Annotated in this window: 101 protein-coding genes (1 of these 101 running past the window's edge); 47 read left to right on the plus strand and 54 right to left on the minus strand. The window is 68.5% G+C overall.

The genetic code is table 11. The features are described from left to right. Positions 1–199 precede the first annotated feature (199 nt). From FHW84_RS02970 to FHW84_RS02990, 5 genes are all read left to right on the plus strand, one after another. On the plus strand, positions 200–412 hold the full coding sequence (locus FHW84_RS02970; protein WP_167252611.1) for a hypothetical protein: 213 nt from the start codon (positions 200–202) through the stop codon (positions 410–412). Between the two features lie 93 nt (positions 413–505). After that, positions 506–1,648 carry an acyltransferase gene (locus FHW84_RS02975; RefSeq protein WP_167252612.1) on the plus strand — a complete coding sequence of 381 codons (1,143 nt, stop codon included), beginning with the start codon at positions 506–508 and terminating at the stop codon, positions 1,646–1,648. A 4-nt stretch (positions 1,649–1,652) separates the two neighbouring features. Further along, a complete protein-coding gene (locus tag FHW84_RS02980; protein WP_167252613.1) occupies positions 1,653–2,312 on the plus strand; it encodes a hypothetical protein in 660 nt (219 codons plus the stop codon). Positions 2,313–2,430: 118 nt separating this feature from the next. Beyond that, positions 2,431–3,147: a hypothetical protein gene (locus tag FHW84_RS02985; RefSeq protein ID WP_167252614.1), complete on the plus strand. Its 717-nt coding sequence runs from the start codon at positions 2,431–2,433 to the stop codon at positions 3,145–3,147. Between the two features lie 11 nt (positions 3,148–3,158). Beyond that, entirely contained in the window at positions 3,159–3,611 is a 453-nt protein-coding gene (locus tag FHW84_RS02990; RefSeq protein ID WP_167252615.1) for a hypothetical protein, read from the plus strand. Positions 3,612–3,624: 13 nt separating this feature from the next. Here FHW84_RS02990 and FHW84_RS02995 read toward each other — a convergent pair whose 3' ends face one another. The 7 genes from FHW84_RS02995 to FHW84_RS03025 form a co-directional block, all read right to left on the minus strand. Next, entirely contained in the window at positions 3,625–4,755 is a 1,131-nt protein-coding gene (locus tag FHW84_RS02995) for an FAD-dependent oxidoreductase (RefSeq protein WP_167252616.1), read from the minus strand. Next, on the minus strand, positions 4,752–6,005 hold the full coding sequence (locus FHW84_RS03000; protein WP_167252617.1) for a dicarboxylate/amino acid:cation symporter: 1,254 nt from the start codon (positions 6,003–6,005) through the stop codon (positions 4,752–4,754). The genes FHW84_RS02995 and FHW84_RS03000 overlap by 4 nt, the downstream gene beginning before the upstream one ends. After that, complete coding sequence (locus tag FHW84_RS03005; protein ID WP_167252618.1) at positions 6,002–6,793, minus strand: hypothetical protein; 792 nt, start codon at positions 6,791–6,793, stop codon at positions 6,002–6,004. Before FHW84_RS03005 ends, FHW84_RS03000 begins: the two co-directional genes overlap by 4 nt. A gap of 23 nt (positions 6,794–6,816) precedes the next feature. Then, a complete protein-coding gene (locus tag FHW84_RS03010) occupies positions 6,817–7,665 on the minus strand; it encodes a MurR/RpiR family transcriptional regulator (protein WP_167252757.1) in 849 nt (282 codons plus the stop codon). A 37-nt stretch (positions 7,666–7,702) separates the two neighbouring features. Continuing rightward, positions 7,703–8,800, minus strand: coding sequence for a dipeptide epimerase (locus FHW84_RS03015; protein WP_167252619.1), 1,098 nt, complete (start codon positions 8,798–8,800; stop codon positions 7,703–7,705). Between the two features lie 34 nt (positions 8,801–8,834). After that, the gene (locus FHW84_RS03020) at positions 8,835–10,220 is read right to left on the minus strand and encodes an SH3 domain-containing protein (RefSeq protein ID WP_167252758.1); all 1,386 of its coding nucleotides are present in this window, start codon (positions 10,218–10,220) and stop codon (positions 8,835–8,837) included. Positions 10,221–10,291: 71 nt separating this feature from the next. After that, positions 10,292–11,440, minus strand: a complete 1,149-nt coding sequence (locus FHW84_RS03025) for a DUF819 family protein (protein ID WP_167252620.1) — start codon at positions 11,438–11,440, stop codon at positions 10,292–10,294. 248 nt (positions 11,441–11,688) lie between these two features. Between FHW84_RS03025 and FHW84_RS03030 the strand changes: the two genes are divergently transcribed. The 10 genes from FHW84_RS03030 to FHW84_RS03075 all read left to right on the plus strand — a co-directional run bounded on the left by FHW84_RS03030 (position 11,689) and on the right by FHW84_RS03075 (position 25,144). Beyond that, on the plus strand, positions 11,689–13,122 hold the full coding sequence (locus tag FHW84_RS03030) for a transglutaminase domain-containing protein (protein ID WP_167252621.1): 1,434 nt from the start codon (positions 11,689–11,691) through the stop codon (positions 13,120–13,122). 53 nt (positions 13,123–13,175) lie between these two features. After that, positions 13,176–16,172: a TonB-dependent receptor gene (locus FHW84_RS03035; protein ID WP_167252622.1), complete on the plus strand. Its 2,997-nt coding sequence runs from the start codon at positions 13,176–13,178 to the stop codon at positions 16,170–16,172. Positions 16,173–16,420: 248 nt separating this feature from the next. After that, complete coding sequence (lysA, locus tag FHW84_RS03040; RefSeq protein WP_167252623.1) at positions 16,421–17,704, plus strand: diaminopimelate decarboxylase; 1,284 nt, start codon at positions 16,421–16,423, stop codon at positions 17,702–17,704. Then, positions 17,701–18,909 carry a dipeptidase gene (locus FHW84_RS03045; protein ID WP_167252624.1) on the plus strand — a complete coding sequence of 403 codons (1,209 nt, stop codon included), beginning with the start codon at positions 17,701–17,703 and terminating at the stop codon, positions 18,907–18,909. The genes lysA and FHW84_RS03045 overlap by 4 nt, the downstream gene beginning before the upstream one ends. Beyond that, complete coding sequence (locus FHW84_RS03050) at positions 18,893–20,434, plus strand: serine hydrolase domain-containing protein (RefSeq protein WP_167252625.1); 1,542 nt, start codon at positions 18,893–18,895, stop codon at positions 20,432–20,434. Before FHW84_RS03045 ends, FHW84_RS03050 begins: the two co-directional genes overlap by 17 nt. After that, a complete protein-coding gene (locus FHW84_RS03055; protein ID WP_167252626.1) occupies positions 20,373–21,134 on the plus strand; it encodes a M15 family metallopeptidase in 762 nt (253 codons plus the stop codon). Before FHW84_RS03050 ends, FHW84_RS03055 begins: the two co-directional genes overlap by 62 nt. 12 nt (positions 21,135–21,146) lie before the next feature. Continuing rightward, positions 21,147–22,184: a serine hydrolase domain-containing protein gene (locus FHW84_RS03060; protein ID WP_167252627.1), complete on the plus strand. Its 1,038-nt coding sequence runs from the start codon at positions 21,147–21,149 to the stop codon at positions 22,182–22,184. A 346-nt stretch (positions 22,185–22,530) separates the two neighbouring features. Then, positions 22,531–23,064: a hypothetical protein gene (locus tag FHW84_RS03065; protein ID WP_167252628.1), complete on the plus strand. Its 534-nt coding sequence runs from the start codon at positions 22,531–22,533 to the stop codon at positions 23,062–23,064. 12 nt (positions 23,065–23,076) lie between these two features. Beyond that, positions 23,077–24,564, plus strand: coding sequence for a DUF2235 domain-containing protein (locus FHW84_RS03070; RefSeq protein ID WP_167252629.1), 1,488 nt, complete (start codon positions 23,077–23,079; stop codon positions 24,562–24,564). Positions 24,565–24,580: 16 nt separating this feature from the next. Continuing rightward, positions 24,581–25,144, plus strand: a complete 564-nt coding sequence (locus FHW84_RS03075) for a hypothetical protein (protein WP_167252630.1) — start codon at positions 24,581–24,583, stop codon at positions 25,142–25,144. A 112-nt stretch (positions 25,145–25,256) separates the two neighbouring features. Here FHW84_RS03075 and FHW84_RS03080 read toward each other — a convergent pair whose 3' ends face one another. The 3 genes from FHW84_RS03080 to trpE all read right to left on the minus strand — a co-directional run bounded on the left by FHW84_RS03080 (position 25,257) and on the right by trpE (position 28,361). After that, the gene (locus FHW84_RS03080; RefSeq protein WP_167252631.1) at positions 25,257–25,943 is read right to left on the minus strand and encodes a hypothetical protein; all 687 of its coding nucleotides are present in this window, start codon (positions 25,941–25,943) and stop codon (positions 25,257–25,259) included. Between the two features lie 218 nt (positions 25,944–26,161). Continuing rightward, positions 26,162–26,875 carry a hypothetical protein gene (locus FHW84_RS03085; protein WP_243867816.1) on the minus strand — a complete coding sequence of 238 codons (714 nt, stop codon included), beginning with the start codon at positions 26,873–26,875 and terminating at the stop codon, positions 26,162–26,164. 13 nt (positions 26,876–26,888) lie between these two features. Then, positions 26,889–28,361 carry an anthranilate synthase component I gene (gene trpE / locus FHW84_RS03090; protein WP_343203557.1) on the minus strand — a complete coding sequence of 491 codons (1,473 nt, stop codon included), beginning with the start codon at positions 28,359–28,361 and terminating at the stop codon, positions 26,889–26,891. Between the two features lie 173 nt (positions 28,362–28,534). Between trpE and FHW84_RS03095 the strand changes: the two genes are divergently transcribed. Then, positions 28,535–29,557 (plus strand): hypothetical protein, encoded by a 1,023-nt coding sequence (locus FHW84_RS03095; RefSeq protein ID WP_167252633.1) that lies wholly within the window; start codon positions 28,535–28,537, stop codon positions 29,555–29,557. A 108-nt stretch (positions 29,558–29,665) separates the two neighbouring features. Here the strand turns inward: FHW84_RS03095 and FHW84_RS03100 are convergent, their stop codons facing one another. The 5 genes from FHW84_RS03100 to FHW84_RS03120 form a co-directional block, all read right to left on the minus strand. Next, positions 29,666–31,693 (minus strand): ATP-binding protein, encoded by a 2,028-nt coding sequence (locus FHW84_RS03100; protein WP_167252634.1) that lies wholly within the window; start codon positions 31,691–31,693, stop codon positions 29,666–29,668. A gap of 115 nt (positions 31,694–31,808) precedes the next feature. Then, complete coding sequence (gene pdsR / locus FHW84_RS03105) at positions 31,809–32,498, minus strand: proteobacterial dedicated sortase system response regulator (protein WP_167252635.1); 690 nt, start codon at positions 32,496–32,498, stop codon at positions 31,809–31,811. Between the two features lie 660 nt (positions 32,499–33,158). Continuing rightward, complete coding sequence (rpe, locus tag FHW84_RS03110) at positions 33,159–33,827, minus strand: ribulose-phosphate 3-epimerase (RefSeq protein ID WP_167252636.1); 669 nt, start codon at positions 33,825–33,827, stop codon at positions 33,159–33,161. A 160-nt stretch (positions 33,828–33,987) separates the two neighbouring features. Further along, positions 33,988–34,791: a co-chaperone DjlA gene (gene djlA, locus FHW84_RS03115; RefSeq protein ID WP_167252637.1), complete on the minus strand. Its 804-nt coding sequence runs from the start codon at positions 34,789–34,791 to the stop codon at positions 33,988–33,990. Then, positions 34,788–35,099: a c-type cytochrome gene (locus tag FHW84_RS03120; RefSeq protein WP_167252638.1), complete on the minus strand. Its 312-nt coding sequence runs from the start codon at positions 35,097–35,099 to the stop codon at positions 34,788–34,790. The genes djlA and FHW84_RS03120 overlap by 4 nt, the downstream gene beginning before the upstream one ends. Before the next feature lie 117 nt (positions 35,100–35,216). Here FHW84_RS03120 and FHW84_RS03125 point away from each other — a divergent pair, with 117 nt between their 5' ends. Genes FHW84_RS03125 through FHW84_RS03135 form a run of 3 tightly spaced genes read left to right on the plus strand, consistent with a single transcriptional unit; the run spans position 35,217 to position 37,017 of the window. Beyond that, entirely contained in the window at positions 35,217–36,113 is an 897-nt protein-coding gene (locus tag FHW84_RS03125) for a phosphoribosylaminoimidazolesuccinocarboxamide synthase (protein ID WP_167252639.1), read from the plus strand. A gap of 8 nt (positions 36,114–36,121) precedes the next feature. Continuing rightward, positions 36,122–36,613, plus strand: a complete 492-nt coding sequence (locus FHW84_RS03130) for an Mpo1-like protein (protein ID WP_167252640.1) — start codon at positions 36,122–36,124, stop codon at positions 36,611–36,613. After that, positions 36,610–37,017 carry a hypothetical protein gene (locus FHW84_RS03135; protein ID WP_167252641.1) on the plus strand — a complete coding sequence of 136 codons (408 nt, stop codon included), beginning with the start codon at positions 36,610–36,612 and terminating at the stop codon, positions 37,015–37,017. The genes FHW84_RS03130 and FHW84_RS03135 overlap by 4 nt, the downstream gene beginning before the upstream one ends. 30 nt (positions 37,018–37,047) lie before the next feature. On the opposite strand, the gene FHW84_RS03140 is transcribed toward FHW84_RS03135, so the two are convergent. From FHW84_RS03140 to FHW84_RS03150, 3 genes are all read right to left on the minus strand, one after another. Next, positions 37,048–39,114, minus strand: coding sequence for a beta-agarase (locus tag FHW84_RS03140; RefSeq protein WP_243867860.1), 2,067 nt, complete (start codon positions 39,112–39,114; stop codon positions 37,048–37,050). 178 nt (positions 39,115–39,292) lie between these two features. Further along, a complete protein-coding gene (locus tag FHW84_RS03145) occupies positions 39,293–40,624 on the minus strand; it encodes an amino acid permease (RefSeq protein WP_167252642.1) in 1,332 nt (443 codons plus the stop codon). Positions 40,625–40,729: 105 nt separating this feature from the next. After that, positions 40,730–41,413, minus strand: a complete 684-nt coding sequence (locus FHW84_RS03150) for a type 1 glutamine amidotransferase domain-containing protein (RefSeq protein ID WP_167252643.1) — start codon at positions 41,411–41,413, stop codon at positions 40,730–40,732. A gap of 202 nt (positions 41,414–41,615) precedes the next feature. On the opposite strand from FHW84_RS03150, the gene dinB reads away from it, so the two are divergent. Beyond that, on the plus strand, positions 41,616–42,710 hold the full coding sequence (dinB, locus tag FHW84_RS03155; protein ID WP_167252644.1) for a DNA polymerase IV: 1,095 nt from the start codon (positions 41,616–41,618) through the stop codon (positions 42,708–42,710). A gap of 67 nt (positions 42,711–42,777) precedes the next feature. Then, the gene (locus FHW84_RS03160) at positions 42,778–43,461 is read left to right on the plus strand and encodes a hypothetical protein (protein ID WP_167252645.1); all 684 of its coding nucleotides are present in this window, start codon (positions 42,778–42,780) and stop codon (positions 43,459–43,461) included. A 5-nt stretch (positions 43,462–43,466) separates the two neighbouring features. Here FHW84_RS03160 and dapB read toward each other — a convergent pair whose 3' ends face one another. Next, complete coding sequence (gene dapB, locus FHW84_RS03165; RefSeq protein WP_167252646.1) at positions 43,467–44,270, minus strand: 4-hydroxy-tetrahydrodipicolinate reductase; 804 nt, start codon at positions 44,268–44,270, stop codon at positions 43,467–43,469. 132 nt (positions 44,271–44,402) lie between these two features. On the opposite strand from dapB, the gene FHW84_RS03170 reads away from it, so the two are divergent. Together FHW84_RS03170 and FHW84_RS03175 are read left to right on the plus strand one after the other, a co-directional pair. After that, entirely contained in the window at positions 44,403–45,083 is a 681-nt protein-coding gene (locus tag FHW84_RS03170) for a hypothetical protein (protein ID WP_167252647.1), read from the plus strand. Between the two features lie 473 nt (positions 45,084–45,556). Continuing rightward, entirely contained in the window at positions 45,557–46,585 is a 1,029-nt protein-coding gene (locus tag FHW84_RS03175; protein ID WP_167252648.1) for a hypothetical protein, read from the plus strand. Between the two features lie 60 nt (positions 46,586–46,645). Here FHW84_RS03175 and FHW84_RS03180 read toward each other — a convergent pair whose 3' ends face one another. The 6 genes from FHW84_RS03180 to FHW84_RS03205 form a co-directional block, all read right to left on the minus strand. After that, on the minus strand, positions 46,646–47,428 hold the full coding sequence (locus FHW84_RS03180) for a substrate-binding domain-containing protein (RefSeq protein ID WP_167252649.1): 783 nt from the start codon (positions 47,426–47,428) through the stop codon (positions 46,646–46,648). A 53-nt stretch (positions 47,429–47,481) separates the two neighbouring features. Next, positions 47,482–48,777 carry an MFS transporter gene (locus tag FHW84_RS03185; RefSeq protein WP_167252650.1) on the minus strand — a complete coding sequence of 432 codons (1,296 nt, stop codon included), beginning with the start codon at positions 48,775–48,777 and terminating at the stop codon, positions 47,482–47,484. 357 nt (positions 48,778–49,134) lie between these two features. Continuing rightward, positions 49,135–50,919 (minus strand): dihydrolipoyl dehydrogenase, encoded by a 1,785-nt coding sequence (lpdA, locus tag FHW84_RS03190; RefSeq protein WP_167252651.1) that lies wholly within the window; start codon positions 50,917–50,919, stop codon positions 49,135–49,137. 16 nt (positions 50,920–50,935) lie between these two features. Beyond that, the gene (gene aceF, locus FHW84_RS03195) at positions 50,936–52,633 is read right to left on the minus strand and encodes a dihydrolipoyllysine-residue acetyltransferase (RefSeq protein ID WP_167252652.1); all 1,698 of its coding nucleotides are present in this window, start codon (positions 52,631–52,633) and stop codon (positions 50,936–50,938) included. A 295-nt stretch (positions 52,634–52,928) separates the two neighbouring features. Next, positions 52,929–53,753 carry a mechanosensitive ion channel domain-containing protein gene (locus tag FHW84_RS03200; RefSeq protein ID WP_167252653.1) on the minus strand — a complete coding sequence of 275 codons (825 nt, stop codon included), beginning with the start codon at positions 53,751–53,753 and terminating at the stop codon, positions 52,929–52,931. A 167-nt stretch (positions 53,754–53,920) separates the two neighbouring features. Next, positions 53,921–54,757: a DUF2884 family protein gene (locus FHW84_RS03205; protein WP_167252654.1), complete on the minus strand. Its 837-nt coding sequence runs from the start codon at positions 54,755–54,757 to the stop codon at positions 53,921–53,923. Positions 54,758–54,943: 186 nt separating this feature from the next. Between FHW84_RS03205 and FHW84_RS03210 the strand changes: the two genes are divergently transcribed. Continuing rightward, entirely contained in the window at positions 54,944–56,602 is a 1,659-nt protein-coding gene (locus FHW84_RS03210) for an FAD-binding dehydrogenase (protein ID WP_167252655.1), read from the plus strand. Further along, positions 56,599–57,615: a 2-dehydropantoate 2-reductase gene (locus tag FHW84_RS03215; protein ID WP_167252656.1), complete on the plus strand. Its 1,017-nt coding sequence runs from the start codon at positions 56,599–56,601 to the stop codon at positions 57,613–57,615. Before FHW84_RS03210 ends, FHW84_RS03215 begins: the two co-directional genes overlap by 4 nt. Positions 57,616–57,721: 106 nt before the next feature. On the opposite strand, the gene FHW84_RS03220 is transcribed toward FHW84_RS03215, so the two are convergent. The 9 genes from FHW84_RS03220 to FHW84_RS03260 form a co-directional block, all read right to left on the minus strand. Further along, on the minus strand, positions 57,722–58,948 hold the full coding sequence (locus FHW84_RS03220) for a low temperature requirement protein A (RefSeq protein ID WP_167252657.1): 1,227 nt from the start codon (positions 58,946–58,948) through the stop codon (positions 57,722–57,724). Positions 58,949–59,013: 65 nt separating this feature from the next. Beyond that, positions 59,014–59,328: a DUF2845 domain-containing protein gene (locus FHW84_RS03225; protein WP_167252658.1), complete on the minus strand. Its 315-nt coding sequence runs from the start codon at positions 59,326–59,328 to the stop codon at positions 59,014–59,016. Between the two features lie 117 nt (positions 59,329–59,445). After that, positions 59,446–59,721, minus strand: coding sequence for a DUF2845 domain-containing protein (locus FHW84_RS03230; protein WP_167252659.1), 276 nt, complete (start codon positions 59,719–59,721; stop codon positions 59,446–59,448). 33 nt (positions 59,722–59,754) lie between these two features. Beyond that, positions 59,755–60,336 carry a DUF924 family protein gene (locus FHW84_RS03235; protein ID WP_243867818.1) on the minus strand — a complete coding sequence of 194 codons (582 nt, stop codon included), beginning with the start codon at positions 60,334–60,336 and terminating at the stop codon, positions 59,755–59,757. An 8-nt stretch (positions 60,337–60,344) separates the two neighbouring features. Then, positions 60,345–60,782 (minus strand): PA2169 family four-helix-bundle protein, encoded by a 438-nt coding sequence (locus FHW84_RS03240; protein WP_167252661.1) that lies wholly within the window; start codon positions 60,780–60,782, stop codon positions 60,345–60,347. Positions 60,783–60,911: 129 nt separating this feature from the next. Then, positions 60,912–61,658, minus strand: a complete 747-nt coding sequence (locus FHW84_RS03245; RefSeq protein ID WP_167252662.1) for a DUF2884 family protein — start codon at positions 61,656–61,658, stop codon at positions 60,912–60,914. A gap of 69 nt (positions 61,659–61,727) precedes the next feature. After that, positions 61,728–62,201: a hypothetical protein gene (locus FHW84_RS03250; RefSeq protein ID WP_167252663.1), complete on the minus strand. Its 474-nt coding sequence runs from the start codon at positions 62,199–62,201 to the stop codon at positions 61,728–61,730. Next, positions 62,201–62,761 carry a peroxiredoxin gene (locus FHW84_RS03255; RefSeq protein ID WP_167252664.1) on the minus strand — a complete coding sequence of 187 codons (561 nt, stop codon included), beginning with the start codon at positions 62,759–62,761 and terminating at the stop codon, positions 62,201–62,203. Before FHW84_RS03255 ends, FHW84_RS03250 begins: the two co-directional genes overlap by 1 nt. A gap of 101 nt (positions 62,762–62,862) precedes the next feature. Beyond that, entirely contained in the window at positions 62,863–63,315 is a 453-nt protein-coding gene (locus FHW84_RS03260) for a hypothetical protein (RefSeq protein ID WP_167252665.1), read from the minus strand. 199 nt (positions 63,316–63,514) lie between these two features. Between FHW84_RS03260 and FHW84_RS23450 the strand changes: the two genes are divergently transcribed. From FHW84_RS23450 to FHW84_RS03275, 3 genes are all read left to right on the plus strand, one after another. Then, positions 63,515–63,853 carry a glycine zipper 2TM domain-containing protein gene (locus FHW84_RS23450; RefSeq protein ID WP_167252666.1) on the plus strand — a complete coding sequence of 113 codons (339 nt, stop codon included), beginning with the start codon at positions 63,515–63,517 and terminating at the stop codon, positions 63,851–63,853. 33 nt (positions 63,854–63,886) lie between these two features. Next, the gene (locus FHW84_RS03270; RefSeq protein WP_167252667.1) at positions 63,887–64,300 is read left to right on the plus strand and encodes a universal stress protein; all 414 of its coding nucleotides are present in this window, start codon (positions 63,887–63,889) and stop codon (positions 64,298–64,300) included. Between the two features lie 169 nt (positions 64,301–64,469). Further along, the gene (locus FHW84_RS03275; RefSeq protein WP_167252668.1) at positions 64,470–65,291 is read left to right on the plus strand and encodes a ferritin-like domain-containing protein; all 822 of its coding nucleotides are present in this window, start codon (positions 64,470–64,472) and stop codon (positions 65,289–65,291) included. Positions 65,292–65,445: 154 nt separating this feature from the next. On the opposite strand, the gene FHW84_RS03280 is transcribed toward FHW84_RS03275, so the two are convergent. The 4 genes from FHW84_RS03280 to FHW84_RS03295 all read right to left on the minus strand — a co-directional run bounded on the left by FHW84_RS03280 (position 65,446) and on the right by FHW84_RS03295 (position 67,922). Further along, positions 65,446–65,709 carry a hypothetical protein gene (locus FHW84_RS03280; RefSeq protein ID WP_167252669.1) on the minus strand — a complete coding sequence of 88 codons (264 nt, stop codon included), beginning with the start codon at positions 65,707–65,709 and terminating at the stop codon, positions 65,446–65,448. Then, on the minus strand, positions 65,706–66,164 hold the full coding sequence (locus FHW84_RS03285; RefSeq protein WP_167252670.1) for a DUF6491 family protein: 459 nt from the start codon (positions 66,162–66,164) through the stop codon (positions 65,706–65,708). The genes FHW84_RS03280 and FHW84_RS03285 overlap by 4 nt, the downstream gene beginning before the upstream one ends. A gap of 66 nt (positions 66,165–66,230) precedes the next feature. After that, positions 66,231–66,971: a hypothetical protein gene (locus FHW84_RS03290; protein ID WP_167252671.1), complete on the minus strand. Its 741-nt coding sequence runs from the start codon at positions 66,969–66,971 to the stop codon at positions 66,231–66,233. A 63-nt stretch (positions 66,972–67,034) separates the two neighbouring features. Beyond that, complete coding sequence (locus FHW84_RS03295) at positions 67,035–67,922, minus strand: LytTR family DNA-binding domain-containing protein (RefSeq protein WP_167252672.1); 888 nt, start codon at positions 67,920–67,922, stop codon at positions 67,035–67,037. Positions 67,923–68,078: 156 nt separating this feature from the next. On the opposite strand from FHW84_RS03295, the gene FHW84_RS03300 reads away from it, so the two are divergent. Then, positions 68,079–69,899: an FAD-binding protein gene (locus tag FHW84_RS03300; protein ID WP_167252673.1), complete on the plus strand. Its 1,821-nt coding sequence runs from the start codon at positions 68,079–68,081 to the stop codon at positions 69,897–69,899. 99 nt (positions 69,900–69,998) lie between these two features. Here FHW84_RS03300 and FHW84_RS03305 read toward each other — a convergent pair whose 3' ends face one another. Then, a complete protein-coding gene (locus FHW84_RS03305; protein ID WP_167252674.1) occupies positions 69,999–70,304 on the minus strand; it encodes a DUF3247 family protein in 306 nt (101 codons plus the stop codon). A gap of 133 nt (positions 70,305–70,437) precedes the next feature. On the opposite strand from FHW84_RS03305, the gene FHW84_RS03310 reads away from it, so the two are divergent. From FHW84_RS03310 to FHW84_RS03320, 3 genes are all read left to right on the plus strand, one after another. Beyond that, on the plus strand, positions 70,438–71,703 hold the full coding sequence (locus tag FHW84_RS03310; RefSeq protein WP_167252675.1) for an MFS transporter: 1,266 nt from the start codon (positions 70,438–70,440) through the stop codon (positions 71,701–71,703). A gap of 30 nt (positions 71,704–71,733) precedes the next feature. Then, positions 71,734–72,408, plus strand: coding sequence for a glutathione S-transferase (locus tag FHW84_RS03315; RefSeq protein WP_167252676.1), 675 nt, complete (start codon positions 71,734–71,736; stop codon positions 72,406–72,408). 100 nt (positions 72,409–72,508) lie between these two features. Continuing rightward, on the plus strand, positions 72,509–72,838 hold the full coding sequence (locus FHW84_RS03320; RefSeq protein ID WP_167252677.1) for a hypothetical protein: 330 nt from the start codon (positions 72,509–72,511) through the stop codon (positions 72,836–72,838). Positions 72,839–72,988: 150 nt separating this feature from the next. Here the strand turns inward: FHW84_RS03320 and aceE are convergent, their stop codons facing one another. The 4 genes from aceE to rsgA form a co-directional block, all read right to left on the minus strand. After that, positions 72,989–75,682, minus strand: a complete 2,694-nt coding sequence (gene aceE, locus FHW84_RS03325; RefSeq protein ID WP_167252678.1) for a pyruvate dehydrogenase (acetyl-transferring), homodimeric type — start codon at positions 75,680–75,682, stop codon at positions 72,989–72,991. A gap of 340 nt (positions 75,683–76,022) precedes the next feature. Next, complete coding sequence (locus FHW84_RS03330; protein WP_167252679.1) at positions 76,023–78,308, minus strand: NADP-dependent malic enzyme; 2,286 nt, start codon at positions 78,306–78,308, stop codon at positions 76,023–76,025. A gap of 185 nt (positions 78,309–78,493) precedes the next feature. After that, entirely contained in the window at positions 78,494–79,768 is a 1,275-nt protein-coding gene (locus tag FHW84_RS03335; protein ID WP_167252680.1) for a flavohemoglobin expression-modulating QEGLA motif protein, read from the minus strand. A gap of 25 nt (positions 79,769–79,793) precedes the next feature. Continuing rightward, entirely contained in the window at positions 79,794–80,846 is a 1,053-nt protein-coding gene (gene rsgA / locus FHW84_RS03340) for a ribosome small subunit-dependent GTPase A (protein WP_167252681.1), read from the minus strand. A 139-nt stretch (positions 80,847–80,985) separates the two neighbouring features. On the opposite strand from rsgA, the gene FHW84_RS03345 reads away from it, so the two are divergent. From FHW84_RS03345 to FHW84_RS03370, 6 genes are all read left to right on the plus strand, one after another. Next, positions 80,986–82,224: an aminotransferase class I/II-fold pyridoxal phosphate-dependent enzyme gene (locus FHW84_RS03345; protein WP_167252682.1), complete on the plus strand. Its 1,239-nt coding sequence runs from the start codon at positions 80,986–80,988 to the stop codon at positions 82,222–82,224. 7 nt (positions 82,225–82,231) lie between these two features. Then, positions 82,232–82,828: an SGNH/GDSL hydrolase family protein gene (locus FHW84_RS03350; protein ID WP_167252683.1), complete on the plus strand. Its 597-nt coding sequence runs from the start codon at positions 82,232–82,234 to the stop codon at positions 82,826–82,828. A 101-nt stretch (positions 82,829–82,929) separates the two neighbouring features. Then, positions 82,930–83,787: a UDP-2,3-diacylglucosamine diphosphatase gene (locus FHW84_RS03355; protein ID WP_167252684.1), complete on the plus strand. Its 858-nt coding sequence runs from the start codon at positions 82,930–82,932 to the stop codon at positions 83,785–83,787. 258 nt (positions 83,788–84,045) lie between these two features. Then, positions 84,046–84,969 (plus strand): Grx4 family monothiol glutaredoxin, encoded by a 924-nt coding sequence (gene grxD / locus FHW84_RS03360; RefSeq protein ID WP_167252685.1) that lies wholly within the window; start codon positions 84,046–84,048, stop codon positions 84,967–84,969. Positions 84,970–85,518: 549 nt separating this feature from the next. Then, positions 85,519–88,590 (plus strand): TonB-dependent receptor, encoded by a 3,072-nt coding sequence (locus FHW84_RS03365; protein ID WP_167252686.1) that lies wholly within the window; start codon positions 85,519–85,521, stop codon positions 88,588–88,590. A 306-nt stretch (positions 88,591–88,896) separates the two neighbouring features. Beyond that, the gene (locus FHW84_RS03370) at positions 88,897–89,310 is read left to right on the plus strand and encodes a hypothetical protein (protein WP_167252687.1); all 414 of its coding nucleotides are present in this window, start codon (positions 88,897–88,899) and stop codon (positions 89,308–89,310) included. Positions 89,311–89,396: 86 nt separating this feature from the next. Here FHW84_RS03370 and FHW84_RS03375 read toward each other — a convergent pair whose 3' ends face one another. Beyond that, positions 89,397–90,182, minus strand: coding sequence for an AMP nucleosidase (locus FHW84_RS03375; protein WP_167252688.1), 786 nt, complete (start codon positions 90,180–90,182; stop codon positions 89,397–89,399). Positions 90,183–90,392: 210 nt separating this feature from the next. On the opposite strand from FHW84_RS03375, the gene FHW84_RS03380 reads away from it, so the two are divergent. Then, entirely contained in the window at positions 90,393–91,337 is a 945-nt protein-coding gene (locus tag FHW84_RS03380; RefSeq protein WP_208399580.1) for a DegV family protein, read from the plus strand. A 34-nt stretch (positions 91,338–91,371) separates the two neighbouring features. After that, entirely contained in the window at positions 91,372–92,013 is a 642-nt protein-coding gene (locus FHW84_RS03385) for a DUF4124 domain-containing protein (protein ID WP_208399581.1), read from the plus strand. A gap of 141 nt (positions 92,014–92,154) precedes the next feature. On the opposite strand, the gene FHW84_RS03390 is transcribed toward FHW84_RS03385, so the two are convergent. Next, on the minus strand, positions 92,155–92,937 hold the full coding sequence (locus tag FHW84_RS03390; protein ID WP_167252690.1) for an SDR family oxidoreductase: 783 nt from the start codon (positions 92,935–92,937) through the stop codon (positions 92,155–92,157). A gap of 100 nt (positions 92,938–93,037) precedes the next feature. Here FHW84_RS03390 and FHW84_RS03395 point away from each other — a divergent pair, with 100 nt between their 5' ends. After that, on the plus strand, positions 93,038–93,253 hold the full coding sequence (locus FHW84_RS03395) for a hypothetical protein (protein WP_167252691.1): 216 nt from the start codon (positions 93,038–93,040) through the stop codon (positions 93,251–93,253). A gap of 4 nt (positions 93,254–93,257) precedes the next feature. Next, the gene (locus tag FHW84_RS03400) at positions 93,258–94,103 is read left to right on the plus strand and encodes an ATP-binding cassette domain-containing protein (protein WP_167252692.1); all 846 of its coding nucleotides are present in this window, start codon (positions 93,258–93,260) and stop codon (positions 94,101–94,103) included. 50 nt (positions 94,104–94,153) lie between these two features. Here the strand turns inward: FHW84_RS03400 and sppA are convergent, their stop codons facing one another. Further along, positions 94,154–96,016, minus strand: coding sequence for a signal peptide peptidase SppA (gene sppA, locus FHW84_RS03405; RefSeq protein WP_167252693.1), 1,863 nt, complete (start codon positions 96,014–96,016; stop codon positions 94,154–94,156). A gap of 52 nt (positions 96,017–96,068) precedes the next feature. Continuing rightward, positions 96,069–97,451: an MATE family efflux transporter gene (locus FHW84_RS03410; RefSeq protein ID WP_167252694.1), complete on the minus strand. Its 1,383-nt coding sequence runs from the start codon at positions 97,449–97,451 to the stop codon at positions 96,069–96,071. 271 nt (positions 97,452–97,722) lie between these two features. Here FHW84_RS03410 and FHW84_RS03415 point away from each other — a divergent pair, with 271 nt between their 5' ends. From FHW84_RS03415 to tal, 4 genes are all read left to right on the plus strand, one after another. Continuing rightward, positions 97,723–98,937 carry a DUF3667 domain-containing protein gene (locus FHW84_RS03415; protein WP_343203553.1) on the plus strand — a complete coding sequence of 405 codons (1,215 nt, stop codon included), beginning with the start codon at positions 97,723–97,725 and terminating at the stop codon, positions 98,935–98,937. 514 nt (positions 98,938–99,451) lie between these two features. Continuing rightward, a complete protein-coding gene (locus FHW84_RS03420; protein WP_167252695.1) occupies positions 99,452–101,632 on the plus strand; it encodes a primosomal protein N' in 2,181 nt (726 codons plus the stop codon). Positions 101,633–101,887: 255 nt separating this feature from the next. Further along, a complete protein-coding gene (locus FHW84_RS03425; RefSeq protein WP_167252696.1) occupies positions 101,888–103,174 on the plus strand; it encodes an NAD(P)/FAD-dependent oxidoreductase in 1,287 nt (428 codons plus the stop codon). A 63-nt stretch (positions 103,175–103,237) separates the two neighbouring features. Beyond that, entirely contained in the window at positions 103,238–104,191 is a 954-nt protein-coding gene (tal, locus tag FHW84_RS03430; RefSeq protein WP_167252697.1) for a transaldolase, read from the plus strand. Between the two features lie 181 nt (positions 104,192–104,372). On the opposite strand, the gene FHW84_RS03435 is transcribed toward tal, so the two are convergent. From FHW84_RS03435 to rpoH, 6 genes are all read right to left on the minus strand, one after another. Continuing rightward, complete coding sequence (locus FHW84_RS03435; RefSeq protein WP_167252698.1) at positions 104,373–105,818, minus strand: efflux transporter outer membrane subunit; 1,446 nt, start codon at positions 105,816–105,818, stop codon at positions 104,373–104,375. After that, a complete protein-coding gene (locus tag FHW84_RS03440; RefSeq protein WP_167252699.1) occupies positions 105,802–107,007 on the minus strand; it encodes an efflux RND transporter periplasmic adaptor subunit in 1,206 nt (401 codons plus the stop codon). The genes FHW84_RS03435 and FHW84_RS03440 overlap by 17 nt, the downstream gene beginning before the upstream one ends. Beyond that, a complete protein-coding gene (locus FHW84_RS03445; protein ID WP_167252700.1) occupies positions 107,000–110,203 on the minus strand; it encodes an efflux RND transporter permease subunit in 3,204 nt (1,067 codons plus the stop codon). The genes FHW84_RS03440 and FHW84_RS03445 overlap by 8 nt, the downstream gene beginning before the upstream one ends. 248 nt (positions 110,204–110,451) lie before the next feature. After that, a complete protein-coding gene (locus FHW84_RS03450) occupies positions 110,452–111,921 on the minus strand; it encodes a HAMP domain-containing sensor histidine kinase (RefSeq protein WP_167252701.1) in 1,470 nt (489 codons plus the stop codon). A 10-nt stretch (positions 111,922–111,931) separates the two neighbouring features. Then, positions 111,932–112,633 carry a response regulator transcription factor gene (locus FHW84_RS03455; protein ID WP_167252702.1) on the minus strand — a complete coding sequence of 234 codons (702 nt, stop codon included), beginning with the start codon at positions 112,631–112,633 and terminating at the stop codon, positions 111,932–111,934. Positions 112,634–112,724: 91 nt separating this feature from the next. After that, positions 112,725–113,582, minus strand: a complete 858-nt coding sequence (gene rpoH / locus FHW84_RS03460) for an RNA polymerase sigma factor RpoH (RefSeq protein WP_167252703.1) — start codon at positions 113,580–113,582, stop codon at positions 112,725–112,727. A gap of 332 nt (positions 113,583–113,914) precedes the next feature. Here rpoH and FHW84_RS03465 point away from each other — a divergent pair, with 332 nt between their 5' ends. After that, positions 113,915–114,232 carry a hypothetical protein gene (locus tag FHW84_RS03465; protein ID WP_167252704.1) on the plus strand — a complete coding sequence of 106 codons (318 nt, stop codon included), beginning with the start codon at positions 113,915–113,917 and terminating at the stop codon, positions 114,230–114,232. Positions 114,233–114,277: 45 nt separating this feature from the next. Here the strand turns inward: FHW84_RS03465 and ung are convergent, their stop codons facing one another. Then, positions 114,278–114,406 carry the 3' portion of a uracil-DNA glycosylase gene (ung, locus tag FHW84_RS03470; protein WP_167252705.1) on the minus strand. 576 nt of this gene lie beyond the right edge of the window, so only the last 129 of its 705 coding nucleotides appear in the window; its start codon lies beyond the right edge, outside the window; its stop codon occupies positions 114,278–114,280.

Raw genomic sequence — 114,406 nt, forward strand, 5'->3', positions numbered from 1 at the left:
ATCGGCATGTAGTCCCCGCCATGGCGCTTGGACGTCCATTTCGCCCCTTCGTGACCGCGGAAAGCATCTAACACCCGTCGTCTGTCCCGAATGCAGTGCCCCGGGCGCCATTTCAGCCTGCGCCTAAGAGACGCCTCTACACCCCCGCGCCAAGATGCAGCGGTGGTCCGCCGCATCCGCGGCAGTCGGAGCATCGACGATGAAAGCGCAGCGCAACCGCCCATCCGCAAAAAAGCATGGGCGCGGCCCGAAACAGATCACGCTGCTGCTGAGCGCGCTGGCGCTGATGCTGCTGAGCATCGTCAGCGGCGCCAGCAAGCCCGTGGCGGGAGCGATCCTGGTCGGCGTGGCCGCGGGCATCGCGCTGGCCATCCTGCTGCGCATGGCGCTGAACTTCGATCCGGAGGAATAGATCCGGCGCGAGCATCGGAATACGCCCAAATTGATTGCGGATTCAGACAGCCTTAAGTCTAAAATCCGCGGACGATGCGACCACGGGCGCCCCATGGCGGAACGACACAAGCTTGACTGGATCCAGGCGCTGCGCGGCGTCGCCGCCCTGCTGGTGGTGCTGACGCATGCGCGCCGCTATCTGCTGGAGACCGAATGGCGCCCGTTCGTGGAGCACTACATCATGCCCGCGGCGCAGGGCGTGGACCTGTTCTTCCTGGTCAGCGGCTTCATCATGGTCTACACCACGCGCGGCGCCGACGGCTCGCTGCGCTATGCCAGCGGCTTCCTGATCAAGCGCTTCGCCCGCGTGTGGCCCGTGTATGCGGTGGCGGTGCTGCTGTGGATAGCCTTCCTGGCCGCGACGGCGCAGCCGATCGCGCCGCTGGCGAACATTCTTAAGAGCCTGTGCTTCCTGCCGGTGTCCACCCACCAGCCGCCCTATCTGGGCCTGCCGTATGCGATCGGCTGGACGCTCAACTACGAGTTCTATTTCTATGTGGTATTCGGCCTGGCCATCCTGTTCGGCTCGGCGCGATGGATCGCGTTCGCTGCCTGGCTGGTGCTGACCCTGGTGCTGGCGCCGTGGCTGGCGGCCGGCTACGTGTCGCTGCTGGCCAATAACGACTACCACTTCGGCAGCGCGCTGGCCGGGCAGCTCACCAATCCCATGGTGTGGGAGTTCGCGGCAGGCGTGCTGATCGGCCTGCTGTACCGGTCGAAGCTGAGCCTGCCGCGTTCGAAGCTGACCGATGCCCTGATCGCCGCCTGCGTCCTGCTGATCGTCGCCACCGCCTGGCGCACCGCGCCGGTGTGGGTCCACGGCCCGATCCGCTGGGGCGCGCCGCTGATGCTGATGTTCGCGGTGATGGCGCTCACCTACAAGAACGCCGAGCCGCGCGTGCCGCGCGTCCTGGTCTGGCTGGGCGGCATCTCCTATTCGCTGTACCTGCTGCACTACATCGTGTTCTGCGCGATCACCCAGCTTTTCGTCCTGGCCGGACAGGAAAAGCTCACCGCGACCTGGCCCTACGCCATCCTGATCGTGCCGGTACCGCTGGCCGTGGCCGCGCTTTCCAAGCGCTACGTCGAGGACGGCCTGGCGGTGCGCGTGCGCGACCGCCTGCTGGCGCTGCATGCGCGCATCTTCGCCACGCCCGCATCCGCAGAAGGCCGCGTCAGCACCAAGGAAGCCTAGCGCCATGCGCAATCTCGACTTCACCTCCTGGCAAGGCCTGCTCTCCACCCTGATCGGCCTGGCGGTGATCACCCTGATCGGCGTCGGCATCCGCCTGCTGGCGATGCAGACGGTGCAGCAGCGGCGCGAGCGCGCCAACCGCCAGATCAACGAACGCCTGCGCACCCTGATCGCCGCCTACAAGACCCTGGGCGGCTCCTTCACCGGCAACCTCGCCGTCGACCCCACCCACCTGCGCCAGCTGCGCGAACGCGGCGAAGCGGAAGCGGCGATGGCGGCGGGCGAACGAGCGCGCCGTACGCGCGATGCGGTGGAAGCGGCGCTGTCGGACATCATCCTGCTGGGCACCGAACGGCAGGTGGAACTCGCCGCACATGCCGCCAACGAACTGGTGGCGGGAAAGCCCGTGCATATCGACGAGCTGGTGATCTCCTTGCGCGATTTCATCCGCGAAGTGCTGGACCTCGACCCGATTCCCTCCTCCGTCGGCATTCCGAAGCAGGGACCGGCGCGTGTGGCTGCGCAACGCGGCAAAGGTGAGGGCAACAAGGGTGGAGGTAGCGGCGGCGGAAAAGCTGGCGGCGGCATGGCTGCGGGCGCGGGCGCGAGACCAGGTCTTGGCGTCGGTTTGCCTGCGGATGACGAAACCGGGAGCCACCATTGAGGCAGTCCGCCCTGCCAGCTTAGGCACTGTCTGAAAATGCAGCGCTCATGCTTAGCGATCCCGGCAGGATCGAGGAATCTCACCCGGCCTCCTCATTCGAATCGAGACCGGGAACGAAATGCGCAAGCCCCTTGCAAACCTGATCGCCGCGCTGGTGACCACCTGCGTATCCGCCTGTGCGATGGCGGCCACCGATCCGGGCGACAACCCGGCCTTTCATCGCATCAAGCATATCGATTCCCTCAAGCCGCCCACCGGGCAGCTGAAGGATCATCTGGACACTCTTATCGACCAGGCCAAGGCCGGCGACGATCACGCCGCCACCTTGCTGTACGCGAGTCTTGCCGCCTGCTCGACAGCAAAACTCGCCGATGACAACAGCGCCTATCTCGCCACGTGCAAGGACATCAGCCAGGAGCAACTCGATGGCAGGGCAACGTGGCTAAGGCTCGCCGCGGAGCATGGATATGGCCCGGCCAGGTACATCTACGCTTCCTCCGGCACCACGGAAGCGCTAGGCAGCACCGAATACGCACTCGAACATCCCGCGGCCGTACAGAGCTACCTTTCGACGTCCCGGCATTATCTTGAAGCGCTTGCCGACGAGTGCAATGTCGACGCGATCGGCATGATTGCCTTCAATGCCGGCAAGGCGGATGGCCTTCTGTATGGGGACGATCCGGAGACTGCCTACAAGTACGAAGTCATTACCAACAAGCTGCTGGCTACGTACGATCCAACCGAGCAGATGCGGCTGGAAGCAAGGCTGCCGCCTCAACGCATATTTGCCCTGCAATCCGCGGCGACAGCCTTCGTTGCCGAACACTGCAAGTAGGAGGGCAGCCGATGAAGCTATTTGGCCTGCTTTCCCTTCTCGCCACGGCGCCCGCCCTGGCCGGCACCCCTCATTACCTCGGCATATGCCAGAACTCCTGCAAGGTGTCGTCGCCCATCCCGGACGTTCTGACACTGAGAGTCATAAGAAACTTTGACCATTTCCTGGCATGGGACAACTTCAAGCCGGGCGACACACTGACCATCTGCAATGCACAGTTCTGCACGACCTACGACATCATCAATGGTCTCAACGGTCTCGACTACATCAACGGCAAGACCGAGCGGCGGCAGGATCACCCAGCCACCGGTGGTTCCCATACAGGACATGGAGGAGGCAGCGGCGGCAGGCCCAGCACGGGACCAAGCATCGCTCCGCTGAGGCCCGATTCGGGACTGATCAATCCGACGGTTACGGTTGGCGGCGGCACCATTTACGTCAGGCCGCCTTTTCGACCGCGGTAGTTTCCGGTGGACCTTATTGATCGCGCGGCGCCAGCATCGCCGCGCTCAAGCCGGCATCCTGCAGATAGCCCGGCAGCGCCCTGCCCAGCGCCAGGCTCGCGCAGGCTTCGCCCATCGCCGCGCTGGTCTGGATGCCGTAGCCGCCTTGCGCCGCCACCCAGAAGAACCCCGGCGCATCCGTGGCGAAGCCGCCCACCAGATCGCCGTCGGCAACGAAGGAACGCAATCCCGCCCAGGTGCGTACCGGCCGGCGGATGCTCAGCGTGGTGGCTTCCTCGATGCGGTAGATGCCCAGGGCCACGTCGAGTTCTTCGGGTTGCACGTCGTGCGGCAGTACCGGGTCGGCGTTTGCGCAAGAACCCAGCAGCAATCCAGCGTCGGGTTTGAAGTAGAAGCTTTCGTCGGCATCGATCACGAACGGCCACCGCGCGGTGGCCAGGCCATCCGGCGCTGCGAACAGGAAGGCCGAGCGGCGGCGCGGCTCGATGCCCAGCGGATGGACGCCGGCCAGGTTCGCCACCTGGTCGACCCAGGCGCCCGCCGCGTTGAGCACCAGCGGCGCGCGATACACCGTGTCGCCCGCATCCACATACCAATGCCCGGGGCCGCGTTCGATCGCGCCGATCTCCACGCCGGTGCGCAGCTGTCCGCCGCGTGCACGCAGGCCGCGCAGAAAGCCCTGGTGCAGTTCGTTGACGTCGATGTCCGCGGCGCCCGGCTCGTGCAGGCCGATGCGCGCCGCTTCCGGGCGCAGCACCGGCACCATCGCCAGCAACTCGTCCGGCGACAGCAGTTTCAGATCGGAGGTATGCGACGACATCGCATCGTGCATCGCCACCACCGCATCGACCCTGTCCGCATCGCCGATGATCACGGTGCCGCGCGGCGTGAGGATGGGATGCGCCGCGAAACCTTCCGGCGGATGCTCGAGAAACGGCCGCGTCGCCCGCGTCAGCGCGCGCACCTGCGGCGAGCCGTAGGTTTCGGAGAACAGCGCCGCCGAGCGCCCGGTGGCATGCACGCCCGGATGCGTCTCGCGTTCCAGCACCACCACCCGCGCATGCGGCGCCAGGAAGTACGCCACCGAGGCGCCGGCCATGCCGGCGCCGATCACCACCGCATCGACCTCCACGATCCGGCTCATGCGCTCTCCACCGCGGCGGCATCCGCCGCCGATTGCTTCGCCACCACACTGGTGGCGGTGAGATCGGCCGTGACATTGCCCAGCGTGGCCAGCGCATCCGGCAGCGTGTCCACCGCCAGCATCAGGCCCAGCGGCCCCACCGGCACGCCCATCGCCTGCGCCACCGGCAGGTTGGTCGCCATAAAGCTCACCTGCCCCGGCAGGCCCACCGAACCCAGGCTGATCACCACCGCCAGCAGCGCGCCGAGCACCAGCTGCGCCGCGCCCAGTTCGATGCCGAAGGCCCAGGCGATAAAACAGGCCGAGGTGACGTACTGCACCGGACTGGTCAGGCGGAACAGGCTGACCGCCATCGGCAGCACCAGCGCATTGACGTGCTGCGGATAACCCAATCGCGTGCCGGCGCTTTCCAGCATGGCCGGCATCGAGGCCAGCGAGGACTGCGTGCTCAGCGCCACCACCTGCGGCGGCGCCAGCGCGGCGACGAAGCGGCGTATGCGCTCGCCACCCCACAGCACCGCCACCGGCAGCATCAGCAGGGTCACCGCCAGGTACAGCAGGCATTCGACCAGCACATAGATGCCCAGCGCACCGAGCATATGCAGCCCGGCCCGCGCGCACACGGCCAGGATAAGCGCGAACACGCCCGCCGGCGCCGCCCACAGCACCCAGCGCACCACCACGATCATGGTGTCGGCGATGGCCTGGAAGAAATTCACCACCAAGGTGCGGCGCGCCGCCTCGATCCGCGTCAGCGCAAAGCCGAAGAACAGCGCGAACACCACCGTCGGCAACATCGCGCTCTGCGCGGCGGCCATGATCGCGTTGCTCGGCACGATGCCGTTGAACCAGTCCGCCCAGCCCATCGGCGCCACCGTCGACGCCGGCCCCGCCACCGTCTTGCCCAGCGCCGCGGCCAGCGCCGGGCTGCGCGGAAACAGCGCGAAGACCGAGGGCGCGGCGAACGCCGCCAGCAATGCGCCACCGGCCAGGATCACGATGAACACCCCGATCGCGCGCCGCGCCACGCGCCCGGACGCGGCCGCATCGGTGGCGGTGTTCACGCCCACCACGATCAGCGCCAGCACCAGTGGCACCACCGTCATCTGCAAGGCGTTCAGCCATAGCCGGCCCAGCGGTTGCGCAACGTCGGCGACGCGCACCGCAAGCGCGGGACTCATCGCGTCCAGCGCCAGCCCCAGCGCCGCGCCGGCGGCGAGGCCGGCCAGTACCCGCGCGGTGGGACTCATGGCGCGGCGTCCGCCGCCGGCAGCGCCCAGTCGCGCTGCAGCTTGGTATAGGCCTGGCGCGGCAGCAGCGCGAACACCGGGTGTTCTTCCGGCTTCAGCCAGCCCAGCAGCTGGCGCATCGCCGCTTCGTCCATCGCGGTGCAGCCGGCGGTGCTGTCGGTGGGCGAGCGCCACAGGTGGGCGAAGATGCAGGAGCCGGCGCCGCGCTGCCCGTCCGGGTTGTGCTCGATCACGAAGCCCAGCTTGTAGCGCTGGTCGCCGTGCGCGTGCAGGTCCAGCCGCATCGCCTCGGTCGAACCGGCCACCGCCTTGGGGTCTTCATGGTTGGCGTCGACGATGCGGTTATAGAGCGGCGAGCCGTCCACGTCGACGCAGTAGTCCGACACGGTCAGCGCGCGGTACGCCAGCGCCGTATCCGCATGCCCGGCATAGCCGAAGGCCTCGCCGATACGGAACACGCCCGCGGCACTGCGGCCGTCGCCTTCATGCTTTACCGGGCCATCCGTGCGCGGCGCATGCAGGCCCACGCCCCAGGCGGCGCCCGAGCGGCCGATGGTGACCGGCACCGCATCCGCCACCGGCTGCCACGCATCGCCATGGCGCTCGTACGCACGCATCCGGCCGTGGTCGACATTCCAGTCGCCGGTAACGACCAGCACCAGCTGGCGCGCATCCTTCCATGCGAGGGCATCGGTGCGCGGCGGCGGCGAAGCAGCGCAACCGGCCAAGGCAAGCAGCGCCAGGCCGACGATCGAACGCAGTGTGGACAGACGGAAAGCGTGGATCATGCGGCCCCGGAATCGTCAGGCGGTCAGGGTTCCAGCAGCAGCTGGAGCCGTTCCAGATTGGTGAGCAGCTGCGCGTGGCGGCGTTCGTCGCCCTCGCACAGCTCGATGAACAAGCCGTCCAGCAGATGCTGCAGGGCGGATTGATAGACGATCGACTGCACGTATGGCTGCTCGTCGTGCGCCGACACCAGCAGCGCCAGGTCGGCCAGCGCGCGCAGCGGATTGGACGTATGGCGCGTCACCGTCAGCAAACGGCCGCGCTGCTCGCGGAACAGCCGCCCCATCTTGCACAGCGCCGGATGGTGGCCATGCTCGGAGAAGATCAGCAGCACGTCGCCCGCGCCGCCGGAAGAAATGCTCGCCATCATCCGCGCCACGTCGAAGCTCTGCACCGTGGCGATGCCCAGCATCGACAGCTTCAGCGCGAAGCCGCGCGAGTAGATGTCGTCCTCGCCCACGCCGATCACGAACACCTTGCCGGCCTTGCCCAGCGCCTCCACCGCGCCGCGCAGGGTTTCCGGCGGATTGATCAGCCGCGTCGCCTCTTCCGCCTCCGACTTGCGCCGCCACAGGCTGGTGGCCAGCGACTCGCGCTCGCCGCCGGCCACCGGGTGCGCCGCCACCGCGGCCTCGCCGTTGTCGGCGCGCGCGATCGCCTCGCCGACCGAGTACTTCAGGTCCGGATAGCCCTTGAAACCCAGCTTCTGGGTGAACTTCACCACGCTGGACTGGCTGATCCCCAGCGCGTTCGCCAATTGCTGCGAGGAGTAGTCGCGCAGCAGCTGCGCGTTCTCCAGGATGAAGTCGGCGATGCGCCGCTCCACCGCCGACATCTGGTCGCGCTCGGAGCGGATCTTCACCAGCGGTGACATGGGCGGTGCGGGCAGCGACGAGGCCATGCTTGGGCTCCTAGCCATCGATCGGTTCCAGACCGCGGATCTGGCGGATGCCCAGCCCAGGCGCGTCGCTGATCGAGATCTCCGACTCGTTGAAGTTCACCCCGCCGTCCACCGGGTCGTACTGGCACAGCGAGGGGCCGTCCAGGTCCACCTTGGTGATCACGTCGGCCTTGGCCACCGCCACGTGTACCGCGGCAGCCACGCTGATGCTGGTTTCCAGCATGCAGCCGATCATGCAGTCGATGCCGTGCAGGCCGGCGATGTCGGCGATGCGGATGGCATTGGAAATGCCACCGGTCTTCATCAGCTTGATGTTGATGATGTCGGCCGCGCGCAGGCGGATCAGCTCGATCACCTCCATCGGGCCGAACACGCTCTCGTCCGCCATCACCGGCGTATGCACGCGCTCGGTGACATAGCGCATGCCTTCCAGGTCGCGCGCCTTCACCGGCTGCTCGACCAGTTCCAGCTTCACGCCGGCGTCTTCCAGCGTCTGCAGCGCGTACACCGCCTGCTTGGCGGTCCAGCCCTGGTTGGCGTCCAGGCGCAGCAGCGCGCGGTCTTCCACCGCGGCGTAGATCGCCTTGACGCGCTCGATGTCGACGCCGATGTCCTTGCCCACCTTGATCTTCAGCGACTCGAAGCCGCGCTCCACCGCGCTGATCGAATCGGCCACCATCTTGTCGATGTAGTCCACGCTGATGGTGATGTCGGTGGTGATCACCGGATCGCCGCCGCCCAGCAGCTGGTACAGCGGCGCCTTGTAGAGCTGGCCCCACAGGTCGTACACCGCGATCTCCACCGCCGCCTTGGCGCTGGTGTTCTTTTCCATCGAGGCCTGGATCAGGTGGGTGATCCGGTTGAGGTCCGCCACCTCGTGCCCGATCAGCCGCGGCGCGATGTAATGGCGGATGGCGTCGACGATGGAGCCGTGCGTGTCGCCGGTGATCACCGCGGTGGCCGGCGCCTCGCCGAAGCCGACGTGGCCGGTGTCGGTATGCACCATCACCACGATGTCCTCCACGCGCTCGACCGTGCGCAAGGCCGTCTTGAAGGGCGTCTTCAGCGGCACCCGCAGCATGCCGAACTGGATATCGGTGATTTTCATGAGGTCCGTCTGTGTGGGTCGGGTCGTCGGTCGGTCAGCGGATGCGCACGATGCTGGTCATGCGGTCGATATAGCGCTGCGTGTCGTTGAACATCAGCGGACGCAGCGGCGTCACCGACACTTCATTGAGCCTGACCCGCCGCATCGCTCCGTCCTGGCGGTAGCTGAGGCCGTTGGTGTCGTGGATCACGTAGGGTTCGCCGTCGATGCGGCCGAGCATCATCATCACGTGGCCGGGGATGTAGATCAGGTCGCCGATCTGCAGCTCGTCGACCGCCTTCTCGCGCACCGCGCGGCTGTCCTTGTCGGTGAACAAGGTGTGCTCCAGCCCCGGGCTGACCGCCTGCGCGCTGGTATTGCGCGGCATCTGCACGCCCATGCTGCGGTAGACGTCGGAGACGAAGCCGCTGCAGTCGCGCGCGTCGTAGGCATGGCCCCAGCCATAGCGTTCGCCGAGGAACTTGAAGGCCTGGCGGATCAGGTTGGCATGGGTCAGCGGCAGATAGTCCGCCGCGCTGTCGGTGTTCTTCTGCAGCAGCGCGGGGCTGAAGGCGAGCGAGCCGTCGGCCTGGCGGACCGGCAGCTCCAGCGTCCACGAGCTGTAGGCGTGCTGGCCGTTGACCGGCTGGTCCGCCGCCAGGCCCTGCGCCAGCGGGACGCGCGTGCCCATGTCCAGCTGCAGCTGCGAGACGCCCGGCTGTTCGCGGGTGTAGACGGTGCGCTCGGTGGCGCCGGTGACCACGCGGTACGGCGCTTTGTCGGCATAGCCGAGCACCTGTTCGCGGCTGCCTTCGGCGATCGCGTCGCGTTCCACCCACGCGGCATAGCGCGGACTCACCACGAACAGCCAGCGGCCGTCCTGGCTGGCATGCACGATCGCCACCGGTGTGCCGGGGAATTCGGCGGTTTCCTGGAAGCGGTCGATATCGGTGTCGCCCTTGTGGCTGAACACCCGCAGCGAGGTGGGAAAGGAACGCAGCGCGGCACGCTTCACCACCAGCCCGTAGCGGGTCTTCTGCGTGGCCGGCACCTGGTCCAGCGCCAGCGACGGCAGCAGGGCATCGAGCGTGGCGGCGGGTACGCTGCGGCCGGCTTCGTCGTAGAGCTCGTGCGTGGGGCGCTTCGAAAGATCCTGGATCCACTTCAGCACCTGCGCGCGCTCCAGCGTGGCGGGCAGCGCCTGCAGGTCGTGCATGCTCGGATCGACCTGCAGCAGTTTCGCGTTGCGCGCGGCGATGGCGGCGGCATCCAGCACCACGGCATCGGGCGACGGCGCCTGGCGCAGCCAGAACGCGGGATCCAGCTGCTCGGCGCCCACGCCGATCACGCCCGAGGGCGGCACCGCCATCTCGCGCGCCTGCAGCGCGGCGCCCATCGGCAGCAGCAGGACCAGGCAGGCGGCGGCAAGCGGGTAGCGCATGGTCGGTTTCTTCATTGCCGATTTCCTCATCCCGATTTCCTCAACGCGTTCTCCTCATCGACCGCCGCCGCTCACGACGACAGCATCGACAGCACCTGGGCCACCAGCAGGCCGAAGCCGGTGCCGAGGATATAGCCGAGCAGGGCCAGCAAGACGCCCACCGGCACCAGCGGACGCGCATAGGTGGCGGCCAGCACCGGGGTGGCGGCGACGCCGCCGATATGCGCCAGCGAGGAAATGCCGCACAGGTACAGGTCGAAGCGGAACAGCTTGGCGAACAGCGCCAGCAGCACGCCCTGGATGCCGATGATGCAGACGCCGCACAGCAGGTACAGCGGCGCGCGGCCCATGCCTTCGAAATTGCTTTGCGAGGCCAGCACCGCCACCACCGCCACCAGCAAGGTGCCGGAAATCTTGCCCGCGCCCGGCAGCCGCGCCAGCGGCGTATGCGCCGCGAGCAGGCCCAAGCCGGTGGCCAGCAGGATGGTCCAGGTGGTGGGACTGACCATGCCGGACGCCGGCAGCCGGTCGCCCAGCCACGCCGAACCCGCCGCCACCAGCAGGGCCAGGCCCAGCCACAGCAGCACGCTGTCGGTGGTGGGCGGACTGTCGACGCGCGTTTCCGCCACGATCAGGTCCGCGCTGGAGGTGGCGCGGGTCCAGCGGTTGAAGGCCGGCGCCAGGCGCGCCACCGAGAACAGCACCACCACCCACATCGAGTAGCACAGCGCGTCGGTGAGCAGGCTCATGGCCAGGTGTGTGTCGGACATGCCGATCGCCTGCTTCACCGCGATCATGTTCGCCGTGCCGCCCATCCAGCTGCCGCTGAGCGCAGCCAGCGGATGCCAGGCGTCGCCCGGCAGCCAGTGGCGGAACATCAGGTAGGTGACCACGAAGGCGGTGAACAGGCTCACCGAGGTGCAGGCGAACACCGCCAGCACGCGCGGACCCAGCGCGAAGATCGCGCGCAGGTCGCAGTTGATCATCAGCAGGAACACCAGCGCCGGCACCATGCGCTCCACCAGCATGCCCTGCGCGGCCTGGATCTCGGCGGTGTTCTTCCACAGCCCCGACACGGCCAGGGCGGTGACCAGCAGATAGGTAAGCACGATAGGCGGCAGCACGTTGAAGATCCGCCAGCCGAACTGCCTTTCCAGCGCGGGGAATGCCCCGGCCGCCAACAGCATCAGCGCCAGATAAGGCCAGACCGTCTGGATCATCGAACCCCCTTCGTCAGTGGCTGCCGGGCGGCTGGCCCATGGCAATTCGGCAGGCTTGGAATAGCTAATTCCTGTCAATTTCTATCGAAGCATAAATTATTGACCAGGGATTGCAAGCATGCTACACAGCGTTTTCAACAACTTCTTGCGGGGGAGTTCTGGTGTTGAAAACGGCAGGCTCGGCACCGGGTTCCGCGGCCGCGCGCGCACTGCGCCGCACCGCTTTTGCGCTGGCCCTGGGCTGCGCCATGTCCCCCGTTTTCGCCGCGGCCGGCGACACGCCCGCGGGCTTGAACGCCACCATCGCGCAGATCGACGCCGGCCACTTCAAGCAGGCCGAAGCCGCGATCGGCCAGGCGCTGGCCCAGCCGGGACTCTCCGCCCAGGCGCGCCAGGACTGGCTGTTCCAGCGCGAGCGCATGCGCCGCATCCTGCTCGACTTCACCCTCGACGCCGACGCGGTGAAGGCGCGGGTGCGCAAGCAGATGCCGGACCTGAGCGACGCCGACTTCGCGCGCTGGGACGCCGCCGGCCTGTTCGAGCACCAGACCATCGACGGCCGCACGCTGTACTTCAAGCGCTCGCCCGGCAACCTGTTCCGCCTGAGCGCCGAGGCACGCGGGCGCCGCACGGACAAGACACCGCTCACCGACGGCCCGATGGAGTCGCTCAACGACTACCACCGCCAGGTGCGCGCCGCCGCGCTGGCCGCACACGCAACCCACGTGCTGCCGCACCGCGTGCGCATGACGCAGACGCTGACCGTCGACGCCAATGCCGTGCCCGCGGGCGAGACGGTGCGTGCGTGGATTCCCTATCCGCAGGAACTGCCCGGCCAGCAGGACGACATCCGCTACGTGACCAGCGTGCCGGCGAAGCACGACATCGCGCCGGCCAGCGCGCCGATGCGCACGGTGTACCTGGAGCAGCTCGCGAAGGCCGGCGAGAAGACCGTGTTCTCGGTGACCTATGAAGTGAGCTTGTCCGCGCAGTACCGCGAGATCGACCCGGACCAGGTCACCGCCACGCGCATCACGCCAGAACTTGCACCCTACGTGGCCGAGCGCGCGCCGCACGTGGTGTTCACCGACGACCTGCGCAAGTTCTCCAAGGATGTGGTGGGCGAGGAGAAGAACCCCTACCGCATCGTGCAGAAGCTGTTCGCCGCGGTGGACCGCATCCCCTGGGCCGGTGCGCGCGAGTATTCGACCATCAGCAACATCAGCGACTACACCCTGCACGCCGGGCACGGCGACTGCGGGCAGCAGACGCTGCTGCTGATCGCCCTGCTGCGGCTCAACGGCATTCCGGCGCGCTGGCAGTCCGGCATGGTGTTCGCCGAAAACGGCTACGACAACATCCACGACTGGGGCCAGGTGTATCTGGCGCCCTACGGCTGGGTGCCGATGGACGTGACCACCGGCCAGCTGCATCCGGCCACGCCGGCCGACGCGCCGCTGCAATGGTTCTACCTCGGCGGCCTGGACGCCTGGCGCATCGCCTTCAACCGCGATTTTGGCCAGCCCTTTACGCCGCCCAAGCAGCAGTTCCGCTCCGACAACGTCGATTCGCAACGCGGCGAGGTCGAGTGGAAGGGCGGGAATCTGTACTTCGACCAGTGGGACTACCACTTCCAGTGGCAGCTGCTGCCGGACGCGCGGGGGCGTGCCGGCGGCGCCTGAGTTCTTTTCGCTAACGCATCGACATCACGTTGGGAGACGGGGAGATGGGGGAGATGAGCAGTCGGTATCTGCGCAAGACCGCGCTATGTCTGGGGCTGGGCCTGGCCTTCGGCCTGCCCGCCTGGCAGGCGCATGCCGCCAACAACGACGGCACCATCGTGGGCCGCACGCAGCCCGGCGCGGTGGTGACCGTGCGCGACCCGGCCACCGGCCTGTCGCGCAGCACCACGGCGGACGAGAAAGGCAATTACCGCATTCCGTTCCTGCCGGTGGGCAGGTACGTGCTGGAAAGCCGCAAGGACGGCAACCTCACCACCCAGCCGGCCGACGTGACGGTGACCCTGGGCAATGCCACCACGGTGAACCTGGGCGTGAAGGAACTGGAAGGCGTGAGCGTCAGCGCCACCAGCGTGATCACCAAGGTGGACGTCACTTCCACCGAGTCGGCGGTCAATATCAGCCGCGAGGAACTGCGCCGCCTGCCGGTGGATCAGAACATCGCCTCGGTCGCCCTGCTCGCGCCGGGCGTCAACAAAGGCAATTCCAGCTTCGGCGGCATCAGCTTCGGCGGTTCGTCGATCGCGGAGAACGCGATCTACGTCAACGGCCTCAACGTCACCGATTTCTACAACCGCAACGGCTTCTCCGAAGCGCCGTTCGCGTTCTACCAGGAGTTCCAGGTCAAGACCGGCGGCTACTCGGTGGAGTTCGGCCGCACCACCGGCGGCGTGATCAACGCGGTGGCACGCTCGGGCAGCAACCAGTTCAAGTGGGGCACCGAGCTGACCATGGAACCGGGCGCCTGGCACGACAAGCCCAAGAACCGCTACGACGCGCAAGGCAACCGCTACCTCGCCTCCAGCGAGGACCGCGACTCGCTGATGAAGACCAATGTCTACGCGTCCGGCCCCATCGTGAAGGACAAGCTGTTCTTCTTCGCCATGTACGAGGCGCGCGGCAGCTCGCCGCGCAATACCAGCGACGACGGCACCACCTTCACCAGCAACGGCGCCCACAACGGTTTCTGGGGCGCCACCATCGACTGGCACATCAACGACAACAACCTGCTGTCGCTGATGGCGTTCTCCGACAAGAGCAAGAACACCGGCGACGTCTACGACTACACCTTCGACACGCGCACGCTCGGCGCCAAGACCAACGAGATCTACACCGACTCCGGCGGCAAGAACTGGGCGCTGACCTACACCAACTACCTCACCGACGACCTGTCGATGAAGCTGCTGTACGGCAGCAACAAGCGCAACGCCTATACCCGCTCGCTCAGCGATATCGAATGCAACCGCGTGGTGGCCGAAACCAAGGTCACCAATGCCGTGCCGGTACCGGGCGGCGTGCCGCTGGGCTGCACCACCAATTCCACGGTGGAGAAGCGCGACGACACCCGCAAGGAGATCCGCGCCGATTTCGAATGGAAGCTCGGCGACCACCTGGTGCGCTTCGGCTACGACCACGAGAAGGACACCTCGATCTACCAGCGCCACTACACCGGCCCCGGCGCGGTCTACTACAACCTCTACTACGCCACCCCGGGCTCCACCATCAACAACACCGGCGGCGTGCTGCCGGCCGGGTATACGGCGTACGTGCGTGCGCGCCGCTACGAGATCGCCGGCACCTTCGAGACCACCAACTCGGCGTATTACCTGGAAGACAACTGGCAGATCACGCCGACCTTCCTGTTGAACGCGGGCATCCGCAACGACGGCTTCGACAACAAGGCCGCCAACGGCAGCAGCTACATCAAGATGAAGAACATGTGGGCGCCGCGCTTCGGCTTCTCCTGGGACATCAAGGGCGACGGCACCACCAAGCTGTTCGGCAACCTGGGCCGCTACTTTTTGCCGGTGGCCAACGTGATCAACATCAAGCAGGCCGGCGGCCTGCTCGATGAGCGCACCTACTACGCCTTCAGCGGCTGGCAGATCGTCGACCGCAACGGCAACAAGTACGCCATGCCGGTACTGGGCCCGCAGCTGGGCGGCGTGGACACCTCGCAGGGCGACGGCAAGGTCGGCGACCTGCGCTCGCAGGTGAACAAGGACATGGACCAGGTGTTCCAGGACGAAGCCATCCTCGGCTTCCAGCAGATGCTGGACAAGAGCTGGTCCTGGGGCGTGAGCGCCACCTACCGCCGCCTGCACAACGCGATCGACGACATGGAGATCAGCGCCACCGGCAAGTGCGGCGCCAACGGCTATATCGGCTGGGTGATGGGCAACCCGGGCAAGAAGAACACGGTGTGGGGCGATACCAACTGCGACGGCGTGGCCGATGGCTGGGTCACGGTGGACACCGCGAAGGAAGGCTGGGCGATGTACGACGCCGACGGCAATTACCTGGGCCAGCGCGGCTGGGTGAAGCCCAAGCGCACCTTCACCTCGGTGGAGTTCCAGCTGGACCGCGCCTGGGACAACCAGTGGGCGTTCAATGCCTCGTATACCTTGTCGTGGAACCGCGGCAACGCGGAAGGCCCGGTCAACTCCGACACCAACTTCGACGACACCGGCCGCACCGAGAACTTCGACAACCCCTGGGTGAACTTCGGCGGCGACGGCTATCTGCCGAACGACCACCGCCACCAGCTGAAGCTGCGCGGCACCTATGCGCTCACCCCGCACTGGCAGTTCGGCGGCGACCTCACCGTGCTGTCCGGCGGCCCGATCACCGGCTTCGGCGTGGGCAACCCGTACGACGCGACCAACTACCACAGCTATTACATCTGCGTGGCCAACTGCTCGTCCGACCGTTCGGAAGACCGCGTGTACGAGCGTTCCCCGCGCGGCAAGTACGGCACCATGCCGTGGACCTACAACCTCGGCGCCAGCGTCACCTACCTGCGCTCGCTGGGCGAGACCGGCCAGCTGCGCGTGAAGTTCGCCATCTACAACCTGCTCAACCAGCAGCGCACGGTGGCGGTGGATCAGGACCTGCAGACTTCGATCAGCGACGGTACCAATTCCACGTTCCGCCAGGCGCTGCGCTTCCAGGATCCGCGTTTTGCCCAGCTCACCGTGTCGCTGGATTTCTGAGCATGCATCACTGAAGGTGTACTCCCCAAGGCGGCCCGCGCGAGTTCGGGCCGCCTTTTTTTATTGACGCAAACTCCGGGGCTGAATCCTTCTCCCGCCGGCGACCCGCAGGTAGTCCCCGTGGGAGAGAAGGTGGCGGCAGCCGGATGAGGGTACGGCCGGAGCGGTGCACATCACTCTTGCGCTTCGCCCGTACCCTCACCCCAACCCCTCTCCCGGTGGGAGAGGGGCTTCATGTTGAGGCACCCATGCAGCACAACGCACAACCTACGACAGACGACACAGCTCACCCCGACACCCTGTTCGACGGCGTCGACCTGCGCCGCCTCGCCGAACGCATCCCCACCCCGTTCCACGCCTATTCCGCCAGTGCGATCCGCGCCCGCATCGCCGGCCTGCAGCAGGCCCTGCAAGGCCTGGACGCCACGCTGTGCTACGCGGTCAAAGCCAACAGCAACCTCGCCATCCTGCAGCTGATGGCGCAAGCGGGCGTGGGTGCGGACATCGTGTCTTCCGGCGAGCTGTGGCGCGCGCTGCATGCGGGCATTCCGGCGCAGCGCATCGTGTTCTCCGGCGTAGGCAAGACCGCCGCCGAGATCGCCGAGGCATTGGCTGCCGGCATCCAGCGCTTCAACGTCGAATCGGCGGACGAGCTGGAGCTGCTGCAGCAGATGGCCGCCGAACTGCACGTCACCGCGCATGCGGCGGTGCGCATCAATCCCGACGTCGACGCGCAGACCCACGCCAAGATTTCCACCGGCAAGGCGGAAAACAAATTCGGCGTCAGCATCGACGAGGCGCGCCGCTGGTTCGACCAGGCGGCGCGCCACCCGAACGTACGGCTGGACGGCCTGCACGTGCATATCGGCTCGCAGATCCTCAGCGTCGAACCGTTCCGCCTCGCCTTCGCGCGCGTGGCGGCGTTCTGGCGCGAGCTGGAAGACGCCGGCCACGCCATCGCCAGCATCGACGTAGGCGGCGGCCTGGGCGTGCGCTATCGGGACGGCCAGGTGCCGATCGCGCCGGCGGACTACGCCGCGGCCATCCGCGAAGCCCTGGGAGCGTTCAAAGGGCGCCTGCTGCTGGAACCCGGCCGCTACCTGGTCGCCGAGGCCGGCGTGCTGCTCACCCGCGTGATCCGCGTGAAGCAGGGCGACCGGCGCCGCTTCCTGGTGCTCGACGCGGCCATGAACGACTTGCTGCGCCCCAGCCTCTACGAGGCCTGGCACGACATCGTCCCCCTGCTCGACGAACCGCGTCCGCACTGCCGCTACGACGTGGTCGGCCCGGTCTGCGAAACCGGCGACACCTTCGCGGTGGAACGCGAGCTGCCCGAGCTGCGCAGCGGCGACCTGGTGCTGATCCGCACCACCGGCGCCTACGGCGCCTCGATGGCGTCCACCTACAACTCGCGCCCGCTCGCGGCCGAGGTGCTGCTCGAGCGCGGCCGCCATGCCATAGTGCGGCGGCGGCAGAGTCTCGAAGACATGGTCGCCGGCGAACAGCCGGCCTCGCATTGGGAAAGCGCATGAAGCTATGGCCTTATCTCGGCGCGCTGGCGCCGCTGCTGCTGTGGACCGGCCCCGCCGCGGCGGGCGATGACCCGCCCGTCACCATCGACACCCACGTCGATATCCCGCTGGCCTACATGCACGAGCCGCGTTTCGACGCGGGTCACGACACCCCGCTGCAGGTGGACCTGGGCAAGATGGAACGCGGCGGATTGAACGCCGCGTTCTTCGTCATCTACGTCGAGCAGGGCCCGCTCAATGCCAAGGGCTATGCCAAGGCGGTAGCGCAGGCCAGGCGCAAGTACGAGGACATCCACCTGCTGGTGCAGCGCTATCCGCGGCGCATCAAGCTGGCCACCACGCCGGAACAGGTCCTCGCCAACCGCAAGGCCGGCGTGCTGTCGGCGATGATCGGCATCGAGAACGGCTATTCGCTCGGCCACGACCTGAAGAACATGGACTGGGTGTTCGCCCAGGGCGCGCGCTATATCGGCCTCACCCACGTCGGCCACAACGATCTTTGCACCAGCTCGATGCCCACCGCCGAGCTGGGCGATCCGCCGCTGAGCGACGCAGGGCTGAGTGCGTTCGGCAAGCAGGTGGTGGAGCGCGCCAACCGGCTGGGCATCATGGTCGATGTCTCGCACAGCTCGGATGCCTGCGTGCGCGACGTGCTGGCGCTGTCGAAGGCGCCGGTCATCGCCTCGCATTCCGGCGCGCACGCGCTGGTGAACCACCCGCGCAACCTTCCGGACGATCTGCTGCGTGCGATCGCGGCAAAGGGCGGCGTGGTGCAGGCGGTGGCTTACAAGGGCTTCCTGAAGCTGGATCCGGGCCGCGAACTCGCCGAGAAGGCCTTGCAGGCGCAGGTGGCCAAGCAGGCGGGCGACAAGCAGTACGACAGCGAGAAGCACGATTTCCTGCCGGCGTATGTCCAAGGCATGGCGCGCATCGACAAGGCCTTTCCCTTGCCGACGCTCGACGATTACCTGGCGCAGATCCGCCATATGGTCGACGTCGCCGGCATCGACCACGTCGGCATCGCCTCGGACTTCGACGGCGGCGGCGGCATCGACGGCTGGCGCGACGCCAGCCAGACCCGCAACGTGACCGCGGCGCTGCGCAAGGCCGGTTTCAGCGATGCGGACATCGCCAAGCTGTGGGGCGGCAATCTGCTGCGCGTGTGGCGGGCGGTGGAGCAGACGGCCGATGCGCCGGCTCGCTGAAGTCCTGTCGATCGCACTGCTGCTCGCCGCCGGTGCGGCGCAGGCGCAGACGCCGAAGGAACGCTTCGATCCGCTGGTCGATGCCGTGGTGGCGCGCTATCGCCTGCCCGGCATCGCCGTCGGCGTGATCGAGAACGGCGAAGTCGTGTACCGGCATACCGCGGGCGAACTGGCGCTGGGATCCGGCCAGCCGGTCACCCCCGATGCGCTGTTCAAGATCGCCTCCAACAGCAAGGCGATGACCTCCGCCCTGCTCGCGCGCCTGGTGCAGCAGGGCAAGCTGCGCTGGGACGATCCGGTGAAGCGCTGGATTCCCGCGTTCCGCATGGTCGACCCATGGGTGACCGAGCATATGCAGGTCGGCGACCTGCTGACGCATCGCAGCGGGCTGGGCGAAGGCGCGGGCGATCTGATGCTGTGGCCGGAGCCGAACGGCTTCACCCGCCAGGACATCGTCGCCGCGCTGGCCTATCTGAAGCCGCGCTACAGCTTCCGTGCCGGCTATGCGTACGACAACCTGCTCTACGTGGTGGCGGGCGAAGTCGCTGCCGCCGCGGGTGGCGCGCCGTATGAAACGCTGCTGCGCCGCGAAGTGTTCGAACCGCTCGGGCTGGCACGCTGCCAGGTCGGTACGTGGCGCCGCGATGCGCTGGCGCCGGTCGCGGTGCCGCATGCAAGCCGCGGTGGCGGCTTCGTACCGCTTGCGCCCACCGACCCCGTGGTGCACCCCACCACCATGGAAGCGGCCGGCGGCGTGCAGTGCAGCCTCGATGACATGCTGATCTGGGCGCGCCAATGGCTGGCGCCGACGCCGCGGCAGCTGGCCTGGCTGCCGCAGGCGCAGCGCGACCCGCTGTGGACGCCGTACACGCCGATGCCGATCTCCGCGCAGCGCCGCGCCTGGGATGGCACCAAGCTGTATGCCTACGGCTATGGCTGGCGCATCGCCGATGTGGATGGCGTGCAGACCGTATCGCATACCGGCACGCTGTCGGGCATGTATTCGGCGCTGTACCTGGTGCCGGGCCGGCGCGACGGTTTCGTGGTGCTGATCAACGGCGATGCGGAAGACGCACGCACCGTGCTGGTCGAAGTGCTGCTGAAGCAGTTCACCGCGCCGGAGAAAGCACGCAGCGTCGCCGCCTATGCGGACGAACTCGCCGCGAAGGAAAGCCACCGCCACGCGTCGCGCGTGCCGGATACGTCCAGACGCCAAGCCGCCACGCGCAAGGAACTGGCCGGCCTGCTTGGCGTATGGCGCGATCCCTGGTTCGGCGAAGCGCGCCTGTGCCCGAGCGGCGACGGCGTGGCATTCGAAGCGGTCAAATCCCCTCGCCTGCGCGGCCCGGTGATGCGCGTGGGCCACGGCTACCTGGTGCAGTGGGAGCACGGCGACGCCGAGGCCTGGCTGCATGCACCCACCGGCAAGTCCGGCAACCTGCAGATGAGCAAGGTCGATCCCGATGCCGATTTCAGCTACGACTTCGAAGATCTCGCGTTCAAGCACGTACGCGGCTGCGACTAGGCGGCTGGCGCTGCTGGCCGCCGCGCTGCTGTGCGGCTGCGCCGCGCCGGCCGCGAAGCCGCCCGTCGCCACCGGCACGCTGGCGCAGGCGAACCTGGTGGATATCCGCACGCTGGCGCCGGATATCGCCGAGGACATCAAGTACGCCGGCAGCGACAACTTCGTCGGCACGCCGGTCGACGGCTACGCGGCGGCGAAGTGCTATCTGCTGCGCCCCGCGGCCGCGGCGCTGGCCAAGGTCGAACGCGACCTGCACGCCAAGCACCAGCGCCTGCTGCTGTGGGACTGCTACCGTCCGGCCCGCGCCGTCAGCCATTTCGTGCGCTGGGGCGGCGACCTGGCCGACCAGCGCACCAAGGCCGCGCACTATCCCCATCTCGACAAGCGCGTGCTGCTCGGCGACTACATCGCGCCGCGCTCGGGCCACAGCCGCGGCGCCACCATGGACCTCACCCTGATGCAATGCGATGCGCGCGACGAACACTGCGCGCCGCTCGACATGGGCACGCCGTTCGACTACTTCGACCCGCTGGCCAATACCGACAACCCGGACGTCACGCCCGCACAACGCGCCCATCGCGACCTGCTGCGCGAGGCGATGCGCCGCGGCGGCTTCCGCAACTACGCGTTCGAGTGGTGGCATTACACGCTCGAGCCGGAACCGGCGCCCGACACCTACTACGACCTGCCGATCCGCTGACCGGGACCCGCCATGCGCCACTTCGCGTTCCTTGCCGCGCTGCTGCTGTTTTCCGCCCGCGCCCCCGCCGCCGCCGCCGACACCTCGATGCAGCCCTACACCGGCAAAGTCCCCGGCGCCTCGCTGCTGGTGCTGAAGGACGGCAAGCCGGTGCTGCGCAAGGCCTACGGCTACGCCGACCTGGAACACGGCGTGGCCGCCACGCCCGCCACCAACTACCGGCTGGCCTCGGTGAGCAAGCAGTTCACCGCCGCCGCCATCCTGCTGCTGGCGGAAGACGGCAAGCTGAAACTCGGCGATTCGGTACGCCGTTGGCTGCCCTCGCTGCCGGCGAGCGACCAGGGCATCACCATCCACCACCTGCTCTCGCATGCGTCCGGCCTGATCGACTACGAAGACCTGATGCCGCCCGGCACCACCAGGCAGCTCAACGACGGCGACGTGCTGCGCATGCTGTCGGCCGAGACGCGCGGCTATTTCGCGCCCGGCACCGGCTACCGCTACAGCAACAGCGGCTACGTGCTGCTGGGGCTGATCGTCGAACGCGCCTCCGGCCAGCGCCTGCCCGAGTTCCTGCGCCAGCGCATCTTCAAGCCGCTGCACATGGATCACACCCTGCTGCGCGAAGCGGACGGCCCGCAGCCCGCGCACCGCGCCTACGGCTACAGCCAGCAGGATGGCTGCTGGGTGCGCACCGACCAGGACCTCACCAGCGCCACCCGCGGCGACGGCGGTATCTATTCCTCCATCGACGACCTGGCGCGCTGGGACGCGGCGCTGTACGACGGCCGCCTGCTCAAGGACAGCTCGCGCGCCCTGGCCTTCGCCGCGCAGAACCAGGTCACGGGTGAAGAAGACGTCGACGCCTATGGCTATGGCTGGCGCATCCATGGCGACGTGCGCTGGCATTCCGGCGAAAGCATCGGCTTCCGCAACGTGATCGTGCGCTGGCCGAAGCAGCATCTGACGGTGATCCTGCTGAGCAACCGCAACGATCCGGAGCCGTACCGGACGGCCATGGCGATCGCCCGGCCGTACCTCACACCCTGACGTCACCCTCCCCCCTCGTCATCCCGGCGCAGGCCGGGATCCAGTCGCGACGCGCTGGCTTGTGCGTGAAGGCCGTAAGGTTCAGCTTTTGGGCTTTCGCGACAACCAGCCGGTATCGTCACTGGATCCCGGCCTGCGCCGGGATGACGAATGTGCGGTACTTCGCTGACTGGCCGGTCGAAACTGGCCACGCTGGCGCAGCGAGGTAAGATGGCCGGGGCCATCGGACTCCGCATGGCCGACACGAAGACAAGGGATTGCTCGCATGCGCACTTCAGCCCTCCGGCTTCAGGCCTCGCTCGTACTGGGCCTCACGGTTTCTCTCTCTACAGGATGTGTTTTCGCCATGTCACTCGACGACACGCAGGGAACTGCGGCACCGGCGCCGGCTCTGACCCGCCAGGTACCGCTCCATTTCAAGCGCCATAACTTCGAGGCGTTCTGCTACGACACCATCGGCTGCAGCGTGATGTACAACGGCCGCTACCAGGTGCAGAAGGCCGCGGACGAAGCTTCGCCGCCCAAGCCCGCCGGCGATTACCGCGAAGGCTGGGGCTCGGCGGAACTGGGCATCAGCAACTTCCCGGCGCCGGCCGAAGTCCGCTGGAAATCCAAGGACGGCACGGCGCACGAGGCCAAGGTCGACATCGCGCAGATCTTCAAGGACGAGCTGATCTGGCACAACGTGCCCAAGGAAGCGATGACCGACTTCTATTCCGGCCCCGTGGCCGGCGCGCCGGACATCTACCTGGAAGTGGACGACCGCACCATCAACGTCTACACCGCGATGTTCATTCCCACCCGGCAGCCGCAGGTCCCGGGCAACAAGGACAGCGACTTCAGGAAAGACATCTTCCTGGTCTGGAGCAGGACTTACTAAAGGAGCTGCACCATGCCCAAGGAAACCCACAAGCCCGACGCGGACGGGATACTCAACGACGGCGTAGGCACTTACCCCGCCGACGCCGCCCGCCTGCAGAGCTACGACACCGCGCGCGACCAGCTGGCGAAGTTCGAGGCGCCCGTGCTGATCCACGCCAACAACCCGCACGAGCGCGTGTTCGTGGCGGCGTTCGACGGCACCGGCAACGACGTGGCGCACGATCCGGAGCACGCCACCAACGTGGCCAAGATCCATGCGCAGATCCAGGAGCGCAACCGCGGTGGCGACCGCAGCATCGTGTCCGGCTACCTGGCCGGCCCGGGCACCCAGGACAACGGCGTCACCAAGACCCTGGACGGCATGCGCGGATACACCTACGAGCGCCGCACCGAGGAGATGTACAAGCAGTTCATCGAGCAGTCCAAGCAGTGGCGGCGCGAGGACCCCGAGGCCAAGATCAGCGTGGTCAGCATCGGCTTCAGCCGCGGCGCCGAACAGGCGGCCGGCTTCACCCGGCTGGTGGAAGAGCGCGGCATCGAGGATCCGAGCGGCGCCAAGTACACGTACGAGCGCGACGGCATGATCAAGAACGCGCAGTACTCCAAGCCGCGGCTGGAAGAAGCGGGCAAGGTCGCCCAGGTCGAGGGCCTGTTCGATCCGGTCGGCACCGGCGTGCCGCAGAAGCACGACCGCCGGCCGCCGCCTTCGGTGATTTCCGGCTTCCAGATCATCGCCGCGGACGAGCGCCGCGGGCTGTTCAAGGTCGACCACATCATCCCGCCGGGCGAAAGCAAGGACGGCCGTTTCCTCGGCGTCACCGTGGCGGGCGCGCATTCGGACATCGGCGGCAGCTACCACCGCGACGGCCTGGCGGTGCGCAGCAACAACCTGATGGTCGATTACCTCAACACGGTGAGCGACAAGCCGTTCCTGCAGAAGGCGCAGGTGCCGACCGATCCGGGCATGAACGTGGTGCACCGCTCGGAACAGGGCATGCTGCTGTACCGCTTCAACCAGGTGGACCGCAACACGCCGGCCGGCTACAACACCGTGCTGGTGCCGAAGAAGGAATGGAACGGCGTCGGCACGCGCACCAGTGCGGAGCCGGTCAACGAAGAGCTGAGCAAGGCCTATCCGCGCCAGCCGGTCACGATCGGTCCGGTGCCGCAGGGGCAGGGGCAATCCGTACAGGGGCAGCAGGCGCCGACGCCGTCGTCGCCGCAGCAGCCGGTCGCGGCGCCCTCGGTCAACGACCAGTTCGAGGCGCTGACCCGCGCCGCGGCCACGCAGAACGATGCGGCTTCGCGGCAGATCGCGCAGTCGTACGCGCAATCGGGCGAAGGCCAGGCCCTGCTTGCGCAAGGCCAGCAGGCCAACCGGCAGCTGCAGGCGCAGCAACAACAGCAGCAGCAACAGCAGCAGGCCACGCCCGCGCCGACGCAGCAGCAGCCGCCGAACCCGCAGCAGCAACAGCAGGGGCCCACGCTCCGGCAATGAACGCGAGTAGACGCGCATGACCCAGGACGACATCAAGGCCATGGCGGTGAAGCTGTCGATGCTGGTCGACAGCTTCGAAACCCGCGGCGACAAGGTGGTGCAGCAGAACGCGCAGGCGGCGGAGACCATCCGCATGGCGGCGCAGAGCGTCAGCCAGGTGGCGCAGCAGGTGTCGGCCAGCGCGGTGGAGGAATTCCGCCAGGCGGCCGGCGCCACGCTCAGCCACGGCCTGCGCGAGCCGTTCGCGCAGGCGGAGAAGCATCTGGAAAGCGCCATGCTGGACGTGCGCAACGCCGCGGCGGACCTGCAGCAGCGCATCAGCAGCGCCGGCCGGGTGCATACGGCGACGGCGTGGAAGGCCTTCATCGCCTGCGCCGTCGGCGGGCTGCTGGTGATCGGCGCGGCGGCTTATACGGTGATGCACGCGCATACCGAGCTGTCGAATGCGGCGTGGACGTCGCAGATCAATGCGGCGATCGCGGCGGGGAATCTGGCGCCATGCGCGGATGGCGGGATTTGCGCGCGGGTGGATGGGAAGCGGTGGGTGCGGCTGGATCCGCCGCAGGATCCCCGCCACTAAGCCATCAACGACGGCGTAGGTTGGGGTGAGCCAAAGGCGAACCCCAACGGACCTTGCACGGTCGCCGGCACGTTGGGGTTCGCTGCGCTCACCCCAACCTACGCCATGTGCGTCAGTCCTTGTGCACGGCCACGCACTTGTCGCCATCGCACTCGATATGCACCGGCTCGGCGCCCGGGCAGTTCGCTTCCAGCAGCGAGCGTGCGCCATCGGCCATCACCACGTGCAGCGCACGGTCGCACTGCCTGGCGGCGGCCACGTTCTGCGCGGCATTGAAGGTGGCCGGCGCGATGCGGCGATCCAGGCTGGCCAGGTCGCCGGCGGCGGCCGGCACCGAGGCGGCGGCGCTGCCGCTGCCCATGGTGGCGGGTGCGCCACCGGCCATCGCGGCCGCGTCGTAGTGCTTGTTGTACGAGGTCACGCTCAGGTGATCCGGATAGTGGTGCGCGGCGCCGTTGGTGAAGTCCACCACGATGCCGATCAGGCCGCCGAACAGGATGTTGCCCCACACCATGCCGCGGGTGCTGGCGTGGTAGGTCTGCTGGCCGATCTGGGCGCCGTCCTTCTGGCAGCTCACGTCCAGCGCGCCGTCGGAGCGGCGCACGCGGGCGGTGCCCGGCGTGGTGACGCTGACGGTGCCGCGGTCGTTGCTGAGCGTGCACTGGGCGGCGATGCTGCTCTGGTCGGACGCCTTGGTGTCGACGCTGACGTTCTGGTACTTGCCGCCGACGATCGTCGCGCACGACGACAGCAGCAGCGCGCATGCGGCGACGCATGCGGTCCTGGCGATGAGTTTCATGTTTTCCCCTGTTGCTTTGCTGCGGCCCGCGCGCTCCCCCGGAAGCCACCATGGCGTCCGCGTCGCGGGGGTATTACCGGAAGAGGTTTTGCGGCATCGGGCCCCGTTTCCCTGGGAGCGTGCCTGGACGGCACGCGGCGCAATGGCGACCGCCCTTCCCTGCGATCGCCGTCACATTCTGGCAGATTTTGTGACGCGGTTCTTACGCCGGGCTTGCGCTAGGGCGTCGGCGCCAGCAGCGACGAGGGCATCGCCAGCACGTTCGCCGTATAGCTCTCCACCACCAGGCTGAAGGGCTGGTTGTCGCCGCTCACCAGCACCGCGCGGTGCTGCAGCACGTGGGCGGGAATATCCAGCGGATGGCGGGTGGCCGGCGGCAGCGGCGCGCCGGCGTCCCAGCCGGCCGGCAGCGGCGACCACAGGAGCTCCGCGGCCAGGGTCTGGCGGCGGAAGTGCAGCGGCTGCACCACCTTGCCGAACGGGGTGTCGCTCTCGTCCAGCTCGCGGTTCATCGCCTCGCTCAGGCGCGACGGCACGTACCAGTTGTCGGCTTCCGACAGCACCAGGCCGCCGCAGACCAGCTGTACCTGGCGGTAGCGCACCGGTTCTTCGGCGCCGATGCCCAGCTGCTCGCGGGCGCCGTCCGGCAGCGGCTTGTCCGCGCCCTTCACCACGCGCGCCACCACCTTGGCGTCGTGGGCCAGATGATGCGTGCCGCACCAGCGCTCCAGGGTGAGCGTGGCGCTGGGGTGGCTGAGCAGGTCGGCGTTGAGCGACTGCAGCATCGCCATCGCCTTCATGCGGCTGTACGGGTCGTCGACCCAGCGCGTTTGCGCCGGCTCGCGCGCGGTGGCGGTGAGCGAATACAGCAGCGGCAAGGCGACGATGCCGGCGCGCGTGATCGAAAGACTGAGCTGGCGTTTCCTGTGCATGTCCATCGCCGCCTTACAGGCCCTTAGCCGCCTGCGCCACGGCGCGGAACAGCGCGCGGCCCTTGTTCATGGTCTCCTCCCACTCGGCGGTGGGGTCGGAGTCGTAGACGATGCCGGCGCCGGCCTGCACGTGCAGGCGGCCGTCCTGGATCACCGCGGTACGGATGGCGATGGCGGTGTCCGCGTCGCCCCACCAGCCGATCCAGCCGATCGCGCCGGCGTAGATGTTGCGCTTGTAGGGTTCCAGCTCCTGGATGATCTCCAGCGCGCGGATCTTCGGCGCGCCGCTGAGCGTGCCGGCCGGAAAGGTGGCCTTGAGCACGTCCATGTAGCCGACATCCGGACGCACCTGGCCCTGCACCTGCGACACGATGTGCATCACGTGCGAGTAGCGCTCGACCACGAAGGACTCGCTCACCTCCACGCTGCCGGTCTCGCTGATGCGGCCGATGTCGTTGCGGCCCAGGTCGATCAGCATCACGTGCTCGGCGCGCTCCTTGGGGTCGGCCAGCAGTTCCGCTTCCAGCGCCTGGTCTTCCTCCTCGGTGGCGCCGCGCTTGCGCGTGCCGGCCAGCGGGCGCACCACCACCTTGCCGTCCTTCAGGCGCGCCAGGATCTCCGGCGAGGAGCCGACGATCTGCGTGCCGCCCAGATCGACGAAGTACATGTAGGGCGACGGGTTCAAGGCGCGCAGCGCGCGGTACACGTCCACCGGGCGCGCGTTGAAGCCGACGCTCAGGCGCTGCGAAGGCACGACCTGGAAGATGTCGCCGGCGCGGATGTATTCCTTCGCGCGCTCGACCATCGCCTCGAATTCCTCCTTGGTGAAGGAGGATTTGAAATCGCCCTCGTCCAGCGCCACCGACTGGGTGAGCTGCGGATACGAGGCGCCGCCCTGGCGCAGGCGATGCACCAGCGCGTCGAGCCGGCGCTGCGCCTCGGCGTAGGCGTGCGGCCGGGCGGGGTCGGCATGCACGATCAGGTACAGGCGGCCCTTGAGGTTGTCGAAGACGGCGACTTCCTCGGCCAGCATCAGCAGCACGTCGGGCGTGCCCAGTTCGTCGGCGCGGTCCCAGCGCGCCAGACGCGGCTCGATATAGCCGATGGTCTCGAAGCCGAAATAGCCGACCAGGCCGCCGCTGAAAGCCGGCAGCTGCGGCAGGCGCGGCACGTCGTACTGCAGGCGCAGTTTTTCGATCTCGGCCAGCGGGTCGTCCAGGTGGCGGCGCTCGGTGACTTCGCCGCTGTCTTCCACTTCCAGCTCGTGGCCGCGCAGGCGGTACACGCGCCGGGCCGGCAGGCCGATGATCGAATAGCGTCCCCAGGTGGCGCCGCCCTCGACCGATTCGAACAGGAAGGTGTACGGGCCGTCGGCCAGTTTCAGGTACACCGACAGTGGCGTGTCGAGGTCGGAAAACACCTCGCGCACCAGCGGGATGCGCGTGTGGCCTTGGGCGGCCAGCGCGTCGAATTGCTCGCGGCCGATCTTCTCTGGTGAGCTCACGTCGTGGGAATCCGGGAAGCCATGCGGGGAACACTCAAGGCGGCCATTGTAGGCATAACCGCGGCGGCGGCGGCGCTCGTGCTTGTCCGCTCCGGGCGCCGCGCCTACCCTTGGGCGGATGGGCGCGGCACCCGCGCCTCCCGGTGGGAACCGATATGGATCAGTACTGCCTCGTGCTCACCGGCCGCCTGCTGCCCGGCCACGACCCGGACAGCGCGCACGCCCGCATGGCCGAAGCGTTCGGCATGCAGGACGCGGATTTCCGCAAGCGCGTGTTCGGGCGCGCGCCGCTGCTGATCCGCCGCGGGCTGGAGCTGTCCGCCGCCCAGGCCCAGGCCGCGCAGCTGGAAGACATGGGCGTGGAAGCGCGGCCGGAACCCGACGACGCGCCGCTGGTATGGCTGCTGCGCGCCGGCCAGGTACGCGGCCCGCTGCCGGAGTCCGCGCTGGCGCGCTATGCCGAAGGCGGCGACCAGTGGTGCCATGACGGCGGGCAGCAGTGGTTCCCGTGGTCGCCCACCGGCGCGGGCGAGCCGTTGCCGCCGCCACTGCCCACCGACGCAACGCACGCCATGCCGCCGCCGATCCCGGCCGCCGCCGCGCCTCGCCGGACCTGGCGCGTCCCCGGCTGGGCCATCGCCGTGCTGGTGATCGCCGCCGCCGGACTGGCGCTGTGGCTGCACAAGCCCGCGCCGGCCAGCGCGCCCGAAGCCGCGCAGCGCTATGTGCCGCGGCCGCTGCAGCCGCTGGAATTCGAGGACGACGACGCTGGCGACGACGCCTCCGTCACCAGCGCCAACGCCGGCCAGTGCGCCGCCGCCGCACCCTCGGCACGCAGCGACGAGGACCGCTTCCTGCTCACCGGCGGCCAGCGCCTGCTCACCGGCCGCGCGCAGCGCAAGGGCGATACCTATGTCGCCGAGGCCGCCGCGAGCTTCGACCGCGCCTGCCATCCATCGAGCCTGCAGCTGTATGTGTTCCGCAGCGGCGTATTCATCGGCACCGCGCTGGAGAATGCGGCAGGCGCGGCCAGCGAGAAGCTGGCGGATTTCAAGCTGGATGACGACCAGCACCTGAGCGTGACGCTGGTGCCGTGCAAAGGGGAGACCTGCGGCGCACCGGCCGTGCAGCAAGTGCAGGTGCTGCACAGCGCGGGCGGATGGATGGTGAGGCGCTAGCCCCGGTAGCGTGACGTAGGTTGGGGTGAGCCGAAGGCGAACCCCAACACCGCACCGTCCAAACGCACCGCATTGTTGGGGTTCGCCTCCGGCTCACCCCAACCTAAGTTACAGGCGCTGGCGCGGCATGCCTTGCAGGCTGAGGGTGAAAGCGACGCCGCTGCCGTCCTCCAGGTTCCGTGCCGACGCCACCCCATGGTGCCGCTCGGCTACCAGCCGCACCACGTACAACCCCAGCCCCAGATGCGGCACGTCGCCCGGCGTGGCCTTGTCGCGCAGGCTCACCAGGGAATCGAACAAGCGTCCCTGCATCGCCGCCGGCAAAGGCTCGCCCTGGTTGGCCAGCTCGATCTCGGCGCCGTCGCCGGCCGCGCGCAGGCTCAGCCGCATCCAGCCGCCATCGGGAGTGAACGAGAGCGCGTTGTCGAACAGCTTGTCCAGCGCCTGGGCGATCAGCTCGGGCGCGCAGTGCAGGCGCAGCGGACCATCCGGCAGCACGCAATCCAAGCGGCGCGTGCCGGCCAGCGGCCGGTAGGCATCGGCGCAGCCGCGCACCACTTCGGCCAGGTCCACGTCTTCCGGTTCCGCCGCGGCGATGGCGCGCTCCATCCGGCTGGCTTCGCTCATGGCGCGCACCAGGGTGCCCAGGCGCGCCACGCCGTCGCGGGCGCGGGCCAGGTAGGGCGCGGCTTCGGGCGGCAGGGCGTTGCGGTCGGTGAGCGAGTGTTCGAGGTTGTCCAGCGAGGACTTCACGATCGCCAGCGGCGTATTCAGTTCATGCGACAGCTTGGAGGCCAGCGTGCGCAGGTAGTCGGTATAGCCGCCGACCACTTCGAACAGGCGCTCGAAGCTGCGCGCCAGGTCGCCGATCTCGTCCTGCGCGTCGGTCATCGGGAAGCGCGCCAGCATCTGGCCGTCCAGACGTCCATCGTTGGCCTGCGCGCGCTCGGCGGCGTTGCGCAGGCGCGACAGCCGCAGGCTCAGGCGCGTGGCGAAGGCCAGCAGGATGCCGCCGGCCACCAGCAGCACGCCGAAACTCGTGGCCAGCAGGCCGAGCAGGGCGCGGTTCGCCAGCAGCGGCACGGCGCGGCTGGACTGTTCCAGCAGCAGCACGCCCTGCACCTTGCCGCCCTGCTCCACCGGCACCGCCGCGGCCAGCACCACACTGCCGCGCGCCTCGCCCTGGCGCCACAGCGTGGACGGCGCGCCGCCGGCGGCGGCGTTCACTTCGCGCACGTCCAGGCGCGGGGCGTCGTCGGTCCAGGGCTCGGCGTCTTCCAGTTGATTGGCCAGCAGCGAGCGGTACACCAGCGAGGCGAACCAGCCCGGCTGCTCGCCGGCCGGCACCGCCGTGCTGCCCAGGCGCCCGCTGCGCGCCAGCAGCCAGCCCTGCGGCGCCAGCACGCGGGCGCGCACGTTCTCGGGCGCGAGCTGGGCCAGTTCGTGCGAAAGCTCGGCGGAATAGCCCAGCAGCGGGCGCACGTCGGCCGCCTGCGGATCGCTGTCCGGCGCCGCGGCGTCGTAGATGCCCACGCCCAGGCCGTCCAGGCCCAGCGCGCGCGGCAGGCGCAGTTCCACGCGGTAGCCGCTGCCGTCTTCCTGCCACTGCGCGGCGATCCACTCCGGGAAGCGTTCCACCGCCGGATCCAGCGGCCGCGCCGTAGCCGGCCCCGGCGCGGCGCTGGCGATCAGATAGCGGCGCAGCTGGCCGCCCTTGCGCAGGCCCAGGATCAGGTGATCCGCCGCCAGCGCATTGGCGTCGGCCGCGTCGGCGCGGGTGCGGTGCGTGCTGCGCACGTCCACATAGAGGTACAGCCAGTCGCGGTCCTCGGCGAGCAGCAGCTTGCCGCGCTTGTCCAGCGACTGGCTCCACGGCGTGAGCGGCGCCCAGTCGTCGCCATAGCCATCGACGGTGATGGGATTGACCGCCTGCTGCACGTACCACCCGTTGCCCCCCGGCGGCAGCGGCGCATGCGTCACCACCAGGCTGCGCGCCACCGCGCGCGCCGACGCCACCAGCGCCTGCGCCTGGCCTTCGCGCAGCAGGGTTTCCATCTGGCGCACATACAGCCAGCCCGCCACGGGCAGGGCCAGGGTGCACAGCGCGACGAGGAGGAGCTTGCGGCGGAGGGTCATGGAGTTGCTGGGGAACGGGGATCAGGGAATGGGGAACGGGACGTCGCAGCCATGGCATCAGTTCTTCGGGGACGCGCGCCGTTCCCTGTTCCCCGATCCCCGTTCCCCGCCACTATCAAGGACGCCAGCGATAGCCGACGCCGTGCACCGTCTCGATCGCATCGAACTCCGGCGCCACCGCGATGAACTTCTTGCGGATGCGCTTGATGTGCGAGGTGATGGTGGCGTCGTCCACTACAAGCTCGGCCTCGCGCATCAGCTGGTCGCGGTTCTTCACGTGGCCGGGGAAGCGCACCAGGGTGTGCACCATCCAGAACTCGGTGACGGTGAGCGGGATCTCTTCGTTGTTCCAGGTGATGCGCATGCGCTCGGATTCGAGCTTGAGCGGGCCGTGCTCGATCACCGTCTCGCTCGACGCCGGCGCCTTCATCGACTCGATGCGGCGGAACAGCGCCGCGATGCGCGCGGCCAGCTGGTGCAGGCTGGTGTCCTTGCTCAGGTAATCGTCGGCGCCCAGGCGCAGGCCGGAGATCACGTCGAAATCGGAATCGCGCGCGGTGAGGAAGATGATCGGCAGCGTCGGCGATTTCGCGCGCAGCTCGCGGCACAGGTCGAAGCCGCCTTCCGGTTCGTCGCCCAGGCCGATGTCGATGATCACCAGCTCCGGCAGGCGCATGGCGAAGGCGGTCGAGGCCTCCTGGCGCGAGCCGTAGCCGCGCGTGTCGTAGCCGAAGCGGTTGAGCGCCTCGACGTAGTTGGCGCGGATCAACGGTTCGTCTTCGACGATGGCAATGCTGCGGCCCATGGAGCGTTCCCTCTCGGTGCGGATGGCGCGCAGGGTGCTATGCCGACTCGCGCGGCGCAAGGCGGAGGCTGGCGCTGCCCGCGTTTTGCCAGACGCCATCGCGCCTTCGCCCGCACCGTGCCGGGCCGCGCGCCCGCCGCCGGCGCCTCATAGGCAGCACTTCGACGCACCCCGGATGCCGCCATGAACAAGCCCGAACCCACCGACCCCAATGCCGAACTGCGCAGCTTCGAACCCCTGCGCGTGGTGCTGGCCCTGGGCGCCCTGCTGCTGGGCCTGGTGATGAGCATCCACTGACCCCGACTCTGTAGTGAGCTGCCGTGGAAGGCATGGGCGGCCGGTGCGCAAGGAGGCGTGCCGGGCCGCCGGGGCAAGGAGCCCGCCGCGATACCGTCAACCGAGTGCCCCTTCCCGTCCTCCTCCGGACGGTGAGTTCCGCCCCGCTCCCTCGCGGGGCTTTTTTCTTGCGGCGGAAATATTTTCGTCCTGCAAGGAACCATCCGGGGAATGCCCTGTCAGAACTTGCGGTGGCGCCCGAGTCCATTGCCGTGGAACCCGCAGGAGCGTAGGGCGCAACCAGCGTGGTCTCCTCTGGCGTCGTTCCGACGTCTTATCCCGGCGCTTCCCCGCGCCGGGATTTTTATTGCCCGCGGTTCAGGCTCAGGTGCCCAGCTGGGTGTGCATGGCCTTGATCACCGCCTGGTAATCCGGCGCATTGAAGATGGCCGAGCCCGCCACGAAGGTGTCCGCGCCGGCGGCGCCGATCGCGCCGATATTGTCGGCGGTGACGCCGCCGTCCACTTCCAGGCGGATCGCGCGGCCGCTCTCGTCGATGCGGCGGCGCACTTCGCGCAGCTTGTCCAGCGCATGCGGGATGAACTTCTGGCCGCCGAAGCCGGGATTGACCGACATGATCAGCACCAGGTCGAGCTTGTCCAGCACGTGGTCCAGCCAGTTCAGCGGCGTGGCCGGGTTGAACACCAGGCCGGCCTGGCAGCCGGAATCCTTGATCAGGCCGATGGTGCGGTCGACGTGCTCGCTGGCTTCCGGATGGAAGCTGATCACGCTGGCGCCCGCCTTGGCGAAGTCCGGCACGATGCGGTCCACCGGCTTGACCATCAGGTGCACGTCGATCGGCGCGGTGACGCCGTAGTCGCGCAGCGCCTTGAGCACCATCGGGCCGATGGTCAGGTTGGGCACGTAATGGTTGTCCATCACGTCGAAGTGCACCCAGTCCGCGCCGGCGGCCAGCGCCTTGGCGGTGTCCTCGCCCAGGCGGGCGAAGTCGGCGGAGAGGATCGAGGGGGCGATGACGTTGGGCTGTTTCATGGGGGCCGGGAATAGGGAATAGGGAATAGGGAATAGGAAGAGCCTAACACCCGACCTGCTTGCAGCTCGCCGGAATAGCGGATGTCAACCAGGAATCCAGGTAAGGCATGGAGGCGAGCTCCTCCTATTCCCTATTCCCTATTCCCTATTCCCCATTCCCTCACTTAAACCCGCGCTCGGCCTTGATCCGCTCGTACGCCGCGTTGATCTCGCTGGCGCGCGCTTCGGCCCGCTTGCGCATGTCCTCGGGCAGGTCGCCCAGGCGGTCGGGGTGGTGTTCGGAAATCAGCTTGCGGTAGGCGCGCTTCACGGCGCGATCGTCGACGTCGCGGCCGATGCCCAGCACGGTGTAGGGATCCGGGCCGCTGGTATTGCGCTGCGGCGGCGCGTAGCCGTTGCCGTTGCCATAGGCCTGGCCGCGGTAGTTGGCGCCGGCGTTCCAGGCATAGCCCTTCATCGCCATCAGCGCCATCAGCTCCATGTCGCTGACCCTCAGGGCGAAGGCGAGCTGGCGCAGGATGGCCATTTTCTCCGGGGGCGGATTGCCCTCGGCCAGCACGGTGTCGATCACCACGTCCAGCACCGGGAAGGCATGGTCGCGGCGCACGCCCACCCACTGGCGCAGCTCGTCGATGGCCGGGGTCACGTCGAACTCCGGCGCCTTGCCGGCATTGAAGGCGGCCACCGCCTGCTGGCGCTGCTCGGCCGGCAGGCCCATGCGCGACATCAGGCGCTCGGCGACGGCGATCTCCGCTTCCGACACGCGGCCATCCGACTTGGCCACCGCGCCCAGCAGGGCGAACAGCGGGCCGATGTAGCCGCCCTCGGACGGGGTACGGCGGCGCCGGGTCTGGCGCATGCTGTCGATGACGAAGCCGACCACGCCGCCGGCGATCATGGTCGACAGGCTGTGGCCGAAGACCAGGCCCAGGAAGGCCAGCACCAGGGTCCAGGACATGCTCATGGCTGCGCCTTCACCGGCGCCTGCTGGCTGTACCAGCGGGCCAGTTCGTCCAGGTCCGCCTCGCTCACCGGGCCGATCGCCGCCTGCATGATCGGCGCCTTGCGGCGGCCGTCGCGGTACTGGCGCAGGGCCTCGCGCAGGTACTCGGCCTTCTGCGCGGCCAGGTGCGGCGCGCCGGGAATCTGCGCGATGCCGGTTTCGCCATGGCAGGCCGCGCACAGGCCCAGCCGCGCCGGCTTCGGCGGCGTGGCGGCAACGGCAGGAAGGCTGGCGGCGAGAACGAGTACCGCAGTCAGGGCGAGGCGCATCGGCGACACAGGTGAGGGGCTAAAGACTCCCATACTAGCAGCCCTGCCACGGCGATCCGCGGCCCACCCGCCGCTACAATAGCGGGCTTGCCCGCCTTGACCGCCCAGGAGTCCGCCGTGCCCACCACCCTGCTGCAATCCGATCTGCCCGGCCTGGAACTGCTCCACCGCGGCAAGGTGCGCGACGTCTACGCGCTGCCCGGCAACCGCCTGCTGATCGTGGCCAGCGACCGCCTGTCCGCCTTCGACGTGGTGCTGCCCGACCCGATTCCCGGCAAGGGCGAGATGCTCACCCAGATCTCCAACTTCTGGTTTGCCAAGACCGGACACCTGGTGCCGAACCACCTGCTGCACACGCCGCTGAGCGAGGTGCTTCCCGCCGGCACCGACCTGGCCTTGTACGAGAAGCGCGCCGTGGTCACCCGCCGCCTGAAGCCGGTGCCGGTGGAGGCGATCGCGCGCGGCTATCTGATCGGCTCGGGCTGGAAGGACTACCAGGCCACCGGCGCGGTCTGCGGCATCGCGCTGCCGGCGGGCCTGAAGCAGGCGCAGCAGCTGCCGGAACCGATCTTCACCCCGTCGACCAAGGCCGCCGTCGGCGACCACGACGAGAACGTCAGCTTCGACGCGGTGGTCGCCGCGGTGGGCGCGGAGCTCGCCGAACAGGTGCGCGAGGCCACCCTCGCCATCTACAAGTGGGCCGCCGCCTATGCCGCCGGGCGCGGCATCATCCTGGCCGACACCAAGCTGGAATTCGGCACCGACGAAGACGGCAAGCTCTACGTGATGGACGAGATGCTCACGCCCGACTCCTCGCGCTACTGGCCGGCCGACGAATACCAGGTGGGCATCAGCCCGCCCAGCTACGACAAGCAGTTCGTGCGCGACTACCTGGAAACGCTGGACTGGAACAAGACCGCGCCCGGCCCGCGCGTGCCGGCCGAGGTGATCGGCCGCACCGAAGCCAAGTACGCCGAGGCGCTGCGCCGCCTGGCCGATATCGAGCTGGGCTGAGCGCCGCCATGCGCACCGCGGAACCGCGCACCGGCCTGGGTCCCTGGCTGGACAGCTACGCCGGCGACCATCGCCACCCCGTCAACCAGCGGCTGCACGAGGTGTGCGTGCCGCTGATCCTGTGGAGCGCCATCGCGCTGATGTGGACCATCCCGGTGCCGGCCCTGCTCGGCCGCCCGGGTTTCTGGTCCGTCGCCGCGCAGGTGCTGGCCTTCGCCTGGTACTGGAAGCATTCGCGGCGCATGGGCGGCGCCATGTTCGTGGTGTTCGTGCTGCTGGACCTGCCCACCGCATGGATCCACGCGCAGTACGGCGCCAGCGTGCTGCGCTGGAGCGCGGTGGCGGTGTTCGCGGTGGCCTGGGTCGGCCAGTTCGTCGGCCATGCGATCGAAGGCCGCCGCCCCAGCTTCCTCACCGACCTTTCCTACCTGCTGGTCGGTCCCGCCTGGCTGCTGGACAAGCTGATGCGCCGCCTGGGCCTGGGCGGGGAGCAGGCATGAACACCTTCCTGGTGCTGCTCAGCAGCCTGCTGTGGTGGGTGCTCTACAGCAGCATCGGCGCGCTGTTCCTGGCGATCATCGCGTGGGCGGTGCTGCGCTGGATCGAACGCAGCCCGGTGGTGTTCAACCGCACCTACCTGGCCTGCCTGCTGTGGATGCTGCTGGACGTGATCGTGGGCGGCGCCGTGCTGATGAAGCACGGCGCGCAGGTCGACCCATTGGCCCTGCTGCGCACCGCCGGCTGGCGCGCCGCCATCGTGCTGAACATGCTGATCGGCGCCGCGCTGCTGTGGCGGCTGGTGCCGCGCATCGATGCGCGGCGCATCAAGCCGACCAGCGCCTGCCTGGCGGTGGCGGTGATCATGCTGGTGGTGTTCGGCGCGGTGACCAGCCTCGTCGGCTGAACACTCTCTCGGCTGATCAGCCTCGACTGATCAGCGCGCGCCGGCCTGCTCGTTGGCCTTGCGCACCGCGTCGACGAAGCTGCCGAACGGGATATCGGTAATGCCGACCAGGCCGACGTGCGAGTTCTCGCCGTCCAGCGTGCGGCCGCTTACCGGCTGGTCGGTGTACTCGAACCAGTGCGCGCCGACCACGTTCGGGTCCTGCGCCGCGGCCTGCACGTAGCGCGCATACGCCTCGCCGCGCTGCGCCTCGTTCCACACCGGCACCACGCCGCGGCCGAACGGTCCGCGGTCGTCCGAGCCGAAATGGAATTCGGTGAGCATCACGGGCTTGCCGAGCTTGGCGATGGCCGCCATGTCGACGCCGTGCTGCGGCACGTCGGTGTAGGCGTTGAAGCTGAGCACGTCGCAGTAGCGCGCGCAGGCGGCGACGGCTTCCGGCGTATTCACCGCGAAGCGGCCGCCGAGGAACAGATGGTGCGGGTCGTGCCTGTGCAGCGCCTCGCTCACCACGCGGAAATATTGCTCGGCGTATTGCCGCAGCCAGGCGCTGTAGTCGGCGGCGACCGCCGGATGCGCTTCGCTGGGCAGCGGCGCGTTGTAGCCCGTGGCGTTGAGCGCATCCCACGTATCCAACGCGATGCCCCATGCCGCCGCCAGCTTCGCCGGTTCGCCGTACTTGCGCTTGAGCGCCGCGATAAAGGCCTGCTTCGCATCGCTGCGCGCCTCGCCGCGCAGCGTGCCCAGCGCAAGGCCCCAGCGCCCCTGCGGCCCCTGGCCGGCCCACGGCAGTTCGTTGTCGGCGAAGTAGCCCAGCAGCCAGGGATCGTCGGCCACGCCCTTGCTGGCCTTCACCGCCGCTGCTTCCGCCGCCTGCGCGAAGCGCGGGTCGAACGGATCCGGCATGCGGCCCCAATAGTCGTAGCCGCTGGAGACATTGCCGAATACGCCGGCGACTTCGATCGAACGCGTGTAAGCCACGCGGTTCGTGCGTTCGCCCGCCAGCGCCTCGTCGCTCCAGTTGCCCAGCGTGTTGAAGCCCCACGCATGCAGGCGCGCCAGCGTGCGCTGGCGCCAGGCCTGCGGCCAGTCCGCGCCGTCGAGGCGATACAGGTTGGCCGCATAGAAATCGAACCAGCGACCGTGGTTGTAGCCGATGCCCGCGGCGGCCTGCGCATCGGGCGAGCGGTTGTCGCCGCTGCCGTAGAAGGCATGCCAGGCGCCGCTGTCGGGCGGCAGGCCGGTGAACATCCACTCGCGGCCCTGCACGTAGCTGCGCTGCTCCGTGGTCACCGCATTGACGCCGAGCGAGAAGAACGCATGGCCATCCGGCGTCACCAGCGACCAGCGGCCGTCGCGGCGCTCGGTGTGGAACCAGCCGGTGGCTTTGAACGCGGGCAGGTCGGTGCGGCCGCCGTAGGGATCGCGCTTCGCCGGCGACGGCGCCGCAACGGACTTGGCCTGCGCGGCGCGCAGCGCGGCATCGCTGTCGATCTTCTCCGGCCATTGGCCGCGCGTGTACTGGCCGTAGGCGTCGACGATGGCGGTATACGCGCCGCGCAGCGCAGCGTCGCCAGACATCGTCTCCAGCTTGCCGAACAGCAACGTCTGCGCGGCTTGCGGCGCAGGCATGCTCAGGCGCACTGCAGCGACCTTGTGCAGATCGAGCTGCCCTTCGACCACGGTGGCGACCAGCACGCGCTGGCCCTTGCGCTCGTACGGCATCGGCGGCCCCGCCTGCATGCCCTGCGCGCGTGGCGAGACGGCATGCAGCGGCACCACTACGGTCTGCGGAGGGCCGGCAGGAATGCCAACCGTGGCGTGCAGCGCCTGATCCTTGCCGGCGCCATCGATATCGATGCGCAACGTTACCGCCCAGGCCATGCCGCTCTGCACGCGCAGGTGCAGTTCGCCCTGGGCGCTCCAGTCCCAGCTGCCTTGAGCGGGTGCGAGCGTGAGATGCGGAGCGGCAGCGGGCTGAAACACGAAGGGCTGCAGCACCGCGGCGCCATCGCGCACTTCATGGGCGCCACGCTGCACCTGTTCGAGTGCGGCCTTGGCGGAGGGCTGGCCGAGATCGACCACCTGCACGGCCATGGCGGACCCGCCGCACAGGGATGCCAGCATCAAGCAGCCGAATGTATGCCATCGCTTCACGTGCCACTCCTCCACCCCGACTGGAGCGCCGTAGGTTGGGGTGAACGCAGTGAACCCCAACAACACGGCACCCGGCAGCGCTTGTTGGGGTTCGCTGCGCTCACTCCAACCTACGGCGTCACGCCGGACCTTGCCGCCGCTGCCACGCACGCCACACCAGATAAACCGGCACGCCGACCAGCACCAGCAGCAGGCTCATGCCGGCGTCTCCCGGCGAATCGAACACCGTCGCCGCGATCACACCCAGCACGGTCAGCACGAACAGGAACGGCAGCACCGGATAGAACGGCACCCGGTACGGCGCCGGCTCCGTCGCGAAGCGGCGGCGATACCAGAACAGCGTGGCGATGCCGAAGGCGTGGAACAGCCACTCGCCCACCGTGGTGTAGTTGAGCAGCTGGCCGAAGCTGCCGGACAGCACCAGCACGATGGCCCAGCCGCCGAGCACCGCCAGCGCCACCTGCGGCGCGCGCGACCGCGCGTCGATGCGGCCCACCGCGCGGAAGAACATGCCGTCCGCGCCCATGGTCTGCAGCACGCGCGCGCCGCCGGCAATGGCGATGCTGCAATAGCCGAAGGTGGAACAGGCGATGCCGATCGCCATCACCCGCGCGCCGGCTTCGCCGAACAGCTTGTGCATCAGGTCCGCGGCCGGCGCATGGCTGGCGGCCAGGCCCGCATGGCCGAGCCCGGCCAGATAAGCGAAGTTGACCAGCAGATAGCACAGCACCACCGCCGCCAGCCCCAGGCCCAGTGCGCGCGGCAGCGTGCGCTGCGGTTCGCGCACTTCGCCGGCCAGGTCGTTGAGGTAGTGGAAGCCGCCGTAGGTGAACAGCACCGGCAACAAGGCGCCGAGGAAATCCCAGGGCCGCGCCTGGTGCACCGGATCCGGCGCCAGCGCCATGCCCAGATGCCCGCGCGCCAGCACCAGCGCCGCCGCCACCAGCATGGCGATGGCGGCCAGCTTCAGCACGGTGAACAGGTTGAGCATGCGCGAGCCGGCACGGATGCCGAAGAAATTCACGCCGACGATGAACAGGATCGCCGCCGCCGCCACCGGCTTCACCCACGGCAGCGGCAGGCCGACCGCGGCGCAGAAGTAATCGGCGAAGGTGGTCGCCACCGCCGCCACGCTGCCGGGATAGTTGATCAGCGCCATGGTCCAGCCGAACAGGAACGCCGGCAGCTGGCCGAAGGCCTCGCGCAGATAGATGTAGATGCCGCCCGCCTGCGGCCTCCGCGCGCCCAGCTCGGCGTAGCACAGCACGCCGGCCAGGGTCAGCGCGCCGCCGATCGCCCACAGCAGCAGCAGTTCCGCGCCGGAAGAGGTGCGCTCGGCCACGGTGGAGGTGCTGCGGAAGATGCCGCCGCCGATCACGCCGCCGATCACGATGGCGGCGGCGTCCCAGGTGCCGAGGCGGCGGAGGTACGAAGGTGAGGTATCGGTCATAAGCGTCGACGATAACCCGGGACGCCCCCGCATGACTGATGACCTATGCCCTATGCGCGGCAGCATGGAGACGGGCAGGCCGCCCTGCCCGTCTCCGCGCGCGGCTCAGTCCTCGTTGCGCAGCAGCGCCAGCACGGCCTTGGCCGCATCCACCGACGAGGCCGGGTTCTGTCCCGTCACCAGGTTGCCATCGGTGACGGCGTAGGGGTGGAAGTCGGCCTTCTTCGAATACTCCGCGCCATGCGCCTTGAGCATGTCCTCGACCAGGAACGGCACCACGTCGGTGAGCCCGACCGCGGCTTCCTCGCCGTTGGTGAAGCCGGTGACGCGCTTGCCGCGCACCAGCGGCTCGCCCTTGAAACGGGTGTGGCGGAACACCGCCGGCCCGTGGCACACCGCGCCCACCGGCTTGCCGGCGGCGTAGGTGCGCTCGATCAGCGCGGCGGAGTCGGCATCTTCCGCCAGGTCCCACAGCGGGCCGTGCCCGCCGGGATAGAACACGGCGTCGTACTGCGCCTTGGCCGCCTCGGCCAGCGGCTGGGTATGGGCCAGCGCCTCCACCGCCTTGGCGTCGGCGCGGAAGCGGCGGGTGGCCTCGGTCTGCGCGTCGGGCTCGTCGCTCTTGGGATCGAGCGGCGGCTGGCCGCCCTTGGGCGAGGCGAGCACGATCTGCGCGCCGGCGTCCTTGAACACGTAGTACGGCGCGGCGAATTCTTCCAGCCAGAAGCCGGTCTTGCGGCCGGTATCGCCGAGCTGGTCGTGCGACGTCAGCACCATCAGGATCTTCATCGGTTTTTCCTCGCGTGATTGCCGCCCATCCTGGCAGGCGGGGCGGTAAGTGCACGTGATCTGCGGGCCGGCGCGGTGCCTTCAAGCGTCGCGCCAGCGGATCGGCAGAAATGGGCAAGCCCGGCAGCGGATCGGGCAGGCGCGGCGGTTCCGTGCTTAACTCTCGCCGCCATCCACGCTTGCGATCCCTGCCGCTCCGCTCGTGCCACCGCCTCCGCGCAAGATCATCCACATCGACATGGACGCGTTCTACGCGTCGGTGGAGCAGCGCGACGACCCCGAGCTGCGCGGCAAGCCGGTGGTGGTGGCCTGGCGCGGCGCGCGTTCGGTGGTGTGCGCGGCCAGCTACGAGGCGCGCAAGTTCGGCGTGCGTTCGGCGATGCCGGCGGTGCGCGCGGAGCGGCTGTGCCCGCAGGCGATCTTCGTGCCGCCGGATTTCAGCCGCTACAAGGCGGTGTCGCGGCAGGTGCGCGAGATCTTCGCGCGGCATACCGAGCTGATCGAACCGCTGTCGCTGGACGAGGCCTACCTGGACGTCACCTCGTCGATCACCGCGCTGCCTTCGGCCACCGCCACCGCCGAGGCGATCCGCGCGGCGATCCGCGAGGAAACGCAGCTCACCGCCTCGGCCGGCGTGGCGCCGAACAAGTTCCTGGCCAAGATCGCGTCGGACTGGAAGAAACCGGACGGCCTGTTCGTGATCCGCCCGCACCAGGTGCTGGACTTCCTCGCCCCGCTGCCGGTGGGCCGCCTGCCCGGCGTGGGCAAGGTGATGGAAGCCAAGCTCACCGCCATGCATATCGCCACCGTGGGCGAGCTGCGTAACGTCGCGGCGGAAGAACTGGAACAGCGCTTCGGCCGCTGGGGCCGGCGCCTGCACGAGCTGTCGCTGGGCATCGATGAGCACGCGGTGGAACCGGACCGCCCCACCCTGCAGGTCTCCGCCGAGGACACCTTCGAGAGCGACCTCACGCTGGACGAACTCGAACCGCATATCCGCCGCCTGGCCGGGAAGACCTGGGCCGCGCATGAGCGCGAGGCCGCGGGCGCGCACGGGCGCATCGCGCGCACCGTGGTGCTGAAGCTCAAGACCAGCGACTTCCACACGCTGACGCGCAGCCTCACGCCGTCGACGCGCCCTACGTCAGCCGAAGAACTGGCCGACCTGGCCTGCGCCCTGCGCGCCCGCGTGGAGCGGCCGGCGGAAAGCCGCTACCGGCTGGTCGGGGTGGGGCTCTCCGGCTTCGTCGAGCAGGACAGCTTCGTCGCCCAGGGCGACCTGTTCGAGCACGGCTAGGCGCACTGCTGCGCCGCGCCGGGATCGGCTACGCTGCGCCTCCTCCAGCCTCGCCGAGACGTATGACATGCATCTCGAACTGCCGAAAATGCGCTTGCATTCGCTGACCGATTTCACCAAGCACTATCTGATGATCGTGCTCAGCATTCTTACCGCGCTGGGGCTGGAGGCGTGGATCGAGCGCTCGCATCATGCGCATGCGGCGGAGACGGCGAACCGGCATATCCGCGCGGAGATCGAGGCCAACCTCAGCGACGTGCGCCTGTCGATCAAGACCAACGAGGCCTTGATCAAGCCGCTGATCGAACTGGACGAGACGGTGAGCGCGGATATCCGCGCGGGCGCCACCGCGGCGGCGATCAACCAGCATATCCAGGCGCGCCACGCCTCGTTCAAGCTGAGCGTGAACTGGCCCACCGTGGCCTCGCAGGCCTGGGACGTGGCCGTGGCCAACCAGTCGGCCAGCTGGATGGACGATGCTGACCTGCGCCGTTTTTCCGCGGCCTATGCGGACCTGCACGACGCCTCCAACTGGCTGACCCACGACAGCATCATCCTGCTCAATGCGCCGAGCATGGCGGCGCTGCGCACGCGGATCGAACTCCATGCGGCGGTCGATCCGCTGGAATTCGCCACCGTGCTGCGGCAGATGATCAGCACCTCGCAGGAAATCCAGTCGCATCTGCACCAGCTGGAAGGCCATCTGGTGCATGCGCTGGAACGCGACGACACCGGCGCCGCGCACGGCTGAAGGCTTCAGATCTCCAGCACCTTGTCCAGGCCGCGGTGCAGGCCGGGCGCCAAACCCGGCACCTTGCGCAGCGCCAGCAGCGCGCCGTCGACGTAAGGCTTCGCGCTGCTGCCGGCGTTATGGCGCAGGGTGAGCGTCTGGTCCGGCATGCCGAAGATCACCTCGGCGCCGAGCACGAAGCCCGGCAGGCGCACCGCGTGCACCTGTGCGCCGCCCAGGGTGCCGCCGCGCGTCTCGCGTACGCCGCGGGTCTGCTCCAGCGGCAGCCCGAGTTCCGGCTGGCGCACCTGGCCCAGGCGTCCGGCCAGTTCGCGCACGGTGCCGCTGGGAGCGTCCGGCTTGCCTTCGTAGGCGTAGTCGATGATTTCCCAGCTCGGGATGTACTGCGCCGCCTGCTCGGCGAATTTCTGCAGCAGCACCATGGTCAGCGCGAAGTTGCCGCAGGCGAGCACGGCGCGGCCCCTGGCGCGCGCGGCCTGGTCTATCTGCGCGTAGTCCTCATCGCTCAGTCCCGAGGTGCCCACCACCACGTGCGCACCGTGTTCCAGCGCGGCGAGGATGTTGGCCTTGGCGCTGTCCGGCCTGGTGTATTCCATGAACACGTCGACCGGCCGGGCCAGGGCCTCGGCGGCGGTGGCGAACACCGGCGCATCCAGGCGCGCATCGCCCAGCGCCTGCCCCAGCGTGCCACCGGCATGCTTGCGCGATACCGCGCTCACCAGCTTCAGGCCATCGGTGGCGGCCAGGCCGCGCGCCAGTTCCGAACCGGCCCAGCCGGTGGCTCCTGCCAGACAGACGTTCAAGCTCATGGGTCACCTCGCCAGTCAAAGAAAACCAGATGCCGCCGTGCCGGGCGCTTTGCAAGCCCTTGCGCACTGCCGGCCCGCGGCGCCTTCGGTTAGGCTCGGCAGTTTCCCGCATATCGCCGCCCGGACGCTGCCATGCACCTCGAATTGCCCAGAACGCGCCTGCAATCGCTCAAGGATTTCATCAAGCATTATCTGATGATCGTGCTCAGCATCCTCACCGCGCTGGGGCTGGAGGCGTGGATCGAGCATGCCCATCACAAGCATGCGGCCGAGGAGGCCAGCGTGCGCATCGATGCGGAGATCCAGCAGAACCTGGCCGAGATCGAGCGCGTGCTCGAACACGACCGGGCGCGCATGGAAGCACTGGCCCACCTGCGCGACGTGCTCGCCGCCGACATCAAGGCGCATGCCTCGGACGAAACGATCCGCCAGCACGCCCATGCGAACGCACCCGACGGCCTGTACCTGGACTATCGCTGGCCGGTGCTGCGGCGCGAAGCCTGGGACCTGGCCGTGGCCAACCAGTCCGCCAGCTGGATCGACAACGAGCGCCTGCGCGCCTACTCGTCCATCTACGCGTCCCAGACCGCCAGCCTCAACAATCTGGCGGCCGACATTCCGCTGGTGTTGAACGGCCCGCATGCGATGGACATGGGGCTGGACTTCGACAACGACGATTACCAGCCGCGCGAACTGCTGCACGTGGCCAGCCAGATGGCGGGCACGGTGCACGAGGTGGTCAGCATGCTGGACGGGCTGCACAAGCGGATCGAGGCGGCGATCGCGGCGGACAAGCAGCACGGGCACTCGTAGCAGCACCTCGTCATTCCGGCGCAGGCCGGAATGACGAGCGTTCGCTCTTCACACCTTGCACACGTATTCGCATCGCGCGTTTTTTCGAATGCACGAATCGTTGAACATCATTAACGGCGCGCGCTCTCTTTCACCCGGAAGCTATTTTCAAGGCATGTGCGAAGCGCCTTCGCGCGCGCATCGGGCGATTTGCATCGCAGGTGTTTGACGCAGTCTCTTTCGATTTGCAAAGCGCACCGAAGATGCATTACCAAAGCCGCCGGAACGTTTGTGGCCCGGATGGCCGGACGCTCTTTCAGGGGATGCGTCATCGCTCGACTCTCCGCCGTGGGATGCAGCGGAGCACAGGTAGTCGCATGAATCGTCGCCACCGCGATGCGGTCGGCGCGCAGGTGAGTTGTTGCCCGAAACCGGCGGCTGGAATCCTCCAGCGCCGGAACCGAAAACTTATTTTTCGCATCAGGGAGAATTCAATGCTTGCGAAGTTGACGTTTGTCGTAGCCGCCGGCGTGCTCAGCGCCGCCTGTGTTTCCGCGGCCTATGCCGCGCAGCCCACCACCGACCTGGTCGGTGCGCTGGAAGCGCAGGCCCATGCGCAGTGGCGCGAGGACATCTCGCATATCGCCACGCCCGCCGAAGGCTGCTTCCATGCCACCTATCCCAGCGTCGTGTGGGAGCGCGCCGCATGCACGGCGGCGATCCCGCGCGTGACGCCGACGCCGCGCTGGCGCAGCTTCGGCCCCGCGCAGAACGCCGGCAACGGCAACGACTACACGCTGCATTCGTCCACGCTGATCACCAAGGCGGTGGGCAGCTTCCCGAGCGTGACCGGCGTGACTTCGGAATCCGGCGTGGGCGTGGCCGCCTACGGCGGCGGCGGCATCCTCGGCCCGAACGAGTATTCGCTGCAGATCAACTCCAGCTTCGACGACACCACCTCGGCCTGCAAAGGCCACTCCGGCTGTACCGTGTGGCAGCAGTACGTGTACGCGCCGGACTACGAAGTGGACGGCCAGGCGGCCGTGTTCATGCAGTACTGGCTGATCGGCTACGGCGGCAGCAGCTGCCCCAGCGGCTTCGGCAGCGACGGCGCCGGCGACTGCTACAAGAACAGCGCCGCGGCCACCGCGCCGGACGTGCCGGCCACCCAGCTGGCCAACGTGAAGCTGACCGGCACGGTGAGCTCGGGCGGCAACGACACCGTGGTGTTCACCAACGGCACCCAGGCCTACAGCTCCAGCGGCAAGGACAGCGTGCTGTACCTGGCGACGGTGTGGAAGGTGGGCGAGTGGAACGTGGTCGGCAATGCCGGCGGCTCGATGGCCAAGTTCAACACCGGCTCGTCGATCACCGCGAAGCTGGCGGTGACCAACGGCTCCACCTCGGCGCCGTCGTGCGTGGCCAACTCCGGCAGCACGGGCGAGAGCAACAACCTCAACCTGGGCAGCTGCTCGACGGGTGGCGGTTCGACGCCGTACATCCAGTTCACCGAGTCGAACTGAGCTCGGCGCAAGGCAACGGAAAAAGCCCGGGCATGCCCGGGCTTTTTCCGGCGCCGCATTTCAGTGTGCGGGAACGGGATCGAGCCCCGTCGCCTTTACCTCCGGCTGCGCCTCGGGCGACGCGAGATAGTCGAGCAGCGCCTTGGCTTCCTCCGGATGCCGGGCGCCCGCGGGGATGCCGCCGGCGAAGCGCGTGACCGATTGCAGCGACTCGGGAATCTTGCCGACGAAAGTTGCCCCCCGCACGGGAAGCAGTTCGCTTACCTGCTGGAGGCCGATGTCGTAGTTACCGTTGGCCACGACCGACGCCACCGGAACCCGCGGAACCATCTTCGCCTTCGACTTGACCTGGTCCTCGATGCCAAGCTTCTTGAACAGCTCCCGCTCGACATAGACACCGCTTGCGCTGTCCGAATAGGCGATCGATTTCGCCTGCAGCAGTGCCTGCCTGAAGCCTTCGACCGACCGGATGTCCGGCTTCGCCGTACCTTCGCGCACTACCATGCCGATACGCGAATCGGCCAGCTCGACGCGTGACCCCGGCAGGACCCGGCCTTGCCTGATCAACTCGTCAAGCGCGTAACCGACCATGATGACGACGTCCGCGGGCTCGCCACGCGCAAGCCGGTTCGGTATCGCCTCGGGCGATTTGCCCATCGACGGCCCCAAGGTGGTCTCGAGCGTATGGCCCGTATGCGCGGCGAACCGCGGGCCCAGCAGCTTGTAGGCGGCGGTGAATCCGCCGGAGGTCATCACTTGCAACTGGGCGGCCTGCACGTTCGCGAAGCAGGCGGAGGCCGCGACGATCGAGGCCGCGCATAGTTTCAGGATGGGATTTTTCATGGCGGTGCCCGTACGGATCTGGCGGTGTTCGTGAGGCGGGACGAGCACTGGCGTCAGTGCGCCGGCGCCAACGCAGATGCGCCGCGGCGGTAGAGCACGAACGTCGCGATGAGCGCGCATGCCGCGGCGAAGCTCATCCAATAGCCGGGAGCGGCCTTGTCGCCCGTCATGTGAATCAGCGCCATGGAAACCGCTGGCGTGAAACCGCCGAACACAGCCGTCGCGAGGCTGTACGCCAGCGAGAATCCGGCGACGCGCACCTGCACTGGCATCACCTCCGTGAGCGCGGCGACCATCGCGCCGTTATAGATGCCGTAGATGAAGGAGAGCCACAGCAGGACGAGCAGCATGCTGACGAACGAAGGCGCATGGGCAAGCAGGGACAACGCCGGATACACGGTCGCGATGGCGAGCACGGTCATGCCGACGAGAAGCGGCCGGCGGCCGATGCGGTCGGAGAGCGCGCCGCCGATCGGCAGCCATACGAAGTTGGACACTCCAACGCACAGCGTCACGAGCAGGCTGTCGGCGGTACTCAGGTGCAGAACCGTCTTGCCGAAGGTCGGCGCGTAGACGGTGATCAGATAGAAGCTCGCGGTGGTCATGGCCACCAGCATCATCCCGGCGATCACCACGACCCAGTTCCGCGCCAGCGTGCCGAGCAGTTCTTTCATGTCCGGTCGATGCTGGCGTGCCTTGAATTCCTGCGTCTCCTCCAGGCGGCGGCGCAGGATGAAGATGAACGGCACGATCATGCAGCCGACGAGGAACGGTATGCGCCATCCCCACGAGGCGATGACCGGCGCGCTCAGCCATCGATCGAGCGCGAAACCCAGGCCGGCCGCCACGACAATCGCGACCTGCTGGCTCGCCGATTGCCAGCTAGTGAAAAAGCCCTTGCGGCCCGGCGTGGCCATCTCGGCCAGATACACCGACACACCGCCCAGCTCGGCACCGGCCGAAAAGCCCTGCAGCAAGCGTCCGAGCAGCACGAGCGCGGGAGCCAGAAGGCCGATCGTCGCGTAGCCCGGTACGAAGGCGATCAGGATCGTGCCGCTGGCCATGATCGACAGCGTGACGATGAGACCTTTGCGGCGGCCGACGTTGTCGATATAGGCGCCAAGCACGATCGCTCCGAGCGGCCGCATCAGGAATCCGGCGCCGAAGGCGGCGAAAGTCATCATCAACGAGGCGAATTCGCTTTGCGCCGGGAAAAAGACCTGGGCGATCTGCGTCGCGTAGAACCCGAACAGGAAGAAGTCGAATTGCTCAAGGAAGTTCCCCGCCGTCACGCGCAGGACCGCAACGGCTTTCGAAAGGCCGGCCGGAAGGCTGGGCGAAGGATCCATCGACGTGTCTCCTGGTCTCTTGAACATGCGCAAGCGGGCGAGCAATGACTTCCCGGCGGTGTGGGCCCCCGGCGGTGTCGGCCCCGGCGGTATCGGCAATGGAAAGCACGATGGGCCAAGGCGGGATTGGATCGGCGATTTCGAGCAGCCATGGAAAATATCAGAACGCGCGAACGCGTCAGCACGGACCAGCTCTTGAAATGACTTTCATAGCGCGTTTTGCCGTGCAGGCGGCAGAACGAAAACTTTCTGATTTATCGCCATGGCGAGCCGGCGTAAGGAAATGACATGATGCGCGGCTTTGCCTGCCAAGAGAAAAAGCCTGGGCATGCCCAGGCTTTTCAATGACGGCGGCACTTACTTCCGCTTGGGGATATACAGGTCGGTGATGGTGCCTTCGTACACCTCCGCCGCCATGCCCACCGACTCGCTCAACGTCGGGTGCGGATGGATGGTGAGGCCGATATCGGCCGCCTCGCTGCCCATCTCGATGGCGTGGGTGATCTCGGCGATCAGGTCGCCCGCATGCGGGCCGACGATGGCGCCGCCGACCACGCGGTGGGTTTCCTCGTCGAAGATCAGCTTGGTGAAGCCTTCGGTGCGGTCGATGCCGATGGCGCGGCCGCTGGCCACCCACGGGAACTTGCCCACGCCGATCTTCAGGCCCTTCTCCTTGGCCTCGCGCTCGGTCACGCCGACCCATGCCACTTCCGGATCGGTATAGGCCACGGACGGGATCACGCGCGCATCGAAGTAGCTCTTCATGCCGGCGACCACCTCGGCGGCGACGCGCGCCTCGTGGGTGGCCTTGTGCGCCAGCATCGGCTGGCCGACCAGGTCGCCGATGGCGAAGATGTGCGGCACGTTGGTGCGCATCTGCGTGTCGACGTTGATGAAGCCGCGCTCGGTCACCGCCACGCCGGCCTTGTCCGCGCCGATCTTGTTGCCGTTGGGCGAGCGGCCCACGGCGACCAGCACGCGGTCGAACAGCCTGGTCTCGGGGATGCTGTCGCCTTCGTAGGCGACCTCGATGCCCTTCTTGGTGGCCTTGGCCTCGGTGACTTTCGTCTTCAGGTGCACGCCCTTGAGCTTGCCGCCCAGGCGCTTGGCCAGCGGCTTGATCAGGTCGGTGTCGGCGCCGGGGATCAGCTGGTCCATGAATTCGACCACGGTCACTTCGCTGCCCAGCGCGCCATACACCGTGGCCATTTCCAGGCCGATGATGCCGCCGCCGACGACCAGCAGCTTGCCCGGCACGTCCTTCAATTCCAGCGCGCCGGTGGAATCCATCACGCGCTCGTCGTCCCAGGGGAAGGCCGGCAGCTTCACCGACTGCGAGCCGGCGGCGATGATGGCCTGCTCGAAGCGGACCAGCTTCTTGCCTTCGGCCGTCTCCACTTCCAGTTCGTGCGGCGACACGAACGTGCCCACGCCCTGCACGGTGCGCACCTTGCGCTGCCTGGACATGCCGGCCAGGCCGCCGGTGAGCTGGGCCACGACCTTGTTCTTGAACGAGCGCAGCTTGTCCAGGTCGAGCTTCGGCTTGCCGAAGCTGACGCCGTGCGCGGCCATCGCCTCGGCCTCGTCGATCACGGCGGCGGCGTGCAGCAGCGCCTTGGACGGGATGCAGCCCACGTTGAGGCAGACGCCGCCCAGGGTGGCGTAGCGCTCGACCAGCACGGTGTCCACGCCAAGGTCCGCGGCGCGGAACGCGGCGGTGTAGCCGCCGGGGCCGGAGCCGAGCACCACCAGCTTGCATTCGATGTCGGCGCTGCGGCCGGAGGCGCCGGCCGCCTGCGGGGCGGGTGCCGGAGCCTTGGCGGCGGCAGCCGGCGCAGGCGCCGGTGCCGGAGCGGGCGCCGCGGCCTTCGGCGCTTCGGCCGCGGGCGCTGCGGCGTCGCCGGCGACTTCGAGGATGGCGATGACGGCGCCTTCGGACAGCTCGTCACCCACCTTCACTTTCAATTCCTTGATGGTGCCGGCCGCGCTCGAGGGGATTTCCATCGTCGCCTTGTCGGACTCCAGCGTGATCAGGCTCTGGTCCTTGGTCACGCTGTCGCCGGCCTTCACCAGCACTTCGATCACCGGCACGTTCTCGTTGCCGCCGATATCGGGGACTTTCAGTTCGATCGTATTCGCCATGTCGTCGGTCTCCGCGTCAGAGCAGCAGGCGGCGGATGTCGCCGAGCTGGGTGGCGAGGAAGGAGGCGAAGCGGGCGGCCAGGGCGCCGTCGATCACGCGGTGGTCGTAGCTCAGCGACAGCGGCAGGATCAGGCGCGGGGCGAATTCCTTGCCGTTCCACACCGGCTTGGTCTGCGCCTTGGACACGCCCAGGATGGCCACTTCCGGCGCATTGACGATGGGCGTGAACGCGGTGCCGCCGATGCCGCCCAGCGAGGAGATCGAGAAGCAGCCGCCGGACATGTCGTTCGGGCCGAGCTTCTTGTCACGCGCCTTCTTGGAGATTTCGCCCAGTTCCACGGCGAGGTCCAGCAGGCCCTTCTTGTCGCAGTCGCGGATCACCGGCACGACCAGGCCGTCCGGCGTGTCGACCGCGATGCCGACGTGGAAATACTTCTTGAGGATCAGCTTTTCGCCGGTCTCGTCCAGCGAGGCGTTGAACTGCGGGAACTTCTTCAGCGCCGCGACCACCGCCTTGATCTGGAACACCAGCGGGGTGATCTTCAGGTCCTTGTTCTCTTCGCCGAGCTTCTTGCGGAAGGCTTCCAGCTCGGTGATGTCCGCGTCCTCGTGCTGCGTGACGTGCGGAATCATCGCCCAGTTGCGCGCCAGGTTGGCGCCGGAAATCTTCTGGATGCGGCTGAGCGGCTTCTCCTCGATCGCGCCGAACTTGGCGAAATCCACCTTCGGCCACGGCAGCAGGTTGAGGCCGCCGCCGGCCGGCTGGGCCGGACCGCTGGGACGCGCGCCGGAGGCCAGCGCGTGCTTGACGTAGGAGGCCACGTCCTCGCGCACGATGCGGCCGCCGCGGCCGCTGCCCTTGACCTGGCGGATGTCAACGCCCAGCTCGCGCGCGAAGGCGCGGATGGCGGGGCTGGCGTAGGGGGCGTCGCCCGGCATCACGATGCGCGAGTCGAACGGCGGGCGGGCCGCCGGCGCCACGTCGCCTTCCGGCGCGTTGCCGGGCAGGACGCCGCGGCCGCCGAGCGGGGCGGGCTTTTCTTCCACCTGGGGCACGGCGGCCTTGGCCGGGGCCGGGGCCGGGGCCGGCGCGGCGGCCGGGGCGCCTTCGCTGCTCTCGATCAGGGCGATCACGGCGCCTTCGGACAGCTCGTCGCCGACCTTGACCTTCAGCTCCTTCACCACGCCGCCGAACGCGGCGGGCACTTCCATGGTGGCCTTGTCCGATTCCAGCGTGATCAGGCTCTGGTCCTTGGCCACGGTGTCGCCGACCTTGACAAGCACCTCGATCACCGGCACGCCTTCATGGCCGCCGATATCCGGCACCAGGGCTTCGCGCACGCCGCCGGCGGCCGGCGCGGGAGCGGCGCGGCTGGGCTCGGCGGCCTTGGCCGGTGCGGGAGCGGGAGCCGGCGCGGGGGCCGGGGCGGCGGCCGGGGCGGCCGGCGCGGGTGCAGGCGCAGGGGCGGAGGCCTCCTCGGCCTCGATGATGGCGATCACGGCGCCCTCGGACACCTCGTCGCCCACCTTGAGCTTGACTTCCTTGACCGTGCCGGCGAACGGCGCGGGCACTTCCATGGTGGCCTTGTCCGATTCCAGGGTGACCAGGCCTTGTTCCTTCGCGACCTTGTCCCCGGGCTTCACCAGTACTTCGATCACCGGGACGTTGTCGTGCCCGATATCCGGCACGCGGGCTTCTTTCAGGTCGGCCATGGTTACTCCTGCGATGTCGATGGCGCCGCGCGTGGGGGATGGCGGCACGCAAGAGCCTAATCATAGCGAAGGCGCCCGGTCCCGTCTGGATCGATCTTCGTCGCGGGGGGCCATGCGCATACGTATGCACAGGAACTCTTCTCCCCTCCGGGGAGAAGATGCCGGCAGGCAGATGAGGGGTGGGTGCTCGCCAAAACGGATCGACAGGGCGGGGCTTGCTTGCTGCTCCCGCTTCCACGCTCCGCCCGCCCCCTCACCCCAGCCCTCTCCCCGGCGGGGAGAGGGGGCAGAAGCGTCAGTCCGGCAGCTTGCCCTGCACCACCCGCAGCTCACGCTGCGGGAACGGAATGCTGATGCCCGCGGCCTCGAAGCGCTCCTTGATCCGCCGCAGCAGGTCGGTCTGGGCGCCCCAGATATCCCCGCTGCGGGTGTAGGCGCGGATCACCAGGTTCACCGCGCTGTCGCCCAGGGATTCGGTCCAGATGCCCGGCGCAGGGTCGCGCAGGATGCGCTCGTCGGCGTCGAACAGCTCGCGCACCACGTCCATGGCCTTGCCGATGTCGTCGCCGTAGCCGATGCCCACCTTCAGCTCGAAGCGGCGGGTGCCGCGGCGGTTGAAATTGACGATGGCGTCGGCGCCGATCTTGCCGTTGGGCACGATCGCCTCGCGGTTGTCCGGCAGCACCAGCAAGGTGTGCATCAGGTTGATCGAATCCACCGTGCCGTCGATGCCGCCGGCGGTGATGTAGTCGCCCACGCGGAACGGCCGGAACACGATCAGCAGCACGCCCCAGGCCAGGTTGCTGAGCGACCCCTGCAAGGCCAGGCCGATGGCCAGGCCCGCGGTGCTGAGCGCGGCGATCAGCGGCGCCGACGGCACGCCGGCCTGCTGCAGCGCCATCACCACCAGCAGCACGATCAGCACGCCGTTGATCAGGTTGCGCAGGAAGCCGCTCAGGGTCGGGTCGAATTTCGCGCGCTGCATGGCGCGCAGCGCGAAGTTGGCGACGCGCGCGGCCAGCCACAGGCCCAGCAGCAGGATCAGCAGCGCGGCGCCGAGATTGATCAGGTGGTCGATCGCATTTTCGGAAAAATGCAGGCGCACCAGGAAATCGTGCATGGCGGGGAGTCCATCCGGGGAAGGCGGACTTCAAGCCTAGCAGCCATGCGCGCGCAGCCGGAACCCGGCAACGGCGCGCATAAAAAGGCCGCGCCATGGGGATGAACGCGGCATGGAGTGGAGCGTCCGTGGGGGGAAAAGCGCGGGAGCGCTCGTTTCGCCTCGCCTCAGCGCGAGGCGACGTCCGGTTCCTGCTTGGCCGGCGTCTTGTCGTTGTGCTTCTCGTAGGTGACCAGCTGCAGGCGCGAGCCGTCGGCCAGGCGGAACTGGAACTGCTGCTGCAACTGATCCAGCGCCTGCAGCCGCGGGCACAGCGCCTTGGCGCGTTCGCCCAGGCGCTCACCCTGCGCGTCCATTTCCTTGTCGATGCTCTTGTCCAGCGATTGCGCACGCGCTTCCAGCGCGGCGACCTTGGCCTGGTCGCCGCTGAGCGCGGCCGTCACCGCGCTGGCGGTGACCTTGCCCACCAGGTCGCCGACCGTCTCGCCGACGCTGTCGGTCAGCGCTTCGCTCACCGCGCCGTGCTTCCAGATGCCGCGGCCCAGCGTGCTGTCGATATCGGCCCGCGCCTGCGCATGGCGGCGGTCGAGGCGCTCGACCAGCTTGCGGCGCTCGCCCTCGCCTTCGGCGAAGGTCATCAGCACCGTGCGCATCGCGGCGAAGCCGACGTCGACGCCGTCGCGCGCGATGCCGGCCACTTCCGGCAGCAGCGCGCGCACCTTGTCCTCGTACTGGCGCAGCCGCGCGGCGTCGGCGGCGGAGACGGCGAGCGCGCGGTCGTCCACGCGCAGCTGGCCGTCGTGCATGAACACGTCGCCGGGCTTGCCGTCCTCGCGCTGGAAACGAATGCCGGAGGCATCGACGCGCACGTCGTACGGCGTGTGGTAGCCGCAGCTGTCGTCGTCGATCTGAATGGTGCGGGCCTGCGCCGGCAAGGCCATGGCCAGGCCCAGAGCGAGGGCGAGGCCGAGGCCAAGCAAGGTGGTGACGGAAGTCTTGCGCATGGTCGATCCCCTCGTGGCATGGCCCGGCCCTCCGCCAGCCCATGTTGCAGACGATGCGTCGGCGCCCGGCGCAGCGGCATGGGCCAGCCGTCATGCCCTGCCATCGGTCACATGCGGCGTCGCGCATAGGCAGGCGCGCCGCCAGCCGCTAAGTTGGCCGGACTATCGGCCTGGGGAAGCACGCATATGCGGGACGGCTGGGATGTGATCGTGATCGGAGCCGGCCTGGCCGGACTGGCGGCGGCGACCGAACTGGCGGATGCCGGGCGGCGCGTGCTGGTGCTGGAACAGGAGCCGGAACAGAGCCTGGGCGGCCAGGCGTTCTGGTCGTTCGGCGGGCTGTTCTTCGTCGACTCGCCCGAGCAGCGCCGCATGGGCGTGCGCGATTCGCACGCGCTGGCCCTGGCCGACTGGATGGGCACGGCCGCGTTCGACCGGCCGGAAGACTACTGGCCGCGGCGCTGGGCCGAGGCCTATGTCGATTTCGCCGCCGGCGAAAAGCGCGCCTGGCTGCACGGCATGGGCATGCGCTGGTTTCCGGTGGTGGGCTGGGCCGAACGCGGCGGGCATGGCGCGTATGGGCATGGCAATTCGGTGCCGCGTTTCCATGTGACCTGGGGCACCGGCCCCGGCGTGCTCGAGCCGTTCGTGCGGCGCGCGCGTGCGGCGCAGGCGAAAGGGCTGATCGAATTCGCGTTCCGCCATCGGGTGGATGAGCTGCTGGTGGAAGGCGGCGCGGTGGTCGGCGCGCGCGGCGCGGTGCTGGCGGCGGATGCGATCGAGCGCGGACGGCCGAGCACACGCGAGGTGGCCGGCGATTTCGAAAAGCGCGCGCAGGCGGTGATCGTCGCTTCCGGCGGCATCGGCGCCAACCATGAGCTGGTGCGCCAGCATTGGCCCAGCCGGCTCGGCCCCGCGCCCGCGCACATGCTGTGCGGCGTGCCGGCGCACGTGGACGGCCGCATGCTGGCGATCAGCGAAGCGGCCGGCGCCCAGCTGATCAACCGCGACCGCATGTGGCATTACGTGGAAGGCATCGAGAACTGGAATCCGATCTGGCCCGCCCACGCCATCCGCATCCTGCCCGGCCCGTCCTCGCTGTGGTTCGACGCCACCGGCCGGCGCCTGCCCGGCCCGCTGTGGCCGGGCTTCGACACCATGGGCACGCTGGCCTGGCTGCGCCAGACCGGCTACGACTACAGCTGGTTCGTGCTGGACCAGCAGATCATCCGGCGCGAGTTCGCGCTGTCCGGTTCCGAGCAGAATCCCGACCTCACCGGCAAGAGCTGGCGGCAGGTGGCCAAGCGCGCCGTCGGCAAGGGCGCGCCGGCGCCGGTGGAAGCGTTCAAGCAGCACGGCCGCGACTTCATCGTGCGCGACACGCTGGAAGAACTGGTAGCCGGCATGAATGCGCTCACCGGCGAGGGCCTGATCGATGCCGCCGCGCTGCGGCGCGAAATCGAGACCCGCGACCTGCAGTTCGACAACCCTTACGCGAAGGATGCGCAGGTAATGGCCATCCATAACGCGCGGCGCTATCGCGGCGACAAGCTGGTGCGCGTGGCCAAGCCGCATCGATTGCTGGATCCGGCCAATGGCCCGCTGATCGCCGTGCGCCTGCACGTGCTGACGCGCAAGACGCTGGGCGGGCTGGAGACCGATCTGCAGGCGCGGGTGCTGGCGCCGGACGGGCAGCCCTTGCCGGGCTTGTATGCGGTGGGCGAGGCGGCGGGGTTTGGCGGTGGCGGCTTGCATGGCTATCGCGCGCTGGAAGGGAGCTTCCTCGGCGGCTGCCTGTTCTCCGGGCGGGTCGCGGGGCGTGCCGCGGCGGCGGCGGTGGCTTGAGCGCGGCAGCGGACATCGCCGTCTATGGCACCGGCAGTGTCGGTGGCTACCTCGGCGGGCGCTTGCACGGGCATGCGGCGGTGCGTTTTATCGTGCGCGAGCGGATGCGGGCGACGTTGCGCGAACGCGGGATGACGCTGACCGATCTGCATGGGTTTCATCGGACGATCGATGGCGCGTCGCTCGACCTGTGCACGGCGCCGGCGGATGCGGCCGCGCCGCTGGTGCTGGTGACGGTGAAATCCGGCGATACGGCGCAGGCGGGGCAGGAGCTGGCCGCGGTGCTGCCGCCGGATGCGCTGGTGATCAGTTTCCAGAACGGCCTGCACAACGCCGACACGCTGCGCGCCGCCCTGCCCGGCCGCACGGTGCTGGCGGGCATGGTGCCGTTCAATGTGCTGCAGCGGGAACCGGGTGTGTTCCATCAGGGTTCCAGCGGGGAGCTGATGGTGGAGGAGCATCCGGCGCTGCAGCCTTATCTGCCGGTGTTCGCCGCCGCCGGGCTGCCGGTCGAGCCGCGCCGCGACATGGCGGCGGTGCAGCGGGCGAAGCTGCTGTTCAATCTCAACAATGCGATCAATGCGCTGTCGGGCTTGCCGCTGCGCGACGAGCTGGCGCAGCGGGGATGGCGGCGTTGCCTGGCGCTGGCGCAGGCGGAAGCGCTGGGGATCTTCGCTCGCTTGCATCTTCCGGTCGCGAAGCTCACGCCATTGCCGCCGCGCTGGCTGCCCGCGCTGCTGAAGCTGCCCGATGCGCTGTTCGCGCGCCTGGCCTCGCGGATGCTGGCGATCGATCCGCTGGCGCGTTCGTCCACCTGGGAAGATCTGCGAGCGGGGCGGCGCACCGAGGTCGATGCGCTGCATGGCGCGGTGGTGGAACTGGCGGAGCGTGCGGGGCGTGAGGCGCCGGTCAACCGGCGCATCGTCGAGCTGGTGCGCGAGGCGGAAGCAAAGCCGGTAGCGTGGACGGCCGAACGCCTGCTGGGCGAATTGCGCGAAACCGCGCGCCGCTAGCAATGTAGGTTGGGGTGAGCGCAGCGAACCCCAACAGGTGCATCGCCGGATGCGGCCCACGTTGGGGTTCGCTGCGCTCACCCCAACCTACGCCGGTCCGTGACGCTTATCCGTGCCCCGCGTGCGTTGCCAGGCGCCGCCGCACGCCGCGCAGCGACAAGGTCTCCCACACCGCCACCACCAGCAGCACCACCGTGGTGAGCGTGGCCAGCCAGAACACCGACAGCTGCAAAGCAGGCACCGCCAGCAGGGCCAGCAGTACCAGCCCCACCAGATGCGACAGCGGGAAAGGACAGCGCCCCGCCGTCATCTTGAACAGCGCATTGCCCAGCAGATAAAGCAGCGGCCCGCCGATCAGCACGATGGCCGCCGGCAGTTCGCAGCGTGCGTGCGGATGGCTGAGGCTCAGTTCATCGCCCACCGCACTCACCACGATGCCGGCCACGATAGGCAGGTGCAGATAGGTATAGGCCAGCCGCGCCGTGCGCCCCGGATCGGCCGCATGGCGGATCGCGCGGCTGCCGCGCTCCGCGCCCAGGTCGAAATAGATCCACCACATCGCCACGCAGCCCAGGAAAGCCGCCACGAAGGCGGGCGCCGCATCGGCCATGGCGCTGGATTCGGCGAAGCTCGACCCGGTGACCACCAGCGACTCGCCCAGCGCGATGATCACGAACAGGCTGCAGCGCTCGGCGAAGTGGCCGCCTTCCACGTCCCAGTCCGCGGTGGTCGAACGGCCCAGGCCCGGCACGAAGAAATACGCGGCCGGGCCGAGGTATTCGATGCCTAGCGCGGCGATCCACCACAGGAAACGCGGCGCGCCGTCGTGCCACGCCCCGATCAGCCAGCAGGCGCCGGCCACGCACAGCCACAGCAGGATGCGTACGAAGTTGGTGCGCTGGGATGCAGTGCCGCCGCGATGCAGCGCCCACACCATGAACAGCGAACGCCCCACCTGCATCGTCACGTAGGCGCCGGCGAACAGCGGGCCGCGCTCGCCGAACGCTTGCGGCAGCGAGGCCGACAGCAGCAGGCCGGCGAAGGTCAGCGCCAGCATCATGGCGCGCACCGCGATGCGGTCCGGGTCCAGCCAGTTGGTGACCCAGCCGGTGAAGATCCACACCCACCACACTGCCAGGAACAGCAGCAGCACGTGTGCCGCGCCGATCAGGCTGAGGTCGTGCAGCAGGGTGTGCGACAGCTGGGTCACGCCGTAGACGAACACCAGGTCGAAGAACAGCTCGATATTCGTCACCTTGCCGTGCCCGCCGGCGGTGCGTTCGCGCAGCAGGCCGGACGGAGCGTGGTGCGAAGAAGATTTGGGCGTGGACATGGCGGGCTTCCCTGGCATCGGCGCCTTTATGGCACGGCATCCGTGCGCCGGCTACGGCGCCGCCGCTATTCGATACGCGCCACCTTGCCCTGCACCAGCACGACGGTGACGGTGCGGCGGCCCTGGCGGTATTGCCAGCGCTCGCCTTCCGTGGCCTTGCCTGCCGCCTGTTTCGCGCGGCTGCCGCCTTTGGAGCTGCGTTTGTTCGTTGCCTTCCCGGCCTTGCCGCCGCTGGCATTGTGGGCCGGCTGACCCAGCAACTCGACTACGCGCGCCGCGCTGTCGCCGGTGACCAGCACCTGCTGCCCGACCCGCAAGCTGTCCGCCCATGCCGGCGCTGCCGCGCAGAGGCAAAGGATCGCCCATATCCAGCAACGCATGATTCACTCCCATGGCGCCACCAGCGCCGTGAGAGTGAATTTAGGCTTGCGCGGCGAGATGCATCAGCGGCGCATGCCGCCGCGGCATGTAAGGCAACGCCGCGCCAACAGGCAGGCTCAGTTGCTGAGTTCCTCGATCTTGGTCACCTTGCCGCCGATCACGGTGAGGGTGGTGACCTGGCTGTTCTCGCGCTGGTACTGCCAGCGCTGGCCGACATAGCCGCCGTGCCTGGTCTCGATCGGTTCCTTGAAGCTCGGCTCGCCAAGCAGCTGGATCGCGCGCGAGGCGCTTTCCCCCACGGTCAGCACCTGGCTGCCGATGCGCAGCGTGCTGGCGGCATGTGCGGCAACGCTGGCCAGCGCCAGCACGGACATCAGAACGAGACGGCGCATGGTGGAACTCCTTTCCAGGCAGGGGGAGGGAACTTAGAACCCGGCGCCAGGCTGCGCCAGGTACTGCAACTCTTCGGGTGTGCAAGTGCGGCCGAGCACGGCGTTGCGGTGGGGAAAGCGGCCGAAGCGCTCGATCACCTCGCGGTGGCGCTGCGCATAGCTCAGATAGTTGGCGTACACGGCCTCGCCGGGAAACGCCGCGCACAGGCCTTCGACCAGGGCCACGCTGCGGTCCTGCAGGGCGCGGTCCTCGGCATGTTCCAGCGGCATGTAGGCGAACACGCGCCAGGCCGGCGGCAGCCGTTCGTCGAAGCCCTGCGCGATGCCTTCCAGCGCCAGCCGCTGCGCCTTGGCATCGCAGGCGAAGGTGCGCGCATCGCCGCGATGGAGGTTGCGGCTGAACTGGTCGAGCACCAGCAGCAGCGCCATCCAGCCTTCGGGCAAGGTGATCCAGCTGTCGAGCTCTCCGCGCGCGGCCGCCTCGTGCAGCGCGCCGAAGCGGCTGCGGATGGCCTCGTCGAAGGCGTCGTTACGCTCGAACCAGAGCGCCTCGTGATCGGGGTCGAACCAGAAGGCCAGCACATCCTGCGCGTCGGTCATGAGGTTCTCAGCCATGGGCGGCATCAGCCATGCGTGGTGCCGGCCAGGCAGTGCATGTCGCGGTGCATGCCGTACAGGCGGTCGAGCTGGCGGCTCAGGCCGGCTTCGGGACGGCCCGCGCGCTGCAGCTGGCGTTCGAAGCTGTGCAGCAGCCAGCATTCGTGCCGGGCCAGGCACTGCACCCACGCGGTATCGCGCTGCGCGGCGAAGCGGGTGGAAAGATCGGCCAGCAGGATACGCAACGCACCGGCCGCCGTACCCCGCTGTGCGGCGTCGCCACCATTGGCGCTCACCTGCGACTGCAGGTCGGCGATCAGCGAGTCCAGCGTCTGCAGATTTTCGAACAGCAGGATCTGCAGCGCCGGATCGCGCACCCGCTCCAGGGCCCGCCGATGCAGGTCGCGGTCGTCGATACCGCGGCGGATCAGGGCGTTGAACAGAGTCTGGTCGAGATGCGACACGGCGACCGCCTCCGGGCGGTTCGGTGCTTGGGATAGTGGACGATGCGGCTATGCTCGGACTCGCCCGCTTAGCGGGGCATTAATCCCCGGGTGTCCAAAAAAGCCGCGCTCAGCAGCGGTTTGCCGACGTCATTGGGCGATCTGCAAAAGGTTCAGAGCTTGTCCGTTGGCGCCCGACACGCCCTGCTGCAATTCGGCCAGGCGGCGGATCGACGGGCACAGCGCCTGCAGCTGCGGACGCAGCGCCTGCATGCGCTGCTCCAGCCGCGGGCGCAGCTGGGTGGCCAGGTCGCCGGCGCGGTCGCGCAGGCTGGCGGCGGCCTGCATGTCGCCGCTCATGGCGGCCTGCACGGCCTGCTGGCCCAGGTCGCCGGCGATTACCGGCAGCAGGTCGCTGGCGATCTGGTTCGCATACTGGTCGGCCAGGTCGCCCTGCCAGTCGTGGGTGCTCTGGCTGGCGTCGATGCGTTGCTTCAGCTGCGCCACGCGGGCGTCCAGGCGCTGGTTCAAGTCGGCCATGGAGCCGGCGCTCAGGCCCAGGTTGGCCGCTTCTTCGCGCACCGACTGCGCCAGCAGGTCCACGCCGTTGCGCGCCACGCTCTTGGCGCGCGGCGCCAGCGCGCGCAGTTCGCGTTCGAACAGGGCGATGCGGTCCTGGTCCTCCGGCCGCAGCGATACCGGCTGGCCGTCGGTGCGCAGGCTGCCGTCATGCAGCTCGACGTGGAAGGGCGCCGGCTGCGGCCGGTCGAACGACAGCTCGGCCGGTTTCAAGGTGACGTCGTAGCTGCTGCTGGCCTGGCAGGTGGTGGCCAGGTCCTGCGCGTGCAGGCCCAGGCTGGCCAGGGCCAGGAAGGTGGACGGGATCAGGCGGCGCATGCGGCGTCCTCGGGCGGAAGGCATGCAGCGATAGCCCGCCGCCGGACAACCCGGGCTGAACTTGCCGGCTCAGCGCCGCCGCGTATGGAACTGCGCGGCGACCTTGGGGCGGCCCATGGTCCAGGCCAGCCACAGCAGCAGGGGCACGCCGATGGCCTTGATCGCGAGCATCACCTGAAAGGCGCGGCGTGCGCGTTCGACCATCATCAAGCCCGCATCGCCCAGTTGCGGATTGTCCAGCGCCATCTGCCGCGCCACCTCGAACTTCTCGCGCCCCAGCCACATCAGCACGCCGGAATAGACCGCCCAGCACGCCAGCAGCACGGCGGTCGCGCGCATCGCCAGCCGCGCCCATTCCTGCCGCAGCACGCAGCCAGCGCAGACCACGATCACGCCCAGCGCCCCGGCCAGGTAATCGTAGAAACCGAAGCGCAGGTACTGCACGCCGCCATAGGCGGCGAGCAGCAGCAGCAACCAGACGGCGACCGGCCACGCGGCGAACTCGCGCGAGCCCGCCGCGTCCTTGCGCACCTTCAACAGCATCAGGACGAAGCCTTGTCCGAAGACTTCAGCGTGGTCAGGTCCGACTGCACCTGGGCGGAGTTCTTCTCCGGATCCACATCCTGGTAGACCTTGGCCACCTTGCCTTCCGGATCGATCAGGAAGGTGGTGCGCCTGGCGTAGTTCATGCCCATCTTGGAGGTCAGCACGCCGTAGGCGCTGGCCACCTTCTTGTCGCTGTCGGCCAGCAGCGGGAACGGCACGTGGTACTTGGCGGCGAAATCGGCATGCGACTTGACGTCGTCCAGGCTCACGCCCACCACCATCGCGCCGGCCTTGCGCAGCTTGGCGACGTCGTCGCGAAAGGTGCAGACCTGGGTGGTGCAGCCCGGGGTGAAGTCCTTCGGATAGAAATACAGCACCAGCCAATGGCCATGGAAATCAGCCGGCGTGTGCCACTTGCCGTTCTGGTCCTGCAGGCGGAAATCCGGCGCGGCCTGGCCCACCTGCGGCAGTGCGGAAGCCGGCGCGTCGTCGGCGAAAGCCGGGGCGACCATTCCGACCAGGAGAATCAAGGCGAACAACAGGAAGTTACGACGCATGAGAGCACTCCACGGGGAAAAGGGAACTCCGGAAGTGTACGCCTGCGCCCAAAAAGAAGGGCGCCCTCGGGCGCCCTTCCCATGCGTCAAACCGGCAAAGCTTACGGACGCTTGATGCTGAACTTGCCGATCGACACGCCGAGGTTCACGCCCTCGCCGGTGCCAGCCAGCGCCAGCGAGGTGGTGCCCTTGGTCAGCACCTGCGCCTGGCCGCTCTTGACCACGCCGGCCTCGGCGCCGGCCTGGGCGTAGTCGCCGAACACGTCGTCGATCGAACGCACGTGGCTGATCTCGCCCTTGCCGTTGTCGATGCGGTACTTGCCCGCCGTCAGGCCGCCGCCGACCACTTCGATCTTGACCGTGGCCTGCTGGCCGTTGTCGCAAGTGATGGTGCCGTTGCCCTCGGCGTGCTTGTAGATGATCGACCAGCCCGAGAGATTGAACCGCAGCTTGCAATCCACGTTCGCGTCGGCAGCCCGTGCGCTTCCCGTCGCGGCCATGCCGCCCGCCATCGCCAGCACCAGAGCCATCATTCCCATCGAACGCTTGATCATGTCGCTCTCCTTTAACTCGGTTGGGTCAGTACCCGGTCGCCATGGTAGGCGCGCTGGCTGAACAGACGGCGAAGCCGGGCGGTGGCGTTCAGCCTTCGCCAATAGCCGTGAGAGCCGCGTGCAAAACGTGTGTTCTTGATCTACCGCTAACGGAAGTCCGCGCAAACTCTTGCTCCACCGGAACCGATAAGGACTCGCCATGAACACGCGGACCGCTCTCGCCTTCGGCCTTTCCTGCCTGCTGTGCGCCGGCAACGCGGTGCATGCGCAGAACTCCACCAGCAAGCCGCGCACGCGCACCGTGTGCGAGAACGTCACCGTGCAGGACCAGCCCAAGGACCAGCACCAGATCGCCGGCATGGCCATCGGCGCCGTGGCCGGCGGCGTATTGGGCAACCAGGTTGGCGGCGGCAAGGGCAAGACGCTTGCGACCGTGGCCGGCGCCGTCGGCGGCGGCTATGCGGGCAAGAAGATCCAGGAAAACCAGCAGACCAAGAGGACGCATGTCGAACGGCGCTGCCGGCAGGTCGCCTACTGAGTTCCAGGCTCCATCCGCCTGAGGAGGCGGCCCATGAAGTACACGCTGGTCGGCTATGACGGCTCGCCTTCCTCGCAGCGCGCGCTGCGCTTCGCGGTGGCCCTGGCCCAGGCCTGCGGCGGCCGCGTGCGGGTGGTCAACGCGGTGAAGCTGATGGAAGGCGCGGCCGATACCTGCGCCCTGCTGATGGCCGATTCCGGCGCGCAACGCGCCGGCGAACTGCTGGCCGAAGTGCGCGCCCTGCTGCCCGACGCGGCCGGACTGATCGACGTGGAAGTGATGTCCGGCTGCCCCGGCGAGGTGCTGCTGGAGCAGGTGCGCCGGCACGGCATCGACCACATCGTGATCGGCCACACCGAGCGCGGCGCACTGGGGCGCTGGCTGCTCGGCTCGGTCTCCGACGATATGCTCGCGCGGGCCCACGTGCCGGTGACGGTGGTGCGCTGAGGCCGCCAGGAGCGGAGCGCGCAACTTCTTGCCGTGCCCCATGCCGCGTCCAGGTCGGCAGTCATTAATCCCGGACCCCGCTCTCGTCGTATGCTTTGTCATATAACAGTCATGCCAGGCCGGCGCGCGCCCCGCTGCGAACGGCCCGGGCCCGCACAGGAAATGCCGCGTGAGCTACAACACCACCCTGCCCTGGACTCTGGACAGCCTGGATCTGGACCGCATCGAATTCGAGCGCGTCCGCCACAACGAAGACCTTTTCTTCCTGCTGTGCAGCGCGTCCTTCGTGGAAAGCGGCTCGGACCTGTACACGCATAACCTGATCGACCACTTCGCCGGCGACGAAGCCCTGCAGACCTGGCTGAGCCAGCACTGGGAACACGAGGAACTGCAGCACGGCCGCGCGCTCGCCGCCTATGTGCGCAAGGTGTGGCCGGAGTTCGACTGGGAGCGCGGCTTCCAGTCGTTCTGGGACGAATACGGCAAGGTCTGCACCGCCGACGAACTCGAACCCAGCCGCGGCCTGGAGCTGGCCGCGCGCTGCGTGGTGGAAACCGGCACCGCCAGCCTGTACCGCGCGCTCAACGACATCACCGACGAGCCCGTGCTCAAGCAGCTCACCAACCACATCAAGAGCGACGAAGTGCGCCACTACAAGCACTTCTACCAGCACTACCGGCTATACCGCGAACGCGAAGGCTTCGGCCGCTACAAGGTGTTCCGCACCCTGCTGCGCCGGGTCAACGAGATCAAGAGCGAGGACAGCGACATCGCGCTGCGCCACGTGTTCAACCAGTGCTATCCGCAGCACGTGGACAACCAGGCGGAGTTCAAGCGCATCACCGGCCGCGCCCAGGCCCTGCTCCGCCGCAACATCCCCGCCGAGATGACGGTGAAGATGCTGCTCAAGCCGCTGGACCTGCCGCCGCGCGTGCAGGGCATGGTGGAGAAGCCGCTGGCGAAGATTGCGGAGAAGCTGTTTCTCAACTGACGCCGTCCAGGCGTCATCCCGGCGCAGGCCGGGATCCAGTGGCGCCGCCGTTGAGTTATCGCGACAACATCCAGATCAGCCTTTGGACGTCCAAGCCACTTTGCAGTCTTCCGCTACTGGATCCCGGCCTGCGCCGGGATGACGGCGGGCGTGCTCAGTCGCGCCCGACTTCCAGCTCCCGCTCGCGCTCCCGCGCACTACCCTCCGGCCAGTGATACCACTCCTCATGCGGCGAGAACTGCCGGCACGACGGGCAGAACGTGATCTGCCAGCGATAGCTGCAGCCGGGGCAGACGCCGGCGGTCCAGAAGGTGTTCCACACCGTGCCGCAGCCGCCCATGCGCGGCGAGCATTGCCAGCGGTCCTCGCCCTGCGGGCGCCAGGCGCAGCGCGGGCAGAAGATCTGCGGCTCGTTCATGGCGAAGGCTGGTCCGCCGCGGCGGCAGCGCGCTGCGCGGACTGGATCTTGCGCTGCTCGTGCTCCACCGACTTGAGCCTGGCCAGGTCCACCGGGCGGATCTCGCCGATGGTGCAGGGGATGTCGCGCCGCCCGGTCAGCACCTTGTCGAAGCGCACCTGCACTTCGTTCAAGTTGGAGGTGAGGCCGATGGCGTCGGTGAATTCCAGATCGGGGCACGGCCCCATCACGCTCACCAGGTACGCCTCGTTCGGCCGCGTATAGATGGCCAGCTGGCTGTCGCCCAGCGGCTCCCACGAATACAGCTCGAAGAAGCGGAAGCTGCGCACCGGATCGCGCGCGGCTTCCCTGTAGGCGGCCTGGCGCGCGCCGATGCGCTGCGCATACGGCACGCTGGAACATGCCGCCATGCCGAGCACGGCGATGGCGGCGAACAGAACACGGTGGGCGAACATGGCATGTCCTCCAGTGGAAGGAGACCCGCATCGGAACGCGCGGCGCCTTCCGCGGTGCACCTCGCGTTATTTCTTCCTGGCGCCGCCCTTGCCCACCGGCTGCCACTTGTCCGCGTCGAAGCCGCCGACTTCGTACACCAGGGTGAGCTTCTTCTCGCCGTCCTGCATGGTGACGTCGATCGACATCTTCTTCGACTTCTCCAGCAGGGCGATGAAGGCCTTGTCGTCGCGGATCATCAGCGCAGGCTCGCCGGTGCTGGGCGCGAAGGCCTTGATGCCGGTGTCCTTGCCGTCGACCACGGCCTTGAGCGTGCAGTTGCCCTTGCACACGAAGCCATGCTCGCCGCCGGCATACAGGAACGCGTTCTGCCCCCACTCGGTGTGCCGGCGCAGCACCAGCCGCACGCGGTCGTTGCCGGAAGGCTGGCTGCTGTAGATGGTGGCGGTGGACTGCGTGCCGCCGGCCATCGGCGACACCTGGTACAGCCACAGGCCCTGCAGGCGGTTCTTCTCGCTGTTTTCCTTCCAGCGCTTTTCCACTTCCGGCAGGGTCTGCTGCACTTCCTTGGCGGCCTCGCTGCTGGGGTAGCGGCTGACGATCTCCTTGCCCATCGAGGTGGCCATCTCGTCGTTATGGATGCGCAGCAGCTGGCGGTAGGTCTCCAGCTTCTGCGCCGACTCGTCGGCCTGCGGCGCCTGCGCCGGGGTGGCGGCCTGGTCGCCGCCGGACGGCGAGCAGCCGGCCAGCACGCCGGCGAAAACGAACGAAGCGGCCAGGACGGCGGGACGAAGGCGCGGCAGGTTCATCGGCGGTACCCGTGAATTGGAAAGAAGCCAAGAGTGAAACGGCGCGCCCCCAGGCGCAACCGCTCAGGCGCCGGCCGGTGCGTCGCCGAAGCGCTCGCGCAGCTGGCTGCGGTAGCGCCGGCTGCACGGCACCACGGCGCCGTCGCGCATGCGCAGGCGCGCCTCGCCGGCGTCCAGCGGCTCGATCTCGGCCAGGTAGTCCAGGTTGATCGCAAAGCTGCGGTGCACGCGCAGGAAGCGGCGCGCGTCCAGGCGCTCCTCGATGCCGGCCATGGTGCTGCGCAGCGGATAGTCGCGGCCGCGCACGTGCAGGTTCACGTAGTTGCCGGAGGCCTGCAGCCATTCGATCTCGCTGGCGTTGACCAGGAACTCCTTGCCCAGCTTCCGCACCAGGAAGCGCTCCGGCCGCTCCACCGGTTCCACCGGCGGGCCTTCGTCGGGCTCGGCCAGCAGGCGCGCCTCGCCCTGCCAGCGCATCAGCCACAGCCGGGCCAGGCTGACCAGGGCGATGATCAGGAAATAGGTGCGGACGTCCTTGAGGTATTCGTAGCCGAAGTTCGGCCACCAGCTGCCGAAGTCGTAGTGCCGGCCCATTGCCGCATAGACCACGCCCCGCAGCGCCACCATGCCGGCCACGTGGAGCAGGCTGAACGGCACGCTGGCCAGCAGGTGCCAGGGCAGGCTGGCGCGCCAGCTGTCCAGGCGGAACGGCCAGCGCCGCTCCACCGCCAGCACGGCGGGGATCAGGGCCAGGATCAGCAGGCCGCTGCTCCACTCCCAGGTCCAGGGTTCCCAGGCCGGCAGGCGCGGGTTGTCCATCCGCGCGACGATGGCGTTGAACGTCGTATTGAGCAGGGTGACCAGCACCCAGAACGCGCGCACCACCGGCCGGCGCCAGCGCTGGAAATCCCGGTAGTCGAAGCCGGCGTCGAAGCTCGGTCGGTTTTGCATGGCCGGCATTCTACGGGCGGGGCGGCTCGTCACCACGGTCCGCCATTCGTCCCTTGCAGCCCGCGATCAATCACCTGGCGCTGGGTTGCCTGGCGCCCGCCGCACAGCATGGGTGGCATCCGGCGCCGCCGCGCCTTCCACGAGCCAGCCACTCCCATGAACCGCCGCGACCTGCTCAAAGCTTCCCTCGCCCTTCCGCTGCTGCCGCTGGCGCTGCGCGCCGGGGCGCTCCCGTCCGCCAGGGCGGCCCATGTGCTGGCCGGCCCGCTCGCCTTCCAGCGCGTCCGCCCCGGCCAGCCCGGCTGGCCGGCTCCAGCTCAATGGGACGAACTGCGCCGCCAGGTCGGCGGCCGCCTGCTGCAGCCGCGCTCGCCGTTCGCCGAATGTCCGTCCGCCGCCTGCACGCAGGCGCTGAAGCAGCTGGACAACCCGTTCGCCCTCGGCGACGACCCCGCCCTGACCCAGACCAGCGGCTGGGCCGACGCCTGGACCTCCCAGCCCAGTGCCTATGCCGTGGCGGCCGAGAGCGCGGCCGACGTCGCCGCCGCGGTGAACTTCGCCCGCCAGCACCGCCTGCGCCTGGTGGTGAAGGGTGGCGGCCACAGCTACCAGGGCACCTCCGAGGCGCCGGATTCGCTGCTGGTGTGGACCCGCCGCATGAACCGCATCGAGCTGCACGACGCCTTCGTGCCGCAGGGCGCCGCCGGCCGCGCCGCGCCGCTGCCGGCGGTGAGCGTGCAGTCCGGCGCGCTGTGGATCGACGCCTACGACGCGGTCACCACCCAGGCCCGCCGCTACGTGCAGGGCGGCGGCTGCGCCACGGTGGGCGTGGCGGGGCTGGTCCAGAGCGGCGGCTTCGGCAGCTTCTCCAAGGGCTTCGGCAGCGCGGCCGGCAACCTGCTGGAGGCGGAGATCGTCACCGCCGACGGCAAGCTGCGGGTGGTCAATGCCTATAACGATCCGGAACTGTTCTGGGGCATCAGGGGCGGTGGCGGCGGCAGCCTGGGCGTGGTGACGCGGCTGACCCTGCGCACCTTCGACCTGCCGGAGTTCTTCGGCGCCGTGATGGGGCGCATCAAGGCCTCTTCGCGCGAAGCGTTCCACGCGCTGATCCGCCGCTTCGTGGCGTTCTACCGCGAGGCGCTGTTCAACCCGCACTGGGGCGAGCAGGTGGCCTTCCGCGACGGCGACTCGCTGAAGATCTCGATGGTGTTCCAGGGCCTGACCCAGGAACAGGCGCAGCAGACCTGGGAGCCCTTCCTGGCCTGGCTGAAGGAGCATCCGGAATACACCGTGGCCGAACCGGTCCACGCCATCGCCCTGCCCGCCCGGCACTTCTGGGATGCGGTGTTCTTCCGCAAGCACGCGCCGGAATACATCGTGCCGGACGACCGCCCCGGCGCGCCGGCGCACCACATGATCTGGCGCGGCGACCGCGACCAGGTGGGCTGGTTCATCCACTCCTACCAGTCGGCCTGGATGCCCGCCGCGCTGCTGCAGCCCGGGCGGCAGGACGCGCTGGCCGATGCGCTGTTCGCCGCCTCGCAGCACTTCGACTACGCGCTGCACTTCAACAAGGGACTGGCCGGCGCGCCGGCCGACGCGATCGAACGCGCCCGCGACACCGCGACCAACCCCGGCATGCTGGAAGCCTTCGCGCTGGCCATCTGCGCCAGCGGCGGCGAACCGGCCTTCGCCGGCATGCCCGGCGGCGCGCCCGAGCTGGCCCAGGCGCGCCAGCAGTCGCGGAAGATCGACCAGGCCATGCAGGCCTTGCTGAAGGTGGCGCCGGAGGCGGGCTCCTACGTGTCGGAGAGCGATTACTTCCTGCGCGACTGGCAGCAGCGCTTCTGGGGCTCCAACTATCCGCGGCTGGCGGCGGCGAAGCGTCGCTACGATCCGGATGGATTGTTCTTCGTGCACCACGGCGTGGGCAGCGAAGCCTGGAGCGCGGACGGATTCACCCGCCACGCGTAGGTTGGGGTGAGCGCAGCGAACCCCAACAAACCCGCACGATCCCGCCATGTTGGGGTTCGCCTGTGGCTCACCCCAACCTACGCCAGCGGCGAGGCGTGGTCAGCATTCGCTGCCCATCGTCGAATCCAGATGCTCCACCCGCGCAATCTCGTCCAGCCAGACCCGGCGCTGCCAGTCCGGCGCCTCCGGGCGCTCCAGGCGCAGCTCGCCGTTGATGCCTTCGCGCCGGTCGCTGGGGTCGAGATAGAGCTGCACGTTGGGGCGTTCGACGATCACGCCCTCGCAGCGGTCGCCATTGGTCAGCTCCAGGCGTACGCGGCCGTTGGTCGGCAGTTCGCGCACCAGCGCTTCCAGAGCCAGGATGGTGGGTTCATCGGTGTAGACATGTTCGGCGGACCGGGCCATGCGTGCTCTCCACGTTGGAACTTGCGCCCACCGTAGCGGCGCGCGGGGCAATCGCGGATCAAATCGGCGGCACGATGGCGTCAAGCGGGCCGGGCAGCGCGACTACAATGCGCGATCCCCGGCAAGGACTCCCATGTCGAACTCGACCTCCGCCGCCTCCCTGCGGCAACACCCCGCCTTCGTGCAGTTCTGGTTCGCGCGCATCGCCTCCGGCTTCGGTTTCCAGATGCTCTCGGTGGCGGTGGGTTGGCAGATCTACGAGATCACCGGACGCGCGCTCGACCTCGGCCTGATCGGCCTGGTGCAATTCATTCCCTCCGTGGTCCTGGCGCTGCCGGCGGGCCACGTGGCCGACCAGTTCGAGCGGCGGCGCATCGTGCTGCTGGGGCAGATCGTCGACCTGCTCGCCATCGCCGTGCTCGCCGCGCTCAGCCTGCTGCATGCGGCGCACGAGGCCGGCATCCTGGCCCTGGTGTTCGTGATCGGCGTGGCCAAGGCCTTCGAGTTTCCGGCGATGCAGTCGATGCTGCCGGCGCTGGTGCCGCCCGCGCTGCTGGGCCGCGCGATGGCGGTGAACGGTTCGGCCGGCCAGGCGGCGATGATCATGGGCCCGGCACTGGGCGGCCTGCTGTATGTGGCCGGCCCCGGCGTGGTGTACGTGGTGTGCGCGCTGCTGTATCTGGCCGCGGTGCTGCTGATGAGCCGTCTGCGCTACGAGCAGGCGCAGCCGAAGCGCGAACCGGCCACCTTGAAGACCTTGTTCGCCGGCGTGCATTTCATCCGCGCGCGGCCGGACGTGCTCGGCGTGATCTCGCTGGACCTGTTCGCCGTGCTGCTCGGCGGCGCCACCGCGCTGCTGCCGATCTTCGCCAAGGACGTGCTGCACACCGGCCCCTGGGGCTTAGGCCTGCTGCGCGCGGCGCCGGCGGTGGGCGCGCTGCTGATGTCGGTATGGCTGGCGCGGCACAACCTGGAGCGGCGCGTGGGCACGCTGATGTTCGCCTCGGTGGCGGGCTTCGGCGTGGCGACGCTGGTGTTCGCGGTATCCACCTGGCTGTGGCTTTCGCTGGTGGCGCTGTTCGCGCTGGGCGCGTTCGACATGGTCAGCATGGTGATCCGCGGCGCGCTGGTGCAGCTGGACACGCCGGACGACATGCGCGGGCGGGTGAGCGCGGTCAATGCGATCTTCATCAATACCTCCAACCAGCTGGGCGAGTTCGAATCCGGCCTGCTCGCCGCCTGGCTGGGCGCGGTCAACGCCACGCTGATCGGCGGCATCGGCACCCTGGTGGTGGTGGGCCTGTGGATGTGGATGTTCCCCTCCCTGCGCCGGCGCCAGAAGCTGCATGCGGAACCGGACCCCGCCGAGGCGGGCGAACATGCGGCCAATACGCTGTAATGCCACGTCGCCGGCCATGAAGGGAATCCGATGATCACCGTCCACCATCTCAACAACTCCCGCTCGCAGCGCATCCTGTGGCTGCTGGAAGAGCTGGAGCTGCCGTACGAGATCAAGCATTACCAGCGCGATCCCAAGACCCTGCTGGCGCCGCCGGAACTGCGCCGCATCCATCCGCTGGGCAAGTCGCCGGTGATCACCGACGGCGAGCTGACCCTGGCCGAGTCCGGCGCCATCATCGAATACCTCGCCGACCGCTACGGCAACGGCCGCCTGCTGCCGGCGCCGGGCACGCCGGAGCGCCTGCGCAGCACGTACTGGCTGCACTACGCCGAAGGTTCGGCGATGCCGCCGCTGCTGCTGAAGCTGGTGTTCCAGCGCCTGCCCAGGAACCCGGTGCCGTTCTTCGTCAAGCCGCTGCTGCGCGGCATCGCCGGCAAGGTGCAGCGGGTGTTCGTCGATCCGCAGCTCAAGAACCACCTGGCCTATCTGGAAGGCGAGCTGGCCAAGGCGCCCTGGTTCGGCGGCGAGCAGTTCGGCGCGGCCGATATCCAGCTGAGTTTCCCGGTGGAGGCCGCCGCCTCGCGCGCGGGACTCACCGCGGCCAGCCATCCGCGCCTGTGGGATTTCCTCCAGCGCATCCATGCGCGGCCGGCGTATCGCCGCGCGCTGGAGCGCGGCGGCCCTTATTCGATGGTGGATTGAAGGCGAATCAAGCACTTTGCTGAACCTTGCCGGCGCTGTTTACACACCGCTCACGATGGCGCTGGCATGGTCTTTAACCCTGCATCGGAGGAGAACTGCCATGGGCCGTCAACGCGATATCGAGAGCACCATCAACGGCATCGGCGACCAGATGCGCGACCGCGCACGCCATTACGCGGACGTCGCGGGCAGCCACGCCGACGACCTGGTCGAGCGCGGCCGCAACCTGCGCCGCCGCTTCGGCCGCGACAAGGTCGACTACGCCCGCCGCCTCTCGCACGCCGCCGAGGACATCGCCGACGAGGCGAACTACCAGTACCGCCGCCTGCGCCGCCAGGTGAGCCGCCATCCGGTGGCGACCGCGGCGATCGTGGCCGGCACCATCGGCGCCTTCCTGCTGCTGCGCCGGGCGCTCCGCGACGACGATTGATCCCGGCGTTCAGACGGCTAAACAAAAAACCCGCCTTCCGGCGGGTGACGCGACAGAATAAAAAAAACCCGCCTTCCGGCGGGTGACGCGACAGAATAAAAAAACCCGCCTTCCGGCGGGTTTTTTGTTACTTCTCTCAACGCCTGCGCATCAGACGTACAGCGGATTCGGCTTCTCCGGATCCAGCTTGTACTCCTTCATCGCACGCGCCACGTCCTTCGGATTGACCTTGCCTTCCTTCGCCAGCGCCGACAGCGCGGCCTGGGCGATCCAGTAGCGGTCCACCTCGAAGAAGCCGCGCAGGTGCTCGCGCGTGTCCGAGCGGCCGAAGCCGTCGGTGCCCAGCACGGTGTAGCGCATGCCGTCCGGCACGAAGGCGCGGATCTGGTCGGCGAACTCGCGCACGTAGTCGGTGGCGGCGATGGCCGGGCCCTGGCGGCCCTGCAGCAGGGCGGTGACGTGCGGCACGCGCTGTTCGGCTTCCGGATGCAGGCGGTTCCAGCGCTCGGCGTCGAAACCGTCGCGGCGCACTTCGCTGAAGCTGGGCACGGACCAGATGTCGGCGGTGACGCCGAAATCCTTCTCCAGCAGTTCGGCCGCGGCGATCACCTCGCGCAGGATGGTGCCGGAACCGAGCAACTGCACGCGCGGTTCGCCCTTCTTCGGCTTGCCGGCGTCCTTGAACAGGTACATGCCCTTGATGATGTGCTCTTCCACGCCGGCCGGCAGGTCCGGATGGCTGTAGTTCTCGTTCATCACGGTGATGTAGTAGTACACGTCCTCCTGCTCCTGGAGCATGCGGCGCGTACCGTCCTGCATGATCACCGCCACTTCGTAGGAGAAGGTCGGGTCGTACGACTTCACGTTCGGGATCGCGCCGGACAGCAGGTGCGAATGGCCGTCCTCGTGCTGCAGGCCCTCGCCGTTGAGCGTGGTGCGGCCGGAGGTGCCGCCGATCAGGAAGCCGCGCGCGCGCATGTCGCCGGCCGCCCAGGCCAGGTCGCCGATGCGCTGGAAACCGAACATGGAGTAGTAGATGAAGAACGGCAGCATCGGCTGGTTGCTGATGCTGTAGCTGGTGGCCGCGGCCATCCAGGCGGCCATGCCGCCGGCCTCGGAGATGCCTTCCTGCAGCACCTGGCCCTTCTGGTCTTCGCGGTAGTACAGCAGCTGGTCGGCGTCCTGCGGGCGGTACTTCTGGCCGAACGGCGCGTAGATGCCGATCTGGCGGAACATGCCTTCCATGCCGAAGGTGCGCGCCTCGTCGGCCACGATCGGCACGATGCGCTCGCCGATCTGCTTGTCGCGCAGCAGCAGGTTCATGCCGCGCACCAGGGCCATGGTGGTGGAGATCTCGCGCTCGCCGGTGCCCTTGGTGATCTGCTCGAACGCCGACAGCTCCGGCGCCTTCAGCTTCACGTCGGAGGTGCGGCGGCGCTGCGGCAGCGAGCCGCCCAGCGCGCGGCGGCGCTCCAGCATGTACTGCACTTCCGGCGAGTCCTTGCCGGGGTGGTAGTACGGCACGTCCTTGAGCTTGTCGTCGGTGACCGGGATGTTGAAGCGGTCGCGGAAGTGGCGCACGGCTTCGTCGTCCAGCTTCTTCTGCTGGTGCGTGGGGTTCTGCGACTCGCCGGCCGCGCCCATGCCGTAGCCCTTCACCGTCTTGGCCAGGATCACCGTGGGCATGCCCTTGGTGTTCACCGCCTGGTGGTAGGCCGCATAGACCTTGTGCGGATCGTGGCCGCCGCGGTTGAGGCGCCAGATGTCGTCGTCGCTGAGGTTGGCGACCATCTCGCGCGTCTGCGGATACTTGCCGAAGAAATGCTCGCGCGTGTACGCGCCGCCGAAGGCCTTGCAGGCCTGGTATTCGCCGTCGATGGTTTCCATCATCAGCTTCTGCAGCACGCCGTCCTTGTCGCGCGCCAGGAGCGGATCCCAGTAGCTGCCCCAGATCACCTTGATGGCGTTCCAGCCGGCGCCGCGGAACACGCCTTCCAGCTCCTGGATGATCTTGCCGTTGCCGCGCACCGGGCCGTCCAGGCGCTGCAGGTTGCAGTTGATCACGAACACCAGGTTGTCCAGGCCTTCGCGGCCGGCCAGCGAGATGGCGCCGAGCGACTCGGGCTCGTCCGTCTCGCCGTCGCCCATGAAGCACCAGATCTTCCGGTCGGACTTCGGCACCAGGCCGCGGTGCTCCAGGTACTTCCAGAACTGCGCCTGGTAGATGGCCTGGATCGGACCCAGGCCCATCGACACGGTGGGCACCTGCCAGTAATCCGGCATCAGCCACGGATGCGGGTACGAGGACAGGCCACGGCCCTTGCCCGCCACTTCCATGCGGAACAGGTCGAGCTGGTCTTCGCCGATGCGGCCTTCCAGGAAGGAGCGCGCGTAGATGCCCGGGCTGGAATGGCCCTGGTGGAACACCAGGTCGCCCGGGTGGTCGGCGCTGGGTGCGCGCCAGAAATGGTTGAAGCCCACGTCGTACAGCGTGGCCGAGGACGCGAAGCTGGCGATATGCCCGCCCAGTTCGCCCGGCTTGCGGTTGGCGCGCACCACCATCGCCATGGCGTTCCAGCGGACGAGGGTGCGGATGCGCCACTCGATCGCCGCGTCGCCGCTCATCTTCGCCTCGTTGGCCGGGGCGATGGTGTTGACGTATTCGGTGGTGGGATTGAACGGCAGGTAGCCGCCGGCGCGACGGGTCGAGTCGACCATCTTTTCCAGCAGGTAGTGCGCGCGCTCGGTGCCGTCGTGGTTGATGACCGCATTGAGCGAATCGACCCATTCCTGGGTTTCGGTGGGGTCGAGGTCCTGGTGGAGGATGTCGTCGAGCTGATCCATGGGGAGTCTTCTCTCCGCGACGCCGGGAACCGGCGCGGCTGCAGGTGGTGCATCGGGGATGCGGGAACCGTCCGAGTTTAGCTCCGGCGGGGTCGGGCCGCCAATTCGACGGGGGTCGATACGGGGCCGCATGGGGGCTGGGGCTTATTTAGAAATGGCAAAAAAGAACCGGCGTGGTGAGCGCCGGTTCTCGATAAACCTTGAAGCTGGAACCCTTCTCCCTCTGGGAGAAGGTGGCGGCAGCCGGATGAGGGTTCGGCCGGAGCGGTGCACATCACTCTTGCGCTCCGGCCGTACCCTCACCCCAACCCCTCTCCCAGTGGGAGAGGGGCTCACAGCATCAGCGGCTCTTCTGCTGCGCCCGAATCTGCGCATCCACCGCCGCAATCGCCGTCATATTGACCACCCGGCGCGGCGTCGAGGCCGGGGTCAGGATGTGCGCCGGCTTGTCCACGCCCATCAGGATCGGGCCGATCGCCACGCCGTCGGTCATCACCCGCACCATGTTGTAGGTGATGTTGGCGGCGTCCAGGTTCGGCATCACGAACAGGTTGGCGCGGCCGGTCAGCGTGGTGTTGGGGAACATGCGCGTGCGCAGGCCCTCGTCCCAGGCGGTGTCGGCCTGCATCTCGCCGTCCATCTCCAGCTTCGGCAGGCGCGACTTCAGCAGTTCGTAGACCTTGCGCATCTTCGCCGCGCTGGGGTTGTCGTGGCTGCCGTAGTTGGAATGCGACAGCAGCGCCACCTTCGGCTCGATGCCGAACAGCTTCAGGCGGTAGCTGGCCTGCAGGGTGGCCTCGGCGATCTGCTCGGCAGTGGGGTCGACCTGCACGTGGGTGTCCAGGAAGAACCAGGCGCCCTGGTCGTTGATCACGCCGGTCATGGCCGAGGTGCACTGCACGCCCGGGTCCAGCCCGAACACGCTGCGCAGGTAGCCGAGCTTCTTGTGGAAGCGCCCGACCAGGCCGCAGATCATCGCGTCCGCCTCGCCGCGCTCGACCATCAGCGCGGCGATGAGCGTGGGCCGCGAGCGCAGCAGGTTCTTGGCCGCCGCCGGCGACACGCCGCGGCGTTCGGTGAGCGCGTGGTACTGCTGCCAGTACTCGTTGAAGCGCGGATCGTCGTCGATATTGGTCAGCTCGAAATCGACGCCGGCCTTCATGCGCAGGCCGAGGCGCTGGATGCGCGTCTCGATCACGCTGGGGCGGCCGATCAGGATCGGGAAGGCCAGGCGCTCGTCGATCACCGTCTGCACGGCGCGCAGCACGGTCTCTTCCTCGCCCTCGGCATAGACCACGCGCTGGCGGTCGGCGCGGGCGCGCTCGTACACCGGCTTCATCAGCAGGCCGGTGCGGTAGATGAACTGGCCGAGCTTTTCCTTGTAGGCGTCCATGTCGGTGATGGGACGCGTGGCCACGCCCGAATCCATCGCCGCCTGCGCCACCGCCGGGGCCAGCATCACCAGCAGGCGCGGGTCGAACGGGCGCGGGATCAGGTATTCCTCGCCGAAGGTCGGCACGTCGCCGCCGTAGGCGCTGGCCAGGTCGCCGGCTTCCATGCGGGCCAGCTCGGCGATGGCGCGCACGCAGGCGGTCTTCATCGCCTCGTTGATGCCGGTGGCGCCGACGTCCAGCGCGCCGCGGAAGATATAGGGGAAGCACAGCGCGTTGTTGACCTGGTTCGGATAGTCCGAACGGCCCGTCGCGATGATGCAGTCCGGCCGCACGCGCTTGGCGTCCTCCGGCAGGATCTCGGGATTCGGATTGGCCAGCGCCAGGATGATCGGCTGGCGCGCCATGGTGGCGACCATCTCGGGCTTGAGCACGCCGCCGGCGGACAGGCCCAGGAAGATGTCCGCGCCGTCGACGATCTCGGCCAGGGTGCGCGCCTTGGTGTCGCGCGCATAGCGCTGCTTGTCCGGGTCCATCTGATCGCGGCCGGTGTACAGCACGCCTTCGCGGTCGTAGGCGAGGATGTGCTCAGGCTTGAGGCCCAGCGCCACCAGCATGTCCAGGCAGGCGATGCCGGCCGCGCCGGCGCCGGCGGTGGCCAGCTTCACGTCCCCGATCTTCTTGCCCACCACTTCCAGCGCGTTGAGCACGGCGGCGCCCACGATAATCGCGGTGCCGTGCTGGTCGTCGTGGAATACCGGGATCTTCATGCGCTCGCGCAGCTTGCGCTCGACGATGAAGCACTCCGGCGCCTTGATGTCTTCCAGGTTGATGCCGCCGAAGGTGGGCTCGAGGCTGGCGATGATGTCGACCAGCTTGTCCGGGTCGCGCTCGTCGATCTCGATGTCAAACACGTCGATGCCGGCGAACTTCTGGAACAGCACGCCCTTGCCTTCCATCACCGGCTTGCCCGCCAGCGGGCCGATGTCGCCCAGGCCCAGCACCGCGGTGCCGTTGGTGATCACCGCCACCAGGTTGCCGCGCGCGGTCATCTCGCTGGCGGCGTTGGCGTCCTCGACGATGGCTTCGCAGGCGTAGGCCACGCCGGGCGAATAAGCCAGCGACAGATCGCGCTGGGTGACCATGGCCTTGGTGGCCGAAACCTTGATTTTGCCGGGGCGCGGCAGGCGGTGGTATTCGAGGGCGGCGAGTCGAAGTTCTTCGGGGAGTGCCATGGGTGCGCGATTCGCTGGAGATGCGGAGGGATAGGAGTGCCGCTGGCGGCAACATCGCGGGATGTTAGCACCGCGCCGGTGCGATTCCCTTGCGCAATGCGCAAGAACGTACGCGTATGGCGAGCGCGGATGTGCGGCATTAAGCCACGCCGCATGGCGCGTGGCGGACGCTTAGCCCGAATGTGCTAGAGGCTCAATGACAGGCTCTCGGCCTGCACCCGTCCCATATGGATGCGATTGACGAACAGCGAGAACGCCAGCTTGCCGGCCAGTCCGTGCACGTGCTGCATCCATGGCGGCAGCCAGCGCGGCGGCACGATCGCGCCGGATTCGAAATGCGGCTGCAGGCTCAGCACGTCGTGCAGCGCCAGCTTGCCGGCGAACAGGTGGCGCAGCATGTCCATGCGGCGCTGCTTGAGCGCCCAGCGGAAGAAGGTGTGCACGGTGAGCAGGCCGCTCAGGTACACGTTGTCCTTGGCGAAGGCCGAGCCGCCGTCCAGCGGCACGCCGCGGAACACGCGCTGGGCCGAGTGGAAGCTGTCGAACGGGTTCTGCCCGCAGTCGGAAAAGTACTTGTAGACCTCGACGAAGTCGGCGCCGTTGAGCGCCATGTCGATGGCCAGGATGCGCAGGCTGATGCGCTTGAGCCGCGCGATGTCGATCGCGCCGGACATCAGCTCGGCGAACACCGCCAGCCCTTCCTGCGTGGCCGTGACCCGCGGCGAGGTGCGCGCCAGCGAGGCCAGCACCGGCTGGGCGCGGCCGTTGAGCGCGGTCAGCGAATGCACGTAGGCCTCGTGGGCCAGCAGCTGGTGGCGGTCGTACTCGCTGAAGCGCGTGCCGCCGCGCAGGCGGATGCGGGTGGCGCCGGCCGCGGCCTTGGCGGTGAGTTCGTCGTCGACCTCGACGTTGATGACGCCTTCGCCGAAGAAGCGGTCCAGCGTGGCGGCCAGGTCGGCGCGCAGCACGTCGGCCTGCATGGTGGCGCTGTCGTCGTCGCCGAGCAGGTCCGAGCCCAGTTCGTCCGACAGCTCCACGAAGTAGCGCGCCGCATCGAGGTTGCTGCGGTCGCTGCCGGGGATCGGGTCGCCCGGGCGGCCGTACAGCACGATCGACGGCGCGGTGAAGCCGGCCGTGCCCACCGCCTCGAGCATTTCGGCGGCGATGCGCCAGGACTCGGCGGTGCGGCACAGGTATTCGCCCATCGGGTCGTCGTGGCCGGCTTCGCGTTCGATCCTGGCCAGCTCGGCGCGCGCCTCGGACAGGTCCGGGCGCGGGTAGTCGACCTGCGGCAGGCTGAAATCGCCCTTGGTGAAGGCGGCGATCAGGCGGTTTTCCAAAGTGGCCGGCCAGGCCACGGTGGGCAGGATGCGGATGGCCTTGACCGCGGCGAGCAGACGCTGATCGAGCTCGGCGTAGCGTTGCAGGGTGGGCGTGAGCGTGGCGGTGACGGCGTTCATGGCTGGCTCCTGACCCGGGGGTACTTCATTCTTTGTCGCGTCCGCGATGCCCGTGCGGCTTGGTCGGCGGACGTCCGCCGCGCTGCCGGCGCAGGCGCGCCTCCAGCGTGGCGGCCTGTTCTTCGCGCTCGTCGCGCAGCTTGAGGTAATTGCGCCAGCGCTCGGCGGAGAGGTCGCCGTTGTCCAGCGCCGCCTGCACCGCGCAGCCCGGCTCGCTGCCGTGGCCGCAGTCGGCGAAGCGGCAGCGTTCGGCCAGGGCGTCGATGTCGGCGAACAGGTCGAGGTTTTCCTCGCCGGTGAGCTTCAGCTCGCGCATGCCGGGCGTGTCGATCAGGCAGCCGCCGCTGGGCAGCTGCAGCAGGGCGCGGTGCGTGGTGGTGTGGCGGCCGCGGCTGTCGTGCGAGCGCACTTCGCCGGTGGCCATGCGCTCCCTGCCCAGCAAGGTGTTGGTGAGGGTGGATTTGCCCGCGCCGGAGGAACCGACCAGCACCGCGCTGTCGCCCGGCTGCAGGTAGCGCGCCAGCTCGGCCGCGCTGGCCGGGTCCTTGCCGTTGACCGCGTGGATCGGCGTGCCGGCGGGCAGGCGCGCGCGCAGGTTGGCGACCAGGGCCTCGGCGTCCTCGCGGATATCCAGCTTGCTCAGCAGCACCACCGGCTGGGCGCCGGAATCCTCGGTCAGCGACAGATAGCGCTCGATGCGCGCGGGGTTGAAGTCGCCGTCCAGGCCGGTCAGCACCAGCACGTAGTCGATATTGGTGGCGATGATCTGGCGCTCGTAGCGCTCCCCGGCCGCGGCGCGCGACAGCACGGTGCGGCGCGGCAGTACCTTGACGATATGCGGCGGGCTGCCCGGTTCCAGCTCGACGAAATCGCCCACCGACGGGCGTTCGGCGGGATCCAGGCCGCGTTTCAGGAAATGTCCGGCAGGCTGCGCCCCGAACAATGAGGCACCATCGTGCAGCTCGTAGCCGGCGCGGTGCTGCGCCACCACCCGGGCCAGCCGGAGATTGCCTTCCGGGAGGGCATCGCCGCGCCAGCCGACGCTGCGCAGACGTTCGATGGTCTCGGCCTGAGTCATGACGGGCGATTATGCCCTGCCCGCACGTCGCCCGGAATCGGGCCAGCGCACGCCTCGCACGGCCCGACGGCCGCTGCTAGCATGCGGAAGCACCCCCAAAAGCGCCGCACAGCGCTGAGCACTCGAAGGATCCAAGACGTTGGCCCCGATCAAACCCAGTGCGCACCTGGCTGAAGTGCGCTACGAAATCCGCGGCGCCCTTACCCGTCGTTCGCGTGAACTGGAGGCCGCCGGCCTGCCGATCATCAAGCTCAATATCGGCAACCCGGGCCGCTACGGCTTCGAAACCCCGCCCCACCTGCGCGAAGCCATCGCCGCCCACCTGCGCGACAGCGAAGCCTATGGCCACGAGCAGGGCCTGGAAGAAGCCCGCGAGACCATCGCCGCCCAGCAGCGCGCCCGCGGCGCGCGCGGCGTGGAAGTGGAGCGCGTGTTCGTCGGCAACGGCGTCAGCGAACTGATCGACCTGAGCCTGCGCGCCCTGCTGCAGCCGGGCGACGAAGTGCTGCTGCCCAGCCCGGACTATCCGCTGTGGAGCGCCGCCACCATCCTCAACGACGGCCAGCCGCGCTATTACCGCTGCCTGGCCGAGAACGGCCACCTGCCCGATCCGGACGAAATCGAGGCCCTGGTCACCGCGCGCACCCGCGCGATCGTGCTGATCAATCCGAACAACCCCACCGGCGCCGTGTATCCGCGCGAGCTGCTGGAGCGCATCGTGCGCATCGCCGAGCGCCATCACCTGCTGCTGCTCACCGACGAGATCTACGACGAGATCCTCTACGACGGCGCGCAGTTCGAGCCGCTCGCCCGGGTGGCCGGCGACGTGCCCTGCGTCAGTTTCGGGGGCTTGAGCAAGGTGCACCGCGCCTGCGGCTACCGGGTGGGCTGGATGAGCCTTTCCGGCGACCCGTCGCGCACCCACGACTACCGCGACGCCCTGCAGCTGCTGGCCGCGCTGCGCCTGTGCGCGAACGTCACCGCGCAATGGGCGGTGCGCCCGGCGCTGGAGAGCAAGCCGACCATCGGCGCGCTCACTTCGCCCGGCGGGCGGCTGCACGAGGCGCGGCGGATGATCCTGGAAGGCGTGGCGCAGAGCGAATTCCTCGACCTGGTCGCCCCCGGCGGCGCGCTGTACGCATTCCCGCGCGTGCGCGCCGACCGCGTGCCGCATTTCGACGACAACGCCTTCGCCCTGCGCCTGCTGGAAGAAGAATCGGTGCTGGTGGTGCCGGGCAGCAGCTTCAACGTGCCGGCCAGCCGCCATCTGCGCCTGACCCTGCTGCCGCCGCCGGAACAGCTGCGCGAGGTGTTCGTGCGCATCGAGCGCGTGCTCGCGCGCATGGCCGAGGGACAGCAGGCGCGCGCGGTCGCCTGAGCGGGGCATGCTCAGCTATCTCGCGCTCGGCGATTCCTACACCATCGGCGAAGGCGTGCCCGCCGAGGGCCGCTGGCCGATGCGCCTGGCCGCCGCCCTGCGCGCGCAGGGCGTGGCGCTGGCGGACCCCACCATCCTCGCCACCACCGGCTGGACCACCGACGAACTCTCGGCGGCGATGGACGCCGCCGCGTTCGCGCCGCCATACGACCTGGCCAGCCTGCTGATCGGCGTCAACAACCAGTACCGCGGCCGTTCCGCCGACGCGTACCGAGGTGAACTCCGCCGCCTGCTGGAACGCGCGATCGCGCTGGCCGGCGGCCGCCCCGGCCGCGTGCTGGTGCTGTCGATTCCGGACTGGGGCGTCACCCCGTTCGCCCGCGACAGCGGCCGCGACACCGCGCGCATCGCCGCGGAGCTGGACGCCTTCAACGCCGTCGCCGCCGCGGAAACCCGCTCCATGGGCGCGGCCTTCGTGGACATCGCGCCGATCTCGCGCGACTTCCCCGCCCTGCTCGCCGACGACGGCCTGCATCCCTCCGCCGCGCAATACGCGCTATGGGCCGAAGCCGCGCTGCCGGCCGCGCGCGCCCTGCTGGCCTGAGCACCCCTTTCGCATCGCAACAAAGCTGCAACCGCGCCGCCACGAGCCGGTGACCTGCCCCGCGCAGACTGAGCTCCCGGATACCACCGGGAGAGACAGCCATGGCGACCTTCCACTGCCGCAGCGCCTTCATCTCCGACGTGCATCTGGGCACGCCTGACTGCAAGGCTTCCTACCTGCTCGACTTCCTGCGCAAGCTGCGCTGCGAGAAGCTCTATCTCGTCGGCGACATCATCGACATGGAAGCGCTTTCGAAGCGCATCTGGTGGCATGCCGACCACGGCGCGGTGCTGGCCGAAGTGCTGGACATGGCGCGGCGGGGGATCGAGGTGATCTATATCCCCGGCAACCACGACGCCCCGCTGCGCGGCCTGGCCGGGCAGAGCTTCGGCGGTGTGCGCATCGCGCTGGATGCCGTGCACGAAGGCGCCGACGGGCGCCGCTACCGGGTCAGCCACGGCGACGAATTCGATCCGGAACAGATCGGCCGCACCTGGATGCTGCACCTGGGCGAGGTGATGCACCGCTTCATCTGCTGGACCAACCGCCGCGTGCACGCCATGCGGCGCCGGCTGGAGCTGCCCTACCTGCCGCTGTCGATCATCGTCAAGTCGCATATCCGCAAGGCGCTGGCCTATATCCGCGCCTACGAGGAACGCGTCGCCGCCGATGCGCGCGAGCGCGGCTTCGACGGGCATATCTGCGGCCACATCCATTTCGGCCACGTGCGCGACATGGGCGGTGTGCTGTACCTCAACGACGGCGACTGGGTGGAGCACTGCACCGCCCTGGTCGAGGACCACACCGGCGCCATGGAGCTGATCCACTGGAGCGAGCAGCCGGCCGCGCTCGGCCGCGCCAGCCGCGAGCTGGTGCTGCCCTCGCCCGCCTCCGGCCTGGCGCTGGCGCCCCTGGCCCGGCACCGGCGCAATCTCTCGGAGCTGCGCCCGGCGGCCTGAGCGCAGGGGCTTGCGCCAGGGACGAGCGGCGAGGACGCGGGGCGATAAGGACGCGCCGCCGCAGGATGCGGGCCGCGTCCTCGCCGCTCGCCCCTGAACGTAGGTTGGGGTGAGCCAAAGGCGAACCCCAACAAATCTTCCCCGTGATCGCGGCGTTGGGGTTCGCTGCGCTCACCCCAACCTACGCTTGAAGCCGCCCCGGGGCGCCGGCATATGCAGGGGGCGTATCATTGCCCCTCTTTACCGGAGTCCCCCCTGATGTCCCTCGACAGCGCCACCCGCGAACGCATCGAAACCCTGCTCAAGAACCACCGCGTGGTGCTGTTCATGAAGGGCACCCGCCAGCAGCCGATGTGCGGCTTCTCCGCCGCGGCCACCAACACCCTCAACGAGCTGCTGCCCGACTACCACACGGTGAACGTGCTGGAAGACCCGGAAATCCGCGAAGGCATCAAGGCCTACGGCGAATGGCCGACCATCCCGCAGCTGTACGTGGAAGGCGAGCTGGTCGGCGGCGCCGACATCATTCGCCAGATGTACACCAGCGGCGAGCTGCACAGCCTGTTCGGCGCCACCCCGCCGGACCGCAGCGCCCCCGAGATCACCATCACCGACAAGGCCGCCGAAGCGATCCGCCAGGGCACGGCCAATGCGCAGGGCCTGGCCCTGCACCTGGAGATCGGCCCGGACCATAGCGCCGGCTTCCAGCTGGCGCCGGCCGGCGACCACGACATCGTGTCCAGCAGCAACGGCATCGAAGTGCACTTCGACCCGGGCAGCGCCCAGCGCGCCAAGGGCATCGTGATCGACTGGGTGTCCACCGTGCAGGGCGAGGGCCTGAGCCTCAAGTTCCCCGGCGCGCAGGAGATCAAGAGCCTGACCGTGCAGGAGCTGCAGGCGCGCCTGGCCGCCGGCGACCTGGTGCTGGTCGACGTGCGCCCGGCCCACGGCCGCGCCCAGGCCGCTCCGCTGGCCCAGGCCCGCGTGCTGGACGAGGTCGGCTACGACAGCCTGGCCGCCCTGCCCAAGGACACCGCCATCGCCTTCATCTGCCACCACGGCGTATCCAGCCGCGGCGTGGCCGAGCGTTTCGCCGCGCACGGCTTCAGCAACGTCTACAACGTGCAGGGCGGCATGGACGCGTGGGCGGCGGAGATCGATCCGAGCGTGCCGCGCTACTGATTCGATCTAGGAAAAATTCCTAGTAAAAAGCGGGGCCTACGGGCCCCGCTGGCGTTTCCGGCGTACGAAAAAAACCGGTCAAAACACGCCGCTTATTTATGATCCGTTCACTCATTGCGCAAGTTGCTGCGAAATCACAGCCCTGGCGCCACGCAAGGGCGACCCCGCCCACCGCAAGCCCCTTCGTGTTTCTTGCCGCTGGCTTGCGTAAGTCCGCCTTAGCGAAAACTCTTGCGATAGAACTGCGAAAAATTACCCGGCGCATAAAACGGGCCAACGCAGGTTCCGCTCGCTTTTTCCTGCGACGGATAACCATTGCATAACAAATCCGTGGTTCGTAGCTTCGGACTAGGCCACAAGTCACGGCGGGGCACGCCATGAAAGGCCTCCGGATGTGGGGACATCCGGACGAATCGGGGGAGTACGGCTTACCAAGGCAGGCATGACAGGGGCATCCCGCCTCGGGCATGGCTTTGCCGTGGGCGGCATTCCGGTTCGATGAACTCGCTCAAGTCCGCGACCAAAACAATCATCAACCGAGGTTCGACCATGACTTCCAGCAAAGCCAAACGCTACGGTGGTTCCACGCTGCCGCGGCGCCCGCTCGTACTCGCCCTGGCCCTGGGCCTTGGCCTGGCGAGCAGCGGCATCGCGCTTGCCCAGTCCAACGCGACGGGCGTGATCTTCGGCCAGGCCGCGCCGGGAGAAACCATCCACATCGAAAGCACGCAGACCGGCCTCAAGCGCGACCTCACCACCGACGCGCAGGGCCGCTACCGCGCCGCCTCGCTGCCGATCGGCACGTACAACGTGTCGGTGCTGAAGGACGGCAAGGTGCTCGACAGCCGCAACGACGTGCAGACCACGATCAGCAGCGGTACCGAGGTGTCCTTCAACGCCAGCGCCGCCAATGCGCAGACGCTGGGCGCGGTGCAGGTGGTGGGCAACGCGCTGCCGGCGATCGACGTGTCCTCGGTGGACTCGCGCGCCGTGCTCACCGCCGACCAGCTGGCCAAGCTGCCGATCGCGCGCACCTCGATCAGCTCGATCGCGCTGCTGGCGCCCGGCACCACGCCGGCCGCGCGCGGCTACGGCAACGCGCTGTCCTTCGGCGGTTCGTCCGCGTCGGAGAACGCGTACTACATCAACGGTTTCTCGGCCACCAACCCGCTGACCGGCGTGAGCTCGCGCCAGCTGCCGTACGACGCGATCGACCAGGAGCAGGTGCTGATCGGCGGCTACGGCGCCGAATACGGCCGTTCCACCGGCGGCGTGATCAACGTGGTGACCAAGCGCGGCACCAACCAGTGGAAGGGCGACGTGCAGGCGTTCTGGTCGCCCAGCGAACTGGCCCAGCAGCCGCGCAACGTGTATCGCCGCAACGGCACGCTGTACCAGGTCGGCAACGCCTTCTCGCCGCGCGACCGCGACGAAGTGCAGTACTCCGGCTCGATCGGCGGCGCGCTGATCAAGGACAAGCTGTTCTTCTTCGGCGCCGCCGATGCGGTGCGCCAGACCGACGTCGCCTACGGCACGCAGTCGAACAACTCGACCGTGCAGAACGACACCAACAAGATCACCCGCTGGCTGACCAAGTTCGACTGGAACATCACGGACAACCACATCCTGGAGTTCACCGGGATCGGCGACGACGAGCAGACCGACTCGCAGATCTACGGCTACAACTACTCCACGCTGCAGAACACCGGCTACAAGGGCCACCAGTACACCAAGAACTACAACGGCACCCAGACCAACGGCACGCCGGGCGGCAACATCTACATCGGCCACTACACCGGCTACATCACCGACGACCTGACGGTCAACGCGATGTACGGCAAGAGCAACTCCGACCACATGCAGAACATCACGGGCGCCGGCGGCGCGCCGTGCCCGGCGATCACCGACAACCGCGCCATCGCCGCCACCAATCCGGCGCCCAGCTGCCAGTTCGGCGCCGCCACCACGCTACGCGAGGGTTCGAAGGACAAGACCAGCGGCTGGAGCTTCAACATCGAATACCGCCTGGGCAGCCATGACTTCCGCGGCGGCATGGACAACTACGTCCTGCGCGCCACCTGGGGCAGCGCGCCGGTCACCGGCACTGCCTGGCGCTACTTCGACCTCGGCTCCGGCCAGGCCATCACCCAGCGCCTGACCAACCTGGGCCTGAGCCCGAGCCTGTACAACCCGGCCTCGTTCGCCAACGGCTACTACGCCGAAAGCACGGGCCTGAGCACCGGCACCTCGGCGCGCACGGCGCAGCGTTCGGAGTTCATCGAAGACCACTGGCAGCTGACCGACCGCTGGAACATCTACCTGGGCCTGCGCAACGAGCAGTTCACCAACTACAACGGCGTCGGCGACGCCTACGCCAAGGAGCGCAACCAGCTCGATCCGCGCCTGGGCTTCGCCTGGGACGTGTACGGCGACAGCTCGCTGAAGGTCTACGGCAACGCCGGCCGCTACCACCTCGGCCTGCCCACCAGCGTGGCCGTGCGCGGCGCCGGTCCGTCCACCTTCCCGTCCACCTACTACTCGTTCACCAGCATCGACCCGGTCACCGGCGTGCCGCAGGGCCTGAGCGTGGGCGCGCCGTGGTCGCAGACCTTCTACAACAACGGCGCCAATGGCACCCCGCCGGATGCCAAGACGGTGTCGGTGAAGGACCTGAAGACCTACTACCAGGACGAGTACATCCTCGGCTTCGACAAGCAGCTGCCGAACAACTGGACGGTCGGCGCCAAGGCCATGTTCCGCGTGCTGCGCAACCTGATCGACGACGACTGCGACAGCCGTCCGATCCAGGCCTGGGGCGACGCGCACGGCATCAGCGCGCTGGTCGCCGCCGGCATCGCCAACAGCACGCAGTGCTGGCTGTACAACCCGGGCAACGCCAACACCTTCATCCTGTCGCCCGCCGCCGGCCAGTACTTCGAAGTGCCGCTGAGCGCCCGCGAGATCGGCGAGCCGAAGGCCAAGCGCCGCTACTACATGCTCGACATGTACGCCGAGCACCAGTTCAGCGACAAGTGGTACGCCAAGGTCGAGTACACCTTCTCGCGCAGCTACGGCAACTCGGAAGGCCAGCTCGACTCCGACATCGTGCAGGCCGACGTGTCCACCACCGAAAGCTGGGACGCGCCGGAGCTGATGGAGAACACCAACGGCCCGCTGGCCAACGACCAGACGCACCAGCTGCGCATCCTGGGCGTGTACCAGCCGACGCCGGAATGGCGCTTCTCCACGGTCAGCCGCATCACTTCCGGCACGCCGATCAGCTGCATCGGCGCGCGCCCGGAATCGGCCGGCGGCGACCCGGTGGGCTACCAGGCGGCGTACTTCTGGTGCAACGGCAAGCCCGCTCCGCGCGGTTCGTACGGCCGCACGCCGTGGACCTATACGATCAACCTGAGCGCGGCCTGGCAGCCGGCCTTCCTCGATCACAAGCTGACGCTGTCGGCGGACGTGTTCAATCTGCTGGGCAAGCAACGCATCACGCAGCTCAATGAGACGTGCGAGGATCCGTCGGGTAACACGACGATCAACTGCTTCCGCCCGCGTTCGTTCCAGGATCCGCGTTACGTCCGCCTGGGCGCGCGGTACGACTTCTCGCTGTAAGGGTCTGGCATTCCAAAGTGCGCGGGGCTCCATGGATGGGGTCCCGCGCCGACAAACAGCTGGTATCTCCCCATATGGGCCGCCGTGAGGCGGTCCTTTTTTTCGTGCCGCGCGAAGGGAGGAGAGCTTGCGAAAAACCGCAAGTAAATCGCGATCCGAAAATTATCGCCGCAATTATTTATTAATCGCCATTGATTACGATAATTTCGAAAAACATAACGCTTTCCATAATGCGCCACCTGCTGCTACAAAATCCCCGCTCGATCCCCGAGCCATTCGCCACAGATAGTCAAGGACGTTTCCTTCATGAAAGCGATTTCACTGCAGTGCGCTTTATCCGCTCTGGTTTTCCTGGGCCTGGCCGGCGCTGCCCACGCCGCCACGCCGTATTCCACCTCCAACATCTATTTCGACGAAAGCGGGGCGGTGGTGGGGCAGAACATCCTGCTCTGCTCGAACTTGGCCTATCACGCCGGCAATATCCACACGGCATACTCGATCACCCAGACCATCGCCTGCACCAGCTATCCCAACGGCGCCCCGATCACCACGCCGCCACCGGACGTGATCGTGCCGGGCACCCAGGTCACCAGCTACGTGCTGCCCAGCTTCCTCACCATCACCCAGGGCTGCGCCGCTGCCGAATGCGTGCAGGCAGGTAGCCCGGAACTGCCGCGCCTGGTCGACAAGGGCTGGACCTGGCAGACCGGCCTGCAATAAGCCGCTCTTCAGCTGTTCAACGCGCTGAAAACGAAAGAGCCGCCGGTCAGCCGGCGGCTCTTTCGCTATCTGCAGCATAAAAAAAATTACTCGACGTTTTCCTCGAAGCGCAGGTGCTTCACGCTGCGGCCGTTGCGGCGCACCAGCTTGAGCGCCTCGATGCCGATGCGGATATGGCGCTCGACGAACTGCGCCGTCACGCTGCGGTCGCTGGCTTCGGTCTTCACGCCTTCCGGAATCATCGGCTGGTCCGACACCAGCAGCAGCGCGCCGCAGGGGATCTGGTTGTGGAAGCCCGCCGCGAAGATGGTGGCGGTTTCCATGTCCACCGCCATGCAGCGGGTGCGGCGCAGGTAGTCCTTGAACTGCTCGTCGTGCTCCCACACGCGGCGGTTGGTGGTGTACACCGTGCCGGTCCAGTAGTCGTAGCCGAGGTCGCGGATCATGGTGGACACGCCGCGCTGCAGCTGGAACGCCGGCAGCGCCGGCACTTCCGGCGGCAGGTAGTCGTTGGAGGTGCCCTCGCCGCGGATCGCGGCGATCGGCAGCACCAGGTCGCCGATCGCGTTCTTCCTCTTCAGGCCGCCGCACTTGCCCAGGAACAGCGCCGCCTTGGGCGACACCGCGCTGAGCAGGTCCATCACGGTGGCGGCATTGGGGCTGCCCATGCCGAAGTTGATCAGGGTGATGCCGTCGGCGGTGGCATTGGGCATGGGGCGGTCGCGCCCGTGCACTTCCACGCCATGCCATTCGGCGAACAGATCCACGTAATGGCCGAAATTGGTGAGCAGCACGTATTCGCCGAACTGCTCCAGCGGCGTGCCGGTATAGCGCGGCAGCCAGTTGGAGACGATTTCCTGTTTGTCTTTCATGGGACCCTTTGGCAGGTCGATGGGCGCGGGAGCCTCCCGCACCGCGTTACCGGCGACGCCACGCCGGCGATAGGCCGAATGATCCGCGCCATTCTAGCCGGAACGGCGGGCTGGCTTTCGCATGGCGCAGTGCCGCATGGCGGCGATCCGTTCTGTGATGGACTTCACCCATGTTATGTTCCCGCCGCAGCCGGACTAGGGGGTGACAAGATGCGCATGGGCCTGGCCATCGATGCGTCCTGCGACGTTTCGCAGGGCTTCCTGGAGGAACACGGCGTCACGGTGATGCCGATCACCGTGCGGGTCGACGACGAGACCTTCCTGGACAACCGCGACCCCGCCGAGGTGCGCCGCTTCATCGACCGCAAGCTGGGCGACCGCAGCCACTCGGCCGAGACCGAGCCCTGCTCGGTGGAAGAGGTGCAGAAGCTGTTCCTGGAGAAACTGGTGCTGGAGCGGGACTGCGTGTTCTGCCTCACCGTCACCTCCACCCGCAGCCCGATCAACGACCACGTCAACAAGGCCAGCTTCGCGGTGCTCAAGCACTACCGCGCGGCGCGCGAGCAGGGCGGGCTGTCCGGCCAGTTCCTGATGCGCGTGATCGACACCCGCAATCTGTTCGCCGGCACCGCGCCGGCCATCCTGGAAGCCGCCCGCCTGGTCCGCGCCGGCGAGACGCCGCCGGCGATCCGCGAGCGCGCCACCTTCATCGCCAACCACTCCTACGGCTACATGCTGCCGCGCGACCTGTACTACCTGCGCGCGCGCGCCAAGAAGAAGGGCGACCGCAGCGTCGGCCTGTTCAGCGCGGTGCTGGGCTCGGCGCTGGACATCAAGCCGCTGCTGCGCTGCTTCCGCGGCGAGACCGGCCCGGCCGGCAAGGTGCGCGGCTTCGAGCACGGCGCGCAGACCCTGTTCGGCTACGCCGTGCAGCGGGTGCGCGCCGGCCTGCTGGTGCCGGCCATGTGCGTCAGCTACGGCGGCGACCTGGCCGAGCTGGATGGCCTGCCCGGCTATGCCGGCCTGCGCGCGGCCTGCGCCGACCACGGCGTGGCGCTGATGGAGGCGCCGATGAGCATCACCGGCATGGTCAACGTCGGCGAAGGCGCCATCACCCTGGGCTTCGCCGCCGAGGAACATGAGGCGGAGTTCTGAGCCGCCCGCCGCCGGCGCGCATAGAATCCTGCCGATGCGCCGACCTGTCCTGCTCCTGCTCCTGCTGATGCTGTCGCCGCTGGCCGCCCTGCCGGCCGGCGCGGCCACCGTGTACAAGTGCACCGGCGCCGACGGCCGGGTGACCTTCCAGGACCGCCCCTGCCCCCGCGCGCAGCGGCAGGACATCGTGCCGCTGGCCGACCCCACGCCGGCCGCGCCGGCACCGCCGCCGCAGCCCGTAAGCGACGACCGCGACAGCAGCCCGCCACCACCCTCGCCCGCCCCGCCGCCACCGTCCGCGCCCCTGCCCGGCCTGTACGCCTGCACGCGCGCCACCGACGGCAAGTTCTATGTCAGCCGCAACGGCGATCCCCAGCCTTATCTCGCCCCGTTCGGAATGGTCGGCATGGTGCAGACGCCGCTCGCCCGCGGCGGGGCCGGCGGCGCCTCGGCGCCGGAGCTCAACCGCGGCAAGGTCACCGCGGGGCTGGTGTCGGACAACTACGTCTGGGTGCAGGACCAGTGCCGCCCGATGACCTTCAACGAAACCTGCCACGCCCTGCAGGACGACTACGACAACAACGCGCGCAAGCTGCGCCGCGCCTTCAAGAGCGACCGGCCGCCGCTGGAACGGCGCGACGAGGAGCTGCGGGGGCAGCTGGCGAATTGCCGCTGACCCATGTTCGTCATCCCGGCGCAGGCCGGGATCCAGTGGCGAAAGCGCGTGATTTTCGCGACGGCGCTTGAAGGGCTTTCGCGAAAACCGAGCGATACCGCTACTGGATCCCGGCCTGCGCCGGGATGACGAGCAGAAAACTCAAAACCCGTAGTTGAGAAACCCGCCATCCACCGCCAGCACCTGCCCCGTGACGTAGCTGGCGGCCGGCAGGCACAGGAAGGCGATCGCCGCGGCCACTTCCTCCGGCTCGCCGATGCGGCGCAGCGGGGTGTGGTCGAGCACTTCGTCGAGATAATCGTCGTCGGCCAGCGCCGGCTCCGAGCGCTGCGTGCGGATATACCAGGGCGCCACCGCATTGACGCGGATGCCGTCGGTGGCCCATTCGGCGGCGAGGTTGCGGGTGAGCTGGTGCAGCGCGGCCTTGCTCATGCCGTACGCCGCACCGGTGCGCACGTGGGTGATGCCGGAAACCGAACCGACGTTCACGATCGCCGCATTCGCATGCTGCACCAGCTGCGGATGCGCGAGGCGGCACATCTCGAAGGCGGAGAACAGGTTCAGTTCGAAGATCGCGCGGTAATCGCGCTCGCTGTATTCCAGCGCCGCAGCCGGCGCATTGCCGCCGGCGTTGTTGACCAGCAGCGACAGCGGCGCGCCCAGATCCGCGATCCAGTCGAACACCGCCAGCCGCTCCTCCTGCACGCTGAGGTCGGCGGCGAAGGACAGCACCTCGATCTGCTCGAAATCGTCGGCCAGTTCGACGCGCACCTGTTCCAGGTAATCGTCGTCGCGCGCCACCAGCAGCAGGTTGGCGCCCAGCCCGGCCAGCTCGCGCGCGGCGGCGTAGCCGATGCCCTTGCTGGCGCCCGTGATCAATGCGGTATGGCCTTGCAGCTGCCAGGCGTCGATGCGGTTGTTCATGCGGCGAGCTTAAAACCTGGGTCACGCGGGGACCAGCCCGAGGTTGCCGCGCCACGGCATGCGCGGGACACTCGGGGCCGGCCCCCGTGGAGCATCCACCATGAAAGCTCGGCTCATCCTCCCGCTCAGCCTGCTCGCGCTCTGTGCCTGCTCCGGCAAGCCGCCCGCGCCCAAGGCCGAAGCCGCGCCCGCGCCGCGCGTCGCCACGCCGTTCGACGACCTGAAGAAGCAGGAACAGAAGGCCAAGGACGTGCAGAAAGTGGTCGACCAGCAGGCCGAACAGCAGCGCAAGCAAGCCGACGCGGCGGAACAGTAAACGCATGGCGCACGAATCCACTGCAGCCGGATACGCCGCACCCGCGATCGCCGCCGATGCACCCGTGCTGGAACTGGACCGCGCCAGCGTATTGCGCGGCGAGCGGCTGATCCTGGAAGCGCTGAGCCTGCGCGTCGCCGCCGGCGAACACACCGCCATCCTCGGCGCCAACGGTTCGGGCAAGTCCACCCTGGTGAAGCTGGTGACGCGCCAGCTGTATCCGCTGGCACGCGACGACGGCCAGCCCAGCGTGCGCGTGTTCGGCCGCGAGCGCTGGCACGTGGCCGAGCTGCGCAGCCTGCTCGGCATCGTGTCGCCGGCGCTGCAGCTGGACTACACCACCGACACGCCGCTGGAAGTGTTCGACGCGGTGGTGTCGGGCTTCTACGCCGCGCGCGGCCTCGGCCCCGGCCATCGCCCCACGCCGGCCATGCGCGAGCGCGCGCACGCGGCGCTGGCGCAGATGGGCATCGCGCATCTGATCGGCCGCGACATGGCCACGCTGTCCACCGGCGAGGCGCGCCGCGTGCTGATCGCGCGCGCCCTGGTGCACCGTCCACGCGCCCTGCTGCTGGACGAACCCAGCGCCGGCCTGGACCTGGCCACCCGCCGCCACTTCCTGGAAAGCCTGCGCGCGCTGGCGCGCGGCGGCACCACCTTGCTGCTGGTCACCCATCACATCGAAGAGATCGTGCCGGAGATCGGCCGCGTGCTGCTGCTGCGCGAAGGCAAGGCGCTGCGCCACGGCGACAAGGCGCAGGTGCTCACCGATGATGCACTGAGCGATGCCTTCGGCATGCGCGTGCGGGTGGGACGCGACGGCGACTATTACAGCGCCGTGCCGGCATAAAAAAACGGCGGCCCGAGGGCCGCCGTTTCGTTCAAGCTGCTGCGCCCGCTTCAGCGCGGCTCGCAGAAGCAATACGCATACACATTCGGCTTGCCCGACTGCGCGTTCTTCAGCAGCTTCAGTTCCGGCGCCATCGCGGGCAGCTGCGCCACCCACTCCGGCAGATGCACGCCGTAGGCGCGCAGCGCGACGGTGGCCGAGCTGTCGTTGAGGTTGACCATGAACTGCTCGACGGTGCCCAGCGGCGCCTCCACGTAGCGCACCGACGGGTTCTTGCCCAGCTTGGCGCGCTGCGCCGCATCGGCCACCGCTTCGCGCAGGCCGCCGAGCTGGTCGACCAGGCCGCGGTCCAGCGCCTGCTGGCCGGTCCACACGCGGCCTTGCGCGATGGTGTCGATGGCGTCGTACGGCTTGCCGCGCGCCTGCGCCACGCCGCCGACGAAATCGCGGTAGCCCTTGTCGATGATGGCCTGGATCAGGGTGCCCACCTTCGGATCCAGCGGGCGGGTGATGTTGAACGCGCCGGCCAGCGGGCCGGTGCCCACGCCGTCGGTCTTCACGCCGAGCTTGTCCAGCGTGCCGGGCACGGTGAAATACATGCCGAAGATGCCGATCGAACCGGTGATCGTATTGGGCTCGGCGAAGATGCGGTCCGCATTCATCGAGATCCAGTAGCCGCCGCTGGCCGCCACGTTGCCCATCGACACCACCACCGGAATGCCGGCTTCCTTGGTCAGCGCGACTTCGCGGCGGATCAGCTCGGCCGCGTACACCTCGCCGCCCGGCGAGTTCACCCGCAGCACCAGCGCCTTGGTGCGGCGGTCCTCGCGCGCGGCGCGGATCAGCTGCGCGGTGGATTCGCCGCCGATGCTGCCCTGCGGCTGCTTGCCGCCGACGATCTCGCCCTCGGCCACCACCACCGCCACGCCCGGTTCCAGCACGCGGCCCGGCGACACGCCGGCCAGGTAGCGGCGCAGGTCGACCTGGCGGAAGCCCTCGCCCTTGCCGCCGGCCGGCACGCCTTCCTTGCGCATCATGTTTTCCAGGTCGTCGCGGGTGGCGAGGCCGTCGACCAGGTGTTCGTTGAAGGCCAGCTGGCCGAGGTCGCCCTTGGTACCGGCGATCGCGTCGGGCAGGCCGTCGATGGCGGCGCGCAGCGCGGACGGCTCGATCTTGCGCAGCTTGGCCACTTCGTCGATGTAGCGGTCCCACAGGCCGCCCATCCAGAACGCATCGGCTTCCTTCGACTCCGGCGAGGCGTGGTCCAGGATGTACGGCTCGGCCGCGCTCTTGAACTGGCCGACGCGGAACAGGTGCACGTCCACGCCCAGGCGGTCGAGCAGGTCCTTGTAGAACAGGCGGTAGTTGGCCAGCCCCGTCAGCACCACGCCGCCCATCGGGTCGAGCAGCACGCGGTCGGCATGCGCGGCCAGGTAGTACTGGCCCTGGTCCATGCTGGAGGCCCACACGATCACCGGCTTGCCGGCGGCGCGGAAGCGGTCCAGCGCCGCGGCCACCTCGCGCAGCGCGGCGAAGCCGCCGGCGTGCAGTTCCTGCGGCTGCAGCAGGATGCGGGTGATGCGGCTGTCGCTGGACGCCGCGTCGATGGCCGACACCAGGTCGCGCACCTGCACCTGCTTGGGCGCATTGCCGGACAGGCCCTGCAGCGCGCGCTCCAGCGGCTCGATGCTGAACTGTTCGACCAGCTCGCCCTGCGGCTTCAGCACCAGCACGCTGTCGTTCTGCACGCCGCGCTCGCCGTGGCTGCCGGCCCAGAAGCCGAGCATCAGCAGCAGGAAAAAGCCGAGGAAGACGAAGAAGATCAGGTTGATGATGACCAGCCTGACCACGTTGATTCCGCGCCCGAACACGCGCAGGAATGCCCAGAAACCGTTGGTGCCGCGCTCCGCCATGCTTACTTTCCTCGACAAGACGGCGGCAGCGTAACCGCTCGGGCTTTACAGGTCATGTGGGAGAAGTTTGGGTCGTGCGGCGCCAGCGCTCGGTCCGGGAATTGCGCCAGAAGCGGGTGAACAGGAGGATGGCCGCCACGCTCAGCCCGGCCACCAGCCCCATCCACATGCCGCGCGCGCCCAGCCCCTGGCGGAACGCCAGCCACCAGCCGAACGGCATGCCGATCACCCAGTAGGCGAACAGCGTCATCGCCATCGGCCAGCGGGTGTCCTTCAGGCCGCGCAGCGCGCCGTTGGAGGCGACCTGGATGCCGTCGGAGAACTGGAACACGCCGGCCAGCACGATCAGCTGGGTAGCCAGCGCGATCACCGCCGCATCGCGGGTGTACAGCGCGGCGATCAGGTGCGGCAGGCCCAGCATCAGGCTGGCCGAGACCACCTGGGTGAGCACGGCCAGGCCGATGCCGCAGAAGCCGGCGTAGCGCACGCCCTCGGCGTCGCCGCGGCCCACCGCATTGCCCACGCGCACGGTGATCGCCATGGCCAGGCCCAGCGGGATCATGAAGAACACCGAGGCGATGTTCAGCGCCACCTGGTGGCTGGCCACCACGGTTTCGCCCAGCGTGCCCAGGGCCAGCGCCACCGCCACGAACAGGCCGCCCTCGGCCAGCAGGGTGATCGCCATCGGCAGGCCGATCGACAGCAGCTCGCGGATGCGCCTGAGGTCGGGCAGGTCGAAGCGCTCGCCCAGGTTCAGGCCGCGGTAGTTGCCATGGCGCGAGATATACAGCGCGAAACCCAGCATCTCCATCCACAGCACCAGGGCCGTGGCGATGCCGCAGCCGCGCGCGCCCTGCGGCGCCAGGCCGAACTTGCCGAACATCAGCACATAGCCCAGCGGCGCCAGCACGCACAGGCCGGCCAGGGCGAAGAACATCGACGGCAGGGTCATCGACAGGCCTTCGGAAAGGCCGCGCAGCGCGAAGTAGCAGGTGAGCGCGGGCGCACCCCAGCTGATCGCATGCAGGAAGGCCACCACGTCGTTGCGCAGGCCCGGGTCCACGCCGATCAGGTCGATCAGCGGACCGGCATGGCGCACGAAGAACCACAGCAGCACACCCATGCCCAGCGCCAGCCACAGCGCCTGGCGGAACACCGCGCCGACTTCGCCGCGGCGGCCGGCGCCGTCCAGCTGCGACACCGAAGGCGGCACCGCCATCATCATGCCGATGCCGCTGACGATGGCCAGCGCCCAGATGCTGGCGCCGACGGCGACCGCGCCGAGCACGTGCGCGCTGTAATGGCCGGCCAGCATGGCATCGACCACATTGGTGCCCACCGCGGCCAGCTGGGCCAGGATCAGGGGTGCCGCGAGCGAGACAGTGGCGCCGACCTCGTGCGCCACGCGGGCGCGATCGGAAGGGGAAAGAAACATAGGCGGGACTCCAGGGCCGGGCATTCTACAGGCTCTTGGTCCGTCATCCCGGCGCAGGCCGGGATCCAGTGGCGATACCGTCGGGTTTTCGCGGTAACGCTCAAGAGCAATGCCTTTCGACGCCCTCGCCCGTACGTAGCTTGTCGCCACTGGATCCCGGCCTGCGCCGGGATGACGAGCAAAGGCGCGACCGGCATGGGGTGACCGATGTGCGGTGCTATCGGTCAAGCTCTTATGCCAAGATCGCCCGCTTGCAAGGGGAGGGGTCAAGGTGAGCGGGAAAGACATCGTCTCGTACGACGGCGTGCATTGCGCCAATTGCACGGCAGCCATGCAGGGCGAGTTCTGCCACCACTGCGGGCAGTCGATCCACACCGTGCTCAAGCCGGTGCACCACATGTTCGAGGACACGCTGGAGACCTTCCTCCACGTGGACGGCCGCGTGCTGCACACCTTGCCGCCGCTGATGACCAGGCCGGGCTTCCTCACCCTGGAATATTTCTCCGGGCGCCGCCAGCGCTACGTGCCGCCGTTCCGGCTGATGTTCGTGCTGTGCCTGCTGGCGTTTTTCCTGACCCATATCGCGGTCGACTCGCTGGCCGACCATGGCAAGAGCGGCACGCCGTCGGCCCAGGTCGACCGCCACACTTTCGACAAATTCGATACGCCCGAACAGGTGCAGCAGGCGCTGGACAAGCGGCTCGCGGAGCTGAACCAGGCCAAGGCGCAGATCGGGAATGTCGCCGGCGTCGACACCGACACGTCCAAGGCCGAGAAGAAACTGCGCAAGCAGGCCGACGCGCGCATCGCGGAGATCGAGGCGGAGCAGGCAAAAACCCCGGCCGCGGGCGCCTCGGCCGGTGCACCGGCGGCGGCGGCGGCGTCCGCCGCCCGCGCCGACGACGACAACGACTTCAAGGACATGAACGATGCGCTCAGCCCGGCGCGCGTCCACGTGTCGTGGCTGCCGGAATTCATGAACACCCGGCTGGCGCACTCCGCCGCCAACCTGCGCGCCAACCTCAAGGGCATGAGCAGCAGCAACCGGGAGGAACACGACCAGGCGGTCGAGCGCATGAAAGCCGGCATCTTCGGCGTGCTGCCGCAGACCATGTTCGTGCTGATGCCGGCCTTCGCCCTGCTGCTGAAGCTGTTCTACCTGTTCAAGCGCCGGCTCTACATGGAGCACCTGATCGTGGCGCTGCACAGCCACGCCTTCCTGTTCGCGGTGCTGCTGCTGTGGGTGGCGCTGGCCATGGTCAAGGCCTGGGTCGCGCCGCACGCGGCCTGGGCCGGGTCCCTGCTGGGCTGGCTGGAATTCGCCCTGGCGATATGGGCGCCGGTGTACCTGCTGCTGATGCAGAAACGCATCTACCGGCAGGGCTGGCCGATGACGGTGATCAAGTACCTGATGGTTGGCTGGTGCTACTTCTGGCTGCTCGGATTTGCCCTGGGCGGCGCCTTCCTGATGGGTGTGGCGCACTGAACTAGGTGCCCGAATTTTGTGATGGACATCACAGCGAAACCGGGCAGTGGCCGACGCATCGAGCCCTGCCAGAATCGCGCCAGCGAGGGTTTTGCACAGCATCACAGGACTGTCAATAGATTGACCACGGCTATGTCAATTGGATGAACACCAGCCGAGCGGCCACTGTAAGTCATTGAATATAAATCGCATTACAAGTTGGCTAAAAGTTCGACAGCACGTCGCAAAGTCCGATTTTTCTGGCTTTGAGGGCACCCTTCCCCGGCGCATCCACAGACTTATCCACAGCTCTTGTGGATAAGCCAGATTTTCCCCTTCACAGAGCTACTTAGGGGGGACTTCTCGACGGGGGGCCAGCAGGGGGCCGAAAACGAAGGCGCAGGTTGGGGTGAGCCGCAGGCGACCCCGACACCGGCACCTTCATGCGCCGCGCCACGTTGGGGTTCGCCTGCGGCTCACCCCAACCTACGTCGATGGCGCACGGCCGTTACACTGGCCCGCCCTGAGGATCGCCATGCCCTCCGTTCTGCGCGTCGCCCTGCCGGTGCCCCTGCCCACCTTGTTCGACTACCTGCCGCCCGCGGCCGGCGAGGCGCAGGCGGGCAGCCGGGTGCTGGTGCCGTTCGGGCGCGGCAAGGCGGTGGGCGTGGTGGTGGAAACGGATGTCGAATCCACCCTGGGCGGCGCGCGCCTGAAACGCGTGCTGCGGCTGCTGGACGAAGCGCCGCTGCTCGACGCGGAACTGATGAAGACCCTGGCCTGGGCCGCCGACTACTGGCTGGGCGCGCCCGGCGAGGCCTACGCCAACGCCTTGCCGCTGGCGCTGCGCGAAGACAAGCCGCTGCCCGACACGCATGAAGAAGTCTGGGCGCTGACCGTCGCCGGCCGCAGCGCGCTGGATGCCGGCAGCCGCAAGGGCGGCAGCCGGCGCCTGCTGGAAACCCTGGCCGCCGCGCCGCTCGGCGCCGGCGAACTGCACGAGCGCCTGCCGGACTGGCGCGCGGCCGCGCGCCGGCTCGCCACGGCGGGCCTGATCGAACGCGTGCGCCGCGCAGCCGATACCGCGCCGCAGCCCGCCGTCGCGCCGCCGGCGCTCAGTCCCGAACAGCAGGCCGCGGTGGAGGCGGTAAGCGCGGAACTGGGCCGCTTCCAGCCCTTCCTGCTCGACGGCGTCACCGGCAGCGGCAAGACCGAGGTGTACCTGGCGCTGATCGAACAGGTGATCGCGCAGGGCAAGCAGGCCCTGCTGCTGGTACCGGAAATCGGGCTGGCCCCGCAGACCGTGCGCCGCGTGCGCGAACGCCTGGGCGTGCCGGTGGAAGTGCTGCATTCCAACCTCGCCGAGGGCGACCGCGCGCGCGCCTGGCTGCGCGCGCGCGACGGCGAGGCGCGGGTGATCCTGGGCACGCGCTCGGCGGTGTTCACGCCGCTGCCGCGCGCCGGGCTGATCGTGGTCGACGAGGAACACGACGGCGCCTACAAGCAGCAGGAAGGCTTCCGCTACCACGCGCGCGACCTGGCCCTGCTGCGCGGCCGCGCGCTGGGCGTGCCGGTGCTGCTGGGTTCGGCCACGCCTTCGCTGGAATCGCTGGCCAACGTGGACGCCGGCCGCTACCGCGCGCTGCATCTGCGCGCGCGGCCCGGCGCGATCCGCCCGCCGCAGGTGCAGATCGTGGACATGCGCGCGCAGCGGCTGGAACACGGCCTGTCGCCCACCCTGCTGAGCGCGGTGGCCGACACCATCGCGCGCGGCGAGCAGGCGCTGGTGTTCCGCAACCGCCGCGGCTACGCGCCGGTGCTGCTGTGCCATCAGTGCGGCTGGCATGCCGAATGCCCGCGCTGCGAACACCCGCTCACCCTGCACGCGGGCCGGCGCCAGCTGATCTGCCACCACTGCGACTACCACACGCGCCTGCCCGAGCACTGCCCCTCCTGCGGCGCACCGGACCTCAAGCCGCAAGGCCAGGGCACCGAGCGCCTGGAAGAAGCGCTCAGCGCGCGCTTTCCGGATGTGCCCGTACTGCGCATCGACCGCGAGACCACGCGCCGCCGCGACGCCTTCGACGAACTGCTCGAGCGCCTGCGCGGCGACGGCCCGGCGATCCTGGTCGGCACGCAGATGCTGGCCAAGGGCCACGACCTGCCCAATCTCACCCTGGTCGCCATCGTCGGCGTGGACGAAGGCCTGCACAGCGTGGATTTCCGCGCCAGCGAGCGGCTCGCCCAGCTCATCGTGCAGGTGGCCGGCCGCGCCGGACGCGCCAGCAAGCCCGGCCGCGTGATCCTGCAGACGCACCACCCGGAACACCCGCTGCTGCGCCAGCTGCTGGCGCAGGGCTACGCCGCCGCCGCGAAGGAACTGCTGGCCGAACGCCAGGCGGTGCAGTTGCCGCCGTACATGCACCAGGTGCTGCTGCGCGCCGATGCGCACCAGCGCGAACACGTGGATGCCTTCCTGCGCGAAGCACGCGGCGCGCTGGAACCGGCCGCGCAGGCGGAACTGGGCATCGCCGGCCCGATGCCCGCGCCGATGCCGCTGCGCGCGGGGCGCCATCGCGGGCAATTGCTGGTCGAGGCGGGCAGCCGCGCGGTCCTGCACGCGGCGCTGCGGCCGTGGGCGCGCGGCTTGTCGGCACTGCCGTCGGCGCGGCGGGTGCGCTGGTCGCTGGATGTGGATCCGGTGGATCTGTACTGAGCGTGCCGGAACCTGAAGCCCCTCTCCCATCGGGAGAGGGGTTGGGGAGAGGGGTTGGGGTTGGGGTGAGGGTGCGGGCGGAGCGCAAGAGTGATGTGCTTCGCTCCGGCCGGACCCTCATCCGGCTGCCGCCACCTTCTCCCGGAGGGAGAAGGCCTTGCTTTCAGAGATTGAGGAAACGGCCAGACGCAATCGAGTACTGAGCGGGAGCTGCCCGCTAAAATACGCGACGCCCTCTCCCAACGAGCTCCCCCGATGTCACAGCCCGATCCCCGGCCGCACATCGTCATCCTCGGCGGCGGTTTCGGCGGCATGGCCGCCGCGCACCGGCTCGACGACGCCTCGCTCCGCGTCACCCTGGTCGACCGGCGCAACCACCATCTGTTCCAGCCCCTGCTCTACCAGGTCGCCACCGCGGGTCTTTCCGCACCGTCGATTGCCGCGCCGCTGCGGCAGATCCTGCGCAAGCAGCAGAACGTCACCGTGCTGCTGGACGAAGCGCAGGGCATCGACCTGGCCCATAAGCGCGTGCTGCTCGCGCAAGGCCCGCTCGACTACGACTATCTGATCGTCGCCACCGGCGCCACGCACGCCTACTTCGGCCACGACGACTGGGCCCGCCACGCGCCGGGCCTGAAGACGCTGGACGACGCCTTCGCCATCCGCCGCCGCGTGCTGCTCGCCTTCGAGCATGCTGAGCGCGAAGACGATCCGGCGCGGCGCCAGGCCTGGCTCAATTTCGTGGTGGTCGGCGGCGGCGCCACCGGCGTGGAGCTGGCCGGCACGCTGGCGGAAATCGCGCGCCACACGCTGCCGCGCGAATTCCGCCGCAGCGATCCGCGCCAGGCGAACATCCTGCTGGTGGAAGCGGGGCCGCGCGTGCTGCCGGCGTTCGCGCCGGAGCTGTCGGCGAAGGCGCGCAAGCAATTGGAGAAACTCGGCGTGCAGGTGCGCACGGATACCGCCGTTACCGCGATCGGCAGCGACAGCGTGCAGCTCGGCAACGAGACGCTGGCCTCGCGCACCGTGCTATGGGCGGCCGGCGTCGCCGCCTCGCCGCTGGGCCAGCACCTCGGCGTGCCGCTGGACCGCGCCGGCCGCGTGCTGGTGACGCCGGAGCTGGCCGTGCCGGGTCACCCGGAGGTGTTCGTCGTCGGCGACCTGGCCAGCGTCACCCAGGCCGACGGCAAGCCGGTGCCCGGCATCGCGCCGGCCGCCAAGCAGATGGGCCGCTACGTGGCGGACGCGATCCTGGCGCGCCTCGGCGGCCACGCCGCACTCGCACCGTTCCGCTACCGCGACGACGGCACGCTGGCCACCATCGGCCGGCTGTCGGCGGTGGCGCAGTTCGGGCGGGTGAAGCTGTCGGGCGTGCTGGCCTGGTGGGTGTGGCTGGTGGCCCACGTGTATTTCCTGATCGGCTTCCGCAACCGCCTGGTGGTGCTGCTGGACTGGGCCTGGTCGTACTGGACCTACCAGCGCCATGCGCGCATCGTCACCGGCTCCGATACCCGCCGATCCGGCGGCACAGACGAAAGCTGAGCGCGCTTTGCCCGGCGCCGCCAGGCGGCGACAATACCTCGTTCCCCCAGACGGATTCCGCTCGTGTCCAACCAACTCGAACAGCTGCGCCAGTACACCACCGTGGTCGCCGATACCGGCGACATCGAGGCGATCGCCCGCTATCGCCCGGTGGACGCCACCACCAATCCCTCCCTGCTGCTGAAGGCGACCGAGCTGCCGGCCTATGCGCCGCTGATCGACGAAGCCGTGCAGTGGGCCAAGGCCCAGAGCGGCTCACGCGAACGCCAGCTGGTGGACGCCGGCGATTACCTCTCCGTCGCCGCCGGCCGCAAGATTTCCGAGCTGGTGCCGGGCCGCGTGTCCACCGAGGTGGATGCGCGCCTTTCCTTCAACACCGACGCCACCATCGCCAAGGCCGAGCGCCTGATCGGCCTGTACGAAGCGGCCGGCGTGAAGCGCGAGCGCATCCTGATCAAGATCGCCTCCACCTGGGAAGGCATCCGCGCCGCCGAGACGCTGGAACGCCGCGGCATCCAGTGCAACCTCACCCTGCTGTTCTCGTTCGAGCAGGCGGTGGCCTGCGCCGAGGCCGGCGTGTACCTGATCTCGCCCTTCGTCGGCCGCATCATGGACTGGTACGTCGCCAACACCGCGACCAAGACCTACGCGCCGGAAGAAGACCCGGGCGTGAAGTCGGTGCGGCGCATCTACGGCTGGTACAAGCAGCACGGCTTCGACACCGTGGTGATGGGCGCGAGCTTCCGCAATATCGGCCAGATCCAGGCGCTGGCCGGCTGCGACCGCCTGACCATCAGCCCGGATCTGCTGGAGAAGCTGGAAGCGACCAGCGAGCCGCTGCCGCGTGCGCTGCAGGACGACGGCAAGCGCGAGGCGCGCGTGCCGGCGCTGAATGAAGCCGGGTTCCGCTGGGGCCATAACGAGGATGCGATGGCGACGGAGAAGCTGGCCGATGGCATCCGGAAGTTTGCGGCGGATCAGCGCAAGCTCGAGGCGATGCTGGCGGCGCGGCTGTAAGCCTCTGCTCTTGCCCCCTCTCCCCTCCGGGGAGAGGGTTGGGGTGAGGGGCCGGACGGAGCGGTGAGCTGAGGGTCGGTACAAGCCTTAAAGCTTTTCCTCGCCCCGTAGAAGCGTTACCGCGAGCACCCGCCCCTCATCCGGCTGCCGCCACCTTCTCCCCGGCGGGGAGAAGGATTCTCTATTTGGCGCTGGCTAAATCGTCGGTGGTCCACCCGCCACCCAACGCCCGCACCAGCTGCACACTCGCCCGCAGCTGCCGCGTATCCAGATCCAGCAAGGTTCTCTGCGCATCCAGCGCCGCCGTCTGCGCCTGCACCACGTCGAGATAGCCCACCGCGCCCTGCCGATACCGATCCATCGCGATATCCAGCGAACGCTTCGCCGCGTCCGCCGCATCCTGCTGGTCGTTGCGGGCCATGCCGAAGTGATCGAGCTGGGCGAGGTTGTCCTCCACCTGCTGGAACGCGTTGAGCACCACGCCGCGATAGCGCGCGCCGGCTTCCTCGGTGGCGGCCTTGGCCGCTTCGACGCCGGCCTTGCGGCGGCCGCCGTCGAACAAGGTGAGCAAGGCCGTCGGGCCGATCGCCCAGAACTGGTTGGGCGCCGTGAACAGGCCGCCATAGCGGTCGCTCTGGAAACCGCCCTGCGCGCTTAAACCCAGCGACGGGAAATACGCCGCGCGCGCGATGCCGATCCGCGCATTCGCCGCGGCGACGCGGCGCTCGGCGGCGGCCACATCCGGACGGCGCTGCAGCAGCGTCGACGGCACGCTCACCGGCACCGTCGGCAAGGGCAGCGCCGCGGTGTCGGCCTGCAACGAGAAATGGGAAGCGGACTCGCCGACCAGCGACGCGATCGCATGCTCCACCAGCGCTCGCTGCGCCTGCGTCTGCGACCACTGCGACTTGGCCGAGGACAGCTGCGTCTGCGCGCGCGCCACGTCCAGGCCCGAAGCGATGCCGCCGCTGTGGCGCGTCTGCGTCAGCTCCAGCGCCTTCTGATAAGCGGCGATGCTTTCCTTCAGCAGCTGGATCTGCTGATCGAGTCCGCGCAGCACCAGGTAGTTGTCGGCCAGCTGCGCCTGCAGGCTCAGGCGTGCGGAGGCCAGATCCGCGGCCGCGGCCAGCGCATCGTCCTTGCCCGCTTCGACCGTATTGCGCACGCGGCCCCAAAGGTCCACTTCGTAATCGACCTCGGCACCGAGCGTGTAGCTGTCGTAGTTGGCCGGCGAGGTGGCACCGCGCAGCGGACGCGTATCCGACTGGCGGTCGCGCTGCGCATTGGCATTGAGGCCCGCCTGCGGGAACAACCCCGCGCGCGCCTGCTGGCTGAATGCCTGCGCCTGCTGGTAATGCGCCAAGGCAGCGGCTAGGTCGGCGTTGTTCTTCAGCAGGCGCTGCTGCAGATCGCTCAAGCGGGCGTCGCCGTACAGCGTCCACCAGCCGTCGCGCGGCAGCTGGTCCGAGGGCTGCGCCGCCACCCAGCTCTTGCCGTAGGCCTCGCCGTGCTCCTGGAACTGCTCGGCCACCGGCACCTCGGGCGCCTTGTACGCCGGCGCCAGCGAACAGCCGGCCAGCAGCGCGGCCAGTGCGAGGGCGAGAACGCGCTCAGGCCTTCTTTGCATTGCCGCGCCCCTGGTTCTTGGCCAGTTCGGTGTTGTCCTTCTCGGCGGTGCGCACCTGGTCGCCGTCGACCAGGCCGTCCGGCGGGCTTTCGATCACGCGGTCGTCCGCGCCCAGGCCCGAGCCGATCTCCACCGTCTTGCCGTAGTCGCGCAGGATGGTCACCTGCTTGAAGGCGATCTTGTTGTCCGCGCCCAGCGTGGCGATGCGCGTGCCCTTGTCGTCGATGATCAGCGCGCTGGCCGGCACGCGCAGCGCGGCGGCGTCGCCGGGGCGGTCCAGCCGCACGCTGGCGAAGCTGCCGGGCATCAGCTTGCCGTCGGCGTTGTCGACCGCGAGCTGGATCAGCGTGGTGCCGGATTCGGCGGCCACCGCGCCGGCGGAAGCTTCCACGCGCGCCTGGAAGGTGCGGCCGGGATACTCCGGCAGCGACAAGGTGGCGATCGCGCCCGGCTTGATCGACGGCGCGTAGTTCTGCGGCACGCGCACGTACACGCGCAGCTTGCGGACGTCGGACACCACGAACAGTTCCGGCCCGCTGCCGCTGCCGGCGTTGATCAGCGCGCCGACGTCGGTCTCGCGCGCGGTGACCATGCCGTCGAACGGCGCGACGATGCGGGTAAAGCCCTTCAGCGCCTCGATGCGGTCGACATTCGCCTTGGCCGCCTTGGCGATGGCCTGCTTGGCGGTGAAGTCGCCGGTCTTCTCGTCCACTTCCTGGCGCGAGACCGAATCCGAACCGAGCATGGCCTGCCAGCGCTTGGCGGTGGTGGCGGCCAGCGCGGCATTCGCTTCGGCGCTGGCCAGGTCCGCCTTGGCCTGCAGCAGCTGCTGGTCCAGGTCCGGCGTTTCGATTTCCGCCAGCAGCTGGCCGGCCTTCACCGGCGCGCCGATGTCGACCTTCCAGGATTTCAGGTAACCGCTGACGCGCGCATAGATCGGCGCGCGCGCATAGGCTTCGAGGCGGCCCGGCAGGTCGAGCGAGGCGCCGGCGGCGCTGCGTTCGACCGGCACCACGCTCACCGTGGGCACGGCCTGCTGGTCGGTCCAGTCCTTGAGCTTGCGCGCGTCGTTGGCGCGGGTGACCACGCCGGCGGCGACCACGGCGACGACCACGACGGCGCCGATGATGCCGGCGCGGCGCAGGCGGTGCACCGGCACGGGACGGGGGGTGTGAGGAGCGTTAGACATGGACGGGCTCTCCGGAAACCGAAGCCGGGTCGGCGGCGCGGCCATGCCGCGCGTGGATGATGCGGAAGACGACAGGAACGAAGAACAGCGTGGCGACCGTGGCGAAGATCAGGCCGCCGATCACGGCGCGGCCCAGCGGGGCGTTCTGCTCGCCGCCCTCGCCCAGGCCCAGCGCCATCGGCGCCATGCCGATGACCATCGCCAGCGCGGTCATCAGCACGGGACGGAAGCGCACGAAGCCGGCTTCCATCGCCGCCAGGTGCGCGTCGCCGTGCTCGGCCAGGCGCTCGCGGCAGAAGCTCACCACCAGGATCGAGTTCGCCGTGGCCACGCCCATGCACATGATGGCGCCGGTGAGCGCCGGCACCGACAAGGTGGTGCCGGTGGCGAACAGCATCCACACGATGCCGGCCAGCGCCGCGGGCAGCGCGGTGATGATCACGAACGGATCGCTCCACGACTGGAAGTTCACCACGATCAAGAGATAGATCAGCACCGCCGCGCCGAGCAGGCCGAAGATCAGGCCGGAGAACGCGCTGTTCATGGTCTTGACCTGACCCAGCAGCGCGGTGGACGAACCCTTCGGCAGCTGCTTGGCGTGCGCGGCGACGATGTTCTGGATATCCGCCGCCACGGCACCGAGGTCGCGCCCCTGCGTGGTGGCGAAGATCTCCACCATCGGCTGGATGTTGTACTGGCTCACCACCGCATTGCTGGTGCCGCGCTTGATCGTGGCCAGGCCGCCGAGCAGCTGCGAGCTGCCGCCGCCGCTGGAGGTGACGGGGATGTTCTCCAGCGCCGACAGCGAATCGAGCTTGTACTGCGGCGTCTGCATCACGATCGGGTAGGAGATCTGGTTCTGCGGATTCAGCCAGAAGGTCGGCGCCACCTGGCTGGAGCCGGCCAGGTTCACCACCAGGCTGTTGGTGACGTCGCGCTCGGTCACGCCCAGCAGCTGCGCGCGGGTGCGGTCCACGTCCACGGCGAAGGTGGGGTTGGCCTGCGACTGCTGGATGCGCGCATCGGCCACGCCCGGCACGCGGCGGATCTCGCGCAGCAGCGTGTTGGCGTAGGCGAAGTTCTGCGGCAGGTTGTTGCCGCGGATCTGCAGGTCGATCGGCGCGGGCGAGCCGAAGTTGAGGATCTGGCTGATGATGTCCGCCGGCGGGAACGAGAAGGTCACGCCCGGGAACTGCCGCGGCAGTTCTTCGCGCATGCGGCGCACGTACCCGGCGGTGGGCCGGTGGCCTTCGTTGAGCGCGATCTGGATGTCGCCGTCCCAGGAACCGATCGTGCCGGTGTTGTTGTAAGCGGTGTTGATGCCGCTGATCGGCTGGCCGATGTTGTCCACCACCGTGCCCAGTTCCTCCGGCGGCACGATGCGGCGGATCGCCGCCTGCACGTTGGCGAAGATGGTGGCGCTCTCCTCCACGCGCGTGCCGATCGGGGCGCGCACGTGCATCAGGATCTGGCCCGCATCCACCGCGGGGAAGAAGTTGCGGCCCAGGAACGGCACCAGCGCAAACGAAGCCACCACGAAGGCGAGGAAGCCGCCGACGAACACGCGCCGGTGTTCCAGCGCCATCGCCAGCAGGTCGCGGTAGGCCGCGCGCACGCGCTCGAAGCGCGCCTCGAAGCCGCGCTGGAAACGCACCAGCGGGTTGGACGAAGGCGGCAGCGCAGCGCTGTTGCCGTGCTCGTCGGTGTGCGGCGCGTGCGGCTTGAGCAGGTACTTCGCCATCGTCGGCACCAGGGTGCGCGACAGGATGAACGAGCAGATCATGGCGAACATCACCGCTTCGGCCATCGGCACGAACAGGAAGCGCGCCACGCCTTCCAGGAAAAACATCGGCACGAACACGATGCAGATGCACAGCAGCGAGACGAAGGCCGGCGTCACGATCTGGCGCGCGCCGTCCATGATCGAGGTCTCCACGTCCTTGCCGTGTTCCAGATGCCAGTTGATGTTCTCGATGGTGACCGTGGCGTCGTCCACCAGGATGCCCACCGCCAGCGCCAGGCCGCCCAGGGTCATGATGTTGAGCGTCTCGCCCACCGCCGACAGCGCGATGATGGAGCCGAGGATCGCCAGCGGGATCGAGGTGGCGATGATCACGGTGGAGCGCCAGCTGCCCAGGAACAGCAGGATCATCAAACTGGTCAGCGCCGCGGCGATGATGCCTTCCTTCGCCACGCCGCCGATGGCCGCGCGCACGAACAGCGACTGGTCGCCGATGGGCGCGATCTGCAAGGTGTCGGGGAAGCTGTCCTTCGCGTCGCGCAGTTTCTGCTTGACGCCGTCGATGATGGCCAGGGTCGAGGCCGAGCCGTTCTTCAGCACCGTCATCAGCACCGAGCGGCCGCCGTCGACGTGCACGATATTGCTCTGCGGCGGGTTGCCGTCGCGCGCCTGCGCCACGTCGCGGATGTACACGGTGGTGCCGTTGACCGTCTTGATCGGCAGGTCGCCCAGCGCGCGGATGTCCGACGGCGCGTTGTTGAGCTGCAGCGTGTATTCGTATTCGCCGATCTTCTGCGTGCCCACCGGCACGATCAGATTCTGCGCGGCCAGCGCATTGGCCACGTCCTGCGCCGACAGGCCGCGCGCCTGCAGCGCGGCCGGATCGATGTCGATCTGCACCTGGCGCGTCTTGCCGCCGAACGGATACGGGATCGACGCGCCCGCCACCGAGGTGAGCACCGGGCGCACCGCGTTGGTGCCGAGGTCGCCCAGGTTCTGCTCGCTCAGCCCCTTGCCCGACAGCGCCAGCTGGATGATCGGTACGGTGGAGGCGTTGTAGTTGAGGATCAGCGGCGGCGTGATGCCCGGCGGCAGCTGGCGCAGCAGGGTCTGCGCGACCGCGGTGACCTGCGCGTTGGCGGTGCGGATGTCCACCGTCGGCTGGAAGAAAATCTTGATCACGCCGAAGCCGTTGATCGACTGCGCCTCGATGTGTTCGACGTCGTTCACCGTGGTGGTGAGCACGCGTTCGAACGGCGAGGCGATGCGCCCCGCCATCTGGTCCGGCGGCAGGCCGGTGTACTGCCACACCACGCTGATCACCGGAATCTTGATGTCCGGGAAGATATCGGTCGGCGTCCGCATCGCAGACAGCGGGCCGATGATCATGATCAGCAGGGCGAGAACGACGAAGGTGTAGGGCCGCGAGAGCGCGATCCGGACGATGCCAAGCATGCGGGGGATTCCGAGCGCGAATGTTGCGTCGCGAAATTTTGCCACGGCACCCCGGCCGGGCGTTCGGTTATCCGGATGAAGATATTTTCATTATTGATTTACCCCCCCACGCCGAGACGACCTAGCCCCCTCTCCCCTCCGGGGAGAGGGTTGGGGTGAGGGGCCGGGCGGAGCGTCAGGCTGAGGGTCGCAAGAGACGTAAGAGCCTTTCTTCTCTTCGTAGCGGCGCTACCGCAAGCACCCGCCCCTCATCCGCCTGCCGGCACCTTCTCCCCGGAGGGGAGAAGGCTTGCTTCGTCGAGCGGCGCCTGCACCGTGCGCGACAGGCAGGTACCCGGCACTTCCCCCGGCTTCACCGTATAGCCGTACAGCGTAATACGCGAACCGGGCCCTTCCTTCTGCTCGCCGATATCCAGCGCGAAGCCGTGCAGGCGCACGATCGCGCTGACGATGCTGAGGCCCAGGCCCGAGCCGGGCATCGCGCGGCTGTTATCGCCGCGGTAGAAGCGCCGAGTGACGGCATCGCGCTCGTTCGCGGGGATGCCGGGGCCCTGGTCCAGGATGCTGATGCGCGGGCCGCGGCTGTCCATGCGCGCGCGCAGGCGCACTTCGCCGCCGGCGGGGGTGAACTTGATGGCGTTGCCGACCAGGTTGGCCAGCGCCTCGAACAGCAGATGGGCGTCGCCGCGCACCGACACCGTGGGTTCGATATCGAGCACGAAAGGCTGGCCGCGGTCCTCCGCCACCGGCGCGTAGAACTCGTGCACCTGCTGCAGCACGCTGCCCAGGTCCACCTCGTCGAAGCAGGCGCTGCGCCGGCCGTCTTCCAGTTCCGATACGCGCAGCAGCGCGCGGAAGCGGCCGAGCACCTGGTCGATGTCGACGATGCTCGCTTCCAGCAGCGCGGCCTCGGGCTGCTCGGCCAGCTGCTGCTGCGCGCGGTACAGCCGCGCGCGCAGGCGGGTGAGCGGCGTGCGCAGGTCGTGGGCGATGTTGTCGCACACGCCCTTCACTTCGTTCATCAGGCGCTCGATCTCGTCGAGCATGGTGTTGACGATGGCCGCCAGCACGTCGACTTCGTCGCCGCGGCTGCTCACCGGCAGGCGCTTGGCGAGGTCCCCCTGGCGGATCGGATCGGTGGCCTGCTGCAGCATGCGGATGCGTTTTTCCGGGCCGCGGCGCAGCAGGAAGCCGCCGAGCAGGCCGGGAATGATGGTGAGCGACACCGCCCACAGCAGCGCTCGCCACACCACGGCGCCGAGACCGTCGACGGTGCTGTTGTCCTTGGCGATGACCAGCACGCGGCCGTCCGCGAGCTTCGTGGCCAGCGCGCGGGCGCGCACGCGGCTGCCGTCGCGGTCGGGGCGCGGCAGGCCCTGCGCCAGCAGGCGCACCTTGCTGTCGGCGGCCAGCTCCGCCGGCATGCGCGCGATATTGCCGGCCAGCGGCTTGCCGGCGGCGTCGAACAGGCCCACCGACATCACGCCGTGCGGGTCGATGGTGATGGCGGCGTCCACCGTGGCGGGCAGGCGCGAGGTGTCGGTGTTCGCCAGATAGTGCATGCGCTGTTCCAGCATCTGGTCGATCACGGTATTGAGATAGCGCGTGGTCTCCCACTGGATGACGCCGACCAGCACCAAGCCCCACACGGCGAACAGCGCGCCGTAGATCAGGATCAGGCGGGAGGTGGCGGAGCGCCAGGCGTTGGGGCGATTCATGCCGATAACCTCACGGCGGGGCCGCCGCGTTCTGGGGTGCCGAGGTGATCATGTAGCCGGTGCCGCGCACGGTGCGGATCAGCGGCACCTGGCCGGACCCGTCGATCTTGCGCCGAAGCCGGCCGATGTGCACGTCGATCACATTGGTGCCGGGGTCGAAATGGAAGCCCCACACCGCCTCGAAGATCATGGTACGGGTGAGTACCTGGCCGGAATGGCGCATCAGGTATTCCAGCAGGCGGTATTCGGTGGGCTGCAGGGTGAGCGGCTGGCCGTTGCGGAAGGCGACGTGGCGCACCAGGTCCAGTTCCAGCTCGCCGACGCGCAGGCGCGTGTCGTGCGGCTGCGGCTGGCGGCGGCGCAGCAGCACTTCGGCGCGCGCGGCCATCTCGTCGGGGGCGAAGGGCTTGGTCAGGTAATCGTCGCCGCCGGCGCGCAGGCCGCGGATGCGGTCGTCCACTTCGCTGAGCGCGCTGATCATCAGCACCGGCGTTTCGATCTGCTGGCGGCGCAGCGCCTCGACCACTTCGATGCCTTCCAGGCCGGGCAGCATGCGGTCCAGGGTGATCAGGTCGTAGGCCTGGGCGCTGGCGCGGGCCAGGCCCTCGCGGCCGTCGGCCACCCATTCGGCGGTCATGCCGTGCACGCTGAGCTCGGCCACGATCTCGCGGGCGGTAACCTCGTCGTCTTCGATGACCAGGACTCTGGGCATGGCTATGGACGTCCGGACGTCTATCTGTCGTGTCGCAAAAACCGACGGCCCCGGGTGGGGCCGTCGGCAATCGTAACGCTGCAACGGAGAATCAGGCGGCGAACAGGCCGCGCATCTTCTTCATCGCATTGGCCTCGACCTGGCGGATGCGCTCGGCGGAGACGCCGTACTCGTCGGCCAGGTCCTGCAGGGTGGCCTTTTCCTCGTTCAGCCAGCGGCGCTGGATGATGTCGCGCGAGCGCTGATCCAGCTTCTGCAGGGCGTCGCTCAGGGTTTCGAGCTGGTTGTCGGCCTGGTCGGCGTCGGCGATGTTGTCGTACGGGTCGGCGCCTTCGTCGATCAGGAACGCGGCCGGCGCGGGCTTGGCGTCGTCATCGGCGTCGGCCGGGGCTTCGAAGCCGATGTCGCGGCCGGACAGGCGGGCTTCCATTTCGCGCACGGTCGCTTCCGGCACGCCCAGGTCCTTCGCCACCACGCGCACTTCCTCGGCGTTCATCCAGCCCAGGCGCTTCTTGCTCTTGCGCAGGTTGAAGAACAGCTTGCGCTGCGCCTTGGTGGTGGCCACCTTGACGATGCGCCAGTTGCGCAGGATGAACTCGTGCATTTCGGCACGGATCCAGTGCACCGCGAAGCTGACCAGGCGCACGCCCTGGTCCGGGTCGAAGCGCTTGACCGCCTTCATCAGGCCGATGTTGCCTTCCTGGATCAGGTCGCCGATCTGCAGGCCGTAGCCGCTGTAGCCGCGGGCCACGTGGACCACGAAGCGCAGATGGGACATCACCAGCTTGCGGGCGGATGCGAGGTCTTCTTCTTCCTGATAGCGGCGCGACAGCGCCTGCTCTTCTTCCTGGCTGAGCACCGGGATGCGGTGTACCGCCGAAATATAAGCATCCAGACTGCCGACGACGCTGGGCACCGGCAGGTTGGCGGTCACCAAAGCTTGAGACATGTGTGGATCCTCCTGGGGTCGAATTCAGCTTAGCACTCCCTCAGTGAGAGTGCTAAAGCGGTCGGGAGTTCCTCAGCGGGTGATCCCGGCTGCTTTATTGAACCGAATCGTACAGGAATACGGGGTTCCTGTCCAGACGCAGGCCACGGTAGCCGCCCGGCCCTCAAGTCCCCGTTAATCGAACCTCACCGCAAGCTTCACGTAAGGCTTTTCCTACCGTGCGGCGGGGGCTGCGCCGACAGACAGGCGGCGCCCCGGAGGCGTCCCATCGACCGGCCCGGCGGGGTGCCGGGCGTTCCATGCGGACATTCACTCTCCAAGGAGCAAACCAGATGCGCGTTGCAAAATGGCTGTTGATCGCCGCGACCACCGGCGTGGCGGGCCTGTTCGCCGGCTCCGTCGCCGCCGAGCCGAACTGTACGGTGTGCCTGAAGGGCTACCAGGGTTGCGTCAACAAGGACCCGAACAATGCGGCGAACATCGCCGCATGCATGGCGCAGTACTCCACCTGCCTGGCCTGGTGCGGCGAGCCGTCCGCCACCGCGGCCCAGCGCCGCGCCCTGCTGGACGTGCGGCCGTACCGGCCGGACCTGTCCGCCACCTCGACGGCCACCGCCCTGCCCCCGCCGCTGGCGCCGCGGGCGCCCTGATCGCAGGGGATTCCACGGAGGGTGCCGCCGGCACCCTCCTCGCCGTCAGGCGGCCAGTTCGCTGCGCCGGGGCAGCGACCAGTCGATCGGCGCCTGGCCGTGCTCTTCCAGATAGCGGTTGGCCGCGGAAAAGTGCCCGCAGCCCAGGAACCCCCGGTGCGCCGACAGCGGCGA

It is taken from the genome of Dyella sp. SG562, from assembly GCF_011759495.1.
In the GTDB taxonomy this organism is placed as follows: Bacteria; Pseudomonadota; Gammaproteobacteria; order Xanthomonadales; family Rhodanobacteraceae; genus Dyella_D; species Dyella_D marensis.

Coding starts and splice junctions, on each gene's coding strand:
- FHW84_RS03075 (WP_167252630.1), top strand. CDS start 24,581: ATGACCCAGGACGACATCAAGGCCATGGCGGTGAAGCTGTCGATGCTG.
- FHW84_RS03060 (WP_167252627.1), top strand. CDS start 21,147: ATGCGCCACTTCGCGTTCCTTGCCGCGCTGCTGCTGTTTTCCGCCCGC.
- FHW84_RS03255 (WP_167252664.1), bottom strand. CDS start 62,761: ATGCGTCGTAACTTCCTGTTGTTCGCCTTGATTCTCCTGGTCGGAATG.
- FHW84_RS03385 (WP_208399581.1), top strand. CDS start 91,372: ATGCGCCGACCTGTCCTGCTCCTGCTCCTGCTGATGCTGTCGCCGCTG.
- FHW84_RS03205 (WP_167252654.1), bottom strand. CDS start 54,757: ATGCGCAAGACTTCCGTCACCACCTTGCTTGGCCTCGGCCTCGCCCTC.
- FHW84_RS02985 (WP_167252614.1), top strand. CDS start 2,431: ATGCGCAAGCCCCTTGCAAACCTGATCGCCGCGCTGGTGACCACCTGC.
- FHW84_RS03375 (WP_167252688.1), bottom strand. CDS start 90,182: ATGAAAGACAAACAGGAAATCGTCTCCAACTGGCTGCCGCGCTATACC.
- FHW84_RS03020 (WP_167252758.1), bottom strand. CDS start 10,220: ATGCGCTACCCGCTTGCCGCCGCCTGCCTGGTCCTGCTGCTGCCGATG.
- FHW84_RS03010 (WP_167252757.1), bottom strand. CDS start 7,665: ATGTCACCGCTGGTGAAGATCCGCTCCGAGCGCGACCAGATGTCGGCG.
- FHW84_RS03410 (WP_167252694.1), bottom strand. CDS start 97,451: ATGTTTCTTTCCCCTTCCGATCGCGCCCGCGTGGCGCACGAGGTCGGC.
- dapB (WP_167252646.1), bottom strand. CDS start 44,270: ATGAGCTTGAACGTCTGTCTGGCAGGAGCCACCGGCTGGGCCGGTTCG.
- FHW84_RS03045 (WP_167252624.1), top strand. CDS start 17,701: ATGAAGCTATGGCCTTATCTCGGCGCGCTGGCGCCGCTGCTGCTGTGG.
- FHW84_RS03025 (WP_167252620.1), bottom strand. CDS start 11,440: ATGATCCAGACGGTCTGGCCTTATCTGGCGCTGATGCTGTTGGCGGCC.
- FHW84_RS03285 (WP_167252670.1), bottom strand. CDS start 66,164: ATGTTCGCCCACCGTGTTCTGTTCGCCGCCATCGCCGTGCTCGGCATG.
- FHW84_RS03335 (WP_167252680.1), bottom strand. CDS start 79,768: ATGAACGCCGTCACCGCCACGCTCACGCCCACCCTGCAACGCTACGCC.
- FHW84_RS03070 (WP_167252629.1), top strand. CDS start 23,077: ATGCCCAAGGAAACCCACAAGCCCGACGCGGACGGGATACTCAACGAC.
- FHW84_RS03130 (WP_167252640.1), top strand. CDS start 36,122: ATGCGCACCGCGGAACCGCGCACCGGCCTGGGTCCCTGGCTGGACAGC.
- lpdA (WP_167252651.1), bottom strand. CDS start 50,919: ATGGCGAATACGATCGAACTGAAAGTCCCCGATATCGGCGGCAACGAG.
- FHW84_RS03445 (WP_167252700.1), bottom strand. CDS start 110,203: ATGCTTGGCATCGTCCGGATCGCGCTCTCGCGGCCCTACACCTTCGTC.
- FHW84_RS03095 (WP_167252633.1), top strand. CDS start 28,535: ATGGATCAGTACTGCCTCGTGCTCACCGGCCGCCTGCTGCCCGGCCAC.
- FHW84_RS03140 (WP_243867860.1), bottom strand. CDS start 39,114: ATGGCCGTGCAGGTGGTCGATCTCGGCCAGCCCTCCGCCAAGGCCGCA.
- FHW84_RS03145 (WP_167252642.1), bottom strand. CDS start 40,624: ATGACCGATACCTCACCTTCGTACCTCCGCCGCCTCGGCACCTGGGAC.
- FHW84_RS03305 (WP_167252674.1), bottom strand. CDS start 70,304: ATGGCCCGGTCCGCCGAACATGTCTACACCGATGAACCCACCATCCTG.
- FHW84_RS03260 (WP_167252665.1), bottom strand. CDS start 63,315: ATGATCAAGCGTTCGATGGGAATGATGGCTCTGGTGCTGGCGATGGCG.
- FHW84_RS03455 (WP_167252702.1), bottom strand. CDS start 112,633: ATGCCCAGAGTCCTGGTCATCGAAGACGACGAGGTTACCGCCCGCGAG.
- rpoH (WP_167252703.1), bottom strand. CDS start 113,582: ATGTCTCAAGCTTTGGTGACCGCCAACCTGCCGGTGCCCAGCGTCGTC.
- FHW84_RS03250 (WP_167252663.1), bottom strand. CDS start 62,201: ATGCTGTTGAAGGTGCGCAAGGACGCGGCGGGCTCGCGCGAGTTCGCC.
- lysA (WP_167252623.1), top strand. CDS start 16,421: ATGCAGCACAACGCACAACCTACGACAGACGACACAGCTCACCCCGAC.
- djlA (WP_167252637.1), bottom strand. CDS start 34,791: ATGAGCATGTCCTGGACCCTGGTGCTGGCCTTCCTGGGCCTGGTCTTC.
- aceE (WP_167252678.1), bottom strand. CDS start 75,682: ATGGATCAGCTCGACGACATCCTCCACCAGGACCTCGACCCCACCGAA.
- FHW84_RS03365 (WP_167252686.1), top strand. CDS start 85,519: ATGACTTCCAGCAAAGCCAAACGCTACGGTGGTTCCACGCTGCCGCGG.
- FHW84_RS03230 (WP_167252659.1), bottom strand. CDS start 59,721: ATGCGCCGTCTCGTTCTGATGTCCGTGCTGGCGCTGGCCAGCGTTGCC.
- FHW84_RS03210 (WP_167252655.1), top strand. CDS start 54,944: ATGCGGGACGGCTGGGATGTGATCGTGATCGGAGCCGGCCTGGCCGGA.
- FHW84_RS03065 (WP_167252628.1), top strand. CDS start 22,531: ATGTCACTCGACGACACGCAGGGAACTGCGGCACCGGCGCCGGCTCTG.
- FHW84_RS03435 (WP_167252698.1), bottom strand. CDS start 105,818: ATGCAAAGAAGGCCTGAGCGCGTTCTCGCCCTCGCACTGGCCGCGCTG.
- FHW84_RS02975 (WP_167252612.1), top strand. CDS start 506: ATGGCGGAACGACACAAGCTTGACTGGATCCAGGCGCTGCGCGGCGTC.
- FHW84_RS03000 (WP_167252617.1), bottom strand. CDS start 6,005: ATGAGTCCCACCGCGCGGGTACTGGCCGGCCTCGCCGCCGGCGCGGCG.
- FHW84_RS03035 (WP_167252622.1), top strand. CDS start 13,176: ATGAGCAGTCGGTATCTGCGCAAGACCGCGCTATGTCTGGGGCTGGGC.
- FHW84_RS03330 (WP_167252679.1), bottom strand. CDS start 78,308: ATGGCACTCCCCGAAGAACTTCGACTCGCCGCCCTCGAATACCACCGC.
- FHW84_RS03465 (WP_167252704.1), top strand. CDS start 113,915: ATGCGCGTTGCAAAATGGCTGTTGATCGCCGCGACCACCGGCGTGGCG.
- FHW84_RS03055 (WP_167252626.1), top strand. CDS start 20,373: ATGCCGATTTCAGCTACGACTTCGAAGATCTCGCGTTCAAGCACGTAC.
- FHW84_RS03370 (WP_167252687.1), top strand. CDS start 88,897: ATGAAAGCGATTTCACTGCAGTGCGCTTTATCCGCTCTGGTTTTCCTG.
- FHW84_RS03200 (WP_167252653.1), bottom strand. CDS start 53,753: ATGCACGATTTCCTGGTGCGCCTGCATTTTTCCGAAAATGCGATCGAC.
- FHW84_RS02970 (WP_167252611.1), top strand. CDS start 200: ATGAAAGCGCAGCGCAACCGCCCATCCGCAAAAAAGCATGGGCGCGGC.
- FHW84_RS03015 (WP_167252619.1), bottom strand. CDS start 8,800: ATGAAAATCACCGATATCCAGTTCGGCATGCTGCGGGTGCCGCTGAAG.
- FHW84_RS03170 (WP_167252647.1), top strand. CDS start 44,403: ATGCACCTCGAATTGCCCAGAACGCGCCTGCAATCGCTCAAGGATTTC.
- FHW84_RS03175 (WP_167252648.1), top strand. CDS start 45,557: ATGCTTGCGAAGTTGACGTTTGTCGTAGCCGCCGGCGTGCTCAGCGCC.
- aceF (WP_167252652.1), bottom strand. CDS start 52,633: ATGGCCGACCTGAAAGAAGCCCGCGTGCCGGATATCGGGCACGACAAC.
- FHW84_RS03225 (WP_167252658.1), bottom strand. CDS start 59,328: ATGCGTTGCTGGATATGGGCGATCCTTTGCCTCTGCGCGGCAGCGCCG.
- FHW84_RS03030 (WP_167252621.1), top strand. CDS start 11,689: ATGTCCCCCGTTTTCGCCGCGGCCGGCGACACGCCCGCGGGCTTGAAC.
- FHW84_RS02990 (WP_167252615.1), top strand. CDS start 3,159: ATGAAGCTATTTGGCCTGCTTTCCCTTCTCGCCACGGCGCCCGCCCTG.
- sppA (WP_167252693.1), bottom strand. CDS start 96,016: ATGGCGGAGCGCGGCACCAACGGTTTCTGGGCATTCCTGCGCGTGTTC.
- FHW84_RS03440 (WP_167252699.1), bottom strand. CDS start 107,007: ATGTCTAACGCTCCTCACACCCCCCGTCCCGTGCCGGTGCACCGCCTG.
- FHW84_RS03300 (WP_167252673.1), top strand. CDS start 68,079: ATGAACCGCCGCGACCTGCTCAAAGCTTCCCTCGCCCTTCCGCTGCTG.
- FHW84_RS03395 (WP_167252691.1), top strand. CDS start 93,038: ATGAAAGCTCGGCTCATCCTCCCGCTCAGCCTGCTCGCGCTCTGTGCC.
- rsgA (WP_167252681.1), bottom strand. CDS start 80,846: ATGACTCAGGCCGAGACCATCGAACGTCTGCGCAGCGTCGGCTGGCGC.
- FHW84_RS03290 (WP_167252671.1), bottom strand. CDS start 66,971: ATGAACCTGCCGCGCCTTCGTCCCGCCGTCCTGGCCGCTTCGTTCGTT.
- pdsR (WP_167252635.1), bottom strand. CDS start 32,498: ATGGGCCGCAGCATTGCCATCGTCGAAGACGAACCGTTGATCCGCGCC.
- FHW84_RS03085 (WP_243867816.1), bottom strand. CDS start 26,875: ATGCACAGGAAACGCCAGCTCAGTCTTTCGATCACGCGCGCCGGCATC.
- FHW84_RS03245 (WP_167252662.1), bottom strand. CDS start 61,658: ATGCGCCGCCTGATCCCGTCCACCTTCCTGGCCCTGGCCAGCCTGGGC.
- FHW84_RS03235 (WP_243867818.1), bottom strand. CDS start 60,336: ATGGCTGAGAACCTCATGACCGACGCGCAGGATGTGCTGGCCTTCTGG.
- FHW84_RS03350 (WP_167252683.1), top strand. CDS start 82,232: ATGCTCAGCTATCTCGCGCTCGGCGATTCCTACACCATCGGCGAAGGC.
- FHW84_RS23450 (WP_167252666.1), top strand. CDS start 63,515: ATGAACACGCGGACCGCTCTCGCCTTCGGCCTTTCCTGCCTGCTGTGC.
- FHW84_RS03400 (WP_167252692.1), top strand. CDS start 93,258: ATGGCGCACGAATCCACTGCAGCCGGATACGCCGCACCCGCGATCGCC.
- FHW84_RS02995 (WP_167252616.1), bottom strand. CDS start 4,755: ATGAGCCGGATCGTGGAGGTCGATGCGGTGGTGATCGGCGCCGGCATG.
- FHW84_RS03080 (WP_167252631.1), bottom strand. CDS start 25,943: ATGAAACTCATCGCCAGGACCGCATGCGTCGCCGCATGCGCGCTGCTG.
- FHW84_RS03420 (WP_167252695.1), top strand. CDS start 99,452: ATGCCCTCCGTTCTGCGCGTCGCCCTGCCGGTGCCCCTGCCCACCTTG.
- FHW84_RS03185 (WP_167252650.1), bottom strand. CDS start 48,777: ATGGATCCTTCGCCCAGCCTTCCGGCCGGCCTTTCGAAAGCCGTTGCG.
- FHW84_RS03180 (WP_167252649.1), bottom strand. CDS start 47,428: ATGAAAAATCCCATCCTGAAACTATGCGCGGCCTCGATCGTCGCGGCC.
- FHW84_RS03355 (WP_167252684.1), top strand. CDS start 82,930: ATGGCGACCTTCCACTGCCGCAGCGCCTTCATCTCCGACGTGCATCTG.
- FHW84_RS03280 (WP_167252669.1), bottom strand. CDS start 65,709: ATGAACGAGCCGCAGATCTTCTGCCCGCGCTGCGCCTGGCGCCCGCAG.
- FHW84_RS03120 (WP_167252638.1), bottom strand. CDS start 35,099: ATGCGCCTCGCCCTGACTGCGGTACTCGTTCTCGCCGCCAGCCTTCCT.
- FHW84_RS03005 (WP_167252618.1), bottom strand. CDS start 6,793: ATGATCCACGCTTTCCGTCTGTCCACACTGCGTTCGATCGTCGGCCTG.
- FHW84_RS02980 (WP_167252613.1), top strand. CDS start 1,653: ATGCGCAATCTCGACTTCACCTCCTGGCAAGGCCTGCTCTCCACCCTG.
- FHW84_RS03270 (WP_167252667.1), top strand. CDS start 63,887: ATGAAGTACACGCTGGTCGGCTATGACGGCTCGCCTTCCTCGCAGCGC.
- grxD (WP_167252685.1), top strand. CDS start 84,046: ATGTCCCTCGACAGCGCCACCCGCGAACGCATCGAAACCCTGCTCAAG.
- FHW84_RS03450 (WP_167252701.1), bottom strand. CDS start 111,921: ATGAATCGCCCCAACGCCTGGCGCTCCGCCACCTCCCGCCTGATCCTG.
- FHW84_RS03315 (WP_167252676.1), top strand. CDS start 71,734: ATGATCACCGTCCACCATCTCAACAACTCCCGCTCGCAGCGCATCCTG.
- FHW84_RS03425 (WP_167252696.1), top strand. CDS start 101,888: ATGTCACAGCCCGATCCCCGGCCGCACATCGTCATCCTCGGCGGCGGT.
- FHW84_RS03160 (WP_167252645.1), top strand. CDS start 42,778: ATGCATCTCGAACTGCCGAAAATGCGCTTGCATTCGCTGACCGATTTC.
- FHW84_RS03220 (WP_167252657.1), bottom strand. CDS start 58,948: ATGTCCACGCCCAAATCTTCTTCGCACCACGCTCCGTCCGGCCTGCTG.
- FHW84_RS03150 (WP_167252643.1), bottom strand. CDS start 41,413: ATGAAGATCCTGATGGTGCTGACGTCGCACGACCAGCTCGGCGATACC.
- FHW84_RS03380 (WP_208399580.1), top strand. CDS start 90,393: ATGCGCATGGGCCTGGCCATCGATGCGTCCTGCGACGTTTCGCAGGGC.
- FHW84_RS03100 (WP_167252634.1), bottom strand. CDS start 31,693: ATGACCCTCCGCCGCAAGCTCCTCCTCGTCGCGCTGTGCACCCTGGCC.
- FHW84_RS03390 (WP_167252690.1), bottom strand. CDS start 92,937: ATGAACAACCGCATCGACGCCTGGCAGCTGCAAGGCCATACCGCATTG.
- FHW84_RS03050 (WP_167252625.1), top strand. CDS start 18,893: ATGCGCCGGCTCGCTGAAGTCCTGTCGATCGCACTGCTGCTCGCCGCC.
- FHW84_RS03310 (WP_167252675.1), top strand. CDS start 70,438: ATGTCGAACTCGACCTCCGCCGCCTCCCTGCGGCAACACCCCGCCTTC.
- FHW84_RS03320 (WP_167252677.1), top strand. CDS start 72,509: ATGGGCCGTCAACGCGATATCGAGAGCACCATCAACGGCATCGGCGAC.
- rpe (WP_167252636.1), bottom strand. CDS start 33,827: ATGAAACAGCCCAACGTCATCGCCCCCTCGATCCTCTCCGCCGACTTC.
- FHW84_RS03135 (WP_167252641.1), top strand. CDS start 36,610: ATGAACACCTTCCTGGTGCTGCTCAGCAGCCTGCTGTGGTGGGTGCTC.
- FHW84_RS03295 (WP_167252672.1), bottom strand. CDS start 67,922: ATGCAAAACCGACCGAGCTTCGACGCCGGCTTCGACTACCGGGATTTC.